Raw genomic sequence first — 114,569 nt, forward strand, 5'->3', positions numbered from 1 at the left:
CCTCATACCGTCGCGGCCTTTCTTCCAGATGCTCGCCAACGGCCAGTTTCCGGCCGGAACCTTCATCAGGAGCCGCGAGCAGCTCGACTATCTGGAGGAGCCCGATATCTTCCACGATGTCTTCGGCCATGTGCCCCTTCTCACCAATCAGGCCTATGCCGACTACATGAACGAATATGGCCGTGTCGGGCTTCAGGGCATGGAACGAAAGGCGGTAAAATTCCTCGCCCGTCTCAACTGGTACACGATCGAGTTCGGGCTGATCCGCAAGCCCGAGGGCGTGCGCATCTATGGCGCCGGAATCGTCTCATCTTATGGCGAGGCGAAATATGTGGCGGGGGACAACTCCGCCCACGAGCTCGCCTTCGACTTAGAGCGCGTGCTCCGCACCGGCTATTATATCGACGACCTCCAGGCGAGCTATTTCGTGATCGATCGCTTCGAGGATCTGTTCGACTTGTTGGAGGGAAGGGATATCCTTGCGCTCATCGATGAGGTGCGCCCCGAGCCGACACTCACGCCTTTCGAAATACTGGAGCAAGACAAAGTCATCCGCAAAGGCACAGGCGAGTATTGGCGCGATTTCCCCAAGACCAAGACGAAGCTCAAATGAAGAGGAATCTCCAGCCGCATCTGAACGCTCGCTTCCATGAGCGTATGTAAGCGTGGCTGTCTTTTTTCTGGATATCCTATGCAATAGTCTTGTTCCGGGGGCGCAAACAGCGAGCCGTTTGCTTGGACCGGCGCCTATCCTGCACGTCAGCTCTCGCGGCAATTCTCGCTGCAGCGATGGTCATGGCTGGCCCGGTTGCGGCTGACGATCTGACTGCCGCTATAAAGGCGAGAGACAGCGAACAAGTTCAGGCGCTGCTCAGAGGTGGCGCGGACTCGAACCGCTCTTCGTCTTATGGGGGGCCGATAAATCTCGCAGCGGCGCTGGGCCCTCCGGAGATCGTGGTTGCGCTTCTCGATGCCGGAGCCGATCCGCAGATGCCGGGATTCGGGGGAATGAGCCCGCTGCACACGGCAGCACTGTCCGGCCAACCGGCGATCACTCGAATTCTCGTCCAGAGAGGAGCCCAGGTCGATGCGCTCGACAATCTGGGACGGACCGCGCTCCTCGTTTATGCATCCGGTGCGGCGCACAATCTCGATGTCCTGCAAATCTTGCTGAAAGCAGGTGCCAATCCCAATGCCGCAGAGCGAACGACAAATATCTCCGTCCTGCATTACATCGCTCAACAAGGAGAGGTAGAGGAGGCAGAGCTGCTTGTCGCGGCGGGTGCCAACTTAAATGCGAGAGACAATCTGTTCGGTCAAACGCCGCTCCACCATGCCAACGCCTGCTGCAATGGCGCGATCGGCGCGATCGTCAATCACGAAATGGTTCGATTCCTGATCGCGCATGGAGCCGACATGAATGCTGAGGATATCAATGGCCGCACACCACTCTTCTATGTGCGAAAATGCTCGCCGAATGCAAGCTTGCTGATCGACATCATGTCCAAAGCAGGTGCGCATTGAACTGCTGCGCTCGTACGCGAGCTAATCCAGTCGCACCTGCACGCTCGCCGTGTGCCCGCGCGCGTCGATGACCGACAGGCGCGCAAATCCCCTGCCCGGCTTTTCCCACGCGGTCTCGCGGCGCGGCTCGCCGATCACGATCGGCAGGCCGTCGGCGAACCAGGTGAAGGGCGGGGCGCCGCCCATGGCCTTGAGCGCGAGTCCGGCCTCGCTGTCGCCGCCCGATAAATCGATCCGGGCTTCATCGGGCGGGAAGGAGATCACCAGCGGCGCATCGCCGGGCCCCGAAGCGGCGCTCTCCGGCAGGCCGTGCGGGCGGAAGCGTTGCAAAGCCGGCGGCAGATCGGAGGTGCGGGCGAAGATGACCCCTTCCGGCGCCGGCCGCAAGGGCGTGCGCTTCTCCGTTATCCGGGTGAAGGCATCGAAGAGGATCGGGGCCGCGGCGCTGCGGCCGATGAGATCGGAGACCGGCTCATTATCCGGCCGGCCGACCCATACGGCGATCGTGTTGGCGCCATCGAAGCCGACCGCCCAGGCATCGCGATAGCCGTAGGACGTGCCGGTCTTGTAGGCGATCTTGCCGGGAAGGGCATTCTGCGGCGGCGGCGCATCGATCAGCACATCTGCCACTTGCCAGGCCGCCGCCTTGTCGAACAGACGGCGCGGCGGCGCAGCGCTGCTTCTGTCCTGAGGGCGCCAGACGAGCGGCAGCGCCTCGCCGTCGCGCGCCAGAGCGAGATAGAGGGTCGCGAGATCGGTGAGCTTCACCCCTGCTCCGCCCAGGCCGACGGCCAGGCCGGGTGCGGCGTCGAGCGGCAATCGCGGCGCAGCGCCGGCATTCTTCATGCGCGCGATCAGGCGATTGGGCCCCAAGGCATTGAGCAGCATCACCGCCGGCACATTGAGCGACTGCTGCAGCGCCCGGCGCATGGTCACGGTTCCCTGAAAGGCCTCGTCGAAATTTTCCGGCCGATAGATGCCGAAGCGGATGGGCCGATCGTCGACCAGCGTCTCGGGATGCGCCAGCCCATCCTCGAAGGCGAGGCCATAGATGAAGGGTTTCAGCGTCGAGCCGGGCGAGCGCAGGGATTGGGCGAGATCGATCTGGCCGGCGCGCGCCTTGTCGAAATAGCCGACGCCGCCGACATGCGCCCTGACCTCACCGGTGGCGTTGTCGACGGCGATGATGGCGACGGACACCCCGCCGCCGAGCGTTGCCGCCCGTTCCCGGGCCAGGTTTTCGAGCTGCTCCTGCAGGGGTCGCGAGATCGTCGTGGCCTCGACGAGATTGATCTTCCTGTGCGGTCCGCGATTCCGCTTGACCAAGCGCTCGGCCACATGCGCGGCGAACATCGGGAAGAGCTTGCGCGCCTGGGGCGCCGGCTCGACTTCGGCGGCCTTGACCTGATCGGCATTGATGATGCCCTTGCGCATCAGGAGGTCGAGCACGCGGCCGCGTGCGCCCCGCGCGGCGCGGGGGAAACGGTCGGGCCGGCGCGTTTCCGGCGCCTGCGGCAAGGCCACCAGCAAAGCCGCTTCGGCGGTCGAAAGATGCTTCGGCTCCTTGCCGAAATAGGCGAGCGAGGCCGCACGCGTGCCTTCGAGATTGCCGCCATAGGGTGCGAGCGCCAGATAGAGGGCGAGGATCTCGTCCTTGCTCAGCCGGTTTTCGATCTGCACCGCGCGGATCATCTCGGCCGCCTTGGCGGCGAGCGTGCGCTCAGGCCGGGGCTCCAGCAGGCGCGCAACTTGCATGGTGATGGTCGAGCCGCCCGAGACGACGCGGCCATGGCGGACGATCTGCCAGGCGGCGCGCAGCATCGCCACCGGATCGACGCCGTGATGCGCATAGAAGCGCTTGTCCTCATAGGCGATCAGCATGGAGAGGAAGCGCCGATCGACGTCTTGCGGCGATGCCGGCAGTCGCCAATAGCCGCCGGCGGTCGTGAACGGCCGCAACAGCCGGCCATCGCGATCCACCACCAGCGGCGAAAAATGGAGATCATCGCCCAAGGGCGCCGGTCCGAGGCGCTTCATCGCTTCCGACAACACGAAGCCGCCCGCATTCACGACGAATATCGTCGTGAATACCACGGCGCACAGTATATGGAAGCGCCGGGATCTCTTCATGCTCACCGCTCGATCACGCTCATCGTCGTCGTCGCGAGCGTTGCATTGCGGTCGGGCCGGTACATGTCCTCCACGGTGGCGCCCGGCAGTGCATATTGGCCCGGCGCCACGGCGCGGACGATATAGGCAAGCTTGGCGCTCTGATCCGTGAAGGCCGCGACGAAGCGATCGTCGCGGAACTCGGTATAGGTCACATCGGTGAGGTCGGTGAGCCAGGACAGGCTGCCGGTGCTGCCCGTGGCGACGAGTTGCGGATTCTCGATCTCGAGGCCCGCCGGCAGGCGATCGACCAGCAGGAAATTGCCGGTCTGGTCGTTGCCGTCGCGGCTGGCCGTGAGCACCACCACGAGACGCGTATTCTGCTCGACCCGTGCCGGATCGACCGGCTTGCCGTCGAGCGTGTAGTAGATGCGCATGAGCCTCATGCCGTTGGAAGACGGAGGCTCGGGCACTTGCGGCGCGCCCGAGACCGCGACCACGGCCTGGAGCGGCGTCGAGCCGAGATTGCTGACCTTGTGCGCCTCATCGAGGGCCGGCCCCTGATAGACCTTGTAGAAGGCGCCCTGATGGGCGGAACCGTCGACATCGAGCTCGACCGCGCGGGCCTGCTCGACGATGCTGCGCGCCGCCAGCACCATCCAGGTCATCTCCTGGGTGGAAGCGTAGCGGGATTTGGCGCGCTCATCGCTGATCACCTTCAGCGCCGCCTGGATCACCGGCGGAGCGGCATTGCCCTTCTCGGCGAGCGCCACGATGGCGGCGGCATCGCGCAGCGGCGAGCCGTAATAGCCCCAGGCCGCGGGGATTGTGCCATCGGCCTCGCTTTGCAGGACATCGGCCGCCGACTGGAACGCCGCATTGGCGCGCGGCTTGTCGCCGAGCATGCCGAGAGCGGCGGCGATCTGCGCCCGCGCCATCGCCGTGCCGAACTGATCGATCTTGGTATCGGCGAAGTATTTGAGATCACCGGCAGGGGCCCGTCCGGCGCGCGCCAAAGTGTAGAGAGCATAGGCGACATCCTCGCCCTTGCCCTGCTGCACATAAGGCGAGTTGCCCACCTGGTTGCGCAGATAGTCGACCGCCTGGTTGAGAGCGTCTTCCGGCACCGCAAAGCCCTTCTCGCGCGCCCTGAGCAGGAAATCGGTCACGTAGGAGGAGAGCCACAGATCTCCGCTGTAGGAGTTCCACAGGCCGAAGGCGCCGTTCGTGTCCTGGCGCGCCAGCAGCCGCTGCACCGTGTCGGCGAGACGGTCTTTCACCGACCCGTCGAGATCGAGATCATTACCGCCGAGCTCCGAAAGATAGAGCAGCGGCAATGCCCGGCTCACGAGCTGCTCGGAGCAGCCATAGGGATAGCGGTCGAGATCGCGCATCAGGCTCGGAACATCGAGCGCGCTCAACGATCCGACCGAAAGCGACACGGCGCCGGTGCCCGCCACCATCTCGGCGATCAGATCCTTGCTGACCGTGATGCCGCCATTGGGCTCGATCGTATGCACCATGCGGCGCGTCACCGGTGGATTGGCCGGCTCGACGGCGAGCGTAAAACTCTGGTCGATCGCGGCATCGCCTAACCCTGAGAGCGTTGCCGTGAACCGCACCGTGCCGATGCCCGACGCGGTGATCGGGATGTTGACCGGCGTACGGGAGCCGACCGCGCCGATCTTCACGGTCTGATGGAGAAGCGCCGGATCGACGCCGATCGGGCCGTCGACATCGACGCTGAGCGCATAGTCGCCGGGGACGGCCTCGGCATTGAGGAGATCGAGGCGCAAGCGCGACTGGTCGCCCGAGCCGAGGAAGCGCGGCAGGGTGCCGGCGATCACCACCGGATCGCGCGCGATCACATCGACGGAAGCATGGCCGACCTTGGTCGGCGTCCACGCCACCGCCATGACGCGGATGGTGCCGTTGAAGGCCGGAATGTCGAAGGGCACCTCGGCCGTGCCGTCGGCCGCCACCTCGACGATGCCGGAAAACAAAGCGAGCGGCGGCTGTGTGGGGGGCGGGCTCTGGAAATTGCCGGCGCCGCCATCGCCGCCGGAACGGATCTGGCCGCGATTGCCGCCCATGCCGTCGATCAGCTGGCCGTAAATGTCGTGCAGCGCCGCCGACAGACGCTTCTGCCCGTAATAATAGGTCTCGGGCTCCGGCGACTTGTAGTTGGTGAGATTGAGAATGCCGACATCGACGGCCGCCACGGTGACATAGGCCTTTTCGCCGGCGAGCCCGTCGATCTTCACCGGCACCTTCAAGGTCTGGCGCGGCTTCATCACATTGGCCGGCGTCAGCGAAACTTTCAGCGTGCGCTCGTTGCGGTCGATGCCGAACCAGGCGAGGCCGATCGACCGCGTCGGCATGCGCTTGGCGGCGATGTCCATCGGCCGGAAATGGGTGACGACGACATAGGCGCCGGTGCCCCAATCGCTGCCGACCTTGACCGGAACGGTCGTGCCGCTGTCCGGCACGTCGATGAGCTCGGAAGCGAACAGCTTCTCGCCGACCACTTGCACCGAAGCCTTGCCGGCAAAGCGGGCATCGATCTTGACGGTGAGCGTGTCGCCCGTTTTCACCGAGGTCTGGTCGAGGGCGACCGGCAGCAGGTCCGGCGTATTGGCATTTTCGGAGATGTAATAGCCGGCATAGAAGCTGGTGGAGGACGGCGCCAGCCCGTCGCTGGCGATTTCGAGACGATACTGGCCCCATTGCACCGGCGCACTGATCGAGGCCGGCTTGTCGGCAGCGATATCGACCGTGCCGCCGGTTACCTTGCGGGCCGTGGTGACGGCCTCGTAGCTCCAGCGATTGTTGGTCTTGTACCACTGATAGGTGGTCGAGAGCCGCTTGAGCACCCAGGTCGCGCCCTTCGCCGCCGCGCGATTGCCTTGCGGATCGATGGCGATGGCATTGAAGACCGCCTGCTGGCCTTCGCCGGCTTCGCCTTCCTGCTTCAATCCCAGCATATTGCCGGTCGCGGCGATCGGCAGCGATGCCGTGCGCACCACACCGCGCCCGCCTGATTCCTTCATGCGGATGGTGAAATTCGCCTTGAGCGGACGCGACGTCGTCGGCAGCTGCGGCAGGGGCATGGTGATGTCGGCATGGCCCTTGTCGTCGGTCTGGGCGAGATCACCGATGGTGTTCTGCACCGCATCGACATTTTCATCCGACAGGCCGAAGACATAATCCTTCCACTGCTCGAAAGGCTGGCTGTCGACGGAGACGGAGACATCGCCCTCGACGTCGAGCCTGGCGGCGGGCGCGCCGAAGAGATAGCGCCCATCGACGGTGAGGCTGGCACCGATATTGCGGTCGATGCGCGTGCCATTGGCCTTCAGGTCGAACTCGATGCGATCGGGGATGTAGTCCTCGACCAGGAAGCTGGTCTCGCCGATCGAAGCCCCCTTGGGATCGGTATAGGCGAGGACGCGCCAGGTGCCGCCGGCGGCCGAGGCGATCAGCGGGATATCGAGAATGCGTCCGCCGGCGCCCTGGTCGTTCAGCACGGTGCGGGAATATTCGACCCCATCGGGACGCTGGACCACCAGCGTGACGGGCACATTGGCTAGGCCGTTGGCGTTGCCGTCGCGCAACAACAGGGCGGCGTGAACCGTCTCGCCACGGCGATAGACGCCGCGCTCCACATAGACGAAGGCATCCGCCGGACCCGGCGGGTCGCGGCCGGTGACGCCGCGATCGGAGAAGTCGAAGGCCGACCGTGTGATGTCGATAAAGGCATAATCGTTCTTGTCGTCGGAGGCGACCACGAGCGCCGGCTCGAGCCCGTCCTCGCCCTTGGTGAGGCCGGAATCGAAGAACGCGGCGCCCGCCGCATCCGTCTTCGCGCTGCCGAGGATTTCATTATTACGGGCGATGAGCCTGACGGTGACATCGCCGAGCGGGCTGGCGGAAGCGATGGAGCGCAGGAAGACATGTAAGCCGTCCTTGCTCCTCAGCGTCGACAGGCCGAGGTCCGAGACCACGAACCATTGCGTGGCGAGCTGGCTCTCTCCTTCCGCCACCCTGTCCTCGGGCTCGGCCGTCATCACATAGAGGCCGGGCTCGATCTTGCCCAAGGCCTCGTCCACCGGAAAGGCGGTGGTCACGTCCTCATTGGGCGTGCTGAGGAGATCCATCGTGCCTTCCCAGACCTTCTCGCCTTTGCTGCGGGCGATTTCGGCCGCCTGGAAATCATAGACCTGGTTGAGGAAGGTCGAATCGATGACCGCGGACAGCAGGCTGCGGTCGCCAATGCGATAGAGCTCTAGCTTCGCTTTGGTGGCGTTGACCGAAACCAGCGGGATGCCGCTCTGGCCCGAGCGCGGCAGCACATAGGACTTGCCGACGAATTGCACCGAGGGAGTCCGGTCGCGCACATAGATCTCGTATTGGGCGTCCTGCAGCAGGTTTTCGTCCACCGCCGAGGGCAGTCCCTGGCGCACGGTGACCTTGTAGCGCGCGCCGTGCTTCAGGCCTTCGAGGCAGAGCTTGGCGCCATCGACCGTCACGGCCGAGACGGGGCCTGGATCTTGCGTGAAATAGGGGGCGAAATCGCTGACCGAATTGGCGAGCGGGTCGGAGAACTGGAAGCACAGGCGGGGCTGCGGGGCATCGCTTTCGACCGTGTAGTCGGTGATGCGGAAGCCATGCGTCTTGCGCAATTCCTCGTAGGCCTGCCGGATCTCGGCATTCTCGATGAGCTCCAGGCTGGCGCGGTAGGCATTGAGCGCCGGCCGCCAGTCCTCACGCTTGACCAGCGCCTCAGCGATATCGTTGAGCGCCGAGGCTTTTTGGTCATTCGTGCCGGCGAGCTGATAGGCCCTGACCGAGGCGCCAAGCGCCTTGTAGGGCAATTCATAGCCGTCCTGGGAATTGAAGGGCTCGGCGGTGAGCAGGAGATCGGCGAGCTTTTGCCAGTTGGCCTGATCACTGAGGTTGAGCGCCAGCATCTGCTCAACCACCACTGCGGCATTGCGGTTGTTGCCTTGGGCCGTCGCCGCATCCAGTTCCTGCTGGAGCTCAGGCAGCGTCTTCTTGAGGGTCTTGCCGATCTTGGCGATCGTGTCCCGGTAGTTGTCGGCGGCATAGGCATAGTTGTCGATGGGAAAAGGTGCGGCAGCGCGCGTGGGCGCCGCTAAGAGCCCGAACAGCGCCAAAGCGATCAACAATCGGAAAATATGAAGGCTGAAGCCGATGCTACGCGCTGCTACTGGATTCATCCTGTCCTCCCACGGGATAGGGTCGAGTGACACGGGCTGTGCCACCTATCGGGCTTGCATGACATTTATACGGGTGTTCGTCGTCTGGCCTTGCCTAAAACTCCGGCTGGCATGGTAAGTGTCTTTCCTTCGTCCGACAATCGAGCAAAATTTTGACGTACCGTCTATTGTCCGTGCCCGTTGGGGTGTTAGAGGAATCCGCCGATGCCAGACTTGAATAAAAAAGTGCGAATTCCTACTGCCCCGCGGCAGGTCCTCACCATCTCATCGCAAGTCGCTGTCGGCCTGGTCGGCAATTCGGTGGTCTATCCGACCTTGCTGGCCTTGGGCGTGACGCCGGTCGCGCTTTCGACCATCATGCTGTCCAATCACCCGGGACATGCGCGCCCGGCGGGCATTGCCGTGCCGGCCGAGACGCTCGCCCGGATGCTGGAGCGTCTCATCGAACTCGGTCTCCTCGACCCGGATGTCGTCGTGGTGACCGGCTATTTCGCCAATGAAGAGCAGATTGAGGCCATAGCCCCGATCATCGCCCGCTTGCCGAAATCGTTTTATTTATGCGACCCCATCCTGGGCGATAGCCATACCGGGCTCTATGTCGCCGAAGCCATCGCCACGGCCATTCGCGACCGGCTGGTGCCGCTGGCGGACGGCCTGACACCCAATGCCTTCGAGCTCAGCTGGCTGACCGGCAAGGAGATCGGCGATATCCATGCGGCGCGCGCCGCGAGCCGATCACTCGCCGGCAAGTCGCTGGTGGTGACCTCCATTCCGCACGGCGATGCCCTCACCACGGCGCTGTTCGAGAAGGGCACGACGCTCACCGTCACGCGGCCGAAGCTGGCACCCGTTCCCCATGGCACCGGCGACCTTCTCTGCGGCCTTCTTGTCGGGCGGCTGGCGCAGGGCGACAGCTTCGCCAAGAGCCTCGGCTTCGCCGTCGCCGCGACCGAGCATATCATCGCCGCAAGCCTCGGCACGCTCAGCCTCGATCTCGCCTCGGGTCTCTCAGACATTGCAGCGATCGAGGCCTTCGCCGCCGTCCATGGCTGAGCACCGCCTTGTCGCCGGCGTAGACGGCTGTCCGGCCGGATGGATTGCCGCGCTCTGGGATGGGGCCGGGCAGCTGACCTCTAAGCTTTGCCCGAGCTTCGCCGACGTCATGGCGCTGCCCGCCCGGATCATCGCGGTCGACATGCCGATCGGCCTGCCGGAGCGCTCAGGCAGGCCGCCCGAACGCGAGGTGCGGGCGAGGCTCGGCGAGCGCCAGTCGAGCGTCTTCGCCGTACCGTCCGAGAAAGCGGTCTATTGCGCCGACTACGCGCAAGCCTGCGCGGTCAACCTTCTCCACTCCGATCCGCCCAAGAAAGTATCCAAGCAGTGCTTCCATCTGTTTCCCAAGATGCGCGAGATCGATGCCCTCATGGCGCCTGCCGACCAGTCGCGCATCTTCGAATCGCATCCGGAGCTCGCCTTCTGGATGATGAATGACGAGACGCCCTTAAGCCTGCCCAAGAAGGTGAAAGGCCAACCCTATCCGCCGGGCCTCGATCTCAGGCGCGAGCTCCTGCACAAGAATGGCGTGCCGGTCGACGGCCTTGCCCATGACTATCGCCGCCGCGATGTCGGCCCTGACGATCTCCTCGATGCCTGCGCTTGCACCTTGGTGGCATGGCGCATACTCACTGGGCGGTCTATCCGTTTCCCGGCAGACCCGCCGCTCAATTCCCGCGGCCTGAGGATGGAAATCAATGCCTGATCCAATCACCCGCGCCGCCATCGAGGCGACGGCAGAAAAGATCGCGCCCTATGTCCGGCGCACCCCGGTCATGGATGTGATGCTGTCCGGCATCGCAACGCCGGTCGCGCTCAAGCTCGAGCTTTTCCAGCATACCGGCTCCTTCAAGGCGCGCGGCGCCTTCTCGACCGTCATCGGCCGCGACATCCCCAAGGCGGGCCTCGCCGCGGCCTCGGGCGGCAATCATGGCGCCGCCGCGGCCTATGCCGCCCATGTCGCCGGCGTGCCGGCGCATATCTTCGTGCCCGCCATCGCGGCGCCGGCGAAGGTCCAGCGCATCAAGAGCTATGGCGCGGTCATCGAGCAGGATGGCGCCACCTATTACGACGCGCTCGAGAACTGCAACCGCTTCATCGCCGCGAGCGGCGCCTTGTCGGTCCATGCCTATGATGCGGTGCCGACCCTTCTCGGCCAGGGCACGCTGGGGCGCGAGATCCAGCAACAATTGCCTTATATCGATACGCTTCTGGTGGCGGTGGGCGGCGGCGGCCTGATCGGCGGGATCGCCGGCTGGTACAGGGGCGATGTCAGGATCATCGGCGTCGAGCCCGAGACCTGCAACGCGCTTCACGCCTCGCTCGCGGCGGGCGCGCGGGTGACGGTCAAGCCTTCGGGGGTCGCGGCCGATTCGCTCGGCGCGAGCTTCGCCGGCGAACTGATGTTCCCACTGGCGCAAAAATTCATCGAGCGCGTGGCGCTCGTCGATGACGAGGAGATCAGGATGGCGCAGCGTTGGCTGTGGGACCATGCGCGGATCATAACTGAACCGGGCGGGGCCACGGCCTTCGCTGCGCTTCTCTCTGGCGCATACCGGCCGCAGAAGGATGAACGCGTCTGCGTCATCCTCTGCGGCTCCAATACCGATCCCGAGACCTTTTCCAGGGTCATGATTACATGACCTTGAAACGGTAGGTGAGATCGAGGCTGGCACGCTTCAGCTCGAGTTCGATGCGGAATCTTTCGATCTCGCGCGGATCGTGCGGGATGCGCCTTTCCTTCTTGTGACCGGAAAACAGCCTTGCCGCGGGAGCGGCGATGAGGCTGCGGGCCGGACGTCTGAAGAACGGCATGGACTTCTGGAATGCAGACATGGTCTGTCCTTTCGCAAAACACGGGTTTCCGTGCGCGGTGAAGATGGATGAAAATTGAAAATTTGCTGATGCGTGAGGGCCCGCGCATGCGCATCACGCGCATGGAACGAGCGTCACGTCCCGGTCAAATGGTCTTCAGGCTTTACTTTGACGAAAACACAAGCTGGAAAGGCCACACCGGGATCCGAGCCCGGGGCCCGGAGATCACCAGATTCGAAGCTCCTTGCGCACTGTCATCATGACGATCTCCGTGAGTTGTGTTGAAGGAAGTGCGTGATAGCACGAGTCGTCCGCCCGCAACAGGGGAATCTCATGCTTTCATTCACCATTGCTGACAGGATGTGACAATCCTGCCACAGAGGAAATTCCTCTCTTCCCGATCGGAAGAGAGGAAAGCTTCACATGCCAGGGATCACGCCGCCTTCTTGAGCAGGCCGCGATTGATCAGAGCTTCGGCGATCTGCACCGTGTTGAGGGCTGCCCCTTTGCGCAGATTGTCCGACACGACCCACAGATTGAGGCCGTTCTCGATCGTGCCGTCCTCGCGGATGCGCGACACGAAAGTGGCGAAATCCCCAACGCATTCGACCGGCGTCACATAGCCGCCGTCCTCGCGCTTGTCGACGACCAGGACCCCTGGCGCCTCGCGCAAGGTCTCGCGCGCTTCTTCCGCCGTGATCGGCCGCTCGAACTCGATATTGACCGCTTCCGAATGGCCGACGAAGACCGGCACACGCACGCAGGTCGCGGTGAGCTTGATCTTGGGATCGAGGATCTTCTTGGTCTCGGCCGTCATCTTCCACTCTTCCTTGGTGAAGCCGTCTTCCATGAAGACGTCGATATGGGGGATGACGTTGAAGGCGATCTGCTTGGTGAACTTCTTGGGCTCGGGAGCATCGGTGACGAACACGCCCTTGGTCTGGTTCCACAATTCGTCCATGGCGTCCTTGCCGGCGCCCGACACCGACTGATAGGTCGCGACGACGACGCGCTTGATCTTGGCCAGATCATGCAAGGGCTTCAGCACCACCACCAGCTGGGCGGTCGAACAGTTCGGATTGGCGATGATGTTCCGCCTCACCTTGCGGCTCATATATTCTTCGAGCGCATGGGCGTTCACTTCCGGAACGACCAGCGGCACTTCCGCGTCATAGCGCCAGCAGGAGGAATTATCGATCACCATCGGGCCTTGGGCGCCGATCCTGGGCGACCATTCCTTGGAGACGGCCGAGCCCGCCGACATCAGCACGAAGTCGATGCCGCGGAAGTCGAATTGCTCGAGATCCTGGCATTTGAGCGTGCGGTCGCCGTAAGAGACCTCGGTGCCGATCGACCGGCGCGAGGCCAAGGCGAAGACCTCATCCACCGGGAACTGGCGTTCCTCGAGGATATTGAGCATTTCCCGGCCGACATTCCCGGTCGCGCCGACCACTGCAACTTTGTAACCCATTGATTTAAATCCTTTATCCCTCGCCCTCTCCCGTGAACTTTAAGGTTCTGCCTGGGGCGCATGCTGGTTTCCGGCCATCTCCCCCGCGGGAGACGAGACCGGGGGAGAAGGCTCAAACGGTTTTCGTCGTTTTCGTCGTTTTGAGCATACCCAGGCCACGGCCAAGCGCGCTCGCGGGGAGCGGGCGGCAGGCGATGATGTTCATGTTAATCGACATCGGGGACCGTGGTTCGAGGTTCGGCAGGGTTCTAACAAATTGCGACTTTAAGTCAATCCGCCTTGAAGCGGGGCCTTCCCGATCCTATGTCCCGAAAAGCGCGAGACCCGAGGGTAAGGGGCTTTACCCTTGGTCCCGCGCCAATTATTTAGGCTTTTTGGGAGCATAAGGGGACCTGATGTTCGAATGGCTGTTCACTGTCGAAGGCTGGATGAGCCTTCTGACCCTGACCATCCTTGAAATCGTGCTCGGCATCGACAACCTGGTCTTCCTCTCGATCGCCTCCCAGAAGCTGCCACCGCACCAGCGCCCGGTGGCCCAGAAAATCGGCCTGCTCGGGGCGCTCGGCCTGCGCATCCTCATGCTGGCGCTTCTGGTATGGATCACCAAGCTCACCTATCCCGTCTTCTCGGTCGGCAGCTTCGAGTTCTCCTGGCGCGACATCATCCTGATCCTGGGCGGCCTGTTCCTGCTCTATAAGGGCACGGCCGAGATCCATGAGGAGATGGAGGGCGGCGAGGAAGGCCCGCAGTCGGGCTATTCGGCCAATTTCTTCGGCGTCATCGCGCTCATCATGGTCATCGACTTCGTCTTCGCGCTCGATTCCATCATCACCGCGGTCGGCATGACCACCTTCCTGCCGGTCATGGTCGCGGCCAATGTCATCGCCATTGGCGTGATGATGCTGGCGGCGAAGCCGATCGGCGATTTCATCGCCCGTCACCCGACGGTGAAGATGCTGGCGCTCGCCTTCATTCTGCTCATCGGCGTGGCGCTCGTGGCCGACGGCCTCGGCATGCACATACCGCGCGAATATATCTACTTCGCCATCGCCTTCTCGCTCGGCGTCGAGACGCTCAACATCCTGGCCAAATCGAAGCGCCGGCGCCTGAGCAAGATCGAGAAGACGGATGTCGAGCAGCCTTAGCCATCTGCACTACCCTCATGCTGAGGCGCGAGCGAAGCGAGCCTCGAAGCATGATCTAGGGACAACGGTCTTGCCGCTTGCCACCCTTCGAGGCCGCCTGCGGTGGGCGCCTCAGGGGTGAGGATTGTGGATCGGACAAAGTCCCGATTATCATGATAAACTGAAGGTCGGACCGGAGATCTGCCATGACGACCAAGGGCCACGAAAAATTTGTAGTCCAGGTGAATTCAGAAACCTTGGCGAAGCTGCAGGCCATCGCCCAGGCGGAAGGACGGTCGCCTGAGGTGCTCATTGACGAGGCACTTGCCGATCTGATTAAGAAGCGGGCGCAAGATCGACCTCGCGCTCACGTCATGACTGCATATCAGGCGAGCCTCGACAAGTTAGGCCCGCTCTACAAAAGGCTCGCCAAATAGCTGACGGAACTAAGCCGCCGCCTTGAGTTCGCTCAGGATCGCAGCACCCATCTCCTGCGTGCCGATCGTCTTGTCGGAGCCTTGCGCGATGTCCTTGGTGCGCAGGCCCTTGGCCAGCACCTGGGCGATCGCCTGGTCGACCTTGTCGGCCCATGGGCCCTGATCGAAGGAATAGCGCAGCGCCATGCCGAAGGATGCGATCATGGCGATCGGATTGGCGAGCCCCTTGCCGGCGATATCGGGGGCCGAGCCATGCACCGGCTCATAGAGCGCCTTGCGCCGCTTGGTCTTGGTGTCGGGCGCGCCGAGCGAGGCCGAGGGCAGCATGCCGAGCGAGCCCGTCAGCATCGCCGCCACATCCGAGAGCACATCGCCGAACAGATTGTCGGTGACGATCACATCATACTGCTTGGGCCAGCGCACCAATTGCATGGCGCAATTGTCGGCGAGCACATGCTCGAGCGCCACGTCCTTGTAGCTTTCCTGATGCACGCGCGTGACGACCTCGTTCCACAACACGCCCGTCTTCATCACATTGCGCTTCTCGGCCGAGGCCACCTTCTTGCGCCTGGTGCGGGCGAGATCGAAGGCGACGCGCGCGATCCGGTCGATCTCGAACGTGTCATAGACCTGCGTATCGATGCCGCGCTTCTGGCCGTTGCCGAGATCGGTGATCGTCTTGGGCTCGCCGAAATAGACACCACCCGTCAGCTCGCGCACGATCAGCATGTCGAGGCCTTCGACGACGTCGCGCTTGAGCGATGAGGCATCGGCGAGCGCCGGGTAGCAGATCGCCGGGCGCAGATTGGCAAAGAGACCAAGATCCTTGCGCAGGCGCAGGAGTCCCGCTTCCGGGCGCACGTCGTAAGGCACCTTGTCCCATTTGGGACCGCCCACCGCGCCGAAGATCACCGCATCGGCGGCCTGCGCCGTCGCCATGTCCGCTTCCGAGATCGCCTTGCCATGAGCGTCATAGGCGGAGCCGCCGACGAGGCCGCGATCCACTTCGAATTTGGCGATGCCCGCGCTGTTGAACCAGGCGATGATCTTCTCGACTTCGCCGGCGACTTCGGCGCCGATGCCGTCGCCCGGCAGGAGCATCAGATTATAGGAGGCCATGAGATTTCCGTTTGAATTGATCTAGAGCCACGGCCGTGCGGCCTGGGCCTTTTTCTCGAACGTGTCGATCGACGCCTTCTTCTCCATGGTGAGACCGATATCGTCGAGCCCGTTCAGCAGGCAATGCTTGCGGAACGGATCGATCTCGAACTTGACGCAGCCGCCGTCGGGCCCGCGGATCTCTTGCGCCTTGAGGTCGATCGAGAGCGTCGCATTGGCGCCGCGCTCGGCATCGTCCATGAGCTTCTTGAGGTCTTCCGGCGAGACCTGGATGGGCAGGATGCCGTTCTTGAAGCAGTTGTTGTAGAAAATGTCGGCGAAGCTCGTCGAGATGACGCAGCGGATGCCGAAATCGAGGAGCGCCCAAGGCGCATGCTCGCGCGACGAGCCGCAGCCGAAATTGTCGCCGGCGACCAGGATCTGCGCCTTGCGATAGGCCGGCTTGTTGAGCACGAAATCGGGGATTTCCTTGCCGTCCTGGGTATAGCGCATTTCATAGAAGAGCGACTTGCCGAGCCCGGTGCGCTTGATCGTCTTCAGGAACTGCTTGGGGATAATCATGTCGGTATCGACATTGACGATATTGAGAGGGGCGGCGACGCCCGTCAGCGTATCGAATTTCTGCATGGCCAGCTCCGTCTGCGCGAGGTCCGACCCCCACGCCACCAAGTGAAGGGGCTTTCTGCGGTGGATGCAGCGCCCCGTCAAGCCCCTGAGGTTCCTTGTCTTTGCTGAAGCCGCAACCTAGCATAAGTCCATTGAGGTACATGCATGACGGCTCCCCACGCGACCCAGATGGCCGAAACGGCGGACAAGCGCCCGGTCACGGTTTTCGGCCCGGATTTCCCTTTCCCTTTCGATGATTGGATCAAGCATCCTTCCGGCCTGGCGCGCATCCCTGCGGCCCGCCATGGCGAGGAAGTGGCCATTATCGGTGCCGGCATGTCGGGCATGATCGCGGCCTATGAGCTGATGAAAATGGGGCTCAAGCCCGTCATCTATGAGGCCGGCCGCATCGGCGGGCGCCTGCGCTCGCAGAGCTTCGAGGGTGCCGAAGGCATCATCGCCGAGTTGGGCGGCATGCGCTTCCCGGTCTCCGGCACCGGCTTCTATCACTATGCCGACATGCTGGGGCTCGAATCGAAGCCCTTCCCCAATCCCTTGGTCGAGGCCTCGCCCTCGACCGTCATCGACCTCGAAAGCCAGACCTATTACGCCGAGAAACAGGCCGATTTGCCGCCGATCTTCCAGGAAGTGGCGGCCGCCTGGTACGAGGCGCTGGAGGAAGGGGCGAGCTTCAGCGCCATGCAGAAGGCGATCCGCGCCCGCAATGTGAAGGCGCTGAAGGCGGTCTGGGACAAGCTCGTGCCGCTGTGGGACGACCGCAGCTTCTACGACTTCATCGCCACGGCACCCGCTTTCGCCAGACGCTCCTTCCATCACCGCGAGATCTTCGGCCAGGTCGGCTTCGGCACCGGCGGCTGGGATTCGGACTATCCCAATTCCATGCTCGAGATCCTGCGCGTCGTCGTCACCAATTGCGACGAGAACCAGCGCTGGATCGTGGGCGGCGTCGAGCAGGTGCCGCGGGGCCTGTGGAAATGCAGGCCCGAAAAGATGGTGCACTGGCCGAAGGGGACGTCGCTCGAGAAGCTGCATGCCGGAGCGCCGCGCCCGGCGGTGGTCAAGATCGCGCGCTCGCCCGCGGGCCATCTCGCCATCACCGACCGCTGGGGCCTGACCAAATATTTCGATGCCTGTCTCGTCACTTGCCACAGCTGGCTCCTCACCACCTACATGCAGGTCGAGGAGCGCATCTTCTCGCCCAAGCTGTGGATGGCGCTCGATCGCACGCGCTTCATGCAGTCGGCCAAGACCTTCGTGATGGTCGACCGGCCCTTCTGGAAGGACAAGGATCCCAAGACCGGGCGCAATCTGATGAGCATGACGCTCACCGACCGTCTGACGCGCGGCACCTATCTTTTCGACAATGGCGACGACAAGCCCGGCGTCATCTGCCTCTCCTATTCCTGGATGAGCGATGCGATGAAGATGCTGCCGCTCGCAATCGACAAGCGGGTGAAGCTGTCGCTCGATGCCTTGAAGCGCATCTATCCGACGCTCGACATCGAAAGCCATATCATCGGCGATCCGATCACGGTGTCCTGGGAATCGGATCCGAATTTTCTCGGCGCCTTCAAGGGAGCATTGCCCGGCCACTATCGCTATAATCACCGCATGTACTGCCATTTCATGCAAGGCCACATGCCGCCCGACGAGAAGGGGATCTTCATGGCGGGCGACGGCGTCTCGTGGACGCCGGGCTGGGTCGAGGGCGCGGTGCAGACCGGCCTCAATGCGGTCTGGGGCATCGTCAACCATTTGGGCGGCGAGACACCGAAGAACAATCGCGGCCCCGGCGATCGCTATGGCGCGCTCAAGCCGGTCGAGTTGCCGGATTGACGAAGTCATCGGAGCCTACGGAGGCAGTCATGTGGCCTGATCATCGTCTCTGCGATTTGCTCGGAATAGATCATCCGATCATCCAGGCGCCTATGGCGGGATCGGCCACGCCGGCGCTGGCCGCTGCCGTGAGCAATGCCGGCGGGCTGGGCTCGCTCGGCTGCGCCGAGATGGCGGCGGACGCGCTGGCGGCGCAGGTTGCGAAACTGCGCGCCGGTACGAATCGACCGTTCAATCTCAATTTCTTCGCCCATCCGGCACCTCGCATGGCGTCGTCGGATTTCACGCGGACACGCGAGAGGCTGCGACCCTGGTACCGGCGTCTTGGCCTCGCCGAACCCGCGGCGACGGCGACGCCACACGGTCCGGGCTTCGACGAAGAACGGCTCGCCATGCTTCTCTCCCTCAAGCCCAAAGTCGTCAGCTTCCATTTCGGCGTTCCCGATGAGGCTTCCCGTATGGCGCTCAAAGCGGCGGGAATAGTGCTGATGAGCACCGCGACGACGGTTGCCGAGGCGCGCGCCCTCGAGGAGGCCCGGATCGACGTGGTGATCGCGCAGGGCTGGGAAGCCGGAGGTCATCGCGGCTCGCACTCACCACGCGCTCCCGCCGACGGTGTCGGCACGCTCGCCCTCGTTCCCCAGATCGTCGATGCCGTGAGCCTGCCCGTGGTGGCGGCCGGTGGCATTGGCGACGGCCGAGGCATCGCCGCCGCTTTCGTGCTCGGCGCCTGCGGGGCCCAGATCGGCACGGGCTTTCTCTCTTGCCCGGAAGCCGCCACGGATCCGGTCCGGCGCGCGATGCTGCGCAATGCGGCCGAGACCGACACGATGATGACCGATGCGTTTTCAGGGCGCGCCGCCCGCGCCGTGCGCAGCGCCTATGCGCTCGACATGGAACGGACGCGCATCGACCTGCCCGACTTCCCTTCGCTGTATGATCTGAGCGAGCCGCTGCTGCAATCGGCCGATCCGAAGGAAGCGTCCTTCCTGCTCTATGGACAAGCGGCCCGCCTGAACCGTGAGCTTCCGGCGGCCGAGTTGGTCGCCCGCTATGTGGAAGAGGCCGCCGCCGTCTTCGCGAAGCTGCGTGGTGTGTAACCTCAGCTCTGCGCTGCTTCGGCCCGCACGAAATCGATGAAGGCGCGCAATGGTGCCGGCACGTGCCGGCGGCTCGGATAATAGAGCGACGGTCCCGGGAAATGCGGGCACCAGGGGACGAGTGCCTCGACCAGCCGTCCCGCGGCCAGCGACGGCCGGACAAAATCCTCGAAAGTCGCATACCATCCAAGGCCATCCTCGGCGGCGCGAATGGCAAGCTCGGGACTGTTGGTGATGAGCGGCGTCTCGGGATCGATCTTCACCGTCTCGCCGTCCTTCTCGAACTCCCAGGGCACGATGGCGCCGCTGAGGAAGCGGTAGCGGATGCATGGCCGATGCAGGAGGTCTTCGGGCCGCTGCGGCGTGCCATGCCGGCGGACATGATCGGGTGAGGCGACCACGGTGAAGCGCTGCGGCGGGCCGATCGGCACTGCGATCATGTCGAGCGCCAGGCTCTCGTCATAGCGGATGCCGGCATCGAAGCCTTGCGCGAACACATCGATCAGATTGTTGTCGACGGTGATCTCGAGGCGGATGCCGGGAAATTGGCCGAGGAAACGCGCGATCATCGGCGCGAGGATCGGCTGCGCCGCACCCGGCACGTTGAGTCTCAGCGTGCCGGTGGGCGTGTCGCGAAACCCGTTCACCTCGTCGATCGCTTCCGTCATCTCGGCAAAGATCGGCGACAGGCGCGAGGCGAGCTTCTCGCCAGCCTCGGTCGGCGTCACCGAGCGCGTCGTCCGGTTGAGGAGGCGGACGCCCAGCCTTTCTTCGAGATGGCGCACCGACTGGCTGAGGGTCGAGACGGCAATGCCGCGCTCCCGCGCCGCGCGCCGGAAATTGCGGTGCCGGACGACGGCAACGAAGGCATCGAGATCGGAAAATTCAGGAAGATTCATTGTTCGGATACCCGCACAGCCCATTCATGATTGAGCGGATTATCGCATGAATTGGCTTGTGGCATCACCCTCTTATCGCTCACCCATCTGAGGAGATTTTCATGAGCATTCGCCGCAAGCTGGGCCGCTCGGGCCCCGAAGTTTCCGCCCTTGGCCTTGGCTGCATGGGCATGTCCGATTTTTATGGGCCCGCCGACCGGGAGGAGAGCATCGCCACCCTCCATGCGGCGCTCGATGCCGGCATCACGCTCCTCGACACCGGCGACTTCTACGGCATGGGCCACAACGAGATGCTGATCGCCGAAGCCCTGAAGGGCCGCCGCCGCGCCGACGTGCTGTTGAGCGTGAAGTTCGGCGCGCTGCGCGATCCGGCCGGCAATTGGCTGGGCTTCGATGCGCGGCCCGCCGCGGTCAAAACCGCGCTCGCTTACACATTGAAGCGGCTCAACACCGATTACATCGATATCTACCGTCCGGCGCGCCTCGATCCGCAAGTCCCGGTCGAGGAGACAATCGGCGCCATTGCCGACATGGTGAAGGCAGGCTTTGTGCGCCACATCGGGCTGTCGGAAGTCGGCAGCGACACGATCCGCAAGGCAGCGAAGGTCCATCCGATCGCGGACCTGCAGATCGAATATTCGCTGATCTCGCGCGGCATCGAGGATGGGATCCTCGCGACCTGCCGCGAACTCGGCGTCGCCGTCACCGCCTATGGCGTTCTTTCGCGCGGCCTGATCGGCGGCCACTGGACTAAGTCGCGCTCCGCCGGTGCCGCGGATTTCCGCAACATGAGTCCGCGCTTCCAGGACGGCAATATCGATCGCAACCTGGCCCTGGTCGAGGCCTTGCGCGGCGTGGCGAACCGGCTCGGCGCGACAGTGGCGCAGGTTGCGATAGCCTGGGTCGCCTCGCGCGGTGATGACATCATTCCCTTGATCGGCGCGCGCAAGCGCGGCCAGCTCAACGAGTCCCTCGCTGCGTCGAATGTGCGTCTTTCGGCTTCCGATCTCGCCGCCATCGAGCAAGCGGTGCCGAAGGGTGCCGCAGCCGGCGGGCGCTATGCGCAAGCGCAGCTCGCGCATCTCGACAGCGAGCGGTGATCACCCAGCGAGACAGGTCCGCCACAAACAGAGCATGAGCGCCAGGGTCACCGACATGACCCTGGCAATTAACCTCGCACCCGCCCCCATCGCTCACTCACGCCGATTTGGGTATATAGGCGCGTAGCCGGACCCGGGACGCCCAAGACTGCCTCACTGATCGTCTGTACTCAATCAACGCGAACAAGAGGGGCCTCACAATGACACTCGACAAGCTTGTCGATCTTGACCGTTCACTCACCGAGTTCAACGAGCGCGTCCAAGAGAGGGTCGGACAGAACCTTCGGATGATCTCCTTGAGCATGTATGGGAATCCAGAAGATCCACGTTTCTCCGCGGTGTGGGACGAACGCCCGCAAACCCTCCTTCCTCTAAAAATTGCACTCGCCAAGAACCGCAATGATTTCAAGAAAATCTGCAAAGACAATCTTGCCGCCGAATTCTATCCTGTCTTGGTCTCGGCGACCGGCGGTGAAGCAGGTGCCCGCTTTTCCGCTGTGTTCGAACAATCCGTCAGACCGCCCATCGTACCTCCCGAAATGAGTTTTCACCAATTGCTCGATGCCTTTAAAGCCGAGGTCGAGACTCGCGCCGAAAAACAGTGGATCATTCATAATGCGACTATTTATGACGACGCCACAACCGCCTCGCGCGTGACTGCGATCTGGCGGAAAAATACAACAAACACAGCGTGGATGGCGTATGCGGGCTTGAGCGAAGCCGTGCATAACCAATATTTCAAGGCCGAAACGGACGGTTGGGCACGATTGGCATTTGTCACCGCTTCCAGCCGGCACCGTTTTCTTGCCGTCTATCGCGATGATCAAATCGCTCCCATCGGCACGGGCTTCGCGCAGGAATTCTACGGCAGCATCCGCGAATTCAAGATGAAGCGGCCGGAGTGGTTGGAGAAGGGATTCTACCACCAATATTTTCAGGGCTTCGGATCAGGACTCAAGCGGCGCTATGTCGCCCTTTATGTGGTGAGCAACAAGCCGATCGAGCGCACGGCGCGGATCAACGGAAAGCCTCAGGTCGACGCCATCGACAATGCCGTTCTGAAATGGATGAAGCACAGCAATATTCGCGGCGCAGCGCTGGCAATCGTCAAGGATACCCGACTGGTGCTGGCGCGCGGCTACACATGGGCTGAACCCGACTATCCGGATGTGACGCCCAAGACAATGTTTCGGCTGGGAAGTTGCAGCAAGATGATCACGTCGCTCTCGATCCATCAGCTTGCCGCCGAGGGAAACCCTAAGCTCGACGATCCGATTGCCCCGATTCTGCAGCTCAAAACGCCTGATGGCCAAGATCCACAAGATCCAAAGGTGACCGCGCCAAATCATGAACCCTATCTCAAGACGACGGTTGGAGGGCTCCTGGAAAGCACCTGCAAGATCAATGCCGACTATGAGAAGGCGAACTTGGCAATCGTAGAGGCGGCTGGGAAAAAAGGGCAAGTTCCGGCGACTCACGATCAGATCGCCTCATGGATCATTACTCAGCCGCCCGAGACGCAAATAGGACCGAACGACGGCGGATTCTTTCTTGCGGCTGAAGTGGTCAAACGTGTTCGCGGCGTAGAAGCATATGAGGAAGTATTCGAGCCCCTGATCCTCAAGCCGCTGAACATCTCACGCTTCAAGATCGCGCACTCACTGCACAAGGATCAAAAGCCGGAAGATGCACGTCATCACGCGCGCGAACTGACGGTGGTGAAGAGCGTCATGAGTCCCGATAGGCCCTTCGTGCATTGGGGACACGGGGAAGACAACTATCAGACATTCGCCGCCTCAGGCGGGTTCGCGGCGGCCGCGCTCGATTATGCCCGCCTTTTGGCGGCGCTCAACTGCAAGCCTTACAACCCGCTGGGTAGCACGACTGTCGACTCGCTCATCGGCAGCGCAAAAGCCAGCGGCAAAGGACATGGTTTCGATGCGTTCGAGCTGGTTGACCCTGTCAAGGACCTCTACCAGGCGTACAAGGGCGGTTTGCTCGATATCGCGCAGACCGGAATTTATTTTGAACCCGGCGGAATTAGCTATGTGATGCTGTGGAACGGGCTGCATTACGGGAAGAGCCTGCGCGATTTCGACCCCAAAAACAATGAATGGTGGCCCAGGTTTCACGAGGTTCTGACCCCCGCGAAAGCACAAGCGTGGTCGTCAACCGATCTTTTTCCTGATCCCGATTACGCGATGCCCTCCTTCCCCGCGACCGAAGGCAACTGGCGGCACTGCACGAAATGCCAGTCCCTCTACTTGCACGGGAACCCACAGGGAGATTGTCTCGGCGAAGGTAAACATGACCCAGGCATGGGCAATATTGCCAATTATCACCTGATGGTGGACTCCACCATGGATTATGGTGAAAAGAACTGGCGCAGATGCATCAACTGCCGCTGCCTGTTCTTCGATGGCGACCAGACTGGCAAATGCACGGTGGGCGACAATCACGATGCGGGACGAACGAGCTCGGAATACAGCCTCGTCGTCGATTCTCCCTACAACGAGCACGACGAAAATTGGCGCAGATGCAAGAAGTGTCAGACTTTGTTCTCTGAGGGCACCGGTTCAGGGAAATGCGCGGCTGGCGGGGCGCATGAGAGCAGTCAGAACGGCGTCTACAGCATCGCAGAGACATAGAAGCCGCGGTCAGCCGTTGAGATAGGTCCGCCACAAATAGATGATGAGACCCACCATCAGGATCACCGAAAGGATCCTGGCGATGCGCTTCCCCAGGATCTCGATCTTGTCGTCCTCGGGCGGGTCGTGCGGATGCGACCCGGTGATGATCTTCTCCGACTGCTGGTCGAGCCGTTTCAGCGCCGCGCGGGCTTCCTCCTCGCGATCGGACTTCGTCATGAGGCCCGCCTTTCGATCCGCTCCATATCGGCATCCGACAGACCGAAATGATGGCCGATCTCGTGAATGAGCACATGGGTGACGATGGCGCCCAGGGTCTCCTTGTGCTCGGCCCAGTAATCGAGAATGGGGCGGCGGTAGAGGAAGACCATGTTGGGCAGCGCACCGGTATGAGCCAGCTCCTCGCCATGGGCGAGTCCTACCCCCTGGAACAGGCCGAGCAGGTCGAAGTCGCCGGCTTTCATGTCGGTGAGGACATCGTCATCCGGGAAATCCTGGACCCTTATGATGACATTGCCGGTGAGCTCATGGAAAGCCTTGGGCAGGCGCGCATAAGCCTCGCCTGCGAGCGCGTCCAGATCCTCGAGCGACGGCGCTTCGAGGCCGGTCAGTTCATGCAGAGGAAGCCGGTGGCCTGGCAGAGATCTAGTCCTTGGGCGGTCATGGCGTTCACGGTTGTATAGGCCGCAAGGCTGCCCGTAACCAGCGTCAGGATAACAAGAGCCATAAGCACACGGCGAAGGAACCGTGTATCTGCCGCATTCGTCGTAATCACTGGAAGCACTCCCCGCCACAGAACCAAGTTGATTGTTGAATCAACCTTAGCGCCTTGATGATGACATAACCCTTAATGGCGCGTTCATCAACCGTTAATCCGCCGTAGCGTTACCGAACTCACACTTTAAACGAAGAGCGAGGTGCCACAGGCACTTGCCGGGCGTTGACGGCGCGCGAGCGGGAAGCCGCCCTGACAAGGCGGCTGCCACAATTCTTAACGCGGATGAGGCCGCGCTGAGGCGTCAATGCCAGCGCCGGATGTCAACGAAATGACCGGCGATGGCGGCGGCGGCCGCCATTTGCGGCGACACCAGATGGGTGCGGCCCTTGTAGCCCTGGCGGCCCTCGAAATTCCGGTTGGAGGTCGAGGCGCAGCGCTCGCCGGGCTTGAGCTGGTCCGGATTCATGCCCAGGCACATGGAGCAGCCGGGCTCGCGCCATTCGAAGCCGGCGGCGACAAAAATCTTGTCGAGGCCTTCCTCCTCGGCCTGGATCTTCACCAGGCCGGAGCCGGGAACGATCATGCCCTTGAGCCGATCATGGATCTTGCGCCCTTCGACGATCTTGGCGACGGCGCGCAGGTCCTCGATGCGGCCATTGGTGCAGGAGCCGATCCAGATCATGTCGAGCGGGATGTCGGTGATCCTGGTGCCGGGCTTGAGGCCCATATAGTCGAGCGCCCGCCATTTCGACTGGCGCTTGCCCTCATCGGCGATATCGTCCGGGTTGGGCACGCTGCCTTCGATCGAGACGACGTCTTCGGGGCTGGTGCCCCAGGAGACGATCGGCGGCAACGATGCCGCATCGAGCTTCACCACGCGGTCGAAATGGGCGCCGTCATCGGTCCTGAGCGTCTCCCAATAGCGCAGCGCTTTATCCCAGTCCGCACCCTTGGGCGATTTCGGGCGGTCCTTCAGATAGGCATAGGCCTTTTCGTCGGGCGCGATCATGCCGGCGCGCGCCCCGCCCTCGATCGACATGTTGCACATCGTCATGCGCCCCTCCATCGAGAGGTCGCGCACGGCATCGCCGGCATATTCGATGACCGAACCGGTGCCGCCGGCGGTGCCGATCTCGCCGATGATGGCGAGGATGATGTCCTTGGCGGTGGCACCTTGCGCCAGCTTGCCGTCGACCTGGACCAGCATGTTCTTGGCCTTCTTCTGGATCAGCGTCTGGGTGGCGAGCACATGCTCGACCTCCGACGTGCCGATGCCATGGGCGAGCGCGCCGAAGGCGCCATGGGTCGAGGTGTGGCTGTCGCCGCAGACGATGGTGGTACCGGGCAGCGTAAAACCCTGCTCGGGACCGACGACATGGACGATGCCCTGGCGGCGGTCGAGCTCATTGTAATATTCGATGCCGAAGTCCTTGGCGTTCTGCGCCAAGGTCTCGACCTGGGTGCGGCTCTCGGGCTCGGCGATGCCGTGGCTCCGGTCGGTGGTCGGCACATTGTGGTCGACGACGGCGAGCGTCTTCTCGGGGTGGCGCACCTTGCGGCCCGACATGCGCAGACCCTCGAAGGCCTGCGGGCTCGTCACCTCATGGACAAGGTGGCGATCGATATAGAGGAGGCAGGTGCCGTCCGGCTGCTCATCCACCAGATGATCGTCCCAGATCTTGTCGTAAAGCGTGCGCGGTGCCATCGGAAAACATCCTGTAAACTGGGTATGATCTACGCGATCATGCCTGAAACCAGCCTTTTAGCGGCATTGCCCCCCGAGTCAAATCCCGCCCGGCGCATCCCAAGACTGCCATAATGGCATGCATTGATCGCCGCCCATGATCTCCCGCCGTACTGTCGTCCTTTCGCTCGCCGGCCTTGCCGGCGCCGCTGCCTTGGCCAGCCTTGTCCCGGCGCATCGCCTGGATGTGGTCGCCCAGGTGCTGCTCGATCCTCGTCCCTCAGCCCCGCCACGCGACATGCCGGTATTCGCCCGCGCCGAGGACGATGCCGGCCGTCTCATCGCTGCCGGGCTGTCCCAGGTCGGCGTCACCCTCACCTATGACGCGGCCTATGTCACCTTGACCTATCCGGGCGGCGACGTGCCGCCCGAGCGCGGCGTGTGCACCGACGTCATCGTCAGGGCCTATCGCTCAGGGCTAGGCCTCGACCTGCAGAAGCTCGTCCATGAGGACATGCGCCAGGACTTTGCCGCCTATCCCCAGGCCTGGGGCCTGAAGCGGCCGGACCGCAATATCGACCACCGTCGCGTGCCCAATCTGCAGACCTTCTTCACCCGCCAGGGCGCCCAACTGCCGCTGTCGGACACGCCTTCCGATTTCCGCCCCGGCGACATCGTCACCCAGATGCTGCCCGGCAATCTGGCGCATATCGCGCTGGTCACGCATCTGGCCTCGCCCGATGGGAAGCGCCCGCTCTGCGTCCACAATATCGGCGCCGGTGCAAGGCTCGAGGATATCCTCTTCGCCTACCGGCTGACCGGCCATTACCGTTTCAGGCTTTGACCGGGCCGAAGGCCTTCTGCATCAGGCCGCATACGCAGCCGGCGAATTTCGCCGGATCAGTGACCTGCTCGCCATCCATGACCCGGGCGAGATCGAGGAGCAGGCTGGAAGCCTCGCCGAGCTCCGGGCAAGCGCCACGCTCTTTGGCCGTCGCGGCCAAGGCCTGGATCAGCGCATGGCCGGCATTGATCTCGAGGACGGGCTTCGAGACCTTCACATCGGTCGTGCCTTGCCGCGCCAGGAGCTTTTCCAAGGTGCGGTCGAGCGCCTGGTCGCTGGCGACGAGGCAGACGGGACTGTCGGTGAGCCGCTGTGATTTGCGCACATCGGCGACCTGATCGCCGAGCGCCTGCTTGATGACGGCGATGAGCGTCGCCGTGGCGCCTTGATCGGCAGCGTCTTCCTTGGACGCTTCCTTTTCGAGCGGCACCAGATCGAGATCGGCCGCCCCTTGCGTCACCGACTTGAACGGCTTGCCGTCGAAGCCCAGCGCCAGGCGCACCCAGAAGGAATCGACCGCATCGGTGAGAAGAAGTACTTCGACGCCCCGTGCGCGAAAACCTTCGAGCTGCGGGCTCATCCTGGCCTTCGCCTCGTCCTCGGCGGTGAGGTAATAGATCGCCGTCTGATTGGCCTTGAGATCGGCGACATAGTCCTTGAGCGTCACGCCGTCGCGCCTCGTCGTGTTGAAGCGCACGATCTCGAACAGCTGGTCGCGCCGCTCCATGTCCTCATAGAGGCCTTCCTTGATGACGGGACCGAAGATCTCCCAGATCGTCTTCGCCTTCTCGGGCTCGGCCTCGAAGCATTTCTTGAGCTCGGCGAGCACCTTGTTGGTAACCGCCTTGCGGATCGCCGCCACTTGCGGATTGTGCTGCAGCATCTCGCGCGAGATGTTGAGCGGCATGTCCTCGCTGTCGATCACGCCACGCACGAAGCGGAGATAGGCGGGCAGCAATTCGGCGTCGTTGGTGATGAAGACGCGGCGCACATAGAGCTTCTGCCGGCCGCGCCGTTCGGGGTCGTAGAGATCGAAGGGCTTCTCGCCCGGCACGAAGAGCAGCACCGTATATTCATGCCGGCCTTCCGCTTTGTAATGGATGGTGAGGGCGGGATCGGCATAGGCGCCGGTGATATGGCCGAAGAACTCCTTGTACTGGTCGGGGGTGATCTCGGACTTGGGCCTGGTCCAGATCGCCGAGGCTTCGTTGATCTGGCGCGTCGTTTCGGGGCCCGCCGCGAGCCGGATCGGATGCGCGATGTGGTCGGAATAGGCGCGCACCACGTGCTCGATCTTCCAGTCCTCAAGGAATTCCAGGGCGTCGTCCTTGAGATGGAGCACGATGCGGGTGCCGCGCGCCGGCGCTTGGGTCTCCGCCACAGGCTCGACCGTGAAGGTGCCGCTGCCGTCGGATGCCCACAGGAAGGCTTGCGCCTCGCCCGCCTTGCGCGAGATCACCTCGACCTTCGCCGCCACCATGAAGGACGAATAGAAGCCGACGCCGAACTGGCCGATGAGATGGATGTCGCCCTTGGCCGTCTTCGCCTGCTCCATGAAGGCATGGGTGCCCGATTTGGCGATGGTGCCGAGATTGTCGATGAGCTCGGCCTCGTTCATGCCGATGCCGTTATCGGCAACGGTCAGCGTCTTGGCCGTCTTGTCGGGGGTGATGGTGATGGCGAGATCGGCATCGCCGGAAATGAGCTCCGGCGTGGCGATCGCCTCGTAGCGCAATTTGTCGAGCGCATCGGCTGAATTGGAGATGAGCTCGCGCAGGAAGACGTCGCGGTCGGAATAGACCGAATGCACCATGAGATGCAGGAGCTTCGCGACTTCCGCCTGGAAATTGTGGGAGTGCGCTTCATTCGCCGGCGGCGTCTTCGCCTCAGCCTTCGCCATCTTGACAACCCTTCTGCCAGAATTTGCTCAGGCATTTGGGGAAAGCCGCTCGGCCCGTCAAGATGCAGGGTGCGCGCTGAAAAAGAAGCGGCCGGTTTTCACCGGCCGCGAACTCTCAAATACGCCTCACTCACAGAAGGGGAGATGGTATCGGCCCGGCGGCACTTAGCTACGGGGGGCTGGGGGGCTGAGATTTCCGACGCTTCGCACCAGCCGGGCCATTGAGGCAACGATTGAAGTGTGCCGGTCCAAGATGTCTCCGAAAGGGCCGGAATGCGGCGGCAATGTGAAACTTTGTTACCCGCAGGGAAGGTCGTCTTATCCTGCACTTCGATCCGAATCTCATCGATTCCAACGGCTTGCCCTTCATCATGGAAAAGCAAGCTTGCCAATCAGGCACGCTCGGTCCATGCTCTGACTGAGAAGGAGGCGCGGAAATCCCGGTGAGCGATTTCGAGCCGATAGTTTCCTTCCGGTCGCGTCCGGCTGGTACGCGTTCGGAACCGAAAGACACCAGCCCCCCGGCGAAGAAGACCGCTTTCGACCGGAAAGAACTCAATATTATTCTCAATCTCTATGGCTCCAAGGTCGCCGAAGGCGAATGGCGCGATTATGCGCTCGATTTCGGCAGCGACACCGCGACCTTCTCCATCTACCGCCGCACCAGCGAGGTGCCGCTCTACCGGATCGTCAAGGACATGACGCTGGCGCGCCGCCAGGGCGCCTATGCGGTGATCGCCCAGGGCGGGCTGATCCTGAGGCGCGGCCATGACCTGGCGCAGGTGCTGCGCGTGCTCTTCGGCAAGCCCAAGCTGGTGACGATCTAAGCTCCGTCCCGCACCAAAAGAAAACCCCGGATGTCGCCATCCGGGGTTGGAGTTATCGCTTTGCGCCGAGGCTTATTCGCGACTGCCGAACAGCCTGAGCATCATGAGGAACAGGTTGATGAAGTCGAGATAGAGGTTGAGCGCGCCCATGAGGATCTTCTTGCTCATGGTCTCGCCGTCATCGGCCTCGAAATACATCTCCTTGATCTTCTGCGTGTCATAGGCGGTGAGGCCGGCGAAGACGAGGACGCCCACCACCGAGATCACGAATTGCAGCGCCCCGTTCGGCCAAAACAGGTTGACGAGGCTCGCGATGATGATGCCGATGAGGCCCATGAACAGGAACGAGCCCCAGCCAGTGAGGTCACGCTTGGTCGTGTAGCCCCACAGACTCAAGGCGCCGAAGGTCGCCGCCGAGATGAAGAACACGCGGGTGATGCTGTTGCCCGAATAGACGAGGCCCAAGGTTGAGAAGGCGACGCCATTGAGCGCGGCATAGATCCAGAACACCGCCTGGGCGGTGGCCGCCCGCATCGCCTGAATGCGGAACGACAGGAAGAACACCAGCGCGACCGGCGCCAGCACGAACACCCACATCAAGGGCGACTGGAACAGCGTCTGACCGAAGGGCGTGAGCTGGCCGTTTTGGACCGCCAGCATATAGGTGCCGGCAGCCACGGCGCCCGTGACCGCAAGGCCGGAGGCCATGTAGTTGTAGACGCCGAGCATATAGGACCTGAGGCCCTGATCTATCTCGGCTTGTGTGCCGGCGCGGGTCTGCGCCTGCGGTTGATATCTTACTTCAGCCATTTAGGTGCTCCCTCCAGAATTCGAAACACGCGACGCATATGGGGGGTCCGACCCCCAGCGTCAAGCAGTCAAGATATTGAACTCTCTCACAACTTTGCGATGAGGTCCATCTTTTGGGCAAGTCTCACGTCGAGCTCGGTTAACCCGCCCGCACTATGGGTCGAGAGGACGACGTCCACCTTATTGTAGACATTGGACCATTCCGGATGATGGTCCATTTTCTCGGCCGCGAGCGCTACCCTCGCCATGAAGCCGAAAGCCTCGCTGAAGGTCTTGAACTTGAAGCTCTTGGCAATGGCGTCCCTGCCCGACAGCTCGCTCCAGCCGGAAAGCCCAGCCAGCGCTTTCGCCCGTTCGGCCGCGGAAAGCTTCTCGGGCATCAGACCGTCGCCCCCAGTGAATAGGCCTCCTCGACCGCATAGGGCCCGCCGCCGCGGGAGGGCCTCGAGGAGAACAGCACGAAGCGGTCCACCTCGAAGAAGCGGCTGGCGAACAGGCTGTGCGCCGCGATGAAGCGATGGACGTGATCGAGCGTCGTGTCGCGCAGGCGCGCCAGCGTCACATGCGGGGTGAATTTGCGCTGCTCGGGCGGCATGCCGAGCATCTGGCAGATGCGCTCATGCGTGTTCTGCAGGCGCCTGAGCTCCGGACTTTCGGCGACGCTGGCATAGAGCGAATGCGGCTTGTTGCCGCCGAAAGCGTCGATGCCTTTGAGCCGGAGCGTGAAGGGCTTCGCCGAGACGGCATCGAGTTCGGCTGCGATTTCGCGCGCCAATCCGTCATCGATGTCGCCAATGAAACGCAGGGTGATGTGATAGGAGTCCCGGTCGATCCAGCGAGCCCCCCATATGCCGCCTTTCATGAGATCAAGCTCGAAGGCGACGTCGCTCGGGATTTCGACACCAGTGAACAAGCGCGGCATGGCGGGCCTCCTTTCGAAAGCGAAAGCTCGTTTGTCGCGTGAGCAGCAGCCTTACGCTAACGCGATTCGTGAAGAATAAAAGGGGTTATTTCGCGGAAGCCTGCTTGAGCAGGTCTTCCGTGATCGGAAGGATTCGTGAGACGATCATATCCACTCCTTTGCTGTTGGGATGGAGCCCGTCCGGCTGATTGAGGGCCGGCTCGGCGGCGACGCCGTCGAGGAAGAAGGGGTAGAACAAGACGCCGTGCTTCTCGGCGAGGCGCGGGAAAAGGGCGTCGAATTTCTTCCCATAGTCGGGACCGAGATTGCGGGGTGCCAGCATGCCGACGAAGAGCACCGGCAGCTTGCGCTTCTTGAGCTCGCTCAAAATCCGATCGAGCGCCTTTTCGGTGGCTTCCGGGTCGACCCCCCGCAAGGCGTCATTGGCGCCCAATTCGACGATGACTGCGTCGATTTCCGGCACCAGCGACCAGTCGAGCCGCTCGGCGCCGGCGCTCGAGGTGTCGCCCGAGACCCCGGCATTGGCGATCACGATATCGTGACCCCGGGCCTTGAGGGCGGCTTGGAGCTTCGCGGGAAAGGCTTCTTGCGGATCGACGCCGAGGCCAGCGGTCAGGCTGTCGCCAAAGGCCAGGATATGGATGGTTTGCGCCTTGAGCGGCGAAGCGGCGACGAGGAGGCCCAAAAAAAGTGCGAATAACCCGAATCGCATGCCCAATAGGTAGGAACTCCTTGTGACAACAGCAAGTCATGGGCTTGGCCCATATGGACAATTCTAAGCCACTCCACCATTTAGGCCAGATGCCCGCCCCGCTGATTTCCTTAAAAGATGTTCATCTGACCTTGCCGAGCCGCGCCGGCCCGGTCGACATATTGCGCGGCATCGACCTCACCGTGCCGGCGGGCGAGGCGCTCGGCATTGTCGGACCGTCAGGCTCCGGCAAGACCACCTTGCTGATGGTGATCGCCGGCCTCGAGCGCGTGAGCCTGGGCAGCATCACCGTCAACGGGACCGACCTCGAGGGCAAGAACGAAGATGCGCTCGCCCGTTTCCGCCGCGACGCGATCGGCATCGTCTTCCAGTCCTTCCATCTGATCCCCACCATGACGGCGCTCGAGAATGTCGCCGTGCCGCTCGAATTCAAGGGCGTCCATGACGCGCTGGAGCGCGCGCAAAAGCATCTCGAGCGCGTCGGCCTCGGCCACCGCTTGAGCCACTATCCGGGCCAGCTCTCGGGCGGCGAGCAGCAGCGCGTCGCCATTGCCCGCGCCTTAGCGTCCGGCGCCAAGATCATCCTGGCGGATGAGCCGACCGGCAATCTCGACCTCGACACGGGCGCTGCCATCATGGATCTGCTGTTCACGCTCAAGCAGGAAGAAGGGGCGACCCTCCTCCTCATCACCCATGATCCGGCTCTCGCCAAGCGCTGCGACCGCATCGCCAGCGTGCGCGACGGCCGCATCGTCTCGGGCGCTCATCCGTGAGGCCCGATCTGTGGCTCACTTATGCCTGGCGCGATCTGCGCTCGGGGCTGCAGGGCTTCTGGATCTTCCTCACTTGCCTGGCGCTCGGCACCGCGGCGATCGCCATCGTCGGCTCGCTCGGCGCCGCCATCGATCGCGGCCTCGTCGAGCAGGGTCAGCCGCTGCTCGGCGGCGATGTCGAAGTGGCGCTCATCCATCGCGAGGCGACGCCGCAAGAGCTCACCTTCCTCGCCAGCAAAGGCACGGTGTCCAAGGTCGGAAGCCTCAGGGCCATGGCGCGCGGCAACGACATGACGGCGCTGGTCGAGATCAAGGCGATCGACGATCCCTATCCGCTCTATGGCACGCTCGACCTCTCGCCCGCGGGTGATCTCAAATCAGCGGTCGCCGGGGACGGTGTCGCTGTCGATCCCGTCCTGCTCGAGCGTTTGAATCTGCGCCTCGGCGACAAGGTCCGCATCGGCGATGCTGATTTCACCATCAAGGCCACGATCCTCAAGGAGCCCGACCGCATTTCCGACGGCCTCGCTCTGGGTCCCCGGGTGATGATGAGCGAAGCCTCTCTCGCCGCGACCGGCCTCATCCAGCCGGGGAGCCTCATCACCTGGAAATACCGGGTGAAGATGGCCGACGGCACCAGCCTCAAGGAGGTGCGCGAGGTGGTGCGCCAGGCGCAGGAGGACCATCGCGATTCAGGCTGGCGGGTGCGCAATCGCGGCAGCGCCGCACCGGGCGCCGATCAATATATCGAGCGGCTCTCCTATTTCATGACGCTGGTCGGCCTGACCGCGCTCATCATCGGCGGCGCCGGCATCGCCAATGCCGCCTCGGCCTTCGTCAACCGCCGCACCGCGGCGATCGCGACGCTCAAATGCCTGGGCTGCACGCAGCGCAACATCACCGGCATCTATCTGACCGAGATCCTCCTGGTGGCGCTGCTCGCCATCGCCATCGGCCTCGCGGCGGGCGCGGTGGCGCCGATGATCGCCAAGGCGACGATCGGCGATTTGATCCCCTTGCCTTTGACGGCGGGCGTCGAAGGACGACCGCTGCTGCTCGCGGCCGTATTCGGCATGCTGGTCGCGCTCGCTTTCACCATGTGGCCGCTCGCCCGCACGCGCCATGTGCCGGCTTCGGCCTTGTTCCGCCATCATGTGCAGGCCTTCGCCGGCTGGCCGGGCTTTGGCGCCTTGATCACCATCGCTTTGTCGCTCGGCCTCATGGCGGTGCTCGTCTATGCGAGCTTCGCCGATGCGCGCATCACCACGATCTATCTGTCGGGTCTTGCCGGCAGCTTCGTCGTGCTCCTGGGATTGGCGGCGGCGATCGTCCATGTGACCCGCAAATTGCCGCGGCCGAAGAGCGCGATCTGGCGCTATGCGCTGTCCAATGTGCATCGTCCGGGCTCGGCGGCGATCTCCGTGATCCTGGCCCTCGGCCTCGGCCTCACTTTGTTCGTGACGCTGGCGCTCACCGACCGCACCATTTCGACCGAGCTCACTTCCGGCATTCCCGACCGTGCGCCTTCCTTCTTCTTCCTCGACATCCGCAATGACGAGAAGCAGGCCTTTCTCGATCTCGTGCGCAAGGAGCCCGGCGTCACCGCCGTCGAGACGGCGCCGATGCTGCGTGGCCGGATCACCAATCTCAAGGGCGTGACGGTGGAGAAGGTGCAAGCCTCGCCCGATGCCGCATGGGCCTTGCGCGGCGATCGCGGTCTCACCTATGCGAGCGACCTGCCGCAGGGCTCGACGCTCACAGCCGGTGAATGGTGGCCGGCGAATTATTCCGGGCCGCCGCTCGTCTCCTTCGTCGATGAGGTCGCCAAGGGTTTGGACCTGGGGCTCGGCGATGACATCACCGTCAATGTGCTGGGCCGCGACGTGACCGCCAAGATCGCGAGCTTGAGGAAAGTGAACTGGCGCTCGCTCGACATCAACTTCCTGATGATCTTCACGCCCGACACGCTGAAGCAAGCGCCGCATCAGAACATCGTCACCGTCGAGATGGCGGGCGGCGATGAAGGCAAACTCTTGAATGCGGTTTCCCGCGCCTTCCCGACCGTGACCGCGATCAGGGTCAAGGATGTGGTCGCCACCGTGACCGATCTCCTGACCCAGATGCTGGCGGCGATCAGGGGCGCCAATGCGCTGACCCTCATCACTGGCATCCTCGTCCTCGCCGGCGCCCTGAGCGCCGGGCTTTCGGGCAGGCTCTATGACGCGGTCGTGCTCAAGACCTATGGCGCGACGCGTATCGAGCTCATCCAGGCCTTCATCATCGAATATGCGATACTGGGCCTTGCTTCCGCGGTCTTCGGCATCACTGTCGGGGCGCTAGGATCCTGGTTCCTGAGCTTTTGGATCCTCGAAATGCCCTGGGCCTTCTCCTGGGCGACTGCGATCGTCACCGCTCTTCTCGCCATGGCGCTCGCCATCGCCGCGGGGCTCACCGTCACCTGGCGGGCGCTCACCGCCAAGCCCGCGCCGATCCTCAGGGACGAGTAGCCGTCGCGCATTGCGGTGATCTCGCTAGATTGAGGATGGCGAAGCTCGCCAAAGCGAGAAGCCACATGCCAAGGCCGCCATAGAGCATCACCCAGCCGAAACCTTGGGTGAGCGCGCCATGGACGATCGCCGCCGGCTGGTCGAAAGACGTTACGCGTCCCGAGGCGATGCCTTCGGCGAGGTTGCGCAATTGCGCGGGCTCGAGCGACGCCGGAAGCGTCTGCTCGAGATAGGCGAGCACGCCTTCCACCAGGACGAAGCCCATCACCGCGATGTTGATGGCGAGCGCGATGAGCCGGGCGCTGGTATCGATGCCGGAGGCCATGCCGGATCGATCGGCCGAGACCGAGCTCGTGGTCGTGTCGGTGACGGGCGTGCTGGTGAGCCCGATGCCGATGCCGGCGAGGAGCGCCCCCGGCAGCAAGGTCAGCCAGGTCGGATTTTCGACACCGCTGCCGAACCGCATCAGGATGAAGCCTGCACCGATGGTGAAGAGGCCCAAGGGAATGACGCGGCGCGCGTGATAGGTGACGAGCAGATATTGCGCGACGGGCGTCATCACCAGGAAGGGCATGGTGTAAGCAAGCAGCACGAGGCCGGTGACCTCGCTGTCATAGCCGAGACCCAGAGTGAAATAGATCGGCAGATAGATCATGAACGGCCAGTAGCTGAAGTTCATGCCGATGCAGCCGAGGATGGCGCCCGAGAAATTGGGTATCTTGAACACCGAGAAGTCGAACATCGGATGCGCCGTGAAGAGCTCGGCGGTGATGAAGGCGATGAAGCTTGCCAGCGTCGCGGCGATGATGGCGAGCGCCGACGGGCTGGTGAAGCCGAGATCGGCCCCTTGCGTGATGTAGTAAGTGAGGCCGAAGACCGCAGCGGTCAGCGTGACGATGCCGGGGAGATCGAGCCGCTTCGCTTGCGGATCGCGTGATTCGCTCACCCCGGCGAAGGTCAGAGCGAGGGTGAGTGCTGCGAGCGGCACATGCGCTAGGAACACCCATTGCCAGGTGGAGAGCGCTATGATGAGCCCGCCGATGATCGGGCCGAAGCCGAGCCCGATGCCGGCGATGACGCCCCAGGTCGCGAAGGCGCGGGCGCGCTCGCGGCCCTCGCGGAATTGATGCGACAGCACCGCGATGGTGCAAATGAACATCGCCCCGCCGGCCATGCCCTGCAGGACCGCCCGATGATGAGCAGGGAAGCACTGGGCGCCAGGCCGCAGATGAGCGAGGTCACGGCGAAGCCCGCCGTCGCCAGCGCGAAGACCCGCCGGCGGCCGAAGCGGTCCGCCAATGTGCCCACCGCCATCAGCACTGTCGTGCAGGCGATCGTATAGGCGTTCATGATCCACTGCATGTCCTTGAAGGAGGCGCCGAGCACTGTTTCGAGGGTCGGCAGGATCACCGGGACGCTCGAGATCTCGAGCCCGAACATCAAGGCCGCGAGACAGACGGCGAGAAGGGCAAGGGTATTTGGGCTTTGGGCGGAAGCGATCATTGCGCAAGGTCCTCAAGGCTTCGGTCCCTTGCGAGATAGTCCGGCGCCAACCATATAAAAATGGGATGATTTCATATTTCAGAGATAACAATCTAGAATGAGCCTATGACCACCCTCGATGTGGAATCGGTCCAGGCCTTCGTGATGGTGGCCGAGCTGCAAAGCTTCACCCGGGCGGCCGAGACGCTCGGCACCACCCAGGCCGCGATCAGCGTGAAGCTGAAGCGGCTGGAGGACCGGCTGGGCTTCCGGCTGATCGAAAGGACGCCGCGGCGCGTGCGTCCCTCGGCCAAGGGAGCGGCTTTCCTGTGCGCGGCGCGCGAATTCATCGCCGCCCATGAACGCGCCGTGGCCGGGCTTTCGGCGACCCCGCGCCGCCTCGCTCTGGGCTTCATCGACCATGTGGCGGGGGCCGAGTTTCCGGGCCTTCTGTCGCGGCTGCATGCGCATGATCCGGCCCTGGTGATCGAGGTCCGGATCGACGTCGCCCGCAATCTCCTCGCTGCCTATGACAAGGGCGCCCTCGATGCGGTGATCGTGCGCTGCGAGGACGATCGCCGCCAGGGCGAGGTCTTGACCGAGGAGCATCTCGGCTGGTTCGCGGCGCCGGGCTTCACGCGCGCCCAGAACGAGCCCTTGCGGCTCGCCTCCTTCGCGCCGACTTGTGCTGAGCGCATCATGGCGACACGCGCCCTCGATACGGCCGGCATCGCCTGGACGGAGACCTTCGTCGGCGGCGGCATGCCGGCGATCGTCGCCGCCGTGTCGGCCGGGCTCGCGGTCGCCCCCTTGACCCATCGCGTGGCGCCCGCCGGCCTCGTCGAGGTGAGCGAGCAATTGGGTCTGCCGCGCCTGCCGTCGTCGAATATCGTGCTGCACACGACACTGACCGACGCTAGGTCACGCGCGGCCTTGCGCATTCTCGCCACCGCTTTCCGCGAACATCGTGTATCCTAGAGCCGACGAGCCAGGCTGGCGAAAGGGAATCATGGTCGTACTCAACCGCATCTATACGCGCACCGGCGACAAGGGCGACACGGCGCTGGGCTCGGGCGAGCGGGTGCCGAAAACCCATTTGCGTATCCAGGCCTATGGCACGGTGGACGAGACCAATGCCGTTCTCGGGCTCGCCCGGCTCCACACCAAGGACGAGCGTTTCGCGAGGCTCGATCAAATGCTGGCGCGCATCCAGAACGATCTCTTCGATTTGGGCGCCGATCTCTGCGTGCCCGACACCGGCAAGGATCTGGGCTACGAGCCCTTGCGCATGACGGCGCATCAGACGGAACGGCTCGAGGCCGAGATCGACGAATTGAATTCGGCCCTTCAGCCCTTGCGCTCCTTCGTGCTGCCGGGCGGCCATCCCGCCGCCGCGCATCTCCATCTCTGTCGCACCGTATGCCGGCGCGCCGAGCGCCTCATCGTCGAGCTCAGCCTCGATCCGAAAGAAGACGTGAGCGACGGTGTCCTCACTTTCGTCAACCGATTGTCCGATTTCTTTTTCGTGGCCAGCCGCTGGGTGAATGCTCAAGGTAGCGGCGACGTGCTCTGGGTGAAGGGGGCGAACCGCTGATGTTCGTGCCGCTTCACGACAACACGCCCTTGCAGGTCATCCGCTTCCAATATGTGACGGGCGCGCTCATCGCTATCAATGTCGTGGTCTTCCTGATGACCGGCGCCTTCACCAGCGAGGAAGGACTGTGGACCTATGCCTCGGGCTACGGCATCATTCCCGTCGAGCTCATCCACTTCGTCGATCCGCCCGACGCCTATCATCCGGTCCCCGAGCCTCTGACCCTCATCACCTACGAGTTCCTGCATGGCGGCTGGATGCATCTCATCTCCAACATGCTGTTCCTGTGGGTCTTCGCCGACAATGTCGAGGATGCCTTCGGTCATTTCGGCTTCCTGATCTTCTATCTGATCTGCGGTGCTGCCGCCGGCATGCTGCACACGCTGGTGCAGTCGCAATCGCCTGCCCCGCTCATCGGCGCGTCCGGCGCGGTGTCGGGCGTTCTCGCCTCCTATCTCCTGCTCTATCCCAAGGCGCGCGTCTGGATCCTGCTCTTCCTGCGCATCCCCTTGCCCCTCTCGGCCTTCTGGGTCTTGAGCGGCTGGTTCGTCCTGCAGATTGTCAGCGCTTTCATGACCACCGAGGAGAATGCCCAGGTCGCCTGGTGGGCCCATATTGGCGGGTTCCTCGCCGGCCTCATCCTCACTTTCGTGCTGCGCTCGCGCCTTCTGGTCCGCGGCTCGCCGGCCCCCGCTCTCACCCCGCAGCGGGATGAGGAATGAGGAACACGCCGCAACGTCGCAGGCGGCATGGTTTTGCCGCTATCGGCGTTGACTCAACTCGGTGTGATCTCTAGTTTCCGCGCGATTTGTGCACCGCCGCATAGGCGGTAACCCCATGAGGAGTGCCCATGAAGGTTCTGGTCGCGGTCAAGCGCGTCGTCGATTACAACGTCAAGATCAGGGTGAAGGCCGACGGCTCTGGCGTCGAGCTCGCCAATGTGAAGATGTCGATGAACCCCTTCGACGAAATTGGCGTCGAGGAAGCGGTGCGGCTGAAAGAGGCCGGCAAGGCGACCGAGATCGTCGCCGTCTCGGTGGGCCCCGCCCAGGCGCAAGAAACCATTCGCACCGCCCTTGCCATGGGCGCCGACCGCGGCATCCTCATCAAGAGCGACGACTATGTCGAGCCGCTCGGCATCGCCAAGATCCTGAAAGGCGTGATCGAGGCGGAGAAGCCCGATCTGGTGATCCTCGGCAAGCAGGCGATCGATGATGATTGCAACCAGACCGGCCAGATGCTCTCCGCCCTCTTGGGCTGGGCGCAGGCGACCTTCGCCTCGAAGCTCGAGATCAATGGCGGCGAAGCGACGGTGACGCGCGAGATCGATGGCGGCCTCCAGACCATCAAGGTCAAGATGCCGCTGATCATGACCACCGATCTCCGCCTCAACCAGCCGCGCTATGCGTCGCTCCCCAACATCATGAAGGCGAAGAAGAAGCCGCTCGAAGAGAAGACCCCGGCCGATTACGGCGCCGACGTCGCGCCCCGCCTCAAGGTCGTCAACACCGCCGAGCCGCCGAAGCGCCAGGCCGGCGTCAAGGTGAAGTCGGTGCCCGAACTCGTATCGAAGCTCAAGGAAGCGGGAGTGATCTGAGATGGCTGTTCTCCTCATTGCCGAGCATGACAATGCTCATCTCAAGGACGCGACCCACAAGGCGCTGAGCGCTGCAGCGAAGCTCGGCGGCGATGTCCATGTGCTCGTCGCCGGCAACAAGGCCGATGCTGCGGCAGCACAGGCGGCGAAGCTCACGGGCGTCGCCAAGGTGCTGCATGTCGATGCGACGCAATATGAGCGCCCGCTCGCCGAGCCGATGGCGGCGCTGATCGTGGCGCTCGCCGGGCCCTATGACCACATCGTGGCGCCCGCCACCACCAACGGCAAGAACTACATGCCGCGCGCCGCGGCCCTCCTCGATGTCATGCAGATCTCCGACATCTCGGAAGTGAAATCGCCCGATACTTTCGTGCGCCTGATCTATGCCGGCAATGCGGTGCAGACGGTGCAGTCGGGCGACAAGAAGAAGCTCATCACGGTCAGGACCGCCGCTTTCCCGGCGACGGAAGAGGGGGGCTCCGCATCCGTAGAGAAGACGGCGGCACCCGCCGATCCCGGCCTCTCCTCCTATCAGGGCGAGAATCTGTCGAAGACAGATCGCCCCGAGCTCACCTCGGCCAAGATCATCATCTCCGGCGGCCGCGGCATGCAGAATGGCGAGAACTTCCACATGCTAGACAAGGTCGCCGACAAGCTCGGCGCCGCGGTCGGCGCCTCGCGCGCGGCCGTCGATGCGGGCTTCGTGCCGAACGACTATCAGGTCGGCCAGACCGGTAAGGTCGTCGCCCCCGATCTCTACATCGCCGTCGGCATTTCGGGCGCCATACAGCATCTCGCCGGCATGAAGGATTCGAAGGTGATCGTCGCCATCAACAAGGACGAGGAAGCGCCGATCTTCCAGGTCGCCGATTACGGCCTCGTCGCCGATCTCTTCCAGGCAGTGCCGGAGCTCGAAGCCGAGCTCGGGAAGCTGGGGAAGTAACATCATCCCCTCTCCCCCTGCGGGGGAAAGGGTAATGTCCTACTTCCGCTTCGCCCTTTCCATCGCCTCGCTCGCGAGCGATCGCTCGCCGATCTCCTGCGTCAGGTTGAAGGTCATTTTCGTGACCTTCCACGCGCCATCGATCTTTTCGAGCTGCCAGTCATAGGTGCCGACCGGGCGCCACACTCTGTCGCCCAGATAATGCCTGCCATCGACGAAGGCCGAGGCCTTCGCCTTGTCGCCATCGATCTCGACCGTCACATCGGCGATCTCGTGGCGCGTCGCATCGAAGCCCGGAACGATGCCGCGCCAGGCGGTCATCAGTTCCTGAGGCGTCATCTGCTGCGGCTCACCACCCCACAGGCTCGTATAGTCGATGGTGATACGAGACGCGAATGCCCGCATCGCGAGATCGTAATCGGCGAGGTCAACGGCGAGCGGAATGGAGGAGACGAGCGAGATCACGCGCGCTTCTTCCGCACTCCCCAAAGGCCCGAGCTCGCGTGTCAGATATTTCGCGAAATGCCTGACCGCCTCATCCGTCGAACGCTTCACCACCTGGGGCTCGTCATAGAAAGCGAAATGATCTTCGCTCGACCATACCAAGTCCTTGGGGGCCTCGACGGCCTGATAGATCGCTTTCACATTGCCGGCGAGTGCGGCATTGTCGGAATGGACGAAGAGGCTCGGCACCTTGAGCGCCTTGGCGGCGGCGACGGAATCATAGTTTAGCCACTCGCTCCAGCCCATCACCGCGAAGCGATTGTCCCACTGCGGGATCCCGCCGCGATCGGCGGAGGCGTAATAGTCAAAGGGCCCGACCATGGCGGCGCTCTCATCCACATAATCGAAGGCCTTCACATAGCGCACCTCGCCCGAGCTTTCGAATGCCCGACGCGCCGCCTCGCCTGCTCTGAGGCGGCGCGCGACACCTGCATCGCCGCCATAGATCGATCCGACGCTGGCTTTGTCATGGAACCAGCCGGCGACCGCGACATAGGCCTTGAACGGCACCCCCTCATTGATCGCTTGCGCCGCATAGCCGGCGGAGGCGCAGACGGCGAGGACGCCGGTGCGCAGGGCATCGACTTCGGGCAGCGTCTGAAGGAAGGACGCCGCTGCCTTGAAGTCCGCGACCTTGCGGGCCGGGCTTTCGAGGCCGCGCGGCGCGCCGCCCGATTCGCCGAAACCGCGGAAGTCGAAAGTGAACGCCGCATAGCCGCGGCGCGCGAGTTCCTGCGCATAGTTTTGAGCCATCTGCTCCTTGACCGTGGTCCAGGAGCCGGTGACCAGGATGCCGGGCAGCTTCCTGCCCGCATGATCGGCGGGCAGATGCAGCACGCCCACCATCCTGTCGCCACCGCTGGTGAAGGCGAGCTTGCGCGTCACGATGTCTTGCGCGCTTGCCGGCACTGCGATGACGAGCGCTGCAAGGATGCTGAGAAGGATGATCTTCATCTAAACCTCCATTCACCACCATGCTGCGCCGGACGGAAGCGGAGGAGAGGCGCCGTTCTTGCTCTGAACTAGGCCGATCTTGCTTTTCTGAGGGCGCCTGGTGCTGCGCCGATATGGCGCTTGAACAGGCGGGCGAAGCGCGAGGCGTCGCCAAAGCCCAGCGACCAGGCGATATCGGCGACCGGCCGCCTTGTCGTTTCGATCAGCAGCCGGGCACGCTCCATGCGCTTTGCCGTGACATAGGCGTGAGGCGGGCGGCCGGTCTCGGCCTTGAACCGGCGCAGGAAATGATACGGGCTCAACGCCGCGACGGAAGCGAGGCGGTCGAGCGACAGGTCTTCCACCAGATGCGCTTCGATGAAGTCGATCGCGCGCAAGATGCGGCGGTCAGGCACGCCCACGCGTTTCTCGAAGAGGCGCGCCTCGGCCAGATGAGCAGCGAGCGCCAAAGTGAGGCTTTCGCGGTAGAGCGCCGGGCTCGCTTCATCGGCGGCGTGCAGCGCGAAGATGAGCTCGGCCGTCAAGGGATCGAGACGGCCGACGGTAAAATCCTCGATGTCGTTCATGCCGTCCTCGGCGAAGAGGGCTTTGGGCAGGCTCACATTGATGATCGCTTGCGGCCCTTGCCAGCTGCAGGCGCCTTCGAGGCCGGCGGGGAAGATCCAGCCCGATCCCGGCAGAAGCGGCAATTCGCGCTGGCGGTCGCTGCCATAGGCACCCCAATGGCCGGGCTGGCTCACCAGCACGAGACCGACCGTCAGCTCATCGAAACAGAAGCGGCCTTCGCCCGCCTCGAAGCGATGATGCGCGGAGGTCGCGTTCGACCAGCGCCGGATGCCGGGCGCGAGCTCAGTCCATCTCAAAGCAAAATCCATGAGCGGAAGTGTCTCACGCCTCTGCGTCAAGGCCACTTCACAAGCCCGCGATCATCGCCGCCGTTGCGTAAGCCTGGTCGCGAGCAACGTGAGCCCGATCGCCGCCGCGGCGAAAAGCGCGCCGGCGGGTGTCAGCCATGCGAGCGCCCGTTCGGCGACGATCTTGCCGCCGACGGCGGCGCCGATCGCCTGGCCGAGATAGATGGTCGAGGTGTTGAGCGCGACCGAGGCCGAAGCCAGCGCCGGCGCATGGGCGAAGAGCCGGCTCTGCTGCAGCGAGTTGGACGAGAAGGTGCCGAGGCCCCAGATGGCGATGCTCGCCGCGGCGCCGATGAGGATGCCGGCCGTGACTGAGAACGCGATCATGCCGATGAGGATGGCGAGGAAGGCGAAGAGGATCAGGCGGTCTATCCCCAAGCGGGCGACGAAGCGCGCCGCCAACGAATTGCCGATGACGCCCGCGAGCCCGAGGCCCGCGAGCAGCAGGGCGATGAGGCCGGGCGATGCGCCGAGCATCTCCTTGAACAGAAGCGCCATATAGCTGAACACCGTGAATTGCCCGCAGGCGCTCGCGAGCGTCACCAGAAGGATGACGACCAGCACCGGATCGAAGAACACGTCGCGCCAGGCCTTGAGCGACAGTCTCCCGGTATGGAGGCCCTTCGGCACCGTGCGCCAGACGAGGACGGCCGTGACGAGCGCCAGGACCGCCATCAGCGCAAAGGCGAGGCGCCAGCCGAGGAACGCGCCGATGAGGCTGCCCGTCGGCATGCCGAGGACCGAAGCGATCGACCAGCCGATGAAGATGAAGGCGATGGCACCCGCCCGCTTCTCGGGCGGGACCATGAGGCCGACGCTTGCCGCGGCCTGGGGCGTGAAGATGCCGGCCGAGATCACCATCAGCGCCCTGATGACGAGGAGGCTCCAGAATTCTGGCGCAAGGGCAGAAAGCGCGTGGCCCAGGGCGTAATAGACGAGCGAGCCCACCAGCAGCAGCCGGCGGTCGAGGGTGCTGGTCAGCGTGGCGAAGATGGGCGCGCCGAAACCTATGACGATACCGCCCGCGACCATCAACAGGCCGGCCGTGGCGTGACTTACACCCAGGCCCGCCGACAGGTCGTTCAGCATGCCGGCCGGCAGGAGGATGCCGGTGCCGATGATGAAATTGCCGGCGAAGAGGGCCCAGAGCGCCGGCTGCGGCGAGGGCGGTTGCGCGGCCTTGGTCGACGTGTGGTTGTCCTGGGTCATTCCTGACTATGGCGGATGGCGTTCCCCAATGCCTATCGCCCTGACGGTATGTCAGACCAGACGATTTCGCACATGCGAAATGCACTTGCCCCGAAAACAGGCCCGATATAGGCTCCCGCCCCTTACCAGATGGGTAGTAGACGGATATGCAGATTAAAAAAGTCGGCGTCATTGGCGCCGGTCAGATGGGCAACGGTATCGCCCATGTGTGTGCCCTTTCGGGCTTCGAGGTGCTTCTCAACGATGTGAGCAAGGAGCGGATGGAGGCGGGTCTCGCCACCATCAACGGCAACCTGTCCCGCCAGGTCAGGTCCAGCAAGATCACCGAAGCCGAGCGCGACGAGGCGCTCAAGAATATTTCGCTCGCCCCAAGCTACGAGGATTTCGGCGCCTGCGATCTCGTGATCGAGAGCGCCGTCGAGGACGAGACGGTGAAGCGCAAGATCTTCACCGCGGTCTGCCCGCATCTTTCGGACACAGCCCTCCTCGGCACCAACACCTCGTCGATCTCGATCACGAGGCTCGCCGCCTCGACCGACCGGCCGGAAAAATTCATGGGCATTCATTTCATGAATCCGGTGCCGTTGATGGAGCTGGTCGAGCTCATCCGCGGCATCGCCACCGATGAGCCGACCTTCCAGTCGGTGAAGGAGTTCTCGGTCAAGCTCAAGAAGACGATCGCGGTCGCCGAGGATTTTCCGGCTTTCATCGTCAACCGCATCCTGATGCCGATGATCAACGAGGCGGTCTATACGCTCTATGAGGGCGTCGGCAATGTCGAGGCCATCGACCTGTCGATGAAGCTCGGCGCGCATCATCCGATGGGCCCGCTCGAGCTTGCCGACTTCATCGGTCTCGATACGTGTCTGTCGATCATGCAGGTGCTCTATGAGGGCTTGGCCGATTCGAAATACCGTCCCTGCCCGCTCTTGGTGAAATATGTCGAGGCTGGCTGGCTCGGCCGCAAGACCAATCGCGGCTTCTACGACTATCGCGGCGAGAAGCCGGTCCCGACGCGGTAAAACTACCCTCGCCTGCTACTCTCTCCGTCATTTCCCTTCTCCCGTTGCGAAGCAATGGGAGAAGGTGCGCGAAGCGCGGATGAGGGCTCTTTCGCGCCACGGGCTGATATCCCAACGAATATTCCTTGCTGAGGCAAAGAGCCCTCACCCGCCCTTCGGGCACCCTCTCCCATCCTTCGGACGGGAGAGGGGGAAACTTGAGAAAGGCGGGCTCCTTCGCTCTCCCCGTTTCACGGGGCGAGGGCAGGCTCCTCCACCGCGGCTTTGATCAGCGCCCGGGCGTCGTCCGAATTCCATTGGGCGGGGCCGAGCAGGCGGCCGATCTCGCGGCCCTGGCGGTCGATGAGGATCGAGGCGGGCAGGCCCACCGCCTGGAATTTACTCAAAGCGTCGGTCGAGGGATCGGCATAGAGCTTGAGCGACGTGGCGCCCACCTCCTGCAAGAACTTGGCCGAGGCCTCGATGCCCTTGCGGTCGACGCTGATGGCGACCACTTCGAAATCGGGCGAGCCCATGGTGCTCTGCAAGGCGGCGAGCGCCGGCATCTCCTCGCGGCAGGGCGCGCACCATGTCGCCCACAGATTGACCAGCACGACGCGGCCCTTCCATTGGCTAAGCGACTGCGCCGCGCCGTTTTCCGCCGTGAAGGCGATCTCAGGCGCTGGCTTTCTTTCGCCCTTGACCACGAAGGCCGCGACCGCGCCTGTCGCCAGCGCCCTGCTCACCGAGCCTTGCGGCGCGGAAGCCGTCCCGAGCTTGCCATCGCCTTCCCCCTTCAAGTAAACCCCTAAACCTGCAGCGATCAGGGCGAGGACGACGATCAGGATTGCGGGCTTGCGGTTGCGGGTATTTTCACTCATTCGGCTTTACCAGTTGCGAGGCGGGCGATGACCAACAAGATGTGGGGCGGACGGTTCGGTTCGGGACCCGATGCCATCATGGAAGAGATCAATGCCTCGATCTCCTTCGACCAGAGGCTGTTTGCGCAGGATATCAAGGGATCGCTCGCCCATGCCAGGATGCTTGCCGAACAGGGCATCATCTCGAAGTCAGACGCGGCTGAAATAAGGCGGGGTCTCGAGAAGGTGCAAGCCGAAATCGAGGCCGGCAGCTTCACTTTTTCGCGTTCGCTGGAAGACATCCATATGAATGTCGAAGGGCGGCTCAAGGACGTGATCGGCCCGGCAGCCGGCCGGCTCCACACCGCGCGCTCGCGCAACGACCAGGTGGCGACCGATTTCCGCCTCTATATCCGCGATGTGTGCGATCACCTCGACGGCCAGCTGCAGGACTTGCAACTCGCGCTCGCGACCAAGGCGGAGAAGCATGCCGCGACCATCATGCCGGGCTTCACCCATTTGCAAGTGGCCCAGCCCGTGACCTTCGGTCATCACCTTCTCGCTTATGTCGAGATGCTCGCGCGTGATCGCAGCCGCATCTCGGATGCGCGCAAGCGCATGAATGAATCGCCGCTCGGCGCCGCAGCGCTCGCCGGCACCTCCTTTCCCATCGACCGCACCATGACGGCGAAGGAACTGGGCTTCGACCGGCCGATGCGCAATTCGCTCGATGCCGTGGCCGATCGCGATTTCGTGCTCGAGCTCCTGGCCGCGGCGTCGATCTCGGCGATGCATCTGTCGCGGCTCGCCGAAGAGATCGTCATCTGGTGCTCGGCGCAATTCCGCTTCGTGACGCTCTCCGACAAGTTCACCACCGGCTCCTCGATCATGCCGCAGAAGCGCAATCCCGATGCGGCCGAGCTCATCCGCGCCAAGCCGGGGCGCATCTTGGGCGCCTTCACGGCGCTGCTCGTGGTGATGAAGGGGCTGCCGCTCACCTATGCCAAGGACATGCAGGAGGACAAGGAGCCGGCCTTCGACGCGATCGACAATTTCTCGCTCGCGATCGCCGCGATGACCGGCATGGTCAAGGACCTCGAGCCCAATGCCAAGGCGATGCGCGCCGCGGCGGCGCAAGGCTTTGCCACCGCGACCGATCTCGCCGACTGGCTGGTGCGCACGCTGGGCCTTCCCTTCCGCGAGGCGCATCATGTGACGGGGGCACTCGTGGCGCTCGCCGAGAAGAAGAATTGCGATCTCGCGAGCCTGAGCCTCACCGACATGCACAGTGTCAACGACAAGATCACCACCGATGTCTACAAGGTGCTGTCGGTCGAAAATTCGGTCGCCTCGCGCGTGAGCCTCGGCGGCACGGCGCCCAAGAATGTGGCGCGCGAAGCGGCGCGCTGGCTGAAGGTACTAGGTAAATAATCCTGCAACCCTATCGCCGGACATATCAGGCGGTTTTCAGGGATTTGCAGGGATTATCAGCGATTTTTTGAGAAAAAAGCTGCCCCCAGCAATATCAACCGCTTAGCCGGAAGAGCAGGGAATTTTCCGGATTCACTGTTCCTTGCAAAATTTCCTATGCTTCGCAGCTAAAGTCCTCGGATTGAGCGTCAACGCACAGAGTCCGATCCTGAGATTTTCCAATCTCATGGACTGGCCCAGGATTGCAAGCCTCCTATTGACAGTATGCTGTCGACTACATATATGACAGCATACTGTCATATAGAGGTGACTCCATGAAATCCGTGAACCTCGCTCTCGCCGCCGCTTTGACCCTTGCAACCCCGCTCCGCGCTCAGGAGGTTTCCATGACCCCATCCTTCATCGACACCCCGCAAGGCCGGCTTGCCATTTACGAACAGGGAAAGGGCAATGGGCTGCCCGTCCTTTTCCTCCATGCCGATTCAGGCATTGCCGGCCAATGGGCCGAGGTGCTGCCCGCGATCGCCGCCGGCCGGCGCGTGATCGCGCTCGATTCGCGCGGCAGCGCTGCCAGCGCCAAGGCGGCCGACGGCGATTATTCTTATGACGGCCGCGCCGGGGACATCGCCGTCGTGGCCGAGGCGAAGAACCTCGCCCGCTTCGTGATCGTCGCCCATTCGGGGAGCGGTGCGGCGGCGCTCGTCTATGCGGCGCAGAACCCGGACCGCGTCGCGGGTCTCTTCCTGCTCGATCCCGCCACCGATCCGCGTGTCCTCCCTAAGGAGATCCGCGACGGCATCGTCGCGGGGCTCGCAGGTCCGCAGAGCCTCGATTTCCAGAAGCAGTTCTACGCCACGATCGCCGGAAGCGACGAACGCGTCCGCGCGCGCGTGCTCGCCGATTGCGCGAAGGTTCTGCCCGAAGCGCGCCTCGGCTTCGGCAAGGCTTTCGCCCAATGGAACCCGGAAGCCGCGCTTGACGCATGGAAAGGCCCGATCTTCATCCTCGCCGGCGAAGCCTCGGACACTGGGGCAGCACTCTATCGCCTGCGGCCCCGGATCCCCTATGAGGTGGTGAAGGGCACGGGCCACTGGCTTCAGCTCGATGCGCCCGATATCGTGGCTGAGGCCATTCGCCGCTTCCTTGCCCGGATCGAACCCAAGTGAATGAACCTCAGAAAACCGAAGCAGCAAAGCTTCTCACCGAGATCGTGCTCCTGACCTTCAGGCTGGAAGGCGGCTTCCTCGCAGCCGCCGACAGGATTTCCGCACCCGCCGGCCTCACCGCCGCGCGCTGGAAAGTGCTGGGCGCCGTCCTCTATGAGAAACGAAGCGTCGCCGAGATCGGCCGGGTGATGGGCCTCACGCGCCAGAGCGTGCAGCGCCTCGCCGACATTCTCGTCGCCGAGGGTATCGCCGCCTATGAGGACAACCCGGCGCACAGATCGGCGAAGCTGCTGGTGCCCACGGCGGAAGGCCGCGCCCGCATCGCAAAACTCTCGGGCCGGCAGACCGACTGGGCCAATCGGGTGAGCGACGGGCTCGATCCCACATCCCTCGCCGCGGCGCGCGACATGCTCAAAACCCTCATTGACCGCGTCGAAGCGACCGAGGTGCCCGCGTGAAGGAAGCCGATATCGAGCGCATCTCGGCCGCGATTATCCAGCGCGGTCTTGCCGGCCAGACGGAAGTGGCGCTACTGCATGGCTTCTGCGCCGATTGCAACGAAGCCGGCCTCGATCTCGCCATCGGCACCGCCGTCATCGACACGCTGCATCCCATTCACGAGGGCCGCGCCTTCCACTGGCACGCCGATGGCTCGGCCGAGCGCGAGATGACCGAATATTCGTCCACCACCTATTCCGAGGAGAACTGGCGCAAGAGCGTCTTCTATCATCTCCTCTACAGAGGCGGCGATGAGTTGCGCCGCCGCATCGGCGCCGAGCCGCATGACTTCTCCAATTTCGACGCGCTCGCCGAGCAGGGCCAGACCGACTACATCGCCTTCCTGCATCGCTTCGACCGCGAAGGGGTCATCGGCGAGATGGACTGCATCTACACGCAATGGACGACCGCGAAAGCGGGCCGGTTCACCGACACCGAGATCGCCGCTTTGCGCCGGCTGGTGCCGCTTCTCGCTCTGGCGCTCAAGACCGCCTCGCTCGCCCGCGTCGCCGAGACCATTGCCGAAGTCTATCTCGGCCGCGATGCCGGCGAGCGGGTGCTTCAGGGCCGCATCGTGCGCGGCGTCGCCGACCGCATCAATGCGGTGCTGTGGTATTCCGACCTCAAGGATTTCACCACGCTCGCCGATGCCGCAAGCCCCGATGAAGTGATCCCGCTTCTCAACGACTATGCCGATGCGGTGATCTCGGCCATTCACGACAAGGGCGGCGATGTGCTGAAGCTGATCGGCGACGGCGTGCTGGCGATCTTCGGCGGCGCCGAGCCGGGCGAGACCTGTCGGCGCGCTTTGCTGGCCGAAGCCAAGATGAGGAAGCGCATCGCCGAGCTTTCCGCCGCGCGCAAGGCGGAAGGCCGCCCGGTGGCGGGGGTCAATCTCGGCCTTCATATCGGCGATGTGTTCTACGGCAATATCGGCTCAAAGACGCGGCTCGATTTCACCGTCATCGGCCCCGCGGTGAACGAGGTGAGCCGCATCGTGGCATTGTGCCGTTCGGTCGACCGCAGCATCTTGCTGTCATCGGACTTCGTCGCCGCCACCCCCGAGCCCGAGCGCTCGAGATTGGTCTCCGTCGGCCGCTTCGCGCTCAGGGGCGTCAGCCGGGCGCAGGACCTCTACACCATCGATCCGGAGCTGGTGCGGGAGTAAAACGACCCCTCGCAATTTTTGCCGACTACCATCTTGTCCCGGGGTCAAGAGCACTTATATTTCTGCGCCATTGGGACGGTACATCCATGGCTATTGTCGAACCCGGCAAGGGTCGGGCGGTCATCGAGCATGATGGGACGGGATTGCGCATCACCATCCCGGCGGCCACGCAGGCGTTCGGCGTCATTTTTATGGGACTATGGCTGACCCTCTGGGCTGTTGGAGAACTCGCCGCAGCCCGCCAATTGTGGAACGATGGGCTTCTCCAAAATCCCAAGGCGGGCCTTATCATCTGGTTTGTGGCCTGGACGCTCGGCGGCGGATGGATGATCTATGCTTTGCTATGGCAGCTCGTCGGCAAGGAGGTCATCGAGCTCAATTCGACTTCACTGAAGCAGGTTAAGCAGATTTCACTGCTGAGCCGCAGCAGGGAATATGCGGTGGCAAAAATTACGAATATCAGACTTGCGCCACCAGCACCAAAATATATTCGCGGCAAGTATGTGATCCAGACCCAGAGCTTCGAAGCCGGCGCAATTGCCTTCGACTATGGCCACAGCACGTGCCATCTGGGCCAAGGGCTTGATGAGGCCGATGCTCGGCATGTGATCAGCGAAATGCGCAAGCGAGTAACGTCGCTCAGCGTGAGCGGTAACGACTCCAAGCAGGAGCTTGAAACATCATGACCGTCGTCGAACCCGGCAAAGGCCGGGCGATCATCGAGCAGAACGGGGCGGGACTGCGCATCACCATCCCGGCGGTCACGCAAGCATTCGGTGTCATCTTCATAAGCTTGTGGCTGATCGGCTGGGCCTTTGGCGAGGTCATGGTTTCACGCCAGCTATTCGGCAGTCAGTCGGTGCAGAATTCTTCGCAAGGCGGCTCCTTGTTCATGCTCGTCTGGCTTGCGGCATGGACGCTAGGCGGCGGCTGGGCCATTTACACCTTGCTGTGGCAACTTGCCGGCAAAGAGATCATCGAGCTGACGACGACATCATTGCGCCAGCGCAAGCAGATCCCACTCTTCAGCCGCAGCAAGGAATATGCCCTCGCCAATATAGCGAATCTGCGAGTGGCGCCGCCGCGACCCCGCTTCTATCAAGGCCAGTATATGATCCAGGGCCTCAGCTTCAAGGACGGTGCGATCTCGTTCGATTATGGTCGCGACACGCATCATCTGGCTTCGGGCCTCGACGAAGCGGACGCCAAATATGTGATCGGCGAGATGTGCAAGCGGGTGAAGTCGCTGTGCCATTAGGCGTTCCCGGGCTCGCCAAATCCCCCTTCCCCCTCCGCCCCGCTTGGTCTAATCCTCTCCCGTCATGACCGCCCGCGCCCTTCTTGCCATCCTGCTGATTTCCGGCCTGCTCGCCGCCTGTGGCGTGCGCGGCAAGCCCGAGGCGCCCGAGGGCGCCCAGTCCAACAAGGACGAGCCGGTCGTGCTTGACCCGCTGATCGAGTGATTGGGCGCGTGGCGGCTTTGGAAAGAAACAGCTCTCTGACCATCCTCATCCAGGAACGACAGTCCTGCCACAAAGAGCCCTCACCCGCCCTCTCGCCGCCGCGAAGCCAAGGCTTCGCTTTGGCGGAGCAGGATCGGGCACCCTCTCCCATTGCTTCGCAACGGGAGAGGGGGAAAACTGGCGGTAGCCCTCAGGATGAGGGTGGCAGCTCGGCCTGACCATGCACCATTTCGCCTACAGAGACGGGCACCTTCATGCCGAGGAGGTGAGCCTGAGGGAGATCGCCGAAGAGGTGGGGACGCCCTTCTATTGCTATTCGACCGCCACCCTCGAGCGCCATTACCGCGTCTATGACGAGGCCTTCCATGGCCAGGACCATGCCATCTGCTATTCGATGAAGGCCAATTCCAACCAGGCGGTGGTGAAGACGCTGGTCGATCTGGGCTCCGGCATCGACGTCGTGTCGGAAGGCGAGCTGCGCCGCGCCGTGGCCTTGGGCGTGCCCGGCCGCAAGATCGTATTCTCCGGCGTCGGCAAGACCGCGCGCGAGATGGCGATAGCCCTGAAAGAGCGCATCGCCTGCTTCAATGTCGAATCCGAGCCCGAGCTCGAATTGCTGGCGAGCGTCGCCACCCGCCTCGGCACCAGGGCCAATGTGTCCTTGCGCGTCAATCCCGATGTCGACGCGAAAACCCATGCCAAGATCACCACCGGCAAGGCCGAGAACAAGTTCGGCATCGCCTTTGCCGACGCCAAGCGCGTCTATGCCAAGGCGCGCGCCTTGGACGGCATCGAGGTGAGCGGCATCGACACCCATATCGGCAGCCAGATCACCGAGCTCCAGCCCTTCGAGACGGCCTTCAAGCGCATCGCCGAGCTCACCCGCGAGCTCAAGAACGAGGGCCACGACATCCGCCATATCGATCTGGGCGGCGGCCTCGGCGTCCCCTATCGCGGCACCAATGACGTGCCGCCGCACCCGGACGAATATGCCGCCATGGTGAAGCGCACGCTCGGGCCCTTGGGCTGCAAGCTGGTGCTCGAGCCCGGGCGCATGATCACCGGCAATGCCGGCATCCTCGTCTCGCGCGTCATCTATGTGAAGAAGGGGACCGTCAAGAGCTTCATCATCCAGGATGCGGCGATGAACGACCTCATCCGCCCGACCCTCTATGACGCCTATCATGAGATTCTCACCGTGACCGAGCCCCGGGACGGCGTGCCCGAAATCACCGCCGATGTCGTGGGGCCGGTCTGCGAAACCGGCGATTATTTCGCCCTCGACCGCAAGCTGCCGGAGGTGGAACAGGGCGACCTCCTGGCGGTGATGACGGCGGGCGCCTATGGCGCCGCCCAGTCCGGCTCCTATAACAGCCGCCCGCTCATCGCCGAAGTCCTGGTCAAGGGCTCGAAATTCGACATCGTGCGGCCGCGCCAGACCTATGACGAGCTGATCGGCCTCGACCATCTGGCCGACTGGCAGGAGAAGAAGCGGCGGTAGGGCTGCGCTTTCGCCAGCCTGCGTGAACTCGACCCATTTCCCGGCTGGAACAGAGAGCCCTCACCCGGCCTTCGGCCACCCTCTCCCATCCTTCGGACGGGAGAGGGGGAAAGCGACGAAGAGTTTCGCGGGCGAGGGTGATATCACATCTTTGCGAGGGAACCTCGCGGAACCCTGGGAGATTACCGAAGTAACGGGTTTCTGGGGCCTTTACCCTCGCAAAGGCGTGAGGGCGTGATTTCGCCGTTTTATGTTAGGATCATTCCGGGATGAGTCCGAAACTCAAACAAACCGTCTGGCGCGCCAGGCTCGCCTTGTACTGGGAGCGCCTGTGGGCCGCCGCCTACCCCATGGTCATGGTCCTGGCCCTTTTCGCCATGGCCGTCCTCACGGGGCTCCTCGGCCACCTTCCCGATCTCGCCCGCTATGCGACGCTCGTCGCTTTCGCGCTGGCCTTCCTGTGGACCTTGCGCCCGCTCTTCCGCCTCGCCTTCCCGGCGCGGAGCGAAGCCCTGCGCCGCGTCGAGACCTCCTCGGCGCTCGACCACCGTCCGGTCTCGGCAGCCGAGGACAGGCCGGCCAATCCCTCACCCGCCGCTTCCGCCATCTGGGAAGAGCATGTCGCCCGCCAGCTCGCCAAGCTGAAGCACTTGCGCGCCGGCACGCCGCGCTCGGACCTCAAATGGCGCGATCCCTATGCGCTGCGCCTCGCCGCCCTCTTGGGCGTGCTCGCCGCGGCCTTCCTCTACCGCGGCGATCCGGTGTCGAACTTCGCCGATGCGGTGCGCATCGCGCCGTCACAGTCGCAAGTGGCGCTGGCGCTCGATGCCTGGGTGCGCCCGCCTGGCTATACGGCGAAGCCGCCCGTGCTCCTCACCAGCGAAGCGATCAAGGAGCGCCTGCAGCGCGACAGCGATCTCCTGGTGCCGGAAGGAAGCCTGCTGGTGCTGCGCCTCACCGGTGCTGAAGAGCCCCGCCTCGCTTTCTTCGACCTGATCGGCGGCGAGGAGATCAAGGACCTGAAGCCCAAGACCGGCACTGAGAGCGGCACCTTCACGTCACAGCTCCGCCTCGACCGGCCGGCCGAGATCCGCGTCTATGACGGCTCGAGCGAACTGGCGCAATGGCGGCTGTCGGTCATTCCCGACGAGGCGCCCAAGGTCGGCTTCACCGCCGATCCCGAGGCCGAGGCCTCGGGTGCCCTCGCCCTCGACTGGAAGGCGTCGGACGATTACGGCGTCGCCGCCGTCACCGCCAAGATGGTGCTTTCCGACACCCAGGCCGACGGGCCGGGCTTCGCCACCAATGGCGTGTTCCTGTTCGAAGCGCCCGCCTTCCCGATCGCGCTCAAGAAATCATCACCGCGCGAGATCGAGGACCGCACCGCCAACGACCTCACCGCCCATCCCTGGGCCGGGCTCAATGTCGATGTGACGCTGGAGGCGAAGGACCAGGCCGGCAAGACCGGCAAGTCCGAGGTGAAGACGGTCATGCTGCCCGAGCGCCTGTTCATCAAGCCGCTCGCCAAGGCGCTGATCGAGCAGCGGAAGGCGCTGATCCTCGATCCCGACGATCACCGCAATGTCGAGCTGATGCTCAGCGCCTTGCTGATGTGGCCGGAAGGGCTCATCGACAGGAGCGGCATCCATATCGCGCTCCGCGCCATCCGCTCGCATGTCGCCAATGCGAGGGACCAGGAGGACATCAAGACCGCCGTCAACGACCTGTGGAAGCTGGCGCTCGCGGTCGAGGAAGGCGATCTCGCCGATGCCAGGGCCGAGCTCGACGCCATCCGCAAGGAGTTGCAGAAGGCGCTGGCCGAAGGCGCGCCGCCGGAGCGCATCGCCGAGCTCATGGATAAATTGCGCGAGGCGATGAACAAATATCTGCAGTCGATGGCGGAGGAGACGCGCCGGCGCATGCAGCAGCAGGGAGCCCAGCCGCAGCAGGTCGATCCGTCCAGGCTTCTGAGCCAGGAAGACCTGCAGAAGATGCTGGACACGATCCAGAAGCTCGCCGAGTCGGGCGCCAACGAGGCCGCCCAGGAGATGCTGTCGCAGCTCGAGAACCTGTTGCGCAACCTGCAGCCGGGCATGGCCCAGCAGCAGCAGGGCGACACGCCCTTGTCCGAGATGCTGGGCGATCTTTCCGAATTGATGCGCCGCCAGCAGCAGCTGATGGACGAGACGATGCGCATGCCGGGCCAGAGCGGCGAGCCGCAGGAGGGCGATCAGAGAGGCGGCATGCCGCAACAGGGCCAGAACGGCCAGCAGGGCGAATCCTTGTCGCAGAAGCAGGGTGCCTTGCGCCAGATGCTGGATGAGCTGATGGGCCGCCTCGGCCAGCAGGGCATGGAGGCGCCGCAGTCCTTCGGCCAGGCCGGCAAGTCGATGGAAGGCGCCACCGGCTCCTTGCGCGAGGGCCGCCGCGATCCCGCACTCGAGCAGCAGAGCGAGGCGCTCAACGCCTTGCGCGACGGCGCCCAGTCCATGGCCCGCCAGATGATGCAGCAGGGCCAGGGCAACACCGGCAATGTCGGCCGCCATGGCCAAGCGCGCGGCGACGATAGAGACCCCCTGGGCCGGCCGCGCGCCAATCGCGGCGAGGACTACGGCCCCGACCGCAACATGGTGCCGGGCGAAGCGGCGATCCGGCGGGCGCGCGAGATTCTCGATTTCCTGCGCAACCGGGCCAACACGCCCGATTTGCCGCGCATCGACCGCGACTATATCGAGCGCCTGCTGCGCGGGCTGTATTGAGCTTACCCTCGCCCTGCGAAGCGGGGAGAGGGAAGGGGCCCGTCGCGTAAGCGACGGGAAGGGTGAGGGGCATCTTCGGCAACCACACTCCTTCGAGCCCGCTTCCCTCCTCCAACCCGCTTCTTTACCCAATCCTGAGAGTGGCCCCTCACCCTCCCATTGCTGCGCAATGGGCCCCTCCCTCTCCCCGCTTTGCGGGGCGAGGGTGTCCTAAGCCTTTGCTTTTGCTGGCGGGCTTCCTTATGAATAGCCCCTGCCCATGGAACAGCCGCAAGCCCCCCAGGAAAGCCTAGAGCGTATCCGCCGCGAGATCGACCGGATCGACGATGACATATTGGGGCTCATCGCCAAAAGGCTCGATATCGTCGACCGGGTCAGGGCCTATAAGCTCCAGACCCAAGGCGCTGCCGCCTCGCCGATCCGGCCCGGCCGCGAGGCCTTGATCCTGCGCCGCCTGATCGACCGCGGCGAGGTGCCGGCCGATCTCTGCTTCCGCATCTGGCGCGCCCTCATCTCGGCCGCCACCTTGAAGCAGGCGCCGGTGCGCATCCATGGCAGCGCCGCCTTCTTCGCCTCCGCCATGTCGCAGACGCTGCTGCGCGAATATTTCGGCGCCTCGGCCTTCACCGATCATCCGGGCGAGGCGGTCGCCTTCGAGGCGCTGGCGCAGAATCCGGGCGATCTCGCCGCCGTTGCCATTGACGGGCCCTGGGCCAAGGCGTGGCTCGAAGGCCATGCCGGCCCCACCCAGGTGATCGGCGTGCTGCCCTTTCTCGCGACGGAGGCCTTGCCGCGGCTCCTGATCTTCGGCCATGCCGCAGCTGAGCAGACCGGCGCCGATGAGACGCTGGTGCTGACCGACGGACAACTTCCGCGCGACTTCACCCCGCAGCCTCTGTGGCAGATGAAGGTCCGCGCGCTGCAGCTCACCAGCCTGCCGGGCTTCCTTTCCGAGCACAACGTGCCGCTCATCGGCCTCGCGCGCTCAAATGGCTCACTTGCGCTCTCCGTCCTGGGGCGCTACCCCAGCCCGATCGAACTCAGGACCTAAGCATGACGTCTGCCTCCGCCATCACCCGGCCCCTGCCGAAGCCGGGCATTCTGGACATTGCGCCTTACGTGCCGGGCAAGGCCGGCGCCAAGGGCCAGAAGGTCCACAAGCTGTCGGCCAATGAGAACCCGCTGGGAGCGAGCCCTGCAGCGATCGAGGCCTATCGCAGCGCCGCCGGCGCGCTCGAGTTCTATCCCGACGGGGCGGCGCACGAGTTGCGCGCGGCGATCGCCAATCGCTACGGACTGAAGGCGGAAAACATCGTCTGCGGTGCCGGCTCCGACGAGATCCTGCAGCTTCTCGCCCATGCCTATCTGGCGCCGGGCGACGAGGCGATCTATTCGCAATATGGCTTCCTGGTCTATCCGATCGCCATCGCGTCGAACGGCGCCACGGCGATGGTGGCGCGCGAAACCAACCTGACGACCGATGTCGACCGGATGCTGTCCTGCGTCACGGCGAAGACGCGCATCGTCTTCCTCGCCAATCCCAACAACCCGACCGGCACCTATATTCCGGTATCGGAAGTGAAACGCCTGCATGCCGGCCTGCCGAAGAGCTGCCTTCTCGTGCTCGATGCGGCCTATGCCGAATATGTCAGGCGCAACGACTATGAATCGGGCATCGAGCTCGTCGCCACCAACGACAATGTGGTGATGACGCGCACCTTCTCGAAGATCTACGGCCTCGCCTCGCTGCGCCTCGGCTGGGCCTATTGCCCGGGCCATGTCGCCGACGTGCTGAACCGCATCAGGGGCCCGTTCAATGTCGGGACGCCCGCCCTTCTCGCCGGCGCCGCGGCGATCGCCGATGCGACGCATGTCGAGCGCGCGGTTGCGCATAATGACGAATGGCTCCTTTGGCTGACGAAGGAGCTCACCGCGCTCGGCCTGACCGTGACGCCGAGCGTCGGCAATTTCATCCTGGTGCATTTCCCGGAAGATGCACAACACAGGGCTGCGAAAGCGGATGCGTTTCTCACCGAACGCGGGCTGATCCTGCGCCGCATGGAGGGCTATGGCCTGCCGGGGGCGCTGCGCCTCACCATCGGCTCGGAAGAAGCGAACCGCGCCGTCGTCGCCGCCCTGAAAGAGTTCCTGCAATGACGGGCGTCCTCTATGATCGCGTGGCGCTGATCGGCTTAGGCCTCATCGGCTCGTCGCTGGCGCATGTCATCCGCCGCGAGAAGCTGGCGAAGACCATCGCCGGCCACGCCAGGAGTGCTGAGACGCGCGAGACCGCCAGGCGCATCGGCCTTGTCGATGAGATCCATGAGAGTGCCGCCAAGGCGGTGAAGGATGCCGATCTCGTCATTTTGTGCACGCCGCTCGGCGCCTATGGCAAGCTGGCGGAGGAGATCGGGCCCCGTCTGAAGGCCGGCGCCACGGTGAGCGACGTCGGCTCGGTCAAGGGTGCGGTGGTGCGCGATGTCGGGCCGCATATGCCGGCGAATGTGCATTTCATTCCGGGCCATCCGGTGGCGGGCACCGAGCAGTCGGGCCCCGAATCGGGTTTCGCCGAGCTCTTCACCAACCGCTGGTGCATCCTCACTCCCTTGCCCGACAGCGATGCAGCGGCCGTCGCACGGCTGGAAAAATTCTGGCGCGCCTCAGGCTCCAATGTCGAGAAGATGAACCCCGATCACCACGACATGGTGCTCGCCATCACCAGCCATTTGCCGCATCTCATCGCCTACAATATCGTCGCCACCGCGGCCGACATCGAGGACGTGACCAATTCCGAGGTGATCAAATTCTCGGCCGGCGGCTTCCGCGACTTCACCCGCATCGCCGCCTCCGATCCGACCATGTGGCGCGACGTCTTTCTCAACAACAAGGATGCGGTGCTCGATACGTTGGGCCGCTTCTCGGAGGATCTCTCGGTGCTGCAGCGCGCCATCCGCTGGGGCGACGGCGAGACGCTGTTCAACCTGTTCACGCGCTCGCGCGAGATCCGGCGCAGCATCATCGCCGCCGGGCAGGAGACGGCGGCGCCAGACTTCGGCAGAAGGCCGGACACCCCCTCGCCCCGCGAAGCGGGGAGAGGGAGGGGCCCGCGCGAAGGCGCGGGAGGGTGAGGGGCGTGGGACTCACGATCCTCTATTCTGCAGTTCTTTCGGGTGTGATCTGGCCTGCGCGTGTCAATCCTGAAGCCGGCCCCTCACCCTCCCATTGCTGCGCAATGGGCCCCTCCCTCTCCCCGCTAAAGCGGGGCGAGGGTTAAAGGTGGCAATTCAGTAAGCTTCACCGGACCCCAATAGAGCTTGCCGTCCTTGGCGATGAGATCGAGCGTGATGTCGGTGGTCTTGCCGGGCTGCAACAGGCCGATCATGGTGGCGAGCGTCTGCGCATCCTTGTCGCTGAGGCCGAAATCCTGCTTGAACTCTTCCAACAGGAGATCGAGACGGTTCGAGGTGGTGGTGAGGCGGCCATCGACATGGCCGGTGGGGCCAAGGCCGAGCTCGCCCTTGGCTGTGACAATGAGCTCACCCTTCTTCAGTCGTATCGTGTCGATCCCGATCTTCTCGCCGCTGGCGGCCAGCGCCTTGAGCAGATCGCGGCCGACCGCCTGGCGCGGCACATTGGCTTGCAGCGATGCTTCGTCGAGCTTGAGCAGAATGCCGGCCTCGAGCAGGACGGCGGCGGTCGTCGCATCGAGCGCCACATCGAGGCGCTCGCCGCCCGTGTCGCGGGCGCTGACCAGGAGGCGCTCGGCGCTGCCGAAGGGTTGCGCCTGGAGCTTTGGCACTTCGAGCGAGGCCTGCCAGTTGCGCTCGCTCGAGAAGCGCGCGCTCGCCATGGCGCGCTCATGGGTGACGGTGAGGCCGGAAGAGCTGGTGACCGGACCATCGATCAGCGCGATGGCGCGGTTCGGCATATAGGCCTGCATCACCAGGAGCAGGTTCTTGGCCGCGACCTTGTCGCCGGTGAGCGTGAGCGTGGGCTCGATGCAGTCGCGCTCGAAGCGGAAGGGAAAGCCGCCCCAGTTGAGCCCCTTGCAGTCGAGCGCAATGCCTTGCCGGCTGAGCTTGGCGCGCTCGCTTTCGAAAGTGTTACGCACGAATCCCGAGGCGATGACCCAATAGGTGCACCACAGGACGACGAGGAGCACGATGCCGATGAGCGTCAGGATGATGGGCCAGGGCCGTCTCTGGCTTTGAGCCATTGCGTGTTCCAATTCCTTCACGATACAGAAGGCTCCATGCACGAAAATTGGGTGTTCGGCTACGGGTCTTTGATGTGGAATCCGGGCTTCCGCTTCACCGAGCGGCGGCGCGCCGTGATCCATGGCTATCACCGCAGCCTGTGCATGCTCTCCCATATGTATCGCGGCACGCCGGACCGGCCGGGGCTGGTGCTCGGCCTCGATATCGGCGGCACTTGCCATGGCATCGCCTTCAAGATCGCCAATGCGGACTGGGAGGAAACGGCCACCTATTTGCGCGCCCGCGAGCAGGTGACCAACATGTATCACGAGCTCACCAAGCCGGTCCGCCTCTTAGAGCGTTCCCCGCCAAATGCCCGCCCCGGACCCGATCCGGGGTTGCTCGACTTTGGCGATAAGGGAACGCCCAAAGAAAAGGCCGAGCCGGCTGAGGCTCGGCTCAGTGATGAGGCGCTGAAGGTGCCGGCGCTGTTCTACGCCGTCAACCGCGAGCACCGGCAATATGCCGGCCGCCTGAGCCTCGAGGACCAGCTCCATCATGTGCGCCAGGGCCATGGCCAGTCGGGCTCATGCGCCGACTATGTGCTGAACACGGTGCAGCATCTGCGCGAGGCCGGCATTCGCGACCATCCGCTGGAGAAGCTCGCCCACGCGCTGCTCAAGATTTGATCGTCGCCCCAAAAAGAAAGAGAGAGCGGGACGTGCACTTCCCGCTCTCTGGGGCGTACGCAATACACAACTTACGCGGCCAGAGCGCCGGGTGTCCTGGTCGCCGTCGAGTGGGTTCGGCGCTCTGGTTCCTTGTTCTGTGCGTCGGGTAGTCCGAAAGCGAGTTGGGCAGCCTTTCCGGCTGGTGCCGCGGCACCATCCTTGAGCGCCGCCTGGAGATCGGCGGCGACCTGGCGCGCCTCCGTCTCGTCGCGGCTCAGCAAATGGACATGGATCTCATTGGCGCCGAGGCTCTCCCAATGGGCCGCATCGCCGGCCGGGATATTGACGTCCCAGAGCCCGGCGAAGCGCCCGGCGCCGAGCACGGTGCGCAGATTGCCGAGGCTCCTCACCGCCAGGAAGACGGCGCCCGGAAGCGGCGGGCAGGTCTCCGGCCGGTAGACGGAATGGATGTAGCGGCGCCCGGACGCCCCATGCCAGTACCAGAAGCGGGGCTCGGTCTCGGTGCCGCCGGAAAAGGGGATGCTGAGGGGTGTTCCATGAATCAACATGGAACAAAGATAGAACAATAGCCGTTGGCTGTCAACCCTGATGACGAAGGGCGCGCCGGTTTTGCGTCAGCTGCATTTCGAATAGCCACAGCTCAGGCAGGTCGAGCAGCCTTCCTGGAAGATGAGCGCCGCCTCGCCGCAACGCGGGCATTGCGCGGCGCGCTTCTCGTCATTGACGGCGAGCGCCAGGGCTGGCCTGGCATCGGCCTTGATGAGGAAGCCGGTATCGATCATGTGCCGTTCGATGATGCCGCCAATGGCGGCGAGCAGGCTCGGCACATAGCGCCCTTCCATCCACTGCCCGCCCCTCGGATCGAACACCGCTTTCAGTTCCTCGACCACGAAGGAGACATCGCCGCCGCGCCGGAACACCGCCGAGATCATGCGCGTCAGCGCCACCGTCCAGGCGAAATGCTCCATGTTCTTCGAGTTGATGAAGATCTCGAAGGGCCGGCGGCGGCCGTCCTGCAGGATGTCGTTGATGGTGATGTAGATGGCGTGATCGGAATCGGGCCATTTGAGCTTGTAGGTGAAGCCCGGCAGCACCTCATGGCGGGCCAGAGGCTGCTTCATATAGACGACGTCGCCGGAATCGCGCAGCAGCACCGGATCGCGCACCGCTTCCAAGGGCAGCGCCGCCTGCACCGGCTCCGCCTTGGGCGTCTCGCCGAGCGACAGCACCGAGCCCGTGATCTCGTTCGGCCGGAAGGTGGTGCAGCCCTTGAGCCCATGCTCATAGGCTTCGAGATAGACCGCCTTGAAGGCCTCGAAGGAGAGATCGGGCGGGCAGTTGATGGTTTTCGAGATCGATGAATCGATATGAGGCTGGATCGCCGCCTGCATGACGAGATGATCATGCGGGCTGAGGTCGCTGGTGGTGACGAAGGCGGCAGGCAGCGGCGCATCCGCGCCTTTGAGGCCGCGCCAGAGGCGCGCGGCGTAATCCTCGACCTTCTGGGTCACGCGCTCGCCATTGGGCTGCAGCACCTTGCGCTCATAGGCGATCGAGAAAATGGGCTCGATGCCGCTCGACACATTGCCGGCGAAGAGCGAGATGGTGCCGGTCGGCGCGATCGAGGTGAGGAGCGCGTTGCGGATGCCGTGTTTCGCGATCGCCGCCTTGATGTCGGCGCTGAGCTTGCTCACATGGCCATTGGCCAGATAGGCATCGCGGTCATAGAGCGGAAACGCTCCCTTCTCGCGCGCGAGCTCGGCGCTGGCGAGATAGGCCAGCCGCTCGATCTCCGCCATCCATTCGCCCGCCCGGCGCGCCGCCTCGTCGGAGCCATAGCGCAGGCCGCACATGGCGAGCGCATCGGCAAGCCCGGTCAGCCCGAGCCCGATGCGCCGCTTCGCCAGCGCTTCCTGGCGCTGCTCGGGCAAGGGATAGTTCGAGACATCGACGACATCGTCCATGAAGCGGATCGCCAGCGGCACGAGGCGCTCGAGCTCCTTCTCATCGAGTCGCGATTCATCCGTGAACGGATCAATGATGAGAGCGGCGAGATTGACCGAACCCAGGAGGCATGCACCATAAGGCGGAAGTGGCTGTTCGCCGCAAGGATTCGTCGCCTGGATCGTCTCGCAATAGCTGAGATTGTTCTCTTGGTTGATGCGGTCGATGAAGATCACGCCGGGCTCGGCATAATCGTAAGTCGAGCGCATGATCTGGTCCCACAAATTGCGCGCGCGCACCGTCTTGTAGGTTTGGCCTGCGAAGACCAAAGGCCAGTCCTTGTCCTCCTTCACCGCCGCCATGAAATCGTCGGTGACGAGGACCGAGAGGTTGAACATGCGCAGGCGCTGGGGATCGGCCTTGGCGGCGATGAAGTCCTCGATATCGGGATGATCGCAGCGCAAGGTGCCCATCATGGCGCCGCGGCGCGAGCCCGCCGACATGATGGTGCGGCACATCGCATCCCACACATCCATGAAGCTCAAAGGGCCCGAGGCATCGGCGCCCACACCTTTGACCGCCGCACCCTTGGGCCTGAGCGTCGAGAAATCCATGCCGACGCCGCCGCCCTGCTGCATGGTGAGGGCGGCCTCTTTCAAGGCATCGAAGATGCCGGAAAGCGAGTCGTCGATCCGGCCCATGACGAAGCAGTTGAAGAGGGTGACATTGCGTTCCGTGCCGGCGCCCGACAGGATGCGTCCCGCAGGCAGGTAGCGGTAATCCTTGAGCAGGCCCTCGAAGGCCCTGGCCCATTTGGCTCGGATCCCGGGCTTCTCGGCTTCGGCCACCGCTTGCGCCACGCGTTTCCAGCTCGCTTCCACCGTCGCATCGACGGCCGCCCCGTCGGGACGCTTGAAGCGGTATTTCATGTCCCAGATCTCGGCCGAGATCGGGTCGAGGAAACTCTGCTCGCTGGCGGACATCGGCTACTCGCTGACTGACGATCTATCCATTATATAGTAGCGTTCTTGTTTTGGACATGCCCGTTTTAGGGGCATGGTTGCTATTCCATACAAAATTTTGTATAGACCTGGAGTATTAGGTGGCAAAGGATGTCATATTCCGTGGAAGCACTCTAGACGACCTGCGAGCCTTCCCGGGTTCGGCAAGGCGAGAGGCTGGATATCAACTGGACCATGTGCAGAACGGCCGCGAGCCCGACAACTGGAAGCCAATAAATTCAATTGGGAAAGGTGTGCTGGAGATCAGAATAAAGGATGCAGCCGGAGCCTTTCGAGTCATCTATGTCGCAAAATTCGCCGATGCTGTTTATGTGCTGCATTGCTTCCAGAAGAAGACAGAGAAAACCAGCAAGCCCGATCTTGATCTCGCCGCCAAACGTTATCGTGACCTGCTGCAGGAATTGAACCGATGACCAATGAACGTTTCGAAAGCATCTGGGACGCCATAAGCGACACTCCAGCCGAAGCAGAGAACATGAAGCTCCGGTCGGCGCTGATGATGGCGTTGAAGGATCATATCGCTGCTAAGGGACTGAACCAGTCCGAGGCCGCCAAGCTTTTCGGTGTGACTCAGCCACGCATCTCGGACCTTATGCGCGGCAAGATCGATCTCTTCGGCCTAGACACATTGGTGAACATGGTCGCGGCAGCTGGCATGCGTGTCGAGATGAACATTAAGAAGGCCGCATGAGAACGCTCAGGAGCGAACATACTGGCACCGAATTGAGCAGTGGCAATGTGTTCGCCGATCTCGGCTTTGACAATCCGGAAGAAGAGCTGCTGAAGGCCAAGCTCGCGCGGGAGATCCGCGCCATCATCAAGCGGCGGCGGCTGACTCAGGCAAAGGCAGCCAGCCTTCTGGGCATGAAACAGCCTGATATATCGGCCATTGTCACCGGGCGGACTGGCAAGTTCTCCATCGACCGGCTCGTGCGCTGCCTGGATCGGCTTGATTACAAGGTCGACGTCGTTGTGCGTCACAAGGCGCGCCGCGCCAGCCGCCCTGCGACCAAGGCAGCCTAGGTGAAAACGCCGATGTCCGATCTTGATCGCAACAAGCGCAATGTCATGGCCTTCTATGACCTGATGTTCAACCAATGCCGGCCGCGCGAGGCGATCGAGCGTTATGCGGGCGCCCATTACACCCAGCACAATCCGGGCGTCGCCGACGGCAAGGAAGGCTTCGTCGCCTATTTCGAGGAAGCGGCGCGCGACTATCCGGGCAAGCGCGTCGAGTTCATGCGGGTGATCGCCGAGGGGGACCTGGTAGTGCTGCACTGCCGGCAGGACTGGCCCGGCGATCATGTCTGGGCCGGCATCGACATCTTCCGTCTCGATGAAGACGGCAAGATCGTCGAGCATTGGGATGTCCTGCAGATCGTGCCGGAGAAGGCCGCCAATCCGAACGGGATGTTTTGAGCGGGTGGGCGGGCGAGCCTGCCCCTAAAACGCAAAACCCCGAGCCGAGGCCCGGGGGTTGCTAGCGGCGTACCGCATTGCGTTGACGACGTGATATATACGGGATCGGACGCGGAAAGTCAAGGCTGAGCAGCATGCTGAAAGCGGCATTCTACTATGATGGCTTCAATTTATATCACGCAATCAATGACTTAGGCGAACCCTACCTCAAATGGTGCAATCTCTGGGAGCTCGGCGAGCGCCTGATCCCCAAGCAGACGGAACAGCTCGTGAGGGTTGTCTTCTGCACCGCCTTCTACCCTGGCGATGAGCGCAAGAAATGGCGGCACCAGCAATATCTGAATGCCCTGGAGAATGTCGGGGTGACGACGATCAAGGGTCACTATGTGCATGAAGAGATCAACTGCAACAAGTGCCGCAAGGCCTGGGAAAGACCGACCGAGAAGGAGACGGACATCAATGTGGCCCTGAGCCTCATCACCGATGCCCAGGATAATGTTTTCGACAAGGCCTATCTGGTGACGGCCGATTCCGACCAGGCCGCGACGGCGCGAGTCTTCAGGGACCGGTTTCCGGAAAAGCAACTGATCACGGTCGCTCCCCCGGGCCGGAATTTCTCGGTCGACATCGCCCGCTATACCGGCGGTAACCGGCTCGCCATCACCAAGGATCATCTCGACTGGACGGTGTTCCCGGCCATCGTCATGAGCGGCACCAATCCATCCGGAAGACGGCCGCGCGAATATGACCCGCCAGCGTGGTGGGTACACCCGCGGGATCGCGCGCCGGCAGCGTGACGGGTCAGGCGGGACTCTCGGAACCTTCTTCCACCAGCTTCGCCGTCGCTGTCTCGATCACGGTTTCGAGTCGCTGCGTAAATTCGCGCCGTGGGAGGCCGGCTTCGATCAGAGGGAGGATCTCGACCACGATGGTGCCCGGATAGCGCAGGAACTTGCGCCTCGGCCAATAGAGGCCGGAATTGAGCGCAATGGGAAGGCACTTGATGCCGAGCTGGAGATAGAGCGCGGCCGCTCCCGGTTTGTAGTCGGGCTCAGCGCCGGGCGGACGCCTGGTCCCCTCCGGAAAGATCACGATCTGGCGGCCCATCGCCACCGCTTCCTTGGCGCGCGTCACCATGGCCTTGAGCGCCGAGGCCCCCGAAGAGCGCTCGACCGGGATCATGCGGAATTTCGGGATGAACCAGCCGAAGAGCGGAATGAAGACGAGCTCGCGCTTCAGCACCATGGCCGGATCGTCGAACAGAGTGAGGATCGCGAAAGTGTCCCAGGCCGATTGATGCTTCGCTGCAACGAGCACCGCGCCTTGCGGGATGTTCTCGGCACCCCGCACCTCATAGCGCGTGCCGCAGATGACCTCGAGCCACCACAGGCTGGCTTTGCCCCAGGCCTGCAGCGCCCGGATCGACCACTTGCGCGGCGTCAGATAGAAGGGCGAGCCCAGCACCAGGAACAGAACCGTGTTCACGTAGAACACGATGTTGAAGACGATCGAGCGGAAGGTGATCACCTGAGGCTCTTCAGGATGCGCATGAGCGTCACGCGGGACGTGATGAGGCAGATGAGGGTCGCGACCAACGGCACCGCGAGCAGCACCAGATAGTTCTGCACGAGCTTGGCGCTGGCGAGCGACAGGAACTCGCGCGAGATGGCGGAAAAGCTTTCCGGCGCCGCGCCCGCGGCGAGGAAGAAGGTGAGGATGCCGAGGATGAGGCCGATGATGCCGGCGGTGAGCCCGGTCTTGAGGAACCTGCCCCATACCTGGCGCGCGATGAAGCTGTCGCGCGCGCCGACGAGATGCAGGACCTCCACCACCTCGCGATTGGCCTCGAGGGCGGCGCGCGTCGCGAAGATCACAATAGCGACGGCGCAGATGCCGATGAGCACCAGGATGGCGTAAGCGAGCGTCGTCAAGACGCGCGCCATGCGCGTGAGCTCGGCCTGCCAGCGCTTATGCGTGTCGAGGCTGACCCCCGGCACCTCGTTGCGCAACTGGGTGTCGAGGGCGGCGAAATCGAGCGGATGGTCGGGATCGATCTCGACCGCGATGAGCCGCGGCACCGGCAGGTCCTCGAGCCCGTCGATGCCGCCGATCCAGGGCTCGAGCAGCTCGATCGCCGCCTTCTCGTCGAGCACCGTGACCTTCAATATGCCGGGCGTCGCCTTGAGGATCGCCGCCGCCTTGGCGAGATCCTCTTCCATGTTGCGGCCGGCGACCTCGCGGACCTGCACGGTGATCTCGCGCGCGAGGTCGCCGGTCCAGGCTTCGACCGAGCGGTTGATGAGGACGAGCCCGCCCGCCGCGAGGACGGCCAGATAGCACATCACCGCCATGGCCATGACGAGCGTGCGCAAGGGCGCCGCTTTCGGCGGGATGATCGGCTCAGGCCGGTGCGAGGTTTTCTCGCTCATGCTCATGCGGCGAGCCTCAGCTCGCCCTGCTCGAGTGTCATCACCGGCATCCGCGCCTGCGCGATCAGCTGCGTGTCATGGGTGGCGATGAGCACCGTGGTGCCGAGGCGGTTGAGCTCGAGGAAGAGCCGCAACAGGCGCTTGGCGAGAGCGGGATCGACATTGCCCGTCGGCTCGTCGGCGAGCAGGAGCTGCGGCTTGGCGATGACGGCGCGCGCGATCGCGGCGCGCTGCTTCTCGCCGCCCGACAGCACTTGCGGCATCACCCGCGCCTGCTCGGCGAGCCCCACCCATTTGAGGAGCTCCATGACATCGGCTCGATACTTTTCTTCCGCCAGCCCCGCGACGCGCAGTGGCAGAGCGACATTCTCGTAAGTGGTCAGATGGTCGAGCAGGCGGAACTCCTGGAACACGATGCCGATGCGGCGGCGCAGCAGCGGCAGGTCGCTCCGGCCGATCTGGGTGGTGTCCTGGCCGAAGACGCTCATGAAGCCGCGGGTGGGAGCGAGCGACAGAAACAGGAGGCGCAAGAGCGACGTCTTGCCGGCGCCCGAGGGGCCGGTGAGGAAGCGGAACTCGCCCGGCGCCAGGACGAAAGAGATGTCCCGGAGCACTTCCGGCCCGTGCCCGTAGCGCAGGCCCACATTTTCGAGACGAACCACTTGGGATGCTCCTGTTTCGGTTCAGGTTCTTTCGCCTTAACGCCGCATTAACCCTGTTCGCCGTTAATCTTCAAGGCCATGCGGGAACTGCCCGGCCTGGCTCGAATCGTTCCGACGGCCCGATCAAATGATAGTCGCCTGCCCTGCTTGCGCAACACGCTATGACTTCCCGTCTTCCCGCTTCACCGCGAGCGGCACCATGGTGCGCTGCGTCGAATGCGGCCACAATTGGATCGAGAGCCGGCCCACGGAGATCATCGACGTCTCGCCGCGTCCGGTTGAGGCCCCGGAGCGGGTTCCGGCGCCGATCTCGCCGCCCGAGCCCGACGCCGACCGCGAAGTGCGCCGCCTGACCGAGGCGTCCCGGATGGCGCGCGCCGAGTTCGAGACCGCCGAGCGCCAGAGGCGCAAGCAGCTTTACGGCTGGGCGGGCTTCGCCGCCGCCGTCCTGGCGCCGGTCATCATGGCCCTCCTCAATCCGGAAATGACGGTGCGCTTCTTCCCCGCCAGTGTCGGGATCTTCGCGGGGCTCGGCACCAAGGTGAACATCTATGGCCTCGAGGTGCGCCGGATCGAGCAGCAGCATGTGATCGTCGACGGCACGCGGGTCATCTCGATCAGGGGCGAGATCGTCAATGTCAGCGACCGCGACCGCAAGGTGCCCTCGCTGCGCTTCACGCTGCAGAACAACGCCCAAGACGACGTCTATGCCTGGACGCTCGATTCGGGGATAAGGCCGTTGCGCCCGGGCGAGATGACGACCTTCACCACCCGCGTCGCTTCGCCGCCGCCGATGGCGGAAAATGTGCAGATTCGCTTTGCCCATGCCGATGAAATTGGCGTAAACGGCGGGGATGAGTCACATTGAAATAGACGGTCACCGCATCGCGGTGCTGTTCTCCGAAGCTGAAATCTCCGAACGCATCGAAGCGATCGCCAAGGCCATTGCCGCGAAGCGCCCGCACCGCCTGCTGGTGGTGCCGGTGCTGAAGGGAAGCTTCGTCTTCGCCGCCGATCTCATCCGCGCCATGCACCGGGCCGGCCTCTCGCCCGAGGTCGATTTCATGATGCTGGCGAGCTATCGCGACAAGACGCGCTCGTCCGGCAAGGTCGAGGTGCTGCGCGACGTCGAATCGTCGATCACCGACCGCGACATATTGCTGATCGACGACATCCTCGAATCGGGCCGCACCCTCGCCTATGCCAAGGACCTGCTCGCCGCGCGCGGCGCCAAGAGTGTCTCGACCGCGGTGCTGCTCGAGAAACCGGGCCATCTCGCCGCCGATATCGAGGCCGATCACCGGGGCTTCATCTGCCCCGACAAATTCGTCGTCGGCTATGGCATGGACATGGCGCATCAGTTCCGCGAACTGCCTTTCGTCGGCCACGTGCTGACGGCGAAATAGCGCATCGGCCCGAAAAGTTCATGGCCGCCCTCCGAGGCGGCCATCCAGTTTGGCGCGTGATCGGACGGAAAACCGGTACCCACTTTTCCTGATCACGCTTGCGCTTTTCGGATAAGCCGATGCTTAAACAAAGATGCCTTCAAAAGTGCGTGAGATAGCCGCCATCGACCACCAGCGTGTGGCCGGTGACATAGGAGGCCGCCGGTGAAGCGAGGAAGACGACAGCGCCCGCGACCTCGTCCGGCCGGCCCCAGCGCCCGAGCGATGTCCGCTGCTTGAGCCATTGCCCGATCCGCTCATCCTCGCGGAGTGCGGCATTCGCCTCGGTCGCGAAGAAGCCCGGCGCCACCGCATTGACGGTGATGCCGTGCCGGCCGAGCTCGGCGGCGAGCGAGCGCGTCAATGCAGCGAGCCCGCCCTTGGCCGTCGTGTAGACGGCATCGGCGTCATTGGCGATGGGCCCTGCGATCGAGGTGATATTGATGATGCGCCCGCCCTGCGCCTTGGCGATCATCAGGCGCGCGGCGCGGCGCGCCAGCTCGAAGGGGGCGATGAGATCGGCCTCCAGCAGCTCGCGCACATCCGCGAGATCGAATTCGAACAGGCTGCGCCGGTCGCGCCGGCCGACATTGTTGATGAGGATGTCGAGGCGGCCTTTGCCCGTTTCGATCCGCGCGAAGGCCTTCGCCACCGCTTCGGCCTCGGTGACGTCGAAAGCAAGCGCTTCCGCCGAACCGCCGTCGCTGCGGATCGCCGCGGCCTCGGTTTCGAGCGTCGCCGCGGTGCGGCCATTGAGGAGCACATGGGCGCCGGCCTTGGCCAGCGCCCGGGCGATCGCGAGGCCCAGTCCCTGGCCCGCGCCGGTGACCAGCGCCGTTCTTCCGTCGAGAGCAAAGGGATGCGTCATCGAATTATTTGCTTGGACGCTTTGCCGCATTCGGCCCGGCGAGCGCCGGCCTCAGGCGCGGCAGCATGCGGCGTGAGCGCTTGCGCGCCGAGACCGCATAGACCTGCTTCACCGCCTCGACGATGATGACGCCCGAGAAAGCGGGCGAGGTGCGAAGTCCGAGCCGCTCCCAGGCGGCGGCCGATTTGAGCATCAGGCTGCGTTCCGAGGGCGGCATGAACAAGGCCTGCGACCAGCCGACGGGCGAGAATTTCGCCTCTTTCAGGATCTGCTGCAGTTGCGAGCGCGAATAGGGCTGGCCATAGCCGAAGGGGGTGAGATCGGAGCGCGCCCACAGGCCGCGCCGGTTCGGCACCACCATCACCAGCCGCCCCTGCGGCGACATGACCCGCCAGAGCTCGCGCAGCATTTCGGCCGGCTGGTCGGTGAGCTCGAGCCCATGCACGACGAGGGCGAAATCGACGATGCTCTCCAGCAGCGGCAACTCGCATTCCTCGACCAATGCCGCGGCATTGGGCTCGCCCTCCGGCCAATGCATGACGCCGCGTTGCGCCATCATGAAGGCAAGGCTGCGCTCGGCGCCATCGACCGGCGAATCGAGATAGGGGACGGTGAAGCCCAGCCCGAGGACCGTGGCGCCGGCGAGATTGCCGAAGCGGTCGCGCAGGCGATGTGCGATGATGCGCCGGCTGGCCTGGCCCAGCCGGCTCCCATAAAATTCGCGTAGATCGGCGACATCCATTATGGGAAAGATAAGCACTTGGACGGCACTGGTCACCTGTGAAGTTCAACTTGAAGGAAACACCCCATTGCCGAAGCTCGACATCCACCATTTCATCTGCCGGCAGGACAATTACGGTGTCCTCCTGCATGACAAGGACTCAGGCCTCACCGCCTCGATCGATGCGCCCGAGGCCCAGGCCATCGAGCGCGAGCTTGCCGCCAAGGGCTGGAAGCTCAGCCACATCCTCACCACCCATCATCATGTCGACCATGTCGAGGGCAATCTCGCGCTCAAGCGCAAATGGAACGCCAAGATCATCGGGCCCAAGGCGGAAGCGAGCCAGATTCCCGGCATCGATCAGCAAGTCGGCGACGGCGAATCTTACGAATTCGCCGGCCGCGAGGTGAAGGTGATCGCGACACCTGGCCATACCAAGGGCCATATCGTGCTCTACATGCCGCAAGAGCAGCTGCTCTTCGCCGGCGACACGCTGTTCGCTCTGGGCTGCGGCCGCGTGATCGAAGGCACGTTGCCTGAGATGTGGGCCTCGCTCGACAAACTGCGCAAGCTGCCGCCCGAGACGGTGTTCCATTGCGGCCATGAATATACCGAATCGAACGCCCGCTTCGCCCTCACCATCGAGCCCGCCAACCAGGCGCTCGTGGCGCGCGCCGAGAAGATCAAGGCGCAGCGCGCCAAGGGCGAGATGACCTTGCCCGGCACCATCGGCGAAGAGCTCGCCACCAATGTCTTCCTGCGCCCGGAAAGCAAGGAAGTCCGCAAGGTGCTCGGCATGCCGCTGGCGGGCAAGGCGGACGTCTTCGCCGAGATCCGGAAACGCAAAGACGGTTTCAGATGACTGAAGCGCTCTCGGCCCAGGATATCGTCCGCCTGCTGGGCTTGCAGCCCCATCCCGAAGGCGGCCATTACCGCGAGACCTGGCGGGCGGATGGGGCGCTCGGCGAGCGCTCCGCCGGCACCGCCATCTATTATCTCCTGGGCGAAGGCGAGATCAGCCACTGGCACCGCATCGATGCCGATGAGATCTGGCACTGGCATGCGGGTGCAGCGCTCGATCTCGGCCTGTCGCATGACGGCCGCCATGTCGACATGCATCGCCTCGGCCCCGATCTCGCGCAAGGCGAGCGCCCGCAAGTGATCGTGCCGCGCTTCTGCTGGCAGACGGCGCGCTCGCTCGGCGCCTGGACGCTGGTCGGCTGCACCGTGTCGCCGGCTTTCGCCTTCGACGGCTTCGAGATGGCGCCGAAAGGCTGGCGGCCGGGATAGCGATTTCTATCTGAATCGCCGGAAGATCATGTCCTTCGCGGCGATCACCGCGCCGATGGTGATGAGCAGGCACGCGACGATCACCGACCAGTGGAATTGGGCGAAGCCGCTCATGATGAGGACGAGCGTGGAAAGAAGCGGCGAGGCATAGGACGAAGCGCCGAGCGCCATGATGTCGCCGCGCTTGACGCCGAGATCCCAGGTGTAGAAGGCGGCCCCCACCGGCAAGAGGCCAAGGCCCAGCACCGCGAGCCACTGGCCCCAGCCATCGGGCCACACCGTCGTCTCGAACAGGAGATGGCAGATGAGCGCCAGCGCCGAAGTGATGAGGCAGAAGCCCGCCACCACATCAGTCGAGACTTTTCCGAAGCGGCGCGACAGCACCGAATAGGACGCCCAGATGATAGCGCAGGAAAAGCCCAGCACATGACCAAGGCCGAAACCCTGGGCCAGCGAGAAGCTCTGGCCGCGGCTGATCACGAGGACGGCGCCCAGAAGGCCGATGACCACGCCCAGAATGTGGTTCCATTTGAGCTTCTCGCCCGGCAGAAAGGCCGAGAAGGCGACGAGGAACAAGGGCCAGAGATAGGCGAGGAGGCTCACCTCGACCGGCGGCGCCGAGCGGATGGCGGTGAAATAGACGAAGTGATAGCCGAAGAGGCCGCCGACGCCGAGCGCCCAGACCCGCCAGTCGGAGGGCAGGGCACGGACGATGCCGGGCCGGAACGGCCAGGTCACGAGGCCGATGAGACCGCCGATGAGGAAGGTCATGGCGGCGAGTTGGAAGGGCGGCACGGCGCCCGAGGCCGCAGTCAAGGCGGCGAGCACCGCCCACATGAGGACGGCCGTGAACCCGATGAGCGTCGCGGTGGTGCGGGACAAGGAAGCCTCGAGACATTGGCGGGAAAGGCGGCGCTCAATGGCGCAAGCCCCCTGGCAATGTCAAGGGCGCGCCTTACGCGCTTAGCGCAAGGCTCGTTTCCATTTCCGCAAGGTTGCGCGCGCGCAACCTTTCTTCAGATCATATATTGCCCGCCATTGGCGGTGAGCACCGAACCGGTGATGAAGCCGGAGTGATCCGAGGCGAGGAAGACAACGCAGCGCGCCACTTCCTCGGGCTGGCCGAGGCGCCCCACCGGGATCTGCGGGATGACGGATTTCTCCAGCACTTCCTTGGGCACCGCCATCACCATCTCGGTCGCGATGTAGCCCGGGCAGACGCAATTGACGGTGATGCCCTTCTTCGCATTCTCCTGGGCGAGCGCCTTGGTGAAGCCGATGTCGCCGGCCTTCGAGGCCGAGTAGTTGACCTGCCCCATCTGGCCCTTCTGGCCGTTGATCGAGGAGATGTTGATGATGCGGCCAAAACTCCGCTCACGCATGCCCTCGATCAAGGGCCGGCACATGTTGAACAGCGAGTTGAGATTGGTGTTGATCACCTGGTACCACTGCTCGGACGTCATCTTGTGGAACATGCCGTCCTTGGTGATGCCGGCATTGTTCACCAGGATGTCGATCGCTCCAAACTCCGCTTCGATGGCCTTGAGGTTGCTGGCGCAGGCCTCGTAATTGCCGACATCCCATTTGCGAACCTCGATGCCGGTCTCCGCCTTGAACTTCTGCGCCGCCTCGTCATTGCCGGCATAGCTTGCCACCACCTTGTGCCCTTCCTGCTTGAGCGCCTTGGAGATGGCGGCGCCTATGCCGCGTGTTCCGCCGGTTACGACAGCCACTCGTCCCATGTTTCCTCACCCTTCTTCACGTCAAAAAATGATTTTTGTTTTTCTATTTTTTGATTGTCACGGCCGTTCGACGCACATGGCGATGCCCATGCCGCCGCCGATGCACAAGGTGGCAAGCCCCTTGCGGGCCTTGCGCTTGCCCATCTCATGCAGGAGCGTCACCAGGACGCGGGCACCCGAGGCGCCGATCGGATGGCCGAGCGCGATGGCGCCGCCATTCACATTGACGATCTCGCTCGCCCAGCCCATGTCCTTGTTGACGGCGCAGGCTTGCGCGGCGAAGGCTTCGTTGGCCTCGACGAGATCGAGGTCCTCGACCTTCCAGCCCGCTTTCTTGAGAGCCGCGCGCGACGCCGGGATCGGGCCTGAGCCCATGATCGCCGGATCGACGCCGGCATGCGCCCAGGAGACGATGCGGGCGAGCGGCTCGAGGCCGCGCTTACCGGCTTCCTTGGCGCTCATCAGGATGACCGCGGCGGCGCCGTCATTGATGCCCGAGGCGTTGCCCGGCGTCACCGTGCCGTCCTTCTGGAACACCGCCTTGAGCTTGGCGACCTGATCGAGGGTCGCGCCATGGCGGATATATTCGTCCTGGTCGACGACGATGTCGCCCTTGCGCGAGGCGACGGTGACGGGCGCGATCTCGTCCTTAAACCTGCCGGCCTTCTGGGCGGCCTCGGCCTTGTTCTGCGAGGCGACGGCGAACTGGTCCTGGGTGTCGCGGGTGATCTGCCACTGGCGCGCGACATTTTCGGCCGTGTTGCCCATGTGATAGCCGTTGAAGGCGTCCCACAGGCCGTCCTTGATCATGGTGTCGATCATCTGGAAGTCGCCCATCTTCACGCCGTTGCGCAGATGCTGGCAGTGAGGGGCGAGCGACATGGATTCCTGGCCGCCCGCCGCCACGATCTCGGCATCGCCATTGACGATCTGCTGCAGGCCGAGCGCCACGGCCCTGAGGCCCGAGCCACAGAGCTGGTTGACACCCCAGGCCGGGCTTTCGACCGGGATACCGGCGGCAATGGCGGCCTGGCGGGCCGGGTTCTGGCCCTGCCCAGCCGTCAGGATCTGGCCCAGGATCACTTCGTCGACTTCCTTCGCCTCGACCTTGGCGCGCGCCATGGCGGCCTTGAGGGCGGTAGCGCCCAGCGTATGGGCGGGAACGCTCGAGAGCGCCCCGTTGAACGACCCGACCGGGGTCCGGGCAGCCGAGACGATGACGACGGAATTCTCAGAATTAGCCATGAAATGGGCCTCCAATGACGTAAGTGGCAGCCATTAAGCCCCACTATTCCAGGTGTTGCAATGCGGTTCGACACCCGAGCCTTTCCCGGTCGGATGCTTCGCATCCGATCGGGATAAAAAGGCTCGGCAAATATACGGTTTGAGCGCTTTCTTATCGCCAAAGTCGAGCAACTTTGGCGGAAAGCGCTCTAGGTAGTGCGTCTTTTTGCACTTGCAATTGTGCACCGCACGGCGCACCTTTCTTCGGATAGAGAGAGATTGCCGTCAGGCAGCACGGAGGAAGTAAGGGAGACCTTGAGTTTGAGCGGCGAACAAGCAGCCACCGCGAATGCGGTCGTCATCAAAAAATACGCGAACCGGCGTCTCTATAACACCGCGACCAGCACCTATGTCACCCTCGACGACCTCTCCGACATGGTCAAGAAGGGCACCGATTTCGTCGTCTATGACGCCAAGTCGGGCGAAGACATCACCCGCTCGGTCCTGACCCAGATCATCTTCGAGGAAGAGAGCAAGGGTCAGAACCTCCTGCCCATCAAATTCCTGCGCCAGCTCATTCACTTCTACGGCGACAGCATGCAGGCCTTCGTGCCGGGTTATCTCGAAATGTCGCTCGAATCGCTCACCAAGGAGCAGGACAAGCTGCGCCAGCAACTGGCCGAGATCTGGGGCGCCGACCCCTTCAAGGCGATGCAGGAGCAGACCGAGCGCAACATGGCGATGTTCCATGACGCCGTGCGCATGTTCAACCCCTTCGCCGCGGCCATGGCCAACCAGCAGCCGCAGCAGAGGCCGCAAGGCCAGGCCGGGCCCAAGGACCAGCCCCCGGCGCCGGCCGGTAAGGACGATCTCCAGGCGCTCAAGGACCAGCTTTCCGCCATGCAGCGCAAGATCGACGCCATCGCCGGCGGGAAATGACTTTTTAATCTCGCGCTCGAAGAGGAGGCGCTAGCCCCGCTTGCGGCGGAACTGCGCATTGAGCGCGTCGATCGCCATTCTGAGCCGCGACATGTCGGGCTCCTCGTTGGCCTCCGGTCTTTGCCGGGCGAGCGCTATTTCAGGCGTCGGGTAATCGGCCGGCCCCTTCAAGACCGCGCTTTCTTCCGCCGTCTCGACATCGGCCTCGTCCTGGCGCGTCGGTTGTTCCGATGCCACGGCGTCATCCGTCGTCCACGGGACATCGAGCGAGGCCTTGCCGAACAGATTGCCCTGCAGATAGTCCGCTCCCCATGTGCGCAGGAACTCGGCGTCCTCCGGCGTCTCGACCCATTCGGCGATGGTCTTGAGCTCGAATTTGCGCGCCATGTCGATCAGCGAGCGGACGAAATACTGGTTCTCCTGGTTTTCCTTGAGATTGGCGCAGAACGACCCGTCGAGCTTGAGGATGTCGACATTGAGCGCCTTGAGATTGCGGAACGACGTGTAGCCGGCGCCGAAATCGTCGATCGCGACGCGGCAGCCGAGGTCGCGCAAGGTGCGGGTGAAGCGCACCGTCTCGTCGAGCTCGCTCAAGGCCACCGTCTCGGTGATCTCGACGGTGAGCCGCGGCGTCACCTCGCTATGCTCCTTCAGGATCTCGGTCAACTGCCCGAACCAGCGCGGATCGGTCGCGGTGACGCCGGAGACGTTGAAGCTGAGATGCGCTTCCGGATAGGCGAGCAGCGTCGACACGGTGAGCTGCGCCACGGTGCGGTCGATGAGCCGCACCAGGCCGAGCTTCTCGGCGATCGGGATCAGATGCGCCGCGGCGATCATGTCGCCGCGCTCGTCCGCCATGCGCAGCAACGCTTCATGCATCACCACCTCGCGCGAAGCCGCATCGACGATCGGCTGGAAGGCGAGCTTGAAGCGGTCCTCCTTGAGGCAGGCGACGATCTCATGCGCGGCACGCGCATTGATGCTGCGCTCGGAAATGAGCTTCTGCGAGGGCTTGTAGATGACGAAGCCGTCTGACGGCAGGCGCTTGGCCTCGGTCAGGGCCTCTTCGGTGCGCGCCATCGCCGTGTTGGCGTCGGCCGCGTGGCCGGGCAGGATGATGGCGCCGATCGACAGCATGGCCCATACCGGCCCATGCTCGGTGTCGATGACGCTCTCGCGCGCCACTTCGAGGAAGCGCTCGGCCGCGTGCTGCAGATCCTCCTCGCTGCAATTGTTGATGATGACGGCGAACTTGCTGCCGGAATAGCGCGCGATCGGATCGCCGGCGCGCACCACGTTCTTGAGCCTGCGGCCCACCGCGATGATGACCTCGTCCGCCACCTCGAAGCCATAGGCGTCGTTGACCACCGCCAGGTTGTTGATGCCGGCGATGACGAAGGCGCGGGACACGCCCTCCCTGTCCGCCGCCACGATCGCCTCTTCCAGCGCTTCCGCCATGCGGCCGCGGTTCATCATGCCGGTCAAGGGATCGCAATTGCCGAGGAAGTTGAGCTGCTGGTCGCGCGAGTGACGGTCATCGACCCGCCTGACGATGCCGAAGGCTTCCGCCGGCCTGCCGTCGGCGCCGGCATACCAGCGGCCGGTGTCTTCGAGCCAATAGGCGGTCCTGCCGTTCTTGCCGTCGGGGCGGAACAGATATTCGATCTGGTAGGGAATGCCTTCGCCTTCGTCCTTGTAGACGGTGCGCATCACCGCGTCGTAGCGGGTGGTGAAATTGTCGGCATCGAGGAGATCGGCGTAAGCCCGCCCGGTGACGAGGCGGGATGCCGGACAATGCAGGACCTCGGGCGCGTTGGCGCTCCAGAAGATCTCATCCGATTCGATCACCCAGTGATAGGCGGCTTCGCCCACCGCCACCACCGCCTTGCGCACCCGCTCGAGCTCTTCGGCGCTGATGACGCGCTGCAGTGATTCGACCGGCGTCTGCACAAATTGAGCATCGTCGGGTCGCGCCGACTCCTGGGCTGAGGACTTGGATGGTTTTTCGCTCAAGCGGCCTCCGGAGCGTTCCGTCTGATGCAACAATACTAACCGGCGAGCCGAATGCAAATCGATATGGCCCGGCGCACAGCCAGTGTCCCGAATCCGAAGTTCGCCCCGTCGCGCCGCACCTTCCGAGCGAACTTCGGATTCGAAAGGACACTGGCAACTTTAAGAATTGTAGTGTGCCTTTGAACGCGAAGTTCCTGTAACCCCTACGGCTCGGATCGCAGGAACTTCGCGTTCGGCACACTACCGGGCAATTGGTAAACGTCCTAATAACCCAAGGCCAGGCCATCCTTGCGGAAGTCGGACCCGCCGGCAAGGACGCCGTGTTTGCGGTCGAACAGTATGGCCTGCCCGCCGCCCAGGGGCTCTATGAGATCGGCGAGGACATGGCCCCGCTCGGTGAGGTCGCGACGCACTGTTGCACCAATGCCCGCCTCGACATCGACGCGGCCCTCCTGCGGGAAGAGACGCGGGAAATCGAGCGCTGCCTGCACGTCCTGGCCATAGACGTAGCGGTTGAGCATCACCGCCATGTGGCCCATCGGCTGGTAGGAGCCGCCCATCACGCCGAAGGACAGGTCAACCTTGCCCTTGGCGCGCACCATGGCCGGGATGATCGTGTGAAGCGGGCGCTTGCCCGGGCCGATGCAGTTGGGATGGCCGGGCTCGGTCACGAAATTGGCGCCGCGATTCTGCAACGTGATCCCGCTCTTGGGCGTCACGATGCCGGAGCCGAAGCTCCAATAGATCGAGTTGATGAAGGAGACGGCCATACCTTCCTTGTCGGCGACGGTCAGATAGACGGTGTCCGAGCCCGGCATCGGCACCATGTTCTCCGGTGCTGAGAGCGCCTTCTTCATGTCGATCAGGGCGGCGAGCTGTTGCGCGACCTTCCGGCTCAGCAGCGCCTGGGGCTCCACCGTCATCGCCGCGGCATCGGCGATGTGCCGGTTGCGCAGCACCCAGGCGAGCTTGAGCGCCTCGATCTGGAGATGGTAGCGCTCAGGACTGCCTTCGTCATACCTGGTCAGGCCGAGCTCTTCGAGGATGTTGAGCGCGATGAGGGCGGTGAGGCCCGAGCCGTTGGGCGGGATTTCCAGGATCTCGACGCCGGCGAATGGGGTCGCGATCGGCTCGACCCAGCTCGATTTCGTCGCGGCGAAGTCCTCCAATGTGAGAAGGCTGCCGCGCTGGGCGAGATGCGTGACGATCTCGTCGGCGACCTCGCCCGCATAGAAGCCGTCGCGGCCTTTCTCGCCGATGCGGCGCAGGGTGCGCGCCAATGCCGGATAGCGCATGACCTCGCCCGCCTCGGGCGCGCGGCCATGGATGAGATAATGCAGTTTCATGCCCTCGTCATGAGCGATGTCCTTGACATCTTCCGCCCAGTCGAAGGCGACGCGCGGTGTCGTCGGCACGCCGTCCTCGGCGAGGCGGATCGCAGGCTTCAGCGCCTCCTTGAGATCCATCGTGCCATGGCGTTCGAGCAAGGCCGCCCAGGCATCGATGGCGCCGGGCACCGTTACGGCATGCACGCTCCTGGGCTCGATCGCCGAAAGCTTGGCCCAGGCGAGCCAGGTGGCATCGGCCTTCCGTGCCGCGCGGCCCGAGCCATTGATGCCTTCGATCGTGCCATCACGTTTTCCGATCAAGGCGAAGCAGTCGCCGCCGATGCCGGTCATATGCGGCTCGGTGATGCACAAGACGGCAGAGGCGGTAACGGCCGCATCGACGGCATTGCCGTTGTTTTTCAGGACATCGAGGGCGGCGAGCGTGGCGAGCGGCGATGAGGCGGCAGCCATGCCGTTGATGCCGTAGGCCACGGAGCGGCCGGGAAGCTGGAAATTGCGCATGCTTTTCTTTAGCCCGGCTTTCAATATTCATCTAGGCCAGAGTGTCGCAATCCGCCGAAGGATGCCGTTTCGCTATCGCCTTGCAAAAACGGCCTGTCTATTGTTCGCTGCTCGTCGCACTGCTGTGGTGGTTCGGAAATTCCCTTTATTTCGCTGCGGACACGCGAGGGAATTTCCGAACCAAAAACCACAGCAGGGGTCTTAAATTTCTAGTGTCCTTTCGAATCCGAAGTTCGCTCGAAAGGCGCTGCGAGGTGAGGGCGAACTTCGGATTCGGGACACTAGAGAGTGGGAGGAATTCGCGATATGGCTACCGTCAAGAGCGACATCGAGATCGCCCGTGAAGCGAAGATGAAACCGATCCTCGAGATCGGCAAGAAACTCGGCATCCCGGCGGAAGATCTGATTCCCTATGGTCACACCAAGGCGAAGCTTTCCTTGGATTTCATTTCGGGGCTCGCCAAGAAGAAGGACGGCAAGCTCATCCTCGTCACCGCCATCAACCCGACACCCGCGGGCGAAGGCAAGACGACCACCACCGTGGGCCTGGGCGACGGCCTCAATCGCATCGGCAAGAAGGCGATGATCTGCCTGCGCGAGCCTTCGCTCGGCCCCTGCTTCGGCATGAAGGGCGGTGCGGCCGGCGGCGGCTATGCCCAGATCGTGCCGATGGAAGACATCAACCTGCATTTCACCGGCGATTTCCACGCCATCACCTCGGCGCACAATCTGCTCTCGGCGATGATCGACAACCACATCTATTGGGGCAATGAGCTCGGCCTCGACACGCGCCGCATCGCCTGGCGTCGCGTGATGGACATGAACGACCGGGCACTGCGCGACATCGTCTGCTCGCTGGGCGGCGTCGCCAACGGCTTCCCTCGCGAGGCTGGTTTCGACATCACCGTCGCCTCCGAGATCATGGCCATCCTCTGCCTCTCGACCTCGATCGAGGATCTCGAGCGCCGCATCGGCCAGATCGTCATCGGCCAGAAGCGCGACAAGGGCCAGGTGCTGGCCAAGGATATCAAGGCGGCGGGCGCCATGACGGTGCTGCTCAGGGACGCGCTCTTACCCAACCTGGTGCAGACGCTCGAGAACAACCCGGCCTTCGTGCATGGCGGGCCCTTCGCCAATATCGCCCATGGCTGCAATTCGGCCATGGCGACAAGGGCGGCGCTCAAGCTTTCCGACTATGTCGTCACCGAAGCGGGCTTCGGCGCCGATCTCGGCGCCGAAAAATTCTTCGACATCAAATGCCGCAAGGCCGGGCTCCATCCCGACGTGACGGTCATCGTCGCGACGGTGCGCGCGCTCAAGATGCATGGCGGCGTCGGCAAGGACGATCTCAAGAAGGAGAATGTCGAGGCGGTGAAGAAGGGTCTCGCCAATCTCGGCCGCCATATCGAGAATGTGAAGAAGTTCGGCGTGCCGATCGCGGTCGCGGTCAACCACTTCATCACCGACACCGATGCCGAGGTCAAGGCGATCACCGACTTCTGCCATGACCATGGCGTCGAAGGCTTCAAATGCACCCACTGGGCGGACGGCGGCAAGGGTACCGAGGCGCTCGCCAAACATGTGGCGGCGTTGGCCGACAAGGGCTCGAGCCAGTTCCATCCGATCTATGACGACGCCATGCCGCTGTGGGACAAGGTCAAGACCATCGCGCGCGAGATCTATCGCGCCGACGACATCGTCGCCGACAAGTCGGTGCGCGACCAGTTCAAGACCTATGAGGCGCAAGGCTACGGCAAGTTCCCGATCTGCATGGCCAAGACGCAGTATTCCTTCTCGACCGATCCCAATCTCAAAGGCGCGCCGTCCAACCACGTGGTGCCGATCCGCGAGGTGAGACTGTCGGCGGGGGCGGAATTCATCGTCGTCATCTGCGGTGACATCATGACCATGCCGGGCCTGCCCAAGGTGCCCTCGGCCGAGACCATCGGCCTCGACGCCAAGGGCCAGATCGCGGGATTGTTCTGAGGCAAGCCAAGAACCGTCACCCCAGCGTTGCCGATGTTGCACTTATGCAATGGATCCCGGCTTTCGCCGGGATGACGGGAAGGGCGAGCTACACCGCTTCGCCCTGCAGCAACCTCGGCAGACGTCCGGTCTCGCCCGCCGCTTCGCGCATGAAGAAGCCCTTGAGCGCCCCGAGGCCGCCCGCCGCCCTGAGGCCCAGGCCGCGGATCGCCCTGAGGCCCGGATTATCGTTGGAGAAGAGCCGCGTCAGCCCGTCGGTCGCGACCGCCGTCATCACCGTGTCGAAGCGCCGCCAGCGGGCATAGGTCTCGAGCACGCTCGCCGAGCCCGGATCGAGGCCGAGCTTCACCGCTTCCGAGATGCTTTCGGCGAGTGCCGCCACATCGCGCAGGCCCAGATTGAAGCCGAGGCCGGCGATCGGGTGGATGACATGCGCCGCATCGCCGATGAGGGCGAGCCTCTCGCCAATGAAGGACCGGGCGATCTGCATCGACAGTGGATAGGCATTGCGCGGGCCGGCGAGGATGAGCTCGCCCAGATGGCCGCCGAAACGGCGCGACAGTTCGGAAAGGAAGCTCGCATCGTCGAGCGCCATGATTCGTTTGGCGTCCTGGCTGCGCTCGGTCCACACCAGCGAGCTGCGGTTCTGGGTGAGGGGCAGGATGGCGAAGGGCCCCGAGGGCAGGAAATGCTCCTCGGCGCGGCCATGATGCGGGTGCTCATGCGCGACGGTGGTGACGATGCCCGACTGGTCATAGGACCAGCCGTAAGTATCGATGCCCGCCGCCTTGCGCGCCGGCGATGCGCGCCCGTCGGCGGCGATGAGAAGCGAGGCCTTGGCCTCTTTGCCATCGGCCGTCGTGACCCGCGCAAGACCAGGACCGAAGGTGTAGGCGCCGATGCGCGTGTTGCCTTGGAGCCTGATGCTCGGCGAGGCGAGCGCCGCATCGAGGAGAGCCGCATAGAGATGGCGGTTCTCCACCATATAGGCCGAGGCCTCGCCCGCATGATCCTCTTCGCCGAAATGCAGGAGCGCCGGGCGGGCATCGGCGACTGGCTTGGCGTCGGTAACGATGATGTCGCGCATGGGCTCTGCCTCGGGCGCGATCGCGTCCCAAATGCCGAGCGCTTCGAGCATGCGGCGCGAGGAGGCGGTGATGGCCGAGGCGCGGCCGTCGAAACTGTCGCGGGCGAATTTGGCGGGATCCGCCTGGTCGAGGATGAGGATATCGAGCGGGCGCAAGGCGCGGGGACCGGCCAGCGCCACGGCGGCCGCCAGCCCATTGAGGGCGGCGCCGGCGATCAGGATGTCCGCTTTGTCCATGATTGTGAAAGGCCAGTTTCAGACGGGATCGTCAAGCCCGCTAGTCCTGCCCAAAAACTAATCACAGATGCCGATTTGCATGAATCTTAGGCACATCGTGAATGGGCGACCGGCCCGCTTTCAACAAAATCATATTCCTTTCAAATAGATAGAACCGCCGCCGAGTCTGGCACAAATCTTGTTTAGCTGCTGCGCTGCAACATCAGGGAGATGGGCGCGTATGAAATACATCATTGCCATCGTCAAACCGCACAAGCTGGACGAGGTCCGCGAGGCCTTGGCCGCGATCGGCATCCAAGGGGTCACCGTTACCGAGGTGAAGGGCCATGGCCGCCAGGGCGGCCATACCGAATTCTACCGCGGCGCGGAATATGCCGTGAGCTTCGTGCCCAAGGTCAAGATCGAGATCGCCGTCGATTCGGCCCTCGCCCCCCGTGTCCTCGAGACCATCCGCAAATCCGGCGAAACCGGGCAGATCGGCGACGGCAAGATCTTCGTGCTCCCGCTCGAGCAGGCCGTGCGCATCAGGACCGGCGAGACCGGCGCGGACGCGCTTTAGAGCATGAGCAAAAACCAATGACAGGGATTTCAATGAGGGACAGTGCAATGACATTTCGCGAATGTGGGCGCCGGGCGGTTCTGCCGGGCCTCGGATTGCTGCTGGCGGCCATGCTGCCGGCCGGCACGGCTGAAGCCGCGGCATCGGTCAACAAGGGCGACACGACCTGGATGCTGATCGCCACCATCCTCGTCATCCTGATGACGATACCGGGCCTCGCCCTCTTCTATGGCGGCCTGGTGCGCTCGAAGAACGTGCTCTCGGTCCTGACCCAGGTCTTCATCTGCTTCTCGCTCATCGGCATCCTCTGGGTGATCTACGGCTATTCGATCGCCTTCACCAACGGCACCGCCTTCTTCGGCGGACTGTCGAAATTCTTTCTCGCCGGTGTCGACATCAACACCTTGGCGGCGACCTTCTCCAAGGAGGTCTATGTGCCGGAACTCACTTACGTGATGTTCCAGCTCACTTTCGCCGCGATCACGCCGGCGCTCATCGTCGGCGCCTTCGCCGAGCGCATGAAGTTCTCGGCCGTGCTGCTGTTCCTCGTCCTGTGGTTCACCTTCGCCTATCTGCCGATGGCGCATATGGTGTGGTGGTGGGCCGGACCCGACGCCTATACGCTGAGCCCTGACAATATCGAGGCAGTGAAGGCGGCGGTCGGCGAACAGGCGGCGACGGACTTCCTCGCCAAGCTCGCCGCGGCGACCGACGATGCGGCTAAGGCCACGGTGCTTGCCGATTATTCGACGGCGGTCAACGCCTCGAATGGCTGGCTGTTCAACTGGGGGGCCATCGATTTCGCCGGCGGCACCGTCGTCCATATCAATGCCGGCATTGCCGGTCTCGTCTGCGCCTTGGTCCTCGGCAAACGGGTCGGTTATGGCAAGGACGCCATGGCGCCGCACAGCCTGCCGCTCACTCTGGTCGGCGCCTCGCTGCTCTGGGTCGGCTGGTATGGCTTCAATGCCGGCTCCAACCTCGAATCCAATGGCCTCACCGCCCTTGTCGTCCTCAACACGACCATCGCCACCGGTGCCGCGGCGCTCGCCTGGACCTTCGGCGAATGGGTGACACGCGGCCATCCGAGCCTCTTGGGTGCGGCCTCCGGCGCGGTGGCGGGCCTCGTCGCCATCACGCCCGCCTGCGGCTGGGTCGGGCCGGGGGCCGCCATCATCATCGGCCTCATCGCCGGCTTCGTCTGCCTGTGGGCGGTGGTGTGGATGAAGGCGCGCTTCGGCTATGACGACTCGCTCGACGTCTTCGGCGTCCATGGCGTGGGCGGCATCGTCGGCGCCCTCCTCACCGGCATCTTCGTCAATCCGGCGCTGGGCGGTGTCGGCGTCACCGACTATACCGCCACCGACACCTCGACCAAGGTCCTCGATTACTCCTTCTCGGGCCAGATGACGGCGCAGATCGTCGCCGTCCTCACCGCCCTCGTGGTCTCGGGGGTGGTGAGTTATGTGGCGCTGATGATCTGCAAGGCGGTGACGGGCCTCAGGGTCTCGGAAGCCGAAGAGCGCGAGGGCCTCGATATCGCCTCCCATGGCGAGCGGGCCTATAACTGACCCCTCTTTCGAGCCGTTCGCAGGCAAGAGGCGGAGCCGCAAGGCTCCGCCTTTTTTCATTGGGCTGAAAGCCTCGACTTAACGCCACTTTAACCACGCCCCGCCAGACTCCGTGTTAACCATTTTTTGTATTCGAGACGGGGTTGCCTGATGGCAGGTCGACGCGCGGCTATCGCTCATCCAATCGACACTGACGACGGTGCCGTGCCGGCGGCGATCCGCCGCTTCCTGCGCAACCGCCTGATGGAGTTTCTGGGCTTCCTCTGCTTCGCTTTGTGCCTGGCGGTGGGCGTGGCGCTCGCCACCTGGTCGCCTACCGACCCCTCGCTCAGCCGCGCCGTCGACGGCGCGCCGCGCAATCTTCTGGGCTATCCGGGCGCCATCATCTCCGATCAGCTCCTGCAGCTCTTCGGCCTCGCTGTCGTCGCCGTCGTGGCGCTTCCGCTCTTGTGGAGCATGCGACTCATGACGCATCACCCGGTGGTGAGGCCGGTCAGATCGTTCTTCGCCTGGATCGTCTTCACCTTTGCGCTCTCGGCCTTCCTCGCCATGATCCCGCCGCCTGAGGGCTTCGCGCTCGAAGCGGGCTTCGGCGGCCAGACCGGCGAGGTCTTGAAATCGGCGCTGCTCGCGGTGCTCAACCTCGGCTTCAAGGGCTTCTTCGCCTTGCTCGTCGCCGCCGCTCTCTTTGGCGCCGGCGCCGTCTTCGCAGGTGCTGCGGCGGCAGGCCTCAGCCGCTCCGACGGGGCGCTCTCGGCTGCGGCCGGCTATTACATCCGCTGGGCCGCTTCCTGGCTGTGGAGCCTCTTGCGCAGCCTCTTCCAGCGCTGGCGCATGCTGCGCCAGCTCAAGGCGCAGGACAAAGCCTTCCGCGCCCGCGAGGCGAGTGCGACGCGCAAGACCGGACGCGTCGAGCCGCGCCTCGACCGCAACGCCAAGGGCGGCGAAAAGGACAATCCGCCCTGGCTCAAGCTTCCCTCTTCCGATGAGGAGGAAGAGATCGACATCGAGATGGACGGCGACGAGGAAGAAGGCGAGGACGAAGAGGAAGGCGAAAGCGAGGACGATGAACCGGAAGCGGCAGCACCGCGCCGCGTGAGAGCGCGCGCCAATCAGTCCATCAAGCAGGCGAAGCCCAGCAGGAAGCGCCAGAAGAGCGACTATGAACTGCCCGAGCTCACGCTTCTCGCCGAGCCCAAGAAGAACAACCGCGCCGTCGAACTGTCGCCTGAGATGCTCGAGCAGAATGCCCGGGCGCTTGAAGGCGTGCTCGAGGATTTCGGCGTCAGGGGCCAGATCGTCAATGTGCGCCCGGGCCCGGTGGTGACGCTTTACGAGCTCGAGCCCGCGCCCGGCATCAAATCGTCGCGCGTGATCAGCCTTGCCGACGACATCGCCCGCTCGATGAGCGCCATCTCGGCGCGCGTCGCGGTGGTCTCGGGACGCAATGCCATCGGCATCGAACTGCCCAACCCCAAGCGCGAGACCGTCTATCTGCGCGAGCTTTTGGGCTCGGAAGCCTTCGAGAAGACCAACCAGAATCTGGCGCTGGCGCTCGGCAAGAACATCGGCGGCGAGCCGGTCTTCGCCGATCTCGCCCGCATGCCGCATCTGCTCATCGCCGGCACCACGGGCTCGGGCAAATCGGTCGGCATCAACACGATGATCCTGTCGCTGCTCTATCGCCACACGCCCGACCGCTGCAAGCTCATCATGATCGATCCCAAGATGCTCGAGCTCTCGGTCTATGAGGGCATCCCGCATCTGCTCGCGCCCGTCGTCACCGATCCGCGCAAGGCGGTCGTGGCGCTCAAATGGGCGGTGCGCGAGATGGAGGACCGCTACCGCAAGATGTCGAAGGTCGGCGTGCGCAATATCGACGGCTTCAATGCCAGGCTCGAGCAGGCGCGCGAGAAGGGCGAGGCCATGTCGCGCACGGTGCAGACCGGCTTCGATCCGGAATCGGGCGAGCCGATCTTCGAGCGCGAGGAAATGGATCTCTCGGCCATGCCCTACATCGTGGTCATCATCGACGAGATGGCCGACCTGATGATGGTGGCGGGCAAGGACATCGAAGGCGCCGTGCAGCGCCTGGCCCAGATGGCGCGCGCCGCCGGCATCCATGTGGTGATGGCGACCCAGCGGCCCTCGGTCGACGTCATCACCGGCACCATCAAGGCGAACTTCCCGACCCGCATCTCCTTCCAGGTGACCTCCAAGATCGACAGCCGCACGATCCTCGGCGAGCAAGGCGCCGAGCAGCTCCTGGGGCAGGGCGACATGCTCTATATGGCGGGCGGCGGGCGCATCTCGCGCCTGCATGGCCCCTTCGTGTCGGACGACGAGGTCGAGAAGATCGTCCGCTCATTGAAGAAGCAGGGGGCGCCCGAATATATCGAGGCGGTCACCGAGGAGCCGGAAGAAGGCTATGGCGAGGCGGGCGGCGGCTCCTATGGCGAAGGCGGCGGCTCGGGCGGCGGTTCGGGCGATGAGCTCTACGACCAGGCGGTGGCGGTGGTTTTGCGCGACAAGAAGGTGTCGACGAGCTATATCCAGAGGCGCCTCCAGATCGGCTATAACAAGGCGGCGAGCCTCATCGAGCGGATGGAGAAGGAAGGCCTGATCTCGTCCGCCAATGCCACCGGCAAGCGTGAAATCCTGGTGCCGGGGGACAGCGCCAGGGATTGATGAATGTGTAGGAAGTGCCGCAAAAGCGCCCCCTTATTGGGGGATTAGGGCCACATCCAAGCGAAGCGAAGGGAACCTGACGTGACGAAGCTCTTCAGCAAGAAATTCCGCGGCCTCATGGCGGCAGCGACCATGGCCGGCCTCCTCTCTCTGGGCGGGGCCGGGGTCGCCAAATCCGTCGACCTGACCGCCGACCAGTCCGCCCGCGTCAAGGAAGTCGCCAGCTATATCCAGGGCTTCAAGACGCTGCAGGGCGAGTTCACCCAGGTGAGCTCAAAGGGCAATGTTTCCAAGGGCGTTTTCATCCTGTCGAAGCCCGGCAAGATGCGCTTCGAATATGCCTCGCCCAACCCCTTCATCATCGTCTCGGACGGGACCTGGGTGACGATCAAGAACCGGGCCAAGGACAAGGCCGAGGAATATCCCTTGTCGCAGACGCCGCTCAGGCTCGTTCTCGACGACGACATCGACCTGCTCGAGGAAGCCAATATCCTTGATGTCGACATCAAGGATGGGCTCACCACCATCACCTTGCAGGACCGCAAGAAGACCGTGCCGGGCCACCTGATCATTACCTATGACGAGGCCAAGAAGGCGCTCCAGCAATGGGTGGTGGTCGACGGCCAGGGCCGGCGCACCACGGTTTCGCTGGAGAATATTGTCGCAGGCGGCAAGCCCGATCCAAAATTATTCAAGGTCGAAGTGCGCCGCCTGAAGGACAAGAAGCGCTAGCTTTCCGGCGCGGAACAACCGCGCCTCGAGGAATCCGCGCCGATTCAAATCGTTAGCCGAAATATGCGGTTTTTGTGGCAAAGTTTCCGCGTTTTCGGCCCGGAAATAGGCGCATATCTGCTCTCCTGAATGTGACTGGCTGGGCATTGAAATCCGGATACGGACTATCTAACTAATCAGTCGTGCAGCAGGCTAAGTCCCAGCCCACGCCCCCCCGCTTGTAGGTTGGGATCTGCTGTACGCGCCGGTCTTCCCCTCCCGGCGCAATTGCGCACGAGGCGCCGGGCGCCCGGACCCCGAACCGGGCGCCCACTTTTTTGCCCCCTTGCCTCGGAACCGGGCGGCGGGCATTTACCCTCCTCATGAAACTGAAAATCGCCACCTGGAACATCAATTCCGTGCGCTTGCGCATCGGCCTGGTCTGCCGCCTGCTCAAGGAGCGCGCCCCCGACGTCCTCTGCCTCCAGGAAACCAAATGCCCACAAGGGCAGTTTCCCTCCGCGCCCCTCAAGGAGCTGGGCTACACCCATATCGCCGAGTCCGGCCAGGCCGGCTATCACGGCGTCGCCATCGTCTCGCGCCTGCCGCTCAATCAGATCGCCGTGCGCGCCTTCTGCCAGAAGCAGGACTGCCGCCATATCGCCGCCGTCATCGGCGAGCGCGAGCCCATCATCCTGCACAATCTCTATGTGCCCGCCGGCGGCGATGAGCCCGACCGCGAGATCAACGAGAAATTCGGCCACAAGCTCGATTTCGTCGCCGAGCTCGAGCACTGGTTCGGCAACGGCTCGGTGCCGGCCAAGCATCACGGCATCGTGGTCGGCGACCTCAATATCGCGCCGCTCGAAAACGATGTCTGGTCGCACAAGCAGCTCTTGAAGATCGTGAGCCACACGCCGGTCGAGACGGAGGGGCTCACCCGGGCCCAGGCGGCGGGCGGCTGGGTCGACCTGATCCGCCAGCACATCCCGGCCGAAGAGAAGGTCTACACCTGGTGGAGCTACCGCGCCCACGACTGGCAATTGTCCGATCGCGGCCGCAGGCTCGATCATATCTGGAGCACGCCCGATCTCGCGCGCAGGAGCCAGGGCATCGAGATCCTGCGCGGCGCGCGCGGATGGCCACAGCCTTCCGACCATGTGCCGGTGATGGCGACGCTGGAGGTATAGCCGGGTCTAGGCGTCTCAGCCGCGCGGGAAGGAGGGCGCGTTTTCGAGCATCTGCCGGATACGGTCGAATTCGGTGACGGAGCCCGTGAGCTTGCGCGACAGCGCGCTCATCACCTTCGTCCCGAAATCGGGGAATTCGCCGACCACGCGCATGAAGGTGTCGCGGGTGATGCGGGTGGCGGTAATGGGGCCCTTGGCGGTCACATTCACCGAATAGGCGACGCCGGCGATCATCGCGAGCTCGCCCAGGAAAGCGCCGGGTCCGGCGACCGCCACCACGAGGCGCTCTTCGCCCTGGCTCCGCCACACCTCCGCTTCACCCGACAGCAGGAGATAGGCCGCGGACCCCGTGCCGCCGGCGCGGAAGATGTCGGCCTTTTCGGCGAACTGAACCCTTTCGCTGGCGAAAGCCATGACCTGCAGATGCGCGGGATCGCATTCCGCGAAGAGCGGAATCTGCCTCAAGCTCTCGGCATTCATCCTGACGCTCATGGTCGGCGCCTAAAGCGCGACGGCGCTACGTCGCCATCGCGCATTATCCTTTTGTTTGCGCATGATCTTCTCGGAAAACCGGTAGATGGCCGGGTCAAGCCCGGCCACAAGCTTTTCCGGATCATGCGCCCCTGTAGACGCTGCACCCTGCTGGTCCTGTTCCCTCGCCAAATGCCCGTTTCGCGAATCACCCTGTAAACTCACCCCAGAACCCCTGCGTACCACGTCAACCGAATCAAGGGAAAAGCCGTCTCCGTCACGGCACCAGCTTATAGCCGCCGGCCTCTGTCACCAGGATCTCGGCATGCGAGGGATCGCGCTCGATCTTCTGGCGCAGCCGGTAGATATGGGTCTCGAGCGTGTGGGTGGTGACACCGGCATTGTAGCCCCAGACGTCATGCAGCAGCGTGTCGCGGCCGATCACCTGCTCGCCCGCCCGGTAGAGGAACTTGATGATCGCGGTTTCCTTCTCGGTGAGCCTGATCTTCTTGGCGTCGTCGCGCACCAGGAGCTTGGCCGAGGGCTTGAACGTATAGGGACCGACCCTGAAGACCGCATCCTCGCTCTGCTCGTGCTGGCGCAGATGCGCCCTGATGCGGGCGAGCAGCACCCCGAAGCGGAACGGCTTGGTGACATAGTCGTTGGCGCCGGCATCGAGGCCGAGGATCATGTCGGAATCCGACGTCTGGCCGGTCAGCATGATGACCGGCCCTTTATGGCCGTTGCGCCGCATCGCCTTGCAGGCCTCGCGGCCGTCCATGTCCGGCAGGTTGACATCGAGAAGGACGACATCGGCACCGTCATTCTTGAGCGTCTTGACACCCGCCGTCGCGTTCGCCGCCTCGGCGACGGTGAATTCCTCATGCAGAGCGAATTGTTCCTTGAGGGTCTCGCGCAATACATCATCGTCATCGATGATGAGAATGCGTATAGCCATGCTTACACCTGCCATGCCGGTCTATTGCCCGCCTGCCCATTTGATGTTTTAAAAGGCCGCCCGCGCCTTGAAAAGCCCTTGAGCACGTGAACCGCTCCCTCGCTCTCATTCATGTCCGCACCCTGACGGCCTCGGCCCAGGACGGCCTGCTGATCGCCGGCAATTTGCGACTGCCCTGCAAGCTCGGCCGCGCCGGCCGCTGCTCGCTGAAGCGCGAAGGCGACGGAGCGACACCCAGAGGGCTGTGGCCGCTGCGGCGGGTCCTGGCGCGAAGGAACTCACAAGGCCGGCTACGCACCGGGCTGCCTTTTCGTTTCATCGCCCCCGATGACGGCTGGTGCGACGATCCGGCCGACCGCAACTACAACCGCCCGGTCAAGCTGCCATACCCGGCGAGTCATGAGGAATTATGGCGCAAGGACCACCTCTATGATGTCGTGGTCATCCTCGGCCATAACGACCGGCCGCGCGTAAGAGGCGCCGGTAGTGCCGTGTTCTTTCACCTGGCCGATCCCCAGGGGGGCCCGACCGCCGGCTGCATCGCCGTCTCGGCCGCGGACATGCGCAAGGTCCTGGCGCTCTGCGGCCCGAAAACGAAGATCCGGGTCTGGTAAAAGCACCGGCTCAAAGAGCTACAGCGAAAATACCTGGTACGCCGTCTGGCAAGGATTGCCCGCGGCCACATGGATCAGGCCCGCTTCCGGCTCGTGGATGATCGCCGCGATGGTCTGGACATTTTCCTGATGGCGGCAGAGGGAGCCCCGGTCGTCATGATGATCGGCGAAAGCGCGTTTCACGTCGGGCAAAGTGAGCCGGCCGATGTTTGGGGCGAAGAGATGCTCCAGACGTTGCTGGCGCGCGGGCGAGTCCGGCATGGACGAGCGGAGCGCATCCGAGGCCGACCAGCGCTCGCTGCAGAAGTGATTGGCGTGCACCAGCCACGCGCGGCCCCGACCTAAGATCTCGACGCCCATGGGCGTCACTTCCATGTCGGCGATCGATCCTTCGCCATCGGTCACGATGTAGTTGGATGATGAGCAAACGCCTGTCGCCTCAGCCAGCTTCACGCACTGATCGACTGAGCTTTTCTCCAAAAGGGCTCTTTTCATCAGGTAATGCGGCATGCCTTTGGCGTTCCACTGGCCGGTCGAGAGCGCGTTCTGGACGGTGCTCACCTTGGCGGAATTGATGCCGGGATAGCCCACGAGGCCGGCGAAGGTGCACATCAGGATGGCGGGCCCCTGGTCGGGCTCGATGCGGAGCATGGCAAGACCAGCGCGATTTGCCGGGTGCTGGTCCAATGTCTGGCCGGACAGAACCTGCCGGCTTTGGGTGACATTCCGGCTGGCCGCAAAGGCGGTGCACAGGCTGTCGACCGACGTCGCACCAAGCGTGTCGGCGCGCGTATTCGCCAGGAGCACATCGGCGAAATCCAAGCGCGCGCCATCGGCGATGCCGCGCATTTCCTCGACGAGCTGAGGGAAACGGCTTTGGTAGGCCGGCAGAAAGGCCATGGCGCCGGCCCTGAGGTCGGTGATCCTCGGCATCTTCAGATCTGGCGGCAGGCCGCGCCAGGCTGCTTCATCGGCCAGAACCTCCTGCAGGATGGCGGGATAGAGCGCGATGAGGTCGCCCAGCGCCCGTCCATGCTGGCGGCCGCGCTCATAGGGACCGCCCGAGACGGTAATGAAGGGCAAAGGCTGCGGATCGTCGGACATCTCGCTCAGGTCTCACTGGTCGATGGAGAATGATGTTGCAAGCGCTTCCAAACTTCAATATGAATCAGTCGCCTTATAACGACAAACATGCGTCTAAATGCATGGGAGCGCTTCCAAAATTTATCAGAAGCCAGGAGGAAACTGTGATCCATTCCCATAAACTCAAAAGAAGCCTCGCCGTTCTCGCTTTGCTGCTCGGGACCGCTTCGGCGGCGCTCGCTCAGGACAAGCCGAAATACTATGTCAATTTCATCGGCGGTCCGGAAATCCAGTTCTTCGCCGTGGTCAAGCGCGGCGTCGAGGAAGCGGGCAAGGACTTGGGTGTCGAGGCCATCTTCAGCGGCCCCAAATGCTGCGACATCAATCTGCAGGCGCAGTTGCTCAAATCGAATGTCGCGGCCAAGCCCGATGGCATTGCGGTCGAATTCAACGATCCGAAGGCGCTGAGCAAACCGCTTCTCGATGCACTCGATGCCGGCATTCCGGTGGTTCTGGTCAACACGCAAAATTTTGCCGAGGAGAGCGACCCGCGCATCAAGGCGCTCGCTTATATCGGCCAGGACGAGCGCGTGTCGGGCGCCAAGGTCGGCGCCGGCCTCAAGCCGCATCTGAAGAAGGGCGCGCATGTCGTCTGCCAGAATCCAGGCCCCGCCCAGATCGTTCAGACCATCCGCTGCGACGGGCTCAAGGCCTATCTCGAGAAAGAGCTCGGCGCCACCGTCGATGTGCTCGTCAACACCGCCTCGACGCCGGCCCAGGGCATCTCCGTTCTCGACGGCTACATGCGCTCGCACAAGAACACATCGGCCATTGTCAGCCTCAATCCCGAAACCGGCACCTATGCCTGCCAGTGGGTGGACAAGAACAAGATGCATGGCCAGGTCACGCTCGGCGGCTATGACGTCTCGCCCGCGGTCCTCGACTGCATCAAGCGCGGCACCACCGCCTTCACCCTCGTGCAGCAAGCCTATGCGCAAGGTTATCTCGCGGTCGTCGCCCTCTACATGAAGCACAAATACGGCATGACCCCGCCGAACATCGACACCAGCACGCTCTATGTCACCAAGGAGAACGCCGACTCCTTCCAGCCCATCGTCGATTCCGGTCGCGGCGGCTGATCAACCGCCCTCGAATGTCCAACGAATTGGAAGCTTCATCTCATCCGCCGGCGAGCGCTCCCGCCGGCGGTGCCGGACAGAGGATCGTGCGCCGGCTGTTCGCCCTGCAGGAGCTGGGCGTGCTGGTCGCAGGCCTGGTCATCGCGGCTGTCTTCGCTTTGCTCTCGCCCGAATTCCTCACCCTCGCCTCGCTCGGCTCCATTCTGGCGAGCGCCGTCCAGTTCGGCCTGGTGGGCCTCGGCGTCACGATGCTGCTCATCGCCGGGGAATATGATCTTTCCGTCGCCTCGGTCTATTCGCTGTGCCCTCTGGTGATGGCGGCCCTTTGGATCAATGGCGAGGTCAATGTCTATCTGGCTTTGCTCCTCGCTTTGGTGCTGGCCGCCGTGATCGGCCTCATCAACGGCCTGGCGACGCTCTATCTGGGCATTCCGTCCTTCATCATCACCTTGGCGACCGCCTTGTTCTGGGCGGGGGTCAGCCTCAATCTCACGGGCGGCTACCCGATCAGCTATTTCGGCGATGCCGCCATCATGAGATGGCTCGGCGCCGTCGAGATCGGCAGCAGCCGGATTTCGGTGTCCATCCTGTGGCTCCTGGCGACGGCGGTGCTGCTGATGCTGGTCTTGCGCGCCACGCCGGTCGGCAACTGGATATTCGCGAGCGGAGGCGATGGGCGTGCCGCCCGCGCTATGGGCGTGCCCGTCGGCCGCGTGAAGGTGTCCTGTTTCATCCTCTGCTCGGTCCTCGCCGCGTTGACCGGCATCATCCAGTTCGGATCGTTCGGATCGGCGACACCCACGCAAGGATCCGATCTCGCTTTGACCGCGATCGTGGTGGCGGTGGTCGGCGGCGGCTCATTGCTCGGCGGGCGCGGCAGCATCATCGGAGCGCTTCTCGCCGCCGTCGTCCTCGGCATGTCCTATACCGGGCTCGTGCTCTCCGGCGTGTCGACGACATGGTTCCAGTCCTTCGTCGGCTTTCTCCTCTTGTTCGCGGTCATCATCAATCTGCGCACCGCGGCACTCGGCGCCAAATTCGGGGTGATCCGCAAATCATGACGGCGACCCCCGCGCATGCCCCGCTCTACGAGCTCAGCGACGTCACGCTGAGCTTCGGCAATGTCGTGGCCATCTCCGGCGTGACGCTCGATGTCCTTCCGGGCCAGGTCGTCGGCCTCGTCGGCGACAATGGCGCCGGCAAATCGACGCTGATGAAGGTCATGAACGGTTTTCATCGGCCGGGTTCCGGCGTCATGCGCTTCAAGGGAGAGGACGTGGCCTTCGCATCGCCCCGGGACGCGCGGCGCATCGGCATCGAAACGGTGTATCAGGATCTGGCGCTGATCCCGGCGCTCAGCATCTGGCGCAATTTCTTTCTCGGCCGCGAACGGGCAGGCGGCATTCGGCCGTTCCGCTATCTCAAAAAGGACGAGATGCGCGAATTGTCGATATCGCGCCTGCGCGAGCTCGGCCTCACGCGGCTCAGGTCGCCCGATGAACCCGTCGACATCCTTTCCGGCGGCGAGCGCCAGGCCCTCGCCATCGCCCGGGCCCGCTTCTTCGGCGGCAGCCTGCTGTTGCTCGACGAACCGGCATCGGCGCTGTCGGTGAAGGAAACCGAGAAGGTGTCCGAGGCGATACACAATGCCCGCAAGGACGGCATAGGCGTCGTCATCATCGATCACAACATTGCCCATGTGCACCGCATCTGCGACAAGATCGTCGTTCTCGAGAACGGCCGTGTGCTGAAGACGGTGGATCAGAGCGACGTGACCGCCGCGACCGTCGCCGACATGGTCGCGGGACGTCATAAGCTTTGAAGCGACGGGCAGGGAAGATGCAAAGAGCGGCAACCAGAGTGAACGAGCTTTCGGCCCTCGAGCTGCGCCGCATGATCTCACGCCGCGAAATCTCGCCGCGGGAGCTGGCTGCCGAATTCCTGCGCGCCATCCGCGCCGTCGATCCGAAAATCAGGTCCTATGTCACCGTCGATGACGCCATGACGCTCGCCATGGCGGAAGATGTCGAACGCCGTCTCGCTCAGGGCGAGGACCTGCCGCTTGCCGGCATACCCTATGCGCTCAAGGATCTCACCGACACGGCGGGCTTGCGCACCACCTATGGCTCGCGCGCGCGGCAACACAACGTACCCCGCGCCGATGCCGCCGTTGCCAGCAGGCTCAAGGCCTCGGGCGGCATTTTGCTGGGCAAGACCAACACGCCCGAATTCGGCAACCGGGCGACCACCGCCTTCGGGCTGTTCCCCGCGACCCTCAATCCCTGGCGGCTCGATCTCACCGCTGGCGGCTCGAGCGGCGGCTCGGCCGCGGCTGTGGCCGCCTGCCTCGCCGCTTTCGCGGGAGGATCGGACGGCGGCGGTTCCATCCGGATCCCCTCGAGCTGCTGCGGCGTCGTCGGCATCAAGGCCTCGCGCGGGCGCATATCGAACGCGCCCAATGCCAATCCCCGGGGCGGCCTCATCACCCATGGCCCGATCGCCCGCAGCGTGCGCGACGCCGCCCTGATGCTCGACGTGATGGCAGGGTATGAGCCTGGCGATCCCTTCTATGCGCCCCCGCATCCAGGCGGTTTTCTCGCCGCGGCCGACCAGAAGCCTGAACGATTGCGCATCGGCTTGTTGCTCAAGAGCGACAAGTGGATAGATCCGCAGGTCGTGAAGGCGGTGGAGGAAACGGCCTCTCTCCTGCGCTCGCTTGGGCACCATGTCGCGGAAGCGGATGTCGATCTGACCGGGCTGGGCCCGCTGTTCCGCATCATGGCGGAGTCGGAAGGTGCCGCCAATGACGTCGATCCGTCGCACTACAGCGACGCCTATTCGGTATGGTGCCATGAACGCGGCTCCAAGCTCTCGGCGGTGGAATTCATCCGCGCGACGGAGGAGATGTTCCGCAGAAGCCGCGAGATCATCACCTCGGCCTTGGAGTGGGATGTGCTGCTGACGCCGACCGTCACGCTGCCGCCGCAGCCGGTCGCGACCTTCCTCGCAACCGTCGAGCGCGTCGCCGAGGACGATCTCGCTTACATACCTTTCACCTATCCCTTCAACATCACCGGCCAGCCGGCGATATCGCTTCCGCTCGGCTGGAGCACTGAAGAGACGCCGATCGGGGTCCAGTTCGTCGGTCCGCCTTTCGGCGAGGCGCGGCTTATTTCACTGGCGGCCGAGATCGAGGCCGCGGCTCCCTGGCAGTCGCGCTATCCCGCCACCATGGCGCGCCCGTCATGAGCAGGAGAAAGTCCGGGCATGGCGGCGGCGAGCGACCCCAACTGGCGCCGGCCGTCGTTACCGCAAACGATGTCGCGCGCCGGGCCGGTGTCTCGCTTTCGACCGTGTCGCGGACCTTCACCGAGGGTGCGAGCGTCTCCTCCGCCACCCGCAAGCTTGTGTCCGAGACCGCCAAGAGCTTGGGCTATAGGCCCAACATCTTGGCGCGCAGCCTGATGACCAATCGCACCGAGCTCATCGGGCTCATCACCAGCGAGTTCGAGAACCCGATCTATCTCGAGATACTTAGCCAGTTCATCACCTCGCTGCAGCGCCAAGGCCTCAGGCCGCTGGTCGTCAATCTCACCGAGGGCCTGCCGGCCAACGGCGCTCTCGGCATCCTGATGCAATACAAGGTCGATGGCGTGATCGTCGCCTCGTCAGGGCTGCATGCGGAATTCGCCAAGGCCTGCGCCGCCATGGGCCTGCCGCTGGTCCAGGCCTTTGGCCGCCCCGTCGGCGAGATCGCCGCGAACTCGGTCGGCGCCGACAATTATGCCGGCGGGCGGATTGCCGCCGAGCTGATGTGCCGCCACGGCTATCGCAAGCTCGCTTATCTCGGCGGTCCGGAAAATGCGACCTCGACGATCGACCGTCTCAAGGGTTTTCGCGAGCATCTCGAGCTTGCGGGTGCGAGCCTCGTGGACATGCGCTTCAGCCACGCATTCTCCTATCACGGCGGCCTCGAGGCCATGCGCGATATTCTCGGCGCCGGACATGTCGAAGCGGTATTCTGCGGCAATGATGTCATGGCCATGGGGGCGCTCGACGCTTGCCGCGAGGCGGGCATAGACGTTCCAGGGCAGATGGGCATCGTCGGCTTCGACGACATCCCGATGGCCGCGTGGGGCGGCTACAATCTGACGACTATTCGGCAGCCGATCGGCGATATCGTCGCCACGGCGGTGGAGCTCATCGTCTCGCTCATCAGCGGGCCCAAGCGCGCGAGCGTGGCCCAGCTCTTTTCCTGCATGCCGGTCGAGCGCGGGACGCTGCGTCCGCTTGCACCCCATTCACATTCATAGGATCGAGAATGACGGAAGACGGCAAAGTTGCAGTTGTGACGGGCGGCACGCGCGGCATAGGCGCTGCGATCGCTGGCGCCCTGGCCGAGCGCGGCGTCAGGCTGGTGCTCAATGGCCGTGGCCGCGACCCTGAGGTCGATTCTCTGCTTGACGATCTCAGGGCCATCACCCGGACCGAATTGGTACTGGGCAATGCGGCATCGCCCGACACGGCGGCCATGATGGTCGAGCATGCGCTGAAGCATTTCGGCCGCGTCGACTATGTCGTCGCCGCGGCAGGCGGCGCCTATCCGGGGACGATCCTCGATCTTTCCGAGGAGACCTGGCTCGATGCGTTCCGCGTGCATGTCCATGCGGTGTTTCATCTGTTCAAGGCGGCCCACGCAGCGCTGGCCCGTGAAGGCGGCGGATTCCTCATGATCGGCTCCGCCGCAGGCCTGCGCGGCTGCCCGGCCTCGATCGCCTATCAGACGGTCAAGGGCGCGCTCCCGCCCATGGCCCGCGCCTTGGCTCGCGACCATGGCCACGAGAACATCCGCGTCAATGCGATACTGCCCGGCATCATCCGCACCCGCTTCCATGCCGCCATGACGCGCGAGGCCGAACGCAACAATCTCGACAACCGCATCCCGCTGCACCGTTTCGGATCGTCGGAAGATGTCGCCTCGGCAGCGCTCGAACTGCTGACCAACCGTTTCATCACCGGCGAGACCCTGGTGATCGACGGCGGCATGTCCATGCGCATGGTGTGATTGTTGTTTGCTCCTAATCCGCTGTGTACAAGTAGCAACAGCGTATCGTTCACTCCACGACCTACTGAGAGCGCGCAATCTCCAAAGCTTGTACTGTCCCGGAGGGATGAAAGAACAATGGAAGGCGGAAACTCAGGGAGACTGATTGGACTGGTAATCTTCATCGCCCTCAGCGTTGTCGTAATTTATTTCGTTAAACGCTCGGAGTGGCGGAAGAAACAGCAAGCGGGCGAATTTTCGGCAAAGCCAAAAGTGACAGAAATCCTCAAATCGCTCTTTACACCGAAGAAATAGCGCACGACGTATCCTGTCGGGCGATCTCCCATAGCATGTATTGCCCTGGCCTTTATGCGCCTAGGCGATCTTCTTGTGGCGCTCGCCGAAGATCGCGGAGCCGACGCGCACATGGGTGGCGCCGAAGCGGATGGCGGTCTCGAAATCGGCGCTCATCCCCATGCTCAGGCCCTTGAGGCCGTTGCGCTTGGCGATGGTCTCGAGCAGCGCGAAATGCAGCGCCGGCTCGTCATCGGCGGGCGGGATGCACATCAGCCCGGCAATGCTGAGCCCATAGGTCGAACGGCAGGAGGCGATGAAACGATCGGCCTCGCGCGGCGCGATCCCGGCCTTCTGCTCCTCTCCGCCGGTGTTGATCTCGACGAAGAGCTCCGGGTGCCGGCCCTGGCGCTGGATTTCGTCCGCCAGCACGCGCGCCAGCTTCTCGCGGTCGAGCGACTGGATGCAGTCGAACAGCGCCACCGCCTCCTGGGCCTTGTTGGACTGCAAGGGACCGATCAGATGCAGCTTGATGCCGGAATGACGGGCTCGGAGCTCCGGCCATTTGGCCTTGCTCTCCTGGACACGGTTCTCGCCGAAAACGCGCTGGCCGGCGTCGATGACGGGCTCGATGGCCGCAGCGTCAAAGGTCTTGCTGACGGCGACGAGAGTGATGTCCTGGGCCATCCGGCCGGCTTCGATGGCGGCCTCGGCGATGCGCTGGCGCACCTGGGTGAGGCCGGCATGGGCGGTTTCGACGTCGAGATGGGCGGGATGGCGGCTCATGGGCCTCGCCTATACGCGGCTTGCGGGGCTTTGCAAGTGCGTCTAAACGCATCGTGGCCGGGCCTCAGGCCCGTTAACCGAATGGACCCGACGTGACGACCGATCGCTACAATCCGCGCGAAACCGAGCCGCGCTGGCAAAAAGTCTGGACTGACAGGCGCAGCTTCGAAGCGCGCCACGATCCGTCGCGGCCCAAATATTACGTGCTCGAAATGTTTCCCTACCCCTCGGGCCGCATCCATATGGGCCATGTGCGGAACTACACGATGGGCGATGTCATCGCCCGGTTCCGCAAGGCGCGGGGCTACAACGTCCTCCATCCGATGGGCTGGGACGCCTTCGGCATGCCGGCCGAGAATGCCGCCATCGAGCGCGGCGTCCATCCCAAGGCCTGGACCTACGACAATATCGCCGCCATGCGCGGCCAGCTCAAATCCTTAGGGTTGGCCTTCGACTGGAGCCGCGAATTCGCGACCTGCGATCCAGCCTACTACCGGCACGAGCAGGAGATGTTCGTCGATTTTCTGAAGGCCGGACTCGTCGAGCGCAAGGTCTCCATGGTCAATTGGGATCCGGTCGACCAGACGGTGCTCGCCAATGAGCAGGTGATCGACGGCCGCGGCTGGCGCTCGGGCGCCGTCGTCGAGAAACGCGAGCTCGCCCAGTGGTTCCTGAAGATCTCGGATTTCTCCGAAGAGCTGCTGACCGCGCTCGACGGCCTCGAAAGCTGGCCCGAGAAGGTCCGGCTGATGCAGGCCAACTGGATCGGCCGGTCGGAGGGCATGCGCTTCTCCTTCACCCTCGAAGACGAGAACGGCAAGGCTCTGCCCGACAAGCTCGCCGTCTATACGACACGCCATGACACGATCTTCGGCGCGAGCTTCTGCGCGCTCTCGGCCGATCACTCGCTCGTCCGCACGCTCGAGCCCGAAATTCCGGGACTCGCCGAATTCCGCCGCGAGGTGGCGGCGCTGGGCACCAGCGAGGAATCGATCGAACGTGCCGAGAAGAAGGGTTTCCCGCTCAAGCTCTATGCCCGCCATCCCTTCCGCAAGGACGTCAGGCTGCCGGTCTATGCCGCCAATTTCGTGCTGATGGGCTATGGCGAAGGGGCCATTTTCGGCTGCCCCGCGCATGACCAGCGCGACCTCGACTTCGCGCGCAAGTATGGCTTGCCCGTCATACCGGTGGTAGCGCCGAACGGAACGGACCCGTCACAATTCGTCGTCGGCAATGAAGCCTTCCTCGAGAAGGAAGGCGACCAGACGGTCATGATCAATTCCGACTTCCTCGACGGGATGACCGTGCCGGAGGCCAAGGAGGCCATTGCCCGGCGCATGGAGGCCCTGGGCATCGGCGAGCGTAAGGTGAATTACCGCCTGCGCGACTGGGGCGTCTCGCGCCAGCGCTATTGGGGCTGCCCGATCCCGGTCATCCATTGCGCCAAATGCGGCGTCGTGCCGGTGCCGAAGCAGGACCTGCCGGTGACGCTGCCCGAGGACGTTACCTTCGACAGGCCGGGCAATCCGCTGATCCATCATCCGACCTGGAAGTCGACGACCTGTCCGACCTGCGGTGGTGCCGCCCAGCGCGAGACCGACACTTTCGACACCTTCATCGATTCCTCCTGGTACTTCGCCCGTTTCTGCTCGCCCGATGCCAAAGTGCCGGTCGATCGCGCGGAAGCGAAATACTGGATGCCGGTCGATCAATATATCGGCGGGGTCGAGCATGCCATACTGCATCTGCTCTATTCGCGCTTCTATGCCCGCGCCATGACGCTGACGGGCCACCTCGATCTCAAGGAGCCTTTCGCCAGCCTGTTCACGCAGGGCATGGTGGTGCACGAGACCTACCACACCGAGGGCGGCGAGTGGGTCCTGCCCGCCGAGGTTGCGCGCTTGGGTGAGGGCTATGTGCGTATCGCGACCGGCGAAACGATCCTGACCGGCGGCATCGAGAAGATGTCCAAGTCGAAGAAGAACGTCGTCGATCCCGAGACCATCATCGAGCGCTACGGCGCCGATACGGCGCGCTGGTTCGTGCTCTCCGACACGCCGCCCGAGCGCGACATCGAGTGGACCGAGAACGGCGTCGAAGGCGCCTGGCGCTTCACCCAGCGCATCTGGCGCCTTGTTGCGGATGTGCAACAAAAGGGCGCGGAGAAGGATTTCCCTTCCGCCATCTCCGCCGATGCGCTGGACTTGCGCCGCGCCACCCACCGCACGATCGCGGCGGTGAGCGAGGATCTGGGAGCCTTGCGCTTCAACCGCGGCATCGCGCGCATCTACGAGCTCGCCAATGCGCTGGCCGCGGCGTTGCAGAAGAATGACCGCTCGGACGGGATGGCCGCGGCGATCCGGGAAGCGGGCGAGACCTTCGTCATCCTGATCGCGCCGATGATGCCGCATCTGGCCGAGGAATGCTGGCGGGTGCTGGGCCATTCGAGCCTGGTGGTCGACCAGTCCTGGCCCAAGGCCGAGCCGGCGCTGGTGACCTCGGATGAGGTGACCATTGCCGTCCAGGTCAACGGCAAGCGGCGCGACGAAATTCGCTTGCCGAAAGGCCTGAGCCAAGCGAAAGTGGAGACGGCCGTCCTGGCGCTGGAGAATGTCAAGCGCGCCCTCGACGGCAAGCCGGTAAGGAAGGTTATCGTGGTGACGGATCGTATAGCCAATGTGGTGAGCGGCTGAGCCATGCGAAACTGGCGCTTTCTCGCTGTCGTTCCTCTGCTGCTCCTGCTCGCGGCCTGCGGCTTCCGTCCGCTCTATGGCACAGGCGACGCCACTACGCCTGGCGTCGCCCAGGATCTGGCCTCGGTCGCCATTGCCGAGCCGCAGAACCGCTTGCTCCAGCTCATCCGCAACGATCTCCTCTCCACCATGCGGCCGGCCGGCACCGCCGAGCCTGACCGCTACCGGCTCGATATCGAGGCGACCGCCTCGGATGAAAAGTCGATCGAGGATTCGTCCAATTCGCGCCGGGCGCGCCGGTCGACCCTGCGCGTCAACGCGAGCTTCGCGCTGAAGGAGCTGTCCGGCGGCGGCAAGACCATCTATCAGGGCCGCACTTTCTCCTTTGTCTCTTATGACGAAGTCAACCAGTCCTTCGCCGACATGCAGGCGCGCACCACGGCCGTGGAGCGCGGCGCCCGCGAGGTCGCCATCGACATCCGCACCCGGCTCGCGGCGCATTTCGCCACCGCCCGTAACTAGCATCGGCCAGAAAGGCTGATTGATGGCTATCCTGAAGTGGACCGGCATTGACGCTTTCCTGCGCCGCGACGCCGAGAAGACCATCGCCGTCCTGATCTATGGCCCCGACGGCGGCACGGTGCGCGAGCGCGCCCGCCAGCTCGTCATCTCGGTTGCCGGGAGCCTCGATGATCCCTTTGCCGTCATGCGTCTGGACGATGCCACCCTCGCCGCCGATGCGGCCCGGCTGGTCGACGAGGCGCAAGCCTTGTCCTTCGGCGGCGGCCGCCGGGTCGTCTGGGTCGAGAACGCCGCCTCGGGTTTCCTCAAGGCGATTCCGCTCGTGGCGCAAGGCCGGCCCGGCAATCTCATCGTCGCCGAGGCCGGCGCGCTCGCCAAATCGGCGGGCCTGCGCAGCCTGTTCGAGCCCGCCGCGAATTTGTGGATTGTGCCTTGCTATGAGGATTCGGCCATCGATCTCGAGCGCCTCATTGCCGAGGAGCTCGACGCCAAGGGCCTCGCCACCGACATGGAAGTGCGCCAGGCGCTGGTCGACCTCCTGGGCGCCGACCGGCGCATGTCGCGCCAGGAGCTCGCCAAGCTCGCCCTCTATTGCCATGGCAAGACGCATGTGACGCTCGCCGATGTCGAGGCGGTCTGCGGCGATGTGGCTGAATTGTCCGCCGACGATCTTCTCAACGCGGTGTTCGACGGCGCCATTGCCGATGCCGACGACGCCTTCACCCGCCTGCGCGATTCGGGGCTTTCGGGCTCGGGCCTCCTCGCCATGGCGGCGAGCCATGCCGCCCGCCTCACCCGCTTGCGCGTCGATGTCGAGCGCAATGGCCGCACGCCTGAAATGGCGGTGCGCCAAGCGCGTCCGCCGGTGTTCTTCAAGCAGCAGCCAGCGGTGCAGCGGCAAGTGGCGCTGTGGGACGGGGAAACGCTGCTTCAGGCATCGGAGCTCCTGGGCCGCGCCACCCGCGACACCCGCACCACGACGCTTTCGCCGCTCAACGATCAGATCACCCACCGCGCCTTCCTGTCGCTGGCGCGCCTCGCGCTGCAGCGGCGGCACAGCGCCCGGGATTAGTCAGTAGGCTGATCGAGATAATCTGTGTGCAGACGATGCGCTGGATGGTCGGGTCAAGCCCGGCCACAAGTTACGGCGACTTGACCAGCCGGTTGCACACATCGTCGAGCTGCTCGAGCGTCGTGTAGCGCACCGTGAGCGTGCCGCCATTGCGGCCCTTATTGGCGATCTCGACCTTGAGGCCCAAAACCTCGCTCAGCTGGCGCTCGAGCGCCAGCGTATCGGCGTCCTTCTGCGCCCTGACGGCGACCGGACGTCCCTTCGCTTCCGCCTCGCTGCGCGACAGGCCTTCGGCCTCGCGCACCGTCATGCCGAGCTGGATGATCTTCTCGGCGAGCTCATGCGGCGAATCGGTCGCGACCAAGGCACGCGCATGGCCGGCGGTAAGCGCCCCGTCCTCGATATGGCGACGTACACTTTCCGGCAAGGTGAGGAGCCGGATCGTATTGGCGATATGGCTTCGGCTCTTGCCGACCGAATCGGCGAGCTGCTGCTGGGTGTAGTCGAACTGATCCATGAGCTGCTGATAGGCGCGCGCTTCCTCGAGCGCGTTGAGATCGGCGCGCTGGATGTTCTCGATGAGCGCGATCTCCAGCGCCTCGCCATCCGAGAGCTCGCGGATGAGCACCGGCACCTCGTGGATGCCGGCACGCTGCGCCGCCCGCCAGCGCCGCTCGCCGGCGACGATCTCATATTCGCCAGTGCCGCCGCGCTGGCGCACCACCAGGGGCTGCAGCAGGCCCTTGTCGCGGATGGACTTGGTCAGGTCCTCGAGATCGCCGTCGGCGAAATGCTTGCGCGGATTGTTGGGATTGGCGTGCAGGAACTCGATCGGCACATGGCGCAGCGACCTGACGTCCTGGACCACGGCCTCCTCTGTCGTGTCGTCGCCGATCAAGGCTGCAAGACCGCGGCCGAGCCGGCGCTTTTGGGGTTGTGTCGTCATCATTTCCGCCGCCTCACGAAGCCCTTCCTGCCCGACGTTCCGGCCGGGATAGCGCGAATCAAAATGTTAACAAGACCTTAACAGAATTCGTTGCGGTAGCGAATCAGTTACGCCGCCCTGAGATCCCGCTCCCGCCGGATGATTTCCGAAGCGAGCCGGATATAGGCCTGGGAGCCGGCGCATTCATGGTCATACAGCAATACCGGCTTGCCATGCGAGGGCGCTTCCGACACGCGGACATTGCGCGGTATGACCGTCTGGTAGACCTTGTCGCCGAGCACGCTGCGCACATCCTGCGCCACCTGCTCGGAAAGCGAATTACGCCGGTCGAACATGGTGAGCACGACGCCCTGCACCGAGAGCTTGGGGTTGAGGCTCCCCTTCACCCGCTCGACCGTCTTGAGCAGCTGGCTCAGGCCCTCCAGCGCGAAGAACTCGCATTGCAGCGGCACCAGCACGGCATCCGCCGCCGAGAGCGCGTTGATGGTGAGAAGATTGAGCGAGGGCGGGCAGTCCGCCAGGACGTAGCTGTAGCGCTTGCCATGGCGGGGGTCGGCCTCCAGGCGCTGGATGGCGTCGGCGAGGCGGTAGGTCTTGCGGCTGATCTCGGAGAGTTCGAGCTCGGCGCCGAGCAGGTCCATGGTCGAGGGCGCGCAATCGAGGCGCGGGATCCCCGAGCTCACGATGACGGAGGAAAGCTCGGCCTCGCCCATCAGCACGTGATAGGTCGAGCGCTGCTGCGGGCGGCGCTGGATGCCGAGCCCGGTCGAGGCATTGCCCTGGGGGTCGAGATCGACGATCAGCACCGTTTCGCCGACCGCGGCAAGCGCGGTGCCCAGATTGATGGCCGTCGTGGTCTTGCCCACGCCGCCCTTCTGATTGGCGAGCGCCAGGATGCGGGCGGCCTGGGTCTGCGGCAGCAGCTTTTCAGCAAAGGACACGATGGGCCTCCTTCACCACGAGGATCACGCCATGGGAATCGGTCATGCTCGGGTGGCTTTCAACCTGCATTTTCCAAGATTTGGTGGCATCGGTCAATTCCGCATCCACATCTTGTCCCTTGTGAAAATAGCCTATGGCGCCATTTTCCAGGAAAGGTGCGGCATAATCGAGGAGCTTGGGCAAGGGCGCAAGGGCCCTTGCGGTCACCGCCTCGGCCTTGATGGTTCGGGCGAGCGCCTGAGCCTCTTCGATCCGGATAGTGTGGATATGGGCCTTTGCCCCGGTCTGGCGAGCTGCCTCGCGCAGGAAGGCGCCCTTCTTGAGATTGCTCTCGAAGAGGTGGGCTTCGAGCGGCCGCGCGATGGCGAGGATGAGGCCCGGTATGCCGGCCCCACTGCCGAGATCGGCGAGCTTCCGGAGATCTGGCGGCAGGAGCGACAGAAGCTGCAGCGCATCGGCGATATGGCGGGTCCAGACGGCCTCGCGCGTCGCCGGGCCGATGAGATTGATGCGCGCCTGCCATTGCAGGAGCAGGCTCACATAGGTCTCGAGCCGCTCGCGTGATTCACGTGAAACATGAAGTCGCTCGAGAACGTCAGTACTGACGTCCCGGCTCACGCGCTGGCTCGGATCTGGCCCTTGCGCACATGGCCCAGTATGGCGGTGAGCGCTGCCGGAGTCATGCCGTCGATACGCGCGGCCTGACCGAGTGATGCGGGCTTGATGCGCTGCAGCTTCTGGCGCAGTTCCGCCGAGAGCGACGGGATGGCCGCGTAGTCCACCGTCGCGGGCAGGCTCAGACTCTCGTCCCGGCGGAGCGCGATGATGTCGGCCTCCTGGCGCGCGAGATAGCCCGAATAGAGCGCGTCGGCTTCCAGCGCCTCGCGCGCATAGCCGGGGAGCTTCGCGAATTCCGGCCACAGGCGGGCGACGCGATCATAGCCCACATCGGGCGCCGCAATGAGATCGAGGGCCGAGCGGCGCTTACCGTCCTGATTGACCTTGAGACCGGCCTTCTGGGCCTCGGTCGAAGTGAGCGCCAGCGTCCGCGCCCGCTCGCGCGCATGAGCAAGCAGGGTCTGGCGCGCCGCGAAGACCTCGGCGCGCTCACGGCCGACGAGACCGAGTGCCAGGCCCTTGGGGGTCAAGCGCTCATCGGCATTGTCGGCCCGCAGACTCAAGCGATACTCGGCGCGCGAGGTGAACATGCGGTAGGGCTCGGAGACGCCCTTGGTGACGAGATCGTCGATCATCACGCCCAGATAGGCTTCGGCGCGGTCGAAGACGACCGGCGCCTGGCCAGCGACGGAGCGCGCCGCATTGAGACCGGCGACGAGGCCTTGGGCGGCCGCTTCCTCATAGCCGGTCGTGCCGTTGATCTGGCCGGCGAGGAAGAGACCCGGCAGGGCCTTCACCTCCAGCGAGCTTGAGAGCTCGCGCGGATCGACATGGTCATATTCGATGGCATAGCCGGGGCGCAGCACCTTGACCTGCTCGAGGCCCGGAATGGTCTTGAGGAATGCGTGCTGGACCTCTTCCGGCAGCGAGGTCGAGATCCCGTTCGGATAGACCGTGTCGTCGTCGAGGCCTTCCGGCTCGAGGAAGATCTGATGCGAGGCGCGGTCCTTGAAGCGGTTGATCTTGTCCTCGATCGAGGGACAGTAGCGGGGGCCCACGCTTTCGATCTGGCCCGAATACATCGGGCTCAGATGGATGTTATCGGCGATGATGCGATGCGTGGCTTGGGTCGTCTCGGTGATGTGGCAGGAGACCTGCGGCGTCGTGATGGCGCGCGTCATGATCGAGAAGGCGGCTGGATCCTCATCGCCCTTTTGCTCCTCGAGTCCCGACCAGTCGATGCTACGGCCATCGAGGCGGGCCGGTGTCCCGGTCTTGAGCCGGGCGAGCTTCAATCCGGCCGCGCGCATCTGCTGCGACAGGCCGAGCGCCGGCGGCTCGCCGACGCGGCCCGCCGGGATCTTCTTAGGCCCAAGATGGATAAGGCCGTTGAGGAAGGTGCCGGTGGTGAGCACCACCGCTTGCGCTCTGAGGCGGCGGCCGTCCTCGCTGACGATGCCCTGCACCTTGCCCGCTTCGATGATGAGCGACGCCACGCCCGCCTCAATCACTGCAAGGTTTGTCTGTACACGGATCGTTTCCTGCATCGCGCGGCGATAGAGCTTGCGGTCGGCCTGGGCGCGGGGACCGCGCACCGCCGGGCCCTTGGAGCGGTTGAGTAGGCGGAACTGGATGCCGGCCTGATCGGCGATCCGGCCCATCAGGCCGTCGAGCGCATCGATCTCGCGCACCAGATGGCCCTTGCCGAGGCCGCCAATGGCGGGGTTGCACGACATTTCGCCGACCGTCGCGAAGCGATGCGTCACCAGCGCGGTCGAAGCGCCGAGCCGCGCCGCGGCGGCTGCCGCTTCGCAGCCGGCATGGCCGCCGCCAACAACGATGACATCGAAATGCGTGTTCATGCGCCGCTCCATACTTAATCCGCGCACGGACGTCAAAGTTTCTGGGCTTTGTAACGCCCACGACCGGTTTCACGTGAAACAGGTAAAAATCTATTTACCGATGCAGAACTCGCGGAAGATCGCATCGAGAATCTCCTCGACATCGATACGTCCGGTGAGCCGCCCCATATCATAGGCCGCGGCGCGCAGAGCCTCCGCCATGAGTTCCAGATGATCGGGCGAAATCGCCGAGGCGCGCAGCAGATTCTCCACGCAAGAGGCCGTGACCTGCTTGTGACGGCTCCGAATCAAAGTCGCGGAGTCGCCATTCGCCGCCATCTCCAGCACGCGCTGCTCCAGCTTCGCGAAGAATTCGGCCATACCCTCGCCGGTCTTCGCCGAAAGCCGATGAGCCGCTCCACTGACGGGAACCGCCGACGCCAGATCGCTCTTGTTCTCGATCCATAACGTTACCGAATCGAGATCGTCCGGGGGGTCGGCAGCCGCATCGGAAGCCGTCACCCAGACCACGATATCGGCGCCACGCAATTCATTGGCGGTGCGGTCCATGCCGATGCGCTCGATTTCATCCGTGCTGTGGGCCCTGAGGCCCGCCGTATCGGTCAGGATCACCGGCACGCCGGAGAACTCCATCGCCACCTCGATCACATCACGGGTCGTACCCGGTATGGCCGAGACGATGGCGGCCTCCCGCCTGGCCAGCACATTGAGAAGACTCGATTTGCCGGCATTGGGGGGCCCCGCCAGCACGACCTTGACGCCCTCCCGGATCGACGCCGCGCGCTGCGCTTCCGCCAGGGCGCCGCGCATGCGGCGGATCAGGTCCTCGAGCCTGGGCTGGATCTCGTCCATGGTCTGGCGCGCCACATCCGCCTCATCGGCGAAATCGACGGCGGCCTCGACCCTGCCCAATATGGCGATGACATCGCGCCGCCACGCCTCGATCGTCCCCGAGGCATGGCCCAGCGCGTGATGCAAGGCGAGCTTGCGCTGGCGCTCGGTCTTCGCCTGGACGAGGTCGCCAATGCCTTCGGCGGCCACCAGATCGATGCGGCCGTTGCGGAAGGCGCGCTTCGTGAATTCGCCCCGCTCGGCAGGCCGGAGACCCGTCATACCGCCCAGCACGTCGAGGATGGTGCGGATGACCGCCAGGCTGCCGTGGAGATGGAACTCGGCAACGTCCTCGCCCGTGAAACTGTGGGGGCCCGGGAAGGTTAGCAAGAGGCCGTCATCCAGGACATCCTTCGTCTTAGGGTTACGGAAAACCCGCCGCGCCGCCTGGCGCGGTCTGGGCAGTCGGCCGGTCAGGGTGCGGGCAGCCGCGAAGGCCTCAGGCCCGCTCACACGTATGACCGCGATACCGGCCATTCCGGCTCCGGAAGAGAGGGCAAATATGGTACTACTGGCGTTCATTACGGATTCGAATCGATACTTATCATTTCCTGCCGGGTTGCCCCTTTGCCGGGAGACGGTAGCATGGCCTCCATGACCCCAGCATCCGCCAATCTCCTCGGGCTCGAAACCAGCCCCTATCTGCTCCAGCACAAGGACAATCCCGTCCACTGGATGCCTTGGGGCGATGCCGCTTTCGCCAGGGCCAAGGCCGAGAACAAGCCCATCATCCTCTCGGTGGGCTATGCCGCCTGCCATTGGTGCCATGTGATGGCGCATGAAAGCTTCGAGGACGACGAGACCGCGCGACTCATGAACGAGCATTTCGTGGCGATCAAGGTCGATCGCGAGGAGCGTCCGGATGTCGACCGCCTCTATATGCAGGCGCTGCATTCGCTGGGCGAGCAGGGCGGCTGGCCGCTCACCATGTTCCTGACCCCCGACGGCCATCCCTTCTGGGGCGGCACCTACTTCCCAAAGGAGCAGCTCTATGGCCGGCCGAGCTTCCGCTATGTGCTGAAGGAGCTGACCCGCATCTGGCGCGACGAGCATGCCAAGGTCACGACCAATGCCACGGCCATCCTCTCCGCCCTCAAGCGCGAGCCCGCGAGGCCCGATCAGGACGTGGCCCTGACACTCGATCTCGCCGCCGACGCCGCGCGGGTCTTCCTTTCCGCCATCGACCTCGACCATGGCGGTCTCAAGGGCGCGCCCAAATTCCCGCAAGTGCCGATCTTCGCCTTTCTGTGGTCCATGGCGGAGCGCAGCGGCGACCAGCGTCTCTTCGACGCCGTCACCCTCACCCTCACCCATGTTTCACAAGGCGGCATCTACGATCACCTGGGCGGCGGCTTCGCGCGCTATTCGGTCGATCATCTCTGGCTCGTCCCGCATTTCGAGAAGATGCTCTATGACAATGCCCAGCTCGTGAGCCTTCTCGCCCGTGTCGCCCGGCGCACCGGCAATGCTCTGTTCCGGCTCCGAATCGAGGAGACGATCGGCTTCGTCCTGCGCGAGATGACGGCGCCGATCGGCGCCTATGCCGCAAGCTACGATGCCGACTCGGAAGGCGAGGAGGGCAAGTTCTACGTGTGGACGGCACAGGAGATCACCGATCTTCTCGGGCCCGAGAAAGCAAAAGCCTTTGCCCAGACCTACGATGTCTCGCTCGCCGGCAATTGGGAAGGCCATAACATCCTCAATCGTCTCAAGTCGCTCGAGCTTCGCGACGATCGGACGGAAAGCCAGCTCGCCGCGTCACGCGAGATTCTTTTCGACGCGCGCAAGAAACGCATCCCGCCCGGCTATGACGACAAGGTGCTGGCCGACTGGAACGGCCTCATGATCTCCGGTCTCGCCGAAGCCGCGCTCTTGCTCAACCGTCCGGACTGGGCCGAGTCCGCGCGAAGCGCCTTCGCCGCCATCATGAGCCATCATTGGCAGGAAGGCCGGCTGCATCATTCATGGCGCGACGGTCGCTTACGCTATGACGCCACCGCTGAAGGCTATGCCCATCTGATCACCGCAGCACTCGCCCTCGCCGCCATCACGCCCGGTGGCGATCATCTGGCGCAGGCGGTGACACTCGCCGACACGATGATCGCCAAACTGTGGGACGAGCGTCGCCAAGCCTTCGCTTTCGCGACCGAGGAAGCGGGCCTCATCATCCGCAATGTCCAGGCGCATGACGATGCGACGCCCAACGCCAATGCGGTGATGGTCCGCAATCTGGCAGCACTTTACCATCTCACCGGCAAGGCCGATTATCTCGCCAAGGCCGATGCCATCCACAAGAGCTTCGCCGCCGAGGCCGCCAACAATCCTTTCGGCTATGCCACATTGCTGCTGAGCTTCACGATGCTCGCCGATCCCGTCCAGATCGTCATGAGTGGCAAGGCCGGCAATGCTTTCGCCGACGAGCGCTTCCGCCGGCTGATCGATGCCGTGGGATCGAACGCCGTCATCCAATGGATCGACGATCCTTCACGCCTGCCCGAGGATCATCCCGCCCGCCACAAATCGGCAGGTGCCGCTTCGCGCGCCTATCTCTGCCGCGGCCAAGTCTGCGCCGCGCCGGCACAGACCGTTGCCGACGTCGACGACGCGCTGCAGCTTCTACAGCTTCAGCGCGCCTGACAAAGTCAATATCTCTTACGCGTTCATCGAGTCGAAGAAGTCGCCATTGGTCTTGGTCTGGCGCAACTTGTCGAGCAGGAACTCGATCGCATCGACGGTGCCCATCGGGTTGAGGATACGCCTGAGCACATAGGTCTTCTTGAGCAGGTCCGGCTTGACCAGGAGCTCTTCCTTGCGGGTGCCCGAGCGCAAGATGTCGATCGACGGGAAGACGCGCTTGTCGGCGACCTTGCGGTCGAGGATGATTTCCGAATTGCCGGTGCCCTTGAACTCTTCGAAGATGACTTCGTCCATGCGGCTGCCGGTATCGATGAGCGCGGTGGCGATAATGGTGAGCGATCCGCCTTCCTCGATGTTGCGCGCCGCGCCGAAGAAGCGCTTCGGCCGCTGCAGCGCATTGGCATCGACGCCGCCGGTCAGCACCTTGCCGGAAGACGGCACCACAGTGTTGTAGGCGCGGCCGAGGCGGGTGATCGAATCGAGCAGGATCACGACATCGCGGCCGTGCTCCACGAGGCGCTTGGCTTTCTCGATCACCATCTCGGCGACCTGGACATGCCGCGACGCCGGCTCATCGAAGGTGGACGAGATCACCTCGCCTTTCACCGAGCGCTGCATGTCGGTCACTTCTTCCGGCCGCTCGTCGATGAGCAGCACGATCAGATAGCA

At 63.8% G+C, this 114,569-nt stretch carries 104 protein-coding genes and 1 pseudogene (2 of these 105 cut by a window edge); 61 read left to right on the forward strand and 44 right to left on the reverse strand.

The window, feature by feature from the left end; translation table 11 throughout:
- Both phhA and DS839_RS12400 read left to right on the forward strand, forming a co-directional pair.
- A protein-coding gene (phhA, locus tag DS839_RS12395; RefSeq protein WP_119270635.1) for a phenylalanine 4-monooxygenase crosses the window boundary here: on the forward strand, window positions 1-613 show its 3' portion. 263 nt of this gene lie to the left of the window's left edge; only the last 613 of its 876 coding nucleotides appear in the window; the start codon falls outside the window, past its left edge; the stop codon is at window positions 611-613.
- Window positions 614-795: 182 nt separating this feature from the next.
- The gene (locus DS839_RS12400; protein ID WP_162918477.1) at window positions 796-1,524 is read left to right on the forward strand and encodes an ankyrin repeat domain-containing protein; all 729 of its coding nucleotides are present in this window, start codon (window positions 796-798) and stop codon (window positions 1,522-1,524) included.
- Window positions 1,525-1,545: 21 nt separating this feature from the next.
- Here DS839_RS12400 and pbpC read toward each other — a convergent pair whose 3' ends face one another.
- Together pbpC and DS839_RS12410 are read right to left on the reverse strand one after the other, a co-directional pair.
- Window positions 1,546-3,654 carry a penicillin-binding protein 1C gene (gene pbpC, locus DS839_RS12405; RefSeq protein WP_119270637.1) on the reverse strand — a complete coding sequence of 703 codons (2,109 nt, stop codon included), beginning with the start codon at window positions 3,652-3,654 and terminating at the stop codon, window positions 1,546-1,548.
- A 2-nt stretch (window positions 3,655-3,656) separates the two neighbouring features.
- Window positions 3,657-8,873 carry an alpha-2-macroglobulin gene (locus tag DS839_RS12410; protein WP_119270638.1) on the reverse strand — a complete coding sequence of 1,739 codons (5,217 nt, stop codon included), beginning with the start codon at window positions 8,871-8,873 and terminating at the stop codon, window positions 3,657-3,659.
- 204 nt (window positions 8,874-9,077) lie between these two features.
- Between DS839_RS12410 and DS839_RS12415 the strand changes: the two genes are divergently transcribed.
- From DS839_RS12415 to DS839_RS12425, 3 genes are read left to right on the forward strand one after another with little or no spacing between them, the layout of a single operon-like run.
- Window positions 9,078-9,926, forward strand: coding sequence for a PfkB family carbohydrate kinase (locus DS839_RS12415; protein ID WP_119270639.1), 849 nt, complete (start codon window positions 9,078-9,080; stop codon window positions 9,924-9,926).
- Window positions 9,919-10,632, forward strand: coding sequence for a DUF429 domain-containing protein (locus DS839_RS12420; protein ID WP_119270640.1), 714 nt, complete (start codon window positions 9,919-9,921; stop codon window positions 10,630-10,632). Before DS839_RS12415 ends, DS839_RS12420 begins: the two co-directional genes overlap by 8 nt.
- Complete coding sequence (locus DS839_RS12425; RefSeq protein WP_119270641.1) at window positions 10,625-11,569, forward strand: threonine/serine dehydratase; 945 nt, start codon at window positions 10,625-10,627, stop codon at window positions 11,567-11,569. Before DS839_RS12420 ends, DS839_RS12425 begins: the two co-directional genes overlap by 8 nt.
- Here DS839_RS12425 and DS839_RS12430 read toward each other — a convergent pair.
- Window positions 11,562-11,762 carry a hypothetical protein gene (locus DS839_RS12430; RefSeq protein ID WP_119270642.1) on the reverse strand — a complete coding sequence of 67 codons (201 nt, stop codon included), beginning with the start codon at window positions 11,760-11,762 and terminating at the stop codon, window positions 11,562-11,564. The genes DS839_RS12425 and DS839_RS12430 overlap by 8 nt on opposite strands.
- Window positions 11,763-12,174: 412 nt before the next feature.
- Window positions 12,175-13,212 (reverse strand): aspartate-semialdehyde dehydrogenase, encoded by a 1,038-nt coding sequence (locus tag DS839_RS12435; RefSeq protein ID WP_119270643.1) that lies wholly within the window; start codon window positions 13,210-13,212, stop codon window positions 12,175-12,177.
- A 395-nt stretch (window positions 13,213-13,607) separates the two neighbouring features.
- Here DS839_RS12435 and DS839_RS12440 point away from each other — a divergent pair, with 395 nt between their 5' ends.
- Together DS839_RS12440 and DS839_RS12445 are read left to right on the forward strand one after the other, a co-directional pair.
- Window positions 13,608-14,357: a TerC family protein gene (locus DS839_RS12440; protein ID WP_119270644.1), complete on the forward strand. Its 750-nt coding sequence runs from the start codon at window positions 13,608-13,610 to the stop codon at window positions 14,355-14,357.
- Between the two features lie 185 nt (window positions 14,358-14,542).
- Window positions 14,543-14,773 carry a hypothetical protein gene (locus DS839_RS12445; protein WP_119270645.1) on the forward strand — a complete coding sequence of 77 codons (231 nt, stop codon included), beginning with the start codon at window positions 14,543-14,545 and terminating at the stop codon, window positions 14,771-14,773.
- Between the two features lie 9 nt (window positions 14,774-14,782).
- On the opposite strand, the gene leuB is transcribed toward DS839_RS12445, so the two are convergent.
- Both leuB and leuD read right to left on the reverse strand, forming a co-directional pair.
- Entirely contained in the window at window positions 14,783-15,892 is a 1,110-nt protein-coding gene (leuB, locus tag DS839_RS12450) for a 3-isopropylmalate dehydrogenase (RefSeq protein ID WP_119270646.1), read from the reverse strand.
- Window positions 15,893-15,913: 21 nt separating this feature from the next.
- Window positions 15,914-16,519 (reverse strand): 3-isopropylmalate dehydratase small subunit, encoded by a 606-nt coding sequence (gene leuD, locus DS839_RS12455; RefSeq protein ID WP_119270647.1) that lies wholly within the window; start codon window positions 16,517-16,519, stop codon window positions 15,914-15,916.
- Window positions 16,520-16,663: 144 nt separating this feature from the next.
- Here leuD and DS839_RS12460 point away from each other — a divergent pair, with 144 nt between their 5' ends.
- Complete coding sequence (locus DS839_RS12460) at window positions 16,664-18,355, forward strand: flavin monoamine oxidase family protein (RefSeq protein WP_368911563.1); 1,692 nt, start codon at window positions 16,664-16,666, stop codon at window positions 18,353-18,355.
- 29 nt (window positions 18,356-18,384) lie between these two features.
- The gene (locus DS839_RS12465; RefSeq protein WP_119270649.1) at window positions 18,385-19,455 is read left to right on the forward strand and encodes an NAD(P)H-dependent flavin oxidoreductase; all 1,071 of its coding nucleotides are present in this window, start codon (window positions 18,385-18,387) and stop codon (window positions 19,453-19,455) included.
- Between the two features lie 2 nt (window positions 19,456-19,457).
- On the opposite strand, the gene DS839_RS12470 is transcribed toward DS839_RS12465, so the two are convergent.
- A complete protein-coding gene (locus tag DS839_RS12470) occupies window positions 19,458-20,354 on the reverse strand; it encodes a LysR family transcriptional regulator (protein ID WP_119270650.1) in 897 nt (298 codons plus the stop codon).
- Between the two features lie 101 nt (window positions 20,355-20,455).
- Here DS839_RS12470 and DS839_RS12475 point away from each other — a divergent pair, with 101 nt between their 5' ends.
- Window positions 20,456-21,454: an aldo/keto reductase gene (locus DS839_RS12475; protein ID WP_119270651.1), complete on the forward strand. Its 999-nt coding sequence runs from the start codon at window positions 20,456-20,458 to the stop codon at window positions 21,452-21,454.
- A gap of 200 nt (window positions 21,455-21,654) precedes the next feature.
- Window positions 21,655-24,102: a serine hydrolase gene (locus DS839_RS12480; protein WP_119270652.1), complete on the forward strand. Its 2,448-nt coding sequence runs from the start codon at window positions 21,655-21,657 to the stop codon at window positions 24,100-24,102.
- 9 nt (window positions 24,103-24,111) lie between these two features.
- On the opposite strand, the gene DS839_RS12485 is transcribed toward DS839_RS12480, so the two are convergent.
- The 3 genes from DS839_RS12485 to leuC all read right to left on the reverse strand — a co-directional run bounded on the left by DS839_RS12485 (window position 24,112) and on the right by leuC (window position 26,525).
- On the reverse strand, window positions 24,112-24,321 hold the full coding sequence (locus DS839_RS12485) for a hypothetical protein (protein WP_119270653.1): 210 nt from the start codon (window positions 24,319-24,321) through the stop codon (window positions 24,112-24,114).
- Window positions 24,318-24,722 carry a metallopeptidase family protein gene (locus tag DS839_RS12490; RefSeq protein WP_119270813.1) on the reverse strand — a complete coding sequence of 135 codons (405 nt, stop codon included), beginning with the start codon at window positions 24,720-24,722 and terminating at the stop codon, window positions 24,318-24,320. The genes DS839_RS12485 and DS839_RS12490 overlap by 4 nt, the downstream gene beginning before the upstream one ends.
- Before the next feature lie 399 nt (window positions 24,723-25,121).
- Window positions 25,122-26,525, reverse strand: a complete 1,404-nt coding sequence (gene leuC / locus DS839_RS12495; protein WP_119270654.1) for a 3-isopropylmalate dehydratase large subunit — start codon at window positions 26,523-26,525, stop codon at window positions 25,122-25,124.
- A 136-nt stretch (window positions 26,526-26,661) separates the two neighbouring features.
- On the opposite strand from leuC, the gene DS839_RS12500 reads away from it, so the two are divergent.
- On the forward strand, window positions 26,662-27,348 hold the full coding sequence (locus DS839_RS12500; RefSeq protein WP_119270655.1) for a DUF1287 domain-containing protein: 687 nt from the start codon (window positions 26,662-26,664) through the stop codon (window positions 27,346-27,348).
- On the opposite strand, the gene htpG is transcribed toward DS839_RS12500, so the two are convergent.
- The gene (gene htpG, locus DS839_RS12505) at window positions 27,338-29,248 is read right to left on the reverse strand and encodes a molecular chaperone HtpG (RefSeq protein WP_119270656.1); all 1,911 of its coding nucleotides are present in this window, start codon (window positions 29,246-29,248) and stop codon (window positions 27,338-27,340) included. The two genes, DS839_RS12500 and htpG, sit on opposite strands and share 11 nt — an antisense overlap.
- 443 nt (window positions 29,249-29,691) lie before the next feature.
- Here htpG and DS839_RS12510 point away from each other — a divergent pair, with 443 nt between their 5' ends.
- Window positions 29,692-30,075, forward strand: a complete 384-nt coding sequence (locus DS839_RS12510) for a DUF2794 domain-containing protein (protein ID WP_119270657.1) — start codon at window positions 29,692-29,694, stop codon at window positions 30,073-30,075.
- Window positions 30,076-30,147: 72 nt separating this feature from the next.
- Here the strand turns inward: DS839_RS12510 and DS839_RS12515 are convergent, their stop codons facing one another.
- The 4 genes from DS839_RS12515 to DS839_RS12530 all read right to left on the reverse strand — a co-directional run bounded on the left by DS839_RS12515 (window position 30,148) and on the right by DS839_RS12530 (window position 32,519).
- Window positions 30,148-30,885 carry a Bax inhibitor-1/YccA family protein gene (locus DS839_RS12515; RefSeq protein ID WP_119270658.1) on the reverse strand — a complete coding sequence of 246 codons (738 nt, stop codon included), beginning with the start codon at window positions 30,883-30,885 and terminating at the stop codon, window positions 30,148-30,150.
- 86 nt (window positions 30,886-30,971) lie between these two features.
- Complete coding sequence (locus DS839_RS12520; protein ID WP_119270659.1) at window positions 30,972-31,265, reverse strand: 4a-hydroxytetrahydrobiopterin dehydratase; 294 nt, start codon at window positions 31,263-31,265, stop codon at window positions 30,972-30,974.
- Window positions 31,265-31,807 carry an RNA 2',3'-cyclic phosphodiesterase gene (gene thpR / locus DS839_RS12525; RefSeq protein WP_119270660.1) on the reverse strand — a complete coding sequence of 181 codons (543 nt, stop codon included), beginning with the start codon at window positions 31,805-31,807 and terminating at the stop codon, window positions 31,265-31,267. The genes DS839_RS12520 and thpR overlap by 1 nt, the downstream gene beginning before the upstream one ends.
- Window positions 31,808-31,892: 85 nt before the next feature.
- Window positions 31,893-32,519 carry an arylesterase gene (locus tag DS839_RS12530; protein WP_119270661.1) on the reverse strand — a complete coding sequence of 209 codons (627 nt, stop codon included), beginning with the start codon at window positions 32,517-32,519 and terminating at the stop codon, window positions 31,893-31,895.
- Window positions 32,520-32,608: 89 nt separating this feature from the next.
- Here DS839_RS12530 and DS839_RS12535 point away from each other — a divergent pair, with 89 nt between their 5' ends.
- Together DS839_RS12535 and DS839_RS12540 are read left to right on the forward strand one after the other, a co-directional pair.
- Complete coding sequence (locus tag DS839_RS12535) at window positions 32,609-33,292, forward strand: ABC transporter ATP-binding protein (protein WP_119270662.1); 684 nt, start codon at window positions 32,609-32,611, stop codon at window positions 33,290-33,292.
- Window positions 33,289-35,799, forward strand: a complete 2,511-nt coding sequence (locus tag DS839_RS12540; RefSeq protein ID WP_119270663.1) for an ABC transporter permease — start codon at window positions 33,289-33,291, stop codon at window positions 35,797-35,799. The genes DS839_RS12535 and DS839_RS12540 overlap by 4 nt, the downstream gene beginning before the upstream one ends.
- On the opposite strand, the pseudogene DS839_RS12545 reads toward DS839_RS12540, so the two are convergent.
- A pseudogene (locus DS839_RS12545) lies at window positions 35,786-37,302 on the reverse strand (MFS transporter). The gene DS839_RS12540 and the pseudogene DS839_RS12545 sit on opposite strands and share 14 nt — an antisense overlap.
- A gap of 105 nt (window positions 37,303-37,407) precedes the next feature.
- Here DS839_RS12545 and DS839_RS12550 point away from each other — a divergent pair.
- From DS839_RS12550 to DS839_RS12570, 5 genes are all read left to right on the forward strand, one after another.
- A complete protein-coding gene (locus tag DS839_RS12550; protein ID WP_119270664.1) occupies window positions 37,408-38,259 on the forward strand; it encodes a LysR family transcriptional regulator in 852 nt (283 codons plus the stop codon).
- Between the two features lie 31 nt (window positions 38,260-38,290).
- Window positions 38,291-38,875: a cob(I)yrinic acid a,c-diamide adenosyltransferase gene (locus DS839_RS12555; protein ID WP_119270665.1), complete on the forward strand. Its 585-nt coding sequence runs from the start codon at window positions 38,291-38,293 to the stop codon at window positions 38,873-38,875.
- Entirely contained in the window at window positions 38,875-39,597 is a 723-nt protein-coding gene (locus DS839_RS12560) for a rhomboid family intramembrane serine protease (protein WP_119270666.1), read from the forward strand. Before DS839_RS12555 ends, DS839_RS12560 begins: the two co-directional genes overlap by 1 nt.
- 128 nt (window positions 39,598-39,725) lie before the next feature.
- Window positions 39,726-40,472, forward strand: coding sequence for an electron transfer flavoprotein subunit beta/FixA family protein (locus tag DS839_RS12565; protein ID WP_119270667.1), 747 nt, complete (start codon window positions 39,726-39,728; stop codon window positions 40,470-40,472).
- Between the two features lies 1 nt (window position 40,473).
- Entirely contained in the window at window positions 40,474-41,415 is a 942-nt protein-coding gene (locus tag DS839_RS12570) for an electron transfer flavoprotein subunit alpha/FixB family protein (protein WP_119270668.1), read from the forward strand.
- Between the two features lie 39 nt (window positions 41,416-41,454).
- Here DS839_RS12570 and DS839_RS12575 read toward each other — a convergent pair whose 3' ends face one another.
- From DS839_RS12575 to DS839_RS12585, 3 genes are all read right to left on the reverse strand, one after another.
- On the reverse strand, window positions 41,455-42,873 hold the full coding sequence (locus DS839_RS12575; RefSeq protein WP_119270669.1) for an alpha/beta fold hydrolase: 1,419 nt from the start codon (window positions 42,871-42,873) through the stop codon (window positions 41,455-41,457).
- A gap of 68 nt (window positions 42,874-42,941) precedes the next feature.
- Window positions 42,942-43,736: a helix-turn-helix domain-containing protein gene (locus tag DS839_RS12580; RefSeq protein WP_162918478.1), complete on the reverse strand. Its 795-nt coding sequence runs from the start codon at window positions 43,734-43,736 to the stop codon at window positions 42,942-42,944.
- A gap of 63 nt (window positions 43,737-43,799) precedes the next feature.
- Window positions 43,800-44,996, reverse strand: coding sequence for an MFS transporter (locus DS839_RS12585; RefSeq protein ID WP_119270671.1), 1,197 nt, complete (start codon window positions 44,994-44,996; stop codon window positions 43,800-43,802).
- Window positions 44,997-45,142: 146 nt separating this feature from the next.
- Here DS839_RS12585 and DS839_RS12590 point away from each other — a divergent pair, with 146 nt between their 5' ends.
- Window positions 45,143-46,018, forward strand: a complete 876-nt coding sequence (locus DS839_RS12590) for a 3-hydroxybutyryl-CoA dehydrogenase (RefSeq protein WP_119270672.1) — start codon at window positions 45,143-45,145, stop codon at window positions 46,016-46,018.
- Window positions 46,019-46,248: 230 nt separating this feature from the next.
- Here the strand turns inward: DS839_RS12590 and DS839_RS12595 are convergent, their stop codons facing one another.
- A complete protein-coding gene (locus DS839_RS12595; RefSeq protein ID WP_119270673.1) occupies window positions 46,249-46,878 on the reverse strand; it encodes a TlpA family protein disulfide reductase in 630 nt (209 codons plus the stop codon).
- 27 nt (window positions 46,879-46,905) lie between these two features.
- On the opposite strand from DS839_RS12595, the gene argH reads away from it, so the two are divergent.
- From argH to DS839_RS12650, 12 genes are all read left to right on the forward strand, one after another.
- A complete protein-coding gene (argH, locus tag DS839_RS12600; RefSeq protein ID WP_119270674.1) occupies window positions 46,906-48,288 on the forward strand; it encodes an argininosuccinate lyase in 1,383 nt (460 codons plus the stop codon).
- Window positions 48,289-48,674: 386 nt separating this feature from the next.
- The gene (locus DS839_RS12605; RefSeq protein WP_162918479.1) at window positions 48,675-49,454 is read left to right on the forward strand and encodes an alpha/beta fold hydrolase; all 780 of its coding nucleotides are present in this window, start codon (window positions 48,675-48,677) and stop codon (window positions 49,452-49,454) included.
- Entirely contained in the window at window positions 49,451-49,912 is a 462-nt protein-coding gene (locus DS839_RS12610) for a MarR family winged helix-turn-helix transcriptional regulator (protein WP_119270676.1), read from the forward strand. The genes DS839_RS12605 and DS839_RS12610 overlap by 4 nt, the downstream gene beginning before the upstream one ends.
- Window positions 49,909-51,120, forward strand: coding sequence for an adenylate/guanylate cyclase domain-containing protein (locus DS839_RS12615; RefSeq protein WP_119270677.1), 1,212 nt, complete (start codon window positions 49,909-49,911; stop codon window positions 51,118-51,120). Before DS839_RS12610 ends, DS839_RS12615 begins: the two co-directional genes overlap by 4 nt.
- 86 nt (window positions 51,121-51,206) lie before the next feature.
- Window positions 51,207-51,806, forward strand: a complete 600-nt coding sequence (locus DS839_RS12620; RefSeq protein ID WP_119270678.1) for a hypothetical protein — start codon at window positions 51,207-51,209, stop codon at window positions 51,804-51,806.
- Window positions 51,803-52,378 (forward strand): hypothetical protein, encoded by a 576-nt coding sequence (locus DS839_RS12625; protein ID WP_119270679.1) that lies wholly within the window; start codon window positions 51,803-51,805, stop codon window positions 52,376-52,378. The genes DS839_RS12620 and DS839_RS12625 overlap by 4 nt, the downstream gene beginning before the upstream one ends.
- A gap of 64 nt (window positions 52,379-52,442) precedes the next feature.
- Window positions 52,443-52,583 carry a hypothetical protein gene (locus DS839_RS36415; protein ID WP_162918480.1) on the forward strand — a complete coding sequence of 47 codons (141 nt, stop codon included), beginning with the start codon at window positions 52,443-52,445 and terminating at the stop codon, window positions 52,581-52,583.
- Between the two features lie 220 nt (window positions 52,584-52,803).
- Window positions 52,804-54,084, forward strand: coding sequence for a diaminopimelate decarboxylase (lysA, locus tag DS839_RS12630; RefSeq protein WP_119270680.1), 1,281 nt, complete (start codon window positions 52,804-52,806; stop codon window positions 54,082-54,084).
- Between the two features lie 269 nt (window positions 54,085-54,353).
- Window positions 54,354-56,843 (forward strand): TIGR02302 family protein, encoded by a 2,490-nt coding sequence (locus DS839_RS12635; RefSeq protein ID WP_119270681.1) that lies wholly within the window; start codon window positions 54,354-54,356, stop codon window positions 56,841-56,843.
- Window positions 56,844-57,102: 259 nt separating this feature from the next.
- The gene (locus tag DS839_RS12640) at window positions 57,103-57,894 is read left to right on the forward strand and encodes a chorismate mutase (protein ID WP_119270682.1); all 792 of its coding nucleotides are present in this window, start codon (window positions 57,103-57,105) and stop codon (window positions 57,892-57,894) included.
- Window positions 57,895-57,896: 2 nt separating this feature from the next.
- Complete coding sequence (gene hisC / locus DS839_RS12645) at window positions 57,897-59,000, forward strand: histidinol-phosphate transaminase (protein WP_119270683.1); 1,104 nt, start codon at window positions 57,897-57,899, stop codon at window positions 58,998-59,000.
- Window positions 58,997-59,971 (forward strand): prephenate/arogenate dehydrogenase family protein, encoded by a 975-nt coding sequence (locus DS839_RS12650; protein WP_119270684.1) that lies wholly within the window; start codon window positions 58,997-58,999, stop codon window positions 59,969-59,971. The genes hisC and DS839_RS12650 overlap by 4 nt, the downstream gene beginning before the upstream one ends.
- A gap of 125 nt (window positions 59,972-60,096) precedes the next feature.
- On the opposite strand, the gene DS839_RS12655 is transcribed toward DS839_RS12650, so the two are convergent.
- Window positions 60,097-61,059 carry a DUF2125 domain-containing protein gene (locus tag DS839_RS12655; protein ID WP_162918481.1) on the reverse strand — a complete coding sequence of 321 codons (963 nt, stop codon included), beginning with the start codon at window positions 61,057-61,059 and terminating at the stop codon, window positions 60,097-60,099.
- Window positions 61,060-61,095: 36 nt separating this feature from the next.
- Between DS839_RS12655 and DS839_RS12660 the strand changes: the two genes are divergently transcribed.
- Entirely contained in the window at window positions 61,096-61,728 is a 633-nt protein-coding gene (locus DS839_RS12660) for a gamma-glutamylcyclotransferase (RefSeq protein ID WP_119270686.1), read from the forward strand.
- Between the two features lie 71 nt (window positions 61,729-61,799).
- Here DS839_RS12660 and DS839_RS12665 read toward each other — a convergent pair whose 3' ends face one another.
- Together DS839_RS12665 and DS839_RS12670 are read right to left on the reverse strand one after the other, a co-directional pair.
- Window positions 61,800-62,279: a hypothetical protein gene (locus tag DS839_RS12665; protein WP_119270687.1), complete on the reverse strand. Its 480-nt coding sequence runs from the start codon at window positions 62,277-62,279 to the stop codon at window positions 61,800-61,802.
- A 66-nt stretch (window positions 62,280-62,345) separates the two neighbouring features.
- Complete coding sequence (locus DS839_RS12670) at window positions 62,346-64,658, reverse strand: adenosylcobalamin-dependent ribonucleoside-diphosphate reductase (RefSeq protein ID WP_119270688.1); 2,313 nt, start codon at window positions 64,656-64,658, stop codon at window positions 62,346-62,348.
- A 119-nt stretch (window positions 64,659-64,777) separates the two neighbouring features.
- Here DS839_RS12670 and DS839_RS12675 point away from each other — a divergent pair, with 119 nt between their 5' ends.
- The 5 genes from DS839_RS12675 (at window position 64,778) to DS839_RS12695 (ending at window position 66,913) form a co-directional block, all read left to right on the forward strand.
- Window positions 64,778-65,110, forward strand: coding sequence for a type II toxin-antitoxin system RelE/ParE family toxin (locus DS839_RS12675; RefSeq protein ID WP_119270689.1), 333 nt, complete (start codon window positions 64,778-64,780; stop codon window positions 65,108-65,110).
- Window positions 65,107-65,388 (forward strand): helix-turn-helix domain-containing protein, encoded by a 282-nt coding sequence (locus tag DS839_RS12680; RefSeq protein WP_119270690.1) that lies wholly within the window; start codon window positions 65,107-65,109, stop codon window positions 65,386-65,388. The genes DS839_RS12675 and DS839_RS12680 overlap by 4 nt, the downstream gene beginning before the upstream one ends.
- Window positions 65,385-65,720, forward strand: coding sequence for a helix-turn-helix domain-containing protein (locus tag DS839_RS12685; protein ID WP_119270691.1), 336 nt, complete (start codon window positions 65,385-65,387; stop codon window positions 65,718-65,720). The genes DS839_RS12680 and DS839_RS12685 overlap by 4 nt, the downstream gene beginning before the upstream one ends.
- Before the next feature lie 12 nt (window positions 65,721-65,732).
- A complete protein-coding gene (locus DS839_RS12690) occupies window positions 65,733-66,116 on the forward strand; it encodes a nuclear transport factor 2 family protein (protein ID WP_119270692.1) in 384 nt (127 codons plus the stop codon).
- A gap of 134 nt (window positions 66,117-66,250) precedes the next feature.
- Window positions 66,251-66,913: an NYN domain-containing protein gene (locus DS839_RS12695; RefSeq protein ID WP_119270693.1), complete on the forward strand. Its 663-nt coding sequence runs from the start codon at window positions 66,251-66,253 to the stop codon at window positions 66,911-66,913.
- 4 nt (window positions 66,914-66,917) lie between these two features.
- On the opposite strand, the gene DS839_RS12700 is transcribed toward DS839_RS12695, so the two are convergent.
- The 3 genes from DS839_RS12700 to ftsE are packed head-to-tail and all read right to left on the reverse strand — an operon-like array spanning window position 66,918 to window position 69,207.
- Window positions 66,918-67,643, reverse strand: coding sequence for a lysophospholipid acyltransferase family protein (locus DS839_RS12700; RefSeq protein ID WP_119270694.1), 726 nt, complete (start codon window positions 67,641-67,643; stop codon window positions 66,918-66,920).
- Complete coding sequence (locus DS839_RS36915; RefSeq protein ID WP_368911568.1) at window positions 67,640-68,545, reverse strand: cell division protein FtsX; 906 nt, start codon at window positions 68,543-68,545, stop codon at window positions 67,640-67,642. Before DS839_RS36915 ends, DS839_RS12700 begins: the two co-directional genes overlap by 4 nt.
- Before the next feature lie 2 nt (window positions 68,546-68,547).
- Window positions 68,548-69,207, reverse strand: a complete 660-nt coding sequence (gene ftsE / locus DS839_RS12710; protein ID WP_119270696.1) for a cell division ATP-binding protein FtsE — start codon at window positions 69,205-69,207, stop codon at window positions 68,548-68,550.
- Between the two features lie 127 nt (window positions 69,208-69,334).
- Between ftsE and DS839_RS12715 the strand changes: the two genes are divergently transcribed.
- Both DS839_RS12715 and hpt read left to right on the forward strand, forming a co-directional pair.
- Complete coding sequence (locus DS839_RS12715) at window positions 69,335-70,075, forward strand: zinc-ribbon domain-containing protein (protein ID WP_119270697.1); 741 nt, start codon at window positions 69,335-69,337, stop codon at window positions 70,073-70,075.
- Window positions 70,062-70,613 carry a hypoxanthine phosphoribosyltransferase gene (hpt, locus tag DS839_RS12720; RefSeq protein WP_119270698.1) on the forward strand — a complete coding sequence of 184 codons (552 nt, stop codon included), beginning with the start codon at window positions 70,062-70,064 and terminating at the stop codon, window positions 70,611-70,613. The genes DS839_RS12715 and hpt overlap by 14 nt, the downstream gene beginning before the upstream one ends.
- Before the next feature lie 139 nt (window positions 70,614-70,752).
- Here hpt and DS839_RS12725 read toward each other — a convergent pair whose 3' ends face one another.
- Together DS839_RS12725 and DS839_RS12730 are read right to left on the reverse strand one after the other, a co-directional pair.
- Entirely contained in the window at window positions 70,753-71,520 is a 768-nt protein-coding gene (locus tag DS839_RS12725) for an SDR family oxidoreductase (protein ID WP_119270699.1), read from the reverse strand.
- Between the two features lie 4 nt (window positions 71,521-71,524).
- On the reverse strand, window positions 71,525-72,298 hold the full coding sequence (locus tag DS839_RS12730) for a class I SAM-dependent methyltransferase (protein WP_368911569.1): 774 nt from the start codon (window positions 72,296-72,298) through the stop codon (window positions 71,525-71,527).
- A gap of 31 nt (window positions 72,299-72,329) precedes the next feature.
- Here DS839_RS12730 and gloB point away from each other — a divergent pair, with 31 nt between their 5' ends.
- Together gloB and DS839_RS12740 are read left to right on the forward strand one after the other, a co-directional pair.
- Window positions 72,330-73,103, forward strand: a complete 774-nt coding sequence (gene gloB / locus DS839_RS12735) for a hydroxyacylglutathione hydrolase (RefSeq protein WP_162918483.1) — start codon at window positions 72,330-72,332, stop codon at window positions 73,101-73,103.
- Window positions 73,100-73,531, forward strand: a complete 432-nt coding sequence (locus DS839_RS12740; protein WP_119270702.1) for a cupin domain-containing protein — start codon at window positions 73,100-73,102, stop codon at window positions 73,529-73,531. Before gloB ends, DS839_RS12740 begins: the two co-directional genes overlap by 4 nt.
- Before the next feature lie 6 nt (window positions 73,532-73,537).
- Here DS839_RS12740 and yddG read toward each other — a convergent pair whose 3' ends face one another.
- The 3 genes from yddG to DS839_RS12755 form a co-directional block, all read right to left on the reverse strand.
- Complete coding sequence (gene yddG / locus DS839_RS12745; RefSeq protein ID WP_438816518.1) at window positions 73,538-74,368, reverse strand: aromatic amino acid exporter YddG; 831 nt, start codon at window positions 74,366-74,368, stop codon at window positions 73,538-73,540.
- 179 nt (window positions 74,369-74,547) lie between these two features.
- Window positions 74,548-75,273, reverse strand: a complete 726-nt coding sequence (phbB, locus tag DS839_RS12750; RefSeq protein WP_119270704.1) for an acetoacetyl-CoA reductase — start codon at window positions 75,271-75,273, stop codon at window positions 74,548-74,550.
- A gap of 57 nt (window positions 75,274-75,330) precedes the next feature.
- Window positions 75,331-76,518 (reverse strand): acetyl-CoA C-acetyltransferase, encoded by a 1,188-nt coding sequence (locus DS839_RS12755; protein WP_119270705.1) that lies wholly within the window; start codon window positions 76,516-76,518, stop codon window positions 75,331-75,333.
- A gap of 294 nt (window positions 76,519-76,812) precedes the next feature.
- Here DS839_RS12755 and phaR point away from each other — a divergent pair, with 294 nt between their 5' ends.
- Window positions 76,813-77,436, forward strand: coding sequence for a polyhydroxyalkanoate synthesis repressor PhaR (gene phaR, locus DS839_RS12760; protein WP_119270706.1), 624 nt, complete (start codon window positions 76,813-76,815; stop codon window positions 77,434-77,436).
- A gap of 30 nt (window positions 77,437-77,466) precedes the next feature.
- Here the strand turns inward: phaR and DS839_RS12765 are convergent, their stop codons facing one another.
- Both DS839_RS12765 and DS839_RS12770 read right to left on the reverse strand, forming a co-directional pair.
- Complete coding sequence (locus tag DS839_RS12765; RefSeq protein ID WP_162918484.1) at window positions 77,467-79,449, reverse strand: putative bifunctional diguanylate cyclase/phosphodiesterase; 1,983 nt, start codon at window positions 79,447-79,449, stop codon at window positions 77,467-77,469.
- A gap of 263 nt (window positions 79,450-79,712) precedes the next feature.
- Window positions 79,713-81,299 (reverse strand): gamma-glutamyltransferase family protein, encoded by a 1,587-nt coding sequence (locus DS839_RS12770; RefSeq protein WP_119270708.1) that lies wholly within the window; start codon window positions 81,297-81,299, stop codon window positions 79,713-79,715.
- 306 nt (window positions 81,300-81,605) lie between these two features.
- On the opposite strand from DS839_RS12770, the gene DS839_RS12775 reads away from it, so the two are divergent.
- Entirely contained in the window at window positions 81,606-83,285 is a 1,680-nt protein-coding gene (locus DS839_RS12775; protein WP_119270709.1) for a formate--tetrahydrofolate ligase, read from the forward strand.
- Window positions 83,286-83,373: 88 nt separating this feature from the next.
- On the opposite strand, the gene DS839_RS12780 is transcribed toward DS839_RS12775, so the two are convergent.
- Window positions 83,374-84,612 carry an FAD-dependent monooxygenase gene (locus DS839_RS12780; RefSeq protein WP_438816519.1) on the reverse strand — a complete coding sequence of 413 codons (1,239 nt, stop codon included), beginning with the start codon at window positions 84,610-84,612 and terminating at the stop codon, window positions 83,374-83,376.
- Between the two features lie 217 nt (window positions 84,613-84,829).
- On the opposite strand from DS839_RS12780, the gene DS839_RS12785 reads away from it, so the two are divergent.
- The 5 genes from DS839_RS12785 to DS839_RS12805 all read left to right on the forward strand — a co-directional run bounded on the left by DS839_RS12785 (window position 84,830) and on the right by DS839_RS12805 (window position 91,328).
- Window positions 84,830-85,168 (forward strand): P-II family nitrogen regulator, encoded by a 339-nt coding sequence (locus tag DS839_RS12785; RefSeq protein ID WP_119270711.1) that lies wholly within the window; start codon window positions 84,830-84,832, stop codon window positions 85,166-85,168.
- Between the two features lie 47 nt (window positions 85,169-85,215).
- A complete protein-coding gene (locus DS839_RS12790; protein WP_438816514.1) occupies window positions 85,216-86,739 on the forward strand; it encodes an ammonium transporter in 1,524 nt (507 codons plus the stop codon).
- A 150-nt stretch (window positions 86,740-86,889) separates the two neighbouring features.
- Window positions 86,890-89,427: a DNA translocase FtsK gene (locus DS839_RS12795; protein ID WP_119270713.1), complete on the forward strand. Its 2,538-nt coding sequence runs from the start codon at window positions 86,890-86,892 to the stop codon at window positions 89,425-89,427.
- An 81-nt stretch (window positions 89,428-89,508) separates the two neighbouring features.
- Window positions 89,509-90,159 carry a LolA family protein gene (locus tag DS839_RS12800; RefSeq protein ID WP_119270714.1) on the forward strand — a complete coding sequence of 217 codons (651 nt, stop codon included), beginning with the start codon at window positions 89,509-89,511 and terminating at the stop codon, window positions 90,157-90,159.
- 362 nt (window positions 90,160-90,521) lie between these two features.
- Window positions 90,522-91,328 carry an exodeoxyribonuclease III gene (locus DS839_RS12805; RefSeq protein WP_119270715.1) on the forward strand — a complete coding sequence of 269 codons (807 nt, stop codon included), beginning with the start codon at window positions 90,522-90,524 and terminating at the stop codon, window positions 91,326-91,328.
- A gap of 15 nt (window positions 91,329-91,343) precedes the next feature.
- Here DS839_RS12805 and DS839_RS12810 read toward each other — a convergent pair whose 3' ends face one another.
- Window positions 91,344-91,820, reverse strand: coding sequence for a Crp/Fnr family transcriptional regulator (locus tag DS839_RS12810; protein WP_119270716.1), 477 nt, complete (start codon window positions 91,818-91,820; stop codon window positions 91,344-91,346).
- 256 nt (window positions 91,821-92,076) lie between these two features.
- Entirely contained in the window at window positions 92,077-92,757 is a 681-nt protein-coding gene (locus DS839_RS12815; RefSeq protein WP_119270717.1) for a response regulator transcription factor, read from the reverse strand.
- A gap of 86 nt (window positions 92,758-92,843) precedes the next feature.
- On the opposite strand from DS839_RS12815, the gene DS839_RS12820 reads away from it, so the two are divergent.
- Window positions 92,844-93,371, forward strand: coding sequence for a L,D-transpeptidase family protein (locus tag DS839_RS12820; protein WP_119270718.1), 528 nt, complete (start codon window positions 92,844-92,846; stop codon window positions 93,369-93,371).
- 18 nt (window positions 93,372-93,389) lie between these two features.
- Here the strand turns inward: DS839_RS12820 and DS839_RS12825 are convergent, their stop codons facing one another.
- Complete coding sequence (locus DS839_RS12825) at window positions 93,390-94,475, reverse strand: C45 family autoproteolytic acyltransferase/hydrolase (protein WP_119270719.1); 1,086 nt, start codon at window positions 94,473-94,475, stop codon at window positions 93,390-93,392.
- Window positions 94,476-94,618: 143 nt separating this feature from the next.
- Between DS839_RS12825 and DS839_RS12830 the strand changes: the two genes are divergently transcribed.
- From DS839_RS12830 to DS839_RS12855, 6 genes are read left to right on the forward strand one after another with little or no spacing between them, the layout of a single operon-like run.
- Complete coding sequence (locus tag DS839_RS12830) at window positions 94,619-95,593, forward strand: substrate-binding domain-containing protein (protein WP_162918485.1); 975 nt, start codon at window positions 94,619-94,621, stop codon at window positions 95,591-95,593.
- 14 nt (window positions 95,594-95,607) lie between these two features.
- The gene (locus DS839_RS12835) at window positions 95,608-96,654 is read left to right on the forward strand and encodes an ABC transporter permease (protein ID WP_119270721.1); all 1,047 of its coding nucleotides are present in this window, start codon (window positions 95,608-95,610) and stop codon (window positions 96,652-96,654) included.
- A complete protein-coding gene (locus tag DS839_RS12840) occupies window positions 96,651-97,415 on the forward strand; it encodes an ATP-binding cassette domain-containing protein (RefSeq protein ID WP_119270722.1) in 765 nt (254 codons plus the stop codon). The genes DS839_RS12835 and DS839_RS12840 overlap by 4 nt, the downstream gene beginning before the upstream one ends.
- Window positions 97,416-97,432: 17 nt before the next feature.
- The gene (locus DS839_RS12845) at window positions 97,433-98,842 is read left to right on the forward strand and encodes an amidase (protein WP_119270723.1); all 1,410 of its coding nucleotides are present in this window, start codon (window positions 97,433-97,435) and stop codon (window positions 98,840-98,842) included.
- Window positions 98,839-99,906 carry a LacI family DNA-binding transcriptional regulator gene (locus tag DS839_RS12850; RefSeq protein ID WP_119270724.1) on the forward strand — a complete coding sequence of 356 codons (1,068 nt, stop codon included), beginning with the start codon at window positions 98,839-98,841 and terminating at the stop codon, window positions 99,904-99,906. The genes DS839_RS12845 and DS839_RS12850 overlap by 4 nt, the downstream gene beginning before the upstream one ends.
- A gap of 8 nt (window positions 99,907-99,914) precedes the next feature.
- On the forward strand, window positions 99,915-100,658 hold the full coding sequence (locus tag DS839_RS12855; protein WP_119270725.1) for an SDR family NAD(P)-dependent oxidoreductase: 744 nt from the start codon (window positions 99,915-99,917) through the stop codon (window positions 100,656-100,658).
- Window positions 100,659-101,012: 354 nt separating this feature from the next.
- Here the strand turns inward: DS839_RS12855 and DS839_RS12860 are convergent, their stop codons facing one another.
- Complete coding sequence (locus tag DS839_RS12860; protein ID WP_119270726.1) at window positions 101,013-101,717, reverse strand: YggS family pyridoxal phosphate-dependent enzyme; 705 nt, start codon at window positions 101,715-101,717, stop codon at window positions 101,013-101,015.
- Between the two features lie 92 nt (window positions 101,718-101,809).
- Here DS839_RS12860 and leuS point away from each other — a divergent pair, with 92 nt between their 5' ends.
- From leuS to holA, 3 genes are read left to right on the forward strand one after another with little or no spacing between them, the layout of a single operon-like run.
- Entirely contained in the window at window positions 101,810-104,410 is a 2,601-nt protein-coding gene (gene leuS / locus DS839_RS12865) for a leucine--tRNA ligase (RefSeq protein WP_119270727.1), read from the forward strand.
- A 3-nt stretch (window positions 104,411-104,413) separates the two neighbouring features.
- Complete coding sequence (locus DS839_RS12870) at window positions 104,414-104,932, forward strand: hypothetical protein (RefSeq protein WP_119270728.1); 519 nt, start codon at window positions 104,414-104,416, stop codon at window positions 104,930-104,932.
- A 22-nt stretch (window positions 104,933-104,954) separates the two neighbouring features.
- On the forward strand, window positions 104,955-106,004 hold the full coding sequence (gene holA / locus DS839_RS12875; RefSeq protein WP_119270729.1) for a DNA polymerase III subunit delta: 1,050 nt from the start codon (window positions 104,955-104,957) through the stop codon (window positions 106,002-106,004).
- Between the two features lie 70 nt (window positions 106,005-106,074).
- On the opposite strand, the gene DS839_RS12880 is transcribed toward holA, so the two are convergent.
- From DS839_RS12880 to mnmE, 5 genes are all read right to left on the reverse strand, one after another.
- Complete coding sequence (locus DS839_RS12880) at window positions 106,075-106,953, reverse strand: ParB/RepB/Spo0J family partition protein (protein WP_368911572.1); 879 nt, start codon at window positions 106,951-106,953, stop codon at window positions 106,075-106,077.
- Window positions 106,954-107,057: 104 nt separating this feature from the next.
- Window positions 107,058-107,891, reverse strand: coding sequence for a ParA family protein (locus tag DS839_RS12885; RefSeq protein WP_368911573.1), 834 nt, complete (start codon window positions 107,889-107,891; stop codon window positions 107,058-107,060).
- Window positions 107,878-108,510, reverse strand: coding sequence for a 16S rRNA (guanine(527)-N(7))-methyltransferase RsmG (gene rsmG / locus DS839_RS12890; RefSeq protein WP_119270731.1), 633 nt, complete (start codon window positions 108,508-108,510; stop codon window positions 107,878-107,880). The genes DS839_RS12885 and rsmG overlap by 14 nt, the downstream gene beginning before the upstream one ends.
- Entirely contained in the window at window positions 108,507-110,372 is a 1,866-nt protein-coding gene (mnmG, locus tag DS839_RS12895; RefSeq protein ID WP_119270815.1) for a tRNA uridine-5-carboxymethylaminomethyl(34) synthesis enzyme MnmG, read from the reverse strand. The genes rsmG and mnmG overlap by 4 nt, the downstream gene beginning before the upstream one ends.
- A gap of 90 nt (window positions 110,373-110,462) precedes the next feature.
- Window positions 110,463-111,785, reverse strand: a complete 1,323-nt coding sequence (gene mnmE, locus DS839_RS12900; protein ID WP_119270732.1) for a tRNA uridine-5-carboxymethylaminomethyl(34) synthesis GTPase MnmE — start codon at window positions 111,783-111,785, stop codon at window positions 110,463-110,465.
- 72 nt (window positions 111,786-111,857) lie between these two features.
- Between mnmE and DS839_RS12905 the strand changes: the two genes are divergently transcribed.
- Entirely contained in the window at window positions 111,858-113,900 is a 2,043-nt protein-coding gene (locus DS839_RS12905; RefSeq protein ID WP_119270816.1) for a thioredoxin domain-containing protein, read from the forward strand.
- Window positions 113,901-113,915: 15 nt separating this feature from the next.
- Here DS839_RS12905 and rho read toward each other — a convergent pair whose 3' ends face one another.
- Window positions 113,916-114,569: the 3' portion of a transcription termination factor Rho gene (gene rho / locus DS839_RS12910; RefSeq protein WP_119270733.1), read on the reverse strand. Its footprint extends 630 nt past the window's final position; the window shows 654 of its 1,284 coding nt (coding positions 631-1,284); its start codon lies beyond the right edge, outside the window; the stop codon is at window positions 113,916-113,918.

It is taken from the genome of Taklimakanibacter deserti (genome assembly GCA_003574785.1).

Coding starts and splice junctions, on each gene's coding strand:
- DS839_RS12575 (WP_119270669.1), bottom strand. CDS start 42,873: ATGAAGATCATCCTTCTCAGCATCCTTGCAGCGCTCGTCATCGCAGTG.
- DS839_RS12715 (WP_119270697.1), top strand. CDS start 69,335: ATGATAGTCGCCTGCCCTGCTTGCGCAACACGCTATGACTTCCCGTCT.
- hisC (WP_119270683.1), top strand. CDS start 57,897: ATGACGTCTGCCTCCGCCATCACCCGGCCCCTGCCGAAGCCGGGCATT.
- DS839_RS12485 (WP_119270653.1), bottom strand. CDS start 24,321: ATGACGAAGTCCGATCGCGAGGAGGAAGCCCGCGCGGCGCTGAAACGG.
- mnmG (WP_119270815.1), bottom strand. CDS start 110,372: ATGAACACGCATTTCGATGTCATCGTTGTTGGCGGCGGCCATGCCGGC.
- DS839_RS12650 (WP_119270684.1), top strand. CDS start 58,997: ATGACGGGCGTCCTCTATGATCGCGTGGCGCTGATCGGCTTAGGCCTC.
- DS839_RS12680 (WP_119270690.1), top strand. CDS start 65,107: ATGACCAATGAACGTTTCGAAAGCATCTGGGACGCCATAAGCGACACT.
- htpG (WP_119270656.1), bottom strand. CDS start 29,248: ATGGCGAAGGCTGAGGCGAAGACGCCGCCGGCGAATGAAGCGCACTCC.
- DS839_RS12775 (WP_119270709.1), top strand. CDS start 81,606: ATGGCTACCGTCAAGAGCGACATCGAGATCGCCCGTGAAGCGAAGATG.
- DS839_RS12640 (WP_119270682.1), top strand. CDS start 57,103: ATGGAACAGCCGCAAGCCCCCCAGGAAAGCCTAGAGCGTATCCGCCGC.
- DS839_RS12655 (WP_162918481.1), bottom strand. CDS start 61,059: ATGGCTCAAAGCCAGAGACGGCCCTGGCCCATCATCCTGACGCTCATC.
- DS839_RS12690 (WP_119270692.1), top strand. CDS start 65,733: ATGTCCGATCTTGATCGCAACAAGCGCAATGTCATGGCCTTCTATGAC.
- phbB (WP_119270704.1), bottom strand. CDS start 75,273: ATGGGACGAGTGGCTGTCGTAACCGGCGGAACACGCGGCATAGGCGCC.
- DS839_RS12590 (WP_119270672.1), top strand. CDS start 45,143: ATGCAGATTAAAAAAGTCGGCGTCATTGGCGCCGGTCAGATGGGCAAC.
- DS839_RS12905 (WP_119270816.1), top strand. CDS start 111,858: ATGACCCCAGCATCCGCCAATCTCCTCGGGCTCGAAACCAGCCCCTAT.
- hpt (WP_119270698.1), top strand. CDS start 70,062: ATGAGTCACATTGAAATAGACGGTCACCGCATCGCGGTGCTGTTCTCC.
- pbpC (WP_119270637.1), bottom strand. CDS start 3,654: ATGAAGAGATCCCGGCGCTTCCATATACTGTGCGCCGTGGTATTCACG.
- DS839_RS12665 (WP_119270687.1), bottom strand. CDS start 62,279: ATGTTGATTCATGGAACACCCCTCAGCATCCCCTTTTCCGGCGGCACC.
- leuB (WP_119270646.1), bottom strand. CDS start 15,892: ATGGCCTCCTATAATCTGATGCTCCTGCCGGGCGACGGCATCGGCGCC.
- DS839_RS12445 (WP_119270645.1), top strand. CDS start 14,543: ATGACGACCAAGGGCCACGAAAAATTTGTAGTCCAGGTGAATTCAGAA.
- yddG (WP_438816518.1), bottom strand. CDS start 74,368: ATGTGGGCGGTGCTCGCCGCCTTGACTGCGGCCTCGGGCGCCGTGCCG.
- DS839_RS12415 (WP_119270639.1), top strand. CDS start 9,078: ATGCCAGACTTGAATAAAAAAGTGCGAATTCCTACTGCCCCGCGGCAG.
- DS839_RS12810 (WP_119270716.1), bottom strand. CDS start 91,820: ATGAGCGTCAGGATGAATGCCGAGAGCTTGAGGCAGATTCCGCTCTTC.
- DS839_RS12725 (WP_119270699.1), bottom strand. CDS start 71,520: ATGACGCATCCCTTTGCTCTCGACGGAAGAACGGCGCTGGTCACCGGC.
- DS839_RS12400 (WP_162918477.1), top strand. CDS start 796: ATGGCTGGCCCGGTTGCGGCTGACGATCTGACTGCCGCTATAAAGGCG.
- mnmE (WP_119270732.1), bottom strand. CDS start 111,785: ATGAACGCCAGTAGTACCATATTTGCCCTCTCTTCCGGAGCCGGAATG.
- DS839_RS12860 (WP_119270726.1), bottom strand. CDS start 101,717: ATGAGCCGCCATCCCGCCCATCTCGACGTCGAAACCGCCCATGCCGGC.
- DS839_RS12625 (WP_119270679.1), top strand. CDS start 51,803: ATGACCGTCGTCGAACCCGGCAAAGGCCGGGCGATCATCGAGCAGAAC.
- DS839_RS12695 (WP_119270693.1), top strand. CDS start 66,251: ATGCTGAAAGCGGCATTCTACTATGATGGCTTCAATTTATATCACGCA.
- DS839_RS36415 (WP_162918480.1), top strand. CDS start 52,443: ATGACCGCCCGCGCCCTTCTTGCCATCCTGCTGATTTCCGGCCTGCTC.
- DS839_RS12880 (WP_368911572.1), bottom strand. CDS start 106,953: ATGATGACGACACAACCCCAAAAGCGCCGGCTCGGCCGCGGTCTTGCA.
- DS839_RS12440 (WP_119270644.1), top strand. CDS start 13,608: ATGTTCGAATGGCTGTTCACTGTCGAAGGCTGGATGAGCCTTCTGACC.
- thpR (WP_119270660.1), bottom strand. CDS start 31,807: ATGCCGCGCTTGTTCACTGGTGTCGAAATCCCGAGCGACGTCGCCTTC.
- DS839_RS12790 (WP_438816514.1), top strand. CDS start 85,216: ATGACATTTCGCGAATGTGGGCGCCGGGCGGTTCTGCCGGGCCTCGGA.
- DS839_RS12605 (WP_162918479.1), top strand. CDS start 48,675: ATGACCCCATCCTTCATCGACACCCCGCAAGGCCGGCTTGCCATTTAC.
- DS839_RS12825 (WP_119270719.1), bottom strand. CDS start 94,475: ATGTCCGACGATCCGCAGCCTTTGCCCTTCATTACCGTCTCGGGCGGT.
- DS839_RS12840 (WP_119270722.1), top strand. CDS start 96,651: ATGACGGCGACCCCCGCGCATGCCCCGCTCTACGAGCTCAGCGACGTC.
- holA (WP_119270729.1), top strand. CDS start 104,955: ATGGCTATCCTGAAGTGGACCGGCATTGACGCTTTCCTGCGCCGCGAC.
- DS839_RS12560 (WP_119270666.1), top strand. CDS start 38,875: ATGTTCGTGCCGCTTCACGACAACACGCCCTTGCAGGTCATCCGCTTC.
- DS839_RS12535 (WP_119270662.1), top strand. CDS start 32,609: ATGCCCGCCCCGCTGATTTCCTTAAAAGATGTTCATCTGACCTTGCCG.
- DS839_RS12475 (WP_119270651.1), top strand. CDS start 20,456: ATGAGCATTCGCCGCAAGCTGGGCCGCTCGGGCCCCGAAGTTTCCGCC.
- DS839_RS12565 (WP_119270667.1), top strand. CDS start 39,726: ATGAAGGTTCTGGTCGCGGTCAAGCGCGTCGTCGATTACAACGTCAAG.
- DS839_RS12530 (WP_119270661.1), bottom strand. CDS start 32,519: ATGCGATTCGGGTTATTCGCACTTTTTTTGGGCCTCCTCGTCGCCGCT.
- DS839_RS12470 (WP_119270650.1), bottom strand. CDS start 20,354: ATGAATCTTCCTGAATTTTCCGATCTCGATGCCTTCGTTGCCGTCGTC.
- DS839_RS12570 (WP_119270668.1), top strand. CDS start 40,474: ATGGCTGTTCTCCTCATTGCCGAGCATGACAATGCTCATCTCAAGGAC.
- DS839_RS12410 (WP_119270638.1), bottom strand. CDS start 8,873: ATGAATCCAGTAGCAGCGCGTAGCATCGGCTTCAGCCTTCATATTTTC.
- DS839_RS12740 (WP_119270702.1), top strand. CDS start 73,100: ATGACTGAAGCGCTCTCGGCCCAGGATATCGTCCGCCTGCTGGGCTTG.
- DS839_RS12515 (WP_119270658.1), bottom strand. CDS start 30,885: ATGGCTGAAGTAAGATATCAACCGCAGGCGCAGACCCGCGCCGGCACA.
- DS839_RS12465 (WP_119270649.1), top strand. CDS start 18,385: ATGTGGCCTGATCATCGTCTCTGCGATTTGCTCGGAATAGATCATCCG.
- leuC (WP_119270654.1), bottom strand. CDS start 26,525: ATGGCACCGCGCACGCTTTACGACAAGATCTGGGACGATCATCTGGTG.
- DS839_RS12585 (WP_119270671.1), bottom strand. CDS start 44,996: ATGACCCAGGACAACCACACGTCGACCAAGGCCGCGCAACCGCCCTCG.
- DS839_RS12420 (WP_119270640.1), top strand. CDS start 9,919: ATGGCTGAGCACCGCCTTGTCGCCGGCGTAGACGGCTGTCCGGCCGGA.
- DS839_RS12805 (WP_119270715.1), top strand. CDS start 90,522: ATGAAACTGAAAATCGCCACCTGGAACATCAATTCCGTGCGCTTGCGC.
- DS839_RS12815 (WP_119270717.1), bottom strand. CDS start 92,757: ATGGCTATACGCATTCTCATCATCGATGACGATGATGTATTGCGCGAG.
- DS839_RS12620 (WP_119270678.1), top strand. CDS start 51,207: ATGGCTATTGTCGAACCCGGCAAGGGTCGGGCGGTCATCGAGCATGAT.
- DS839_RS12660 (WP_119270686.1), top strand. CDS start 61,096: ATGCACGAAAATTGGGTGTTCGGCTACGGGTCTTTGATGTGGAATCCG.
- DS839_RS12685 (WP_119270691.1), top strand. CDS start 65,385: ATGAGAACGCTCAGGAGCGAACATACTGGCACCGAATTGAGCAGTGGC.
- DS839_RS12770 (WP_119270708.1), bottom strand. CDS start 81,299: ATGCGCAATTTCCAGCTTCCCGGCCGCTCCGTGGCCTACGGCATCAAC.
- DS839_RS12430 (WP_119270642.1), bottom strand. CDS start 11,762: ATGTCTGCATTCCAGAAGTCCATGCCGTTCTTCAGACGTCCGGCCCGC.
- DS839_RS12785 (WP_119270711.1), top strand. CDS start 84,830: ATGAAATACATCATTGCCATCGTCAAACCGCACAAGCTGGACGAGGTC.
- DS839_RS12460 (WP_368911563.1), top strand. CDS start 16,664: ATGACGGCTCCCCACGCGACCCAGATGGCCGAAACGGCGGACAAGCGC.
- lysA (WP_119270680.1), top strand. CDS start 52,804: ATGCACCATTTCGCCTACAGAGACGGGCACCTTCATGCCGAGGAGGTG.
- DS839_RS12845 (WP_119270723.1), top strand. CDS start 97,433: ATGCAAAGAGCGGCAACCAGAGTGAACGAGCTTTCGGCCCTCGAGCTG.
- DS839_RS12835 (WP_119270721.1), top strand. CDS start 95,608: ATGTCCAACGAATTGGAAGCTTCATCTCATCCGCCGGCGAGCGCTCCC.
- DS839_RS12480 (WP_119270652.1), top strand. CDS start 21,655: ATGACACTCGACAAGCTTGTCGATCTTGACCGTTCACTCACCGAGTTC.
- DS839_RS12555 (WP_119270665.1), top strand. CDS start 38,291: ATGGTCGTACTCAACCGCATCTATACGCGCACCGGCGACAAGGGCGAC.
- DS839_RS12870 (WP_119270728.1), top strand. CDS start 104,414: ATGCGAAACTGGCGCTTTCTCGCTGTCGTTCCTCTGCTGCTCCTGCTC.
- DS839_RS36915 (WP_368911568.1), bottom strand. CDS start 68,545: ATGAGCGAGAAAACCTCGCACCGGCCTGAGCCGATCATCCCGCCGAAA.
- leuD (WP_119270647.1), bottom strand. CDS start 16,519: ATGCAGAAATTCGATACGCTGACGGGCGTCGCCGCCCCTCTCAATATC.
- DS839_RS12855 (WP_119270725.1), top strand. CDS start 99,915: ATGACGGAAGACGGCAAAGTTGCAGTTGTGACGGGCGGCACGCGCGGC.
- argH (WP_119270674.1), top strand. CDS start 46,906: ATGACCAACAAGATGTGGGGCGGACGGTTCGGTTCGGGACCCGATGCC.
- DS839_RS12850 (WP_119270724.1), top strand. CDS start 98,839: ATGAGCAGGAGAAAGTCCGGGCATGGCGGCGGCGAGCGACCCCAACTG.
- DS839_RS12595 (WP_119270673.1), bottom strand. CDS start 46,878: ATGAGTGAAAATACCCGCAACCGCAAGCCCGCAATCCTGATCGTCGTC.
- DS839_RS12550 (WP_119270664.1), top strand. CDS start 37,408: ATGACCACCCTCGATGTGGAATCGGTCCAGGCCTTCGTGATGGTGGCC.
- DS839_RS12670 (WP_119270688.1), bottom strand. CDS start 64,658: ATGTCCGCCAGCGAGCAGAGTTTCCTCGACCCGATCTCGGCCGAGATC.
- DS839_RS12500 (WP_119270655.1), top strand. CDS start 26,662: ATGATCTCCCGCCGTACTGTCGTCCTTTCGCTCGCCGGCCTTGCCGGC.
- DS839_RS12755 (WP_119270705.1), bottom strand. CDS start 76,518: ATGGCTAATTCTGAGAATTCCGTCGTCATCGTCTCGGCTGCCCGGACC.
- DS839_RS12635 (WP_119270681.1), top strand. CDS start 54,354: ATGAGTCCGAAACTCAAACAAACCGTCTGGCGCGCCAGGCTCGCCTTG.
- DS839_RS12795 (WP_119270713.1), top strand. CDS start 86,890: ATGGCAGGTCGACGCGCGGCTATCGCTCATCCAATCGACACTGACGAC.
- DS839_RS12425 (WP_119270641.1), top strand. CDS start 10,625: ATGCCTGATCCAATCACCCGCGCCGCCATCGAGGCGACGGCAGAAAAG.
- DS839_RS12435 (WP_119270643.1), bottom strand. CDS start 13,212: ATGGGTTACAAAGTTGCAGTGGTCGGCGCGACCGGGAATGTCGGCCGG.
- DS839_RS12520 (WP_119270659.1), bottom strand. CDS start 31,265: ATGCCCGAGAAGCTTTCCGCGGCCGAACGGGCGAAAGCGCTGGCTGGG.